Here is a 115,343-nt window from a genome sequence, read left to right as displayed (position 1 = left end):
CGACTGCACGGGCCATGGAGTGCCGGGCGCTCTGCTCACCATGGTCGTTGCCTCCGTCTTCGAAAAGTTGCTGGAAGACAATTCCTTCAAGGATCCGGAATACACCCTGTTGACGCTTGACCGGACCGTGCGGCGCAGGCTGGGTCAGGACAAACCCTCCGACGGCTTTCAGGATACCGCATCGGACGACGGCTTCGTCGCCGCGCTTGCCATCTACAATCACGAAACCAGGATCCTGCGCTATGCCGGCGCCGGCATTCCGCTGATCGTCAGCAATGCTGAAGGCTTCAACAAGGTCGCCCCGGACAAGGCCGCGCTTGGCTATCGCAGCCTCCCCGGCCCAAGCCGAATAGCAGTTCATGCGCTTGAGGTCCGGCCCGGCGACACTTTCTATCTGGCAACGGACGGCATCACCGACCATGTCGGCGGCCATCCGAAGCGGACCTTCGGCCGCAAGCGGCTTTATGAAGTCCTGTCCCGCGTTGGCGACGAAGACCTGGATAGCCAGCTTACCCACCTGCAGGACAGACTGACGGAGTTTCGCGGCCTGGAAGCCGTCCGGGACGACTACACGATTCTCGCGTTCACGCCCGTGGCAGGCGAAATGCTTGTGCGCAATGCGGCTGAATAGGAGGACGCAATGCTTGGAGAAGACATTTACGCGTTTCGATCGGAGCTGCAGAAGCGCAACACGCTGTTCGCCTATACCGGCTTTGTAACCGAGGATCTGCTTTACGCGCTCGGAACGGCGGTCAAGCAACAGCTGGAACTGAAGAAAACCGAGGGAAAGGTGGTGCGACGTGTCTTTTCCGTTTTTGTCGAGCAGGTGCAGAACGTGATCCGCTATTCCGACGAGCAAGAATGGTTGAGAGAACCCAAGACCGCCCGGTTGTCCGCCGGCGTGATCATGCTCGGCCAGGACTATGATGGAGCCGAGACGGACAACAGCCGCTTCTTCGTCATTTGCGGCAATGCCGTCTCCAACGCGGAAGCCGACAATCTCAGGTCCCGCCTTGAATCCATCGCCGGCATGGATGGCGAGGCCTTGCGCAAACACTACCGCACGAAACTCCGGGAAGAACCGGATCCGCACAGCGAAGGCGCCACGATCGGGCTCCTGGAAATCGCGCGGCGGGTCACACGGCCCCTGGAATATGACTTTCTGAAGCTGGACGAAAACCGCAGTTTTTTCGTTCTGAAAGCCTTTATCTGAGAAGCGGAGACATCGGCCATGACACCCAACCCGCTTTATATCGATGCAACACCGCGGTCGCCGCGGGTCGAACTCGACCCCGCCGTCGGACACCTTTCCCTTTCCGGCGAAAGCTATCCCGAGGACGCCAGTGCCTTCTACGGGCCGATCCTGCAGAATGTTGCCCAGTATCTTGCAACCACGACCGATGCGCCGCTGACGGTGGACGTCCGGTTCATCTATTTCAATTCCTCGAGCGCCAAGGCGATCATGAACCTGTTTCAGATGCTCGAGGTCAACGCGGAAAAGGGCCGCAAGGTCACGGTCAACTGGTTCTACGACCCGGAAGACGACCTGATGGCGGAAATGGGCGAGGATTTCGCCGAGGACTTCCTGCACGCGTCGTTCTACCTCAAGCCGGACTCGGAGGTGGCATGACCCATTCATCGGACAAGGACAGCGAATTCACGCTCTTCGAGGACGAAGACCGCGTGCTGCAATATGCCGAGACCATTCTTGGCGGCCTGGACGAAACCACGCGGCTGATCCGCTCATTGACCCTCGCCTACAAGAGGGCGGTGCGCGAACAAAAGCGCATGGTGCGCCTCAGCGATCGCAATCAGGAAGAGCTCATGGCCGTCAAGGCACGGCTCGAGGGCGAAGTCAGGGCACGTGCCGAACTCGTCGAACAGTTCCGCATCCTGGCCACCACGGACGCGCTGACGGAAACCTATCTGCGCGGACATTTCCTGGAATTGTGCAATCACGAACTCAAGGCGCGCAGCCGCAGCCAGGATCCGCTCACCATGGCCCTTTTGGATGTCGACAAGTTCAAGGAAGTCAACGATACCTATGGCCACGCCGCTGGCGACCAGGCGCTGAAAACACTGTGCAACGTGCTCAAGGACAATTTGCGGCAAAGCGATATCATCGCGCGCTGGGGCGGCGAGGAATTCGCGATCATGATGCCAAGAACCGCCAACGACGATGCCGCGGCACTTGCGGAGCGCCTGCGGCAGAACATTGCGGACAAGACCATTTCGGACGGCCGTTGCTCGTTTGCGATCACGGCAAGCTTCGGCCTGTGCACCCTGGAAGGCCCCAACCCTGTCGACAGCAGCCGCAAGGACCCGATCGACACGCTGTTCCATCATGCCGACCGCGCGCTCTATCAGGCCAAGACCAATGGCCGCAACGCGGTTGTCTCCTCGGTCTACAGCGCAGGCGGCACCGCCGGCAAACAGGCGGCAATGGCGCAGGCCCGGCGCTGACATCCTGATCCAGTGCCAATCTGACCGGGAAAAACTCTAATAAAGATTTGAGTCAGGTTCCCGGCCGGACCCTTTTTCCTGCTCGATCCGGCGCTGGAGCTTGCGCACGGCAATTCGTTTCAGGTCTTCCTGCGATGCGGAGGTCGGGCCAAAGACGGACACTTCGATCCCGGTCGCCGCGTCGATGGCACTGACTTTGACCTGCTGTCCGACCGGACGGAATTCCAGATAGACTTCACCGGGCCGCGGATCGCGACTCATGACTGGCCTCCAAAGCGACTTCACTGCGGATAAAACGCACGAAACGCCGGCCCTATCAAGACCGGCGCTTCGCTGGTTTCAGACAGCCTGAAAGATGTGTTACAGGCGCGCCTGTTCGCCTGTGCCGTAAAGATCGTCCCGATCGTAGATGTCATCGCGGAAATGGACAACGCCGTCGGCATTGGCCCAGGCGGTGACATAGGTCAGATAAAGCGGAATCGTTTTCTTCAGCTTCACGTCCTCGCGCTCACCGGTGCGAATGACGCCGTCAACGCGGCCGCGATCCCAGTCCGGCGTGGTCGACTGCAGCAGCCAGGTGACCAGTTCACGCACATTCTGCACACGCACGCAGCCGGAGGAATGGAACCGGTTGGCTTCACCGAACAGGGTCTTGGACGGTGTGTCGTGCAAATAGACCTGGTGCTTGTTGTGGAAATTGATCCGCACCGAGCCCAGCGAGTTTTCCGAACCCGGATCCTGGGTAAAGCGGTACTGGGTCGCCTCGTCGGTGTTCCAGTCGATCTGCTGCCAGTTGAGCTCGTTGTTGCTCCAATCAAAGATCCGGATGTTGTTCTTTTCCAGATATTGCGGATCCTGCTTCATCTTCGGGATCAGGTCCTTGCGGATGATCGACTTCGGCACTGTCCAGTAGGGATTGAAGTTCAGTTCGTAGATATTGCTGTTCAGGATCGGCGTCTGACGGTCGATCTTGCCGACGACGGCCGTATGGCGCGAGCGCACATAGCCGTTTTCAACCGCTTCAATTTCTGCTGCCGGGATGTTGACCATGACATAGCGGTCGCCTTTGAAGCCGGACATGGACCGCAGACGGACCATGTTGGTTTCGAGCTGGCGCAAGCGGACATGGGCGGGAATGTTGAGCGCGGCCACAGTTCCCTCGCCCATCACGCCGTCGGGGATCAGGCCGTGGCGCAGCTGAAAGCGGCGCAGTCCGGCGTCAACGTAGGAATCGAACGTGTCGGAGAGACCTGCCTGCTGCTCCAGGTCGCCGGAAACGATCAGGCGGCGGCGCAATTCGACGACCCGTGGGTCCTTCATGCCGATGCGCAGAGCCTTGCCGCCGGGCGACACGGTGCCCCAGCCGCCCGATTGCACGATTCCCTGGTAGCGGTTCATGGCCGCGGCGATGTAATCCGCGGTTTCGGGCGAAAGGGTGGGCGCCGAGGATTTCACTTCCGTGATGTTCTCGGTGGCGATGTCGAAATTATCGACCCACTCGACCTGCTGGTTCTGGGCATAGGCTGCAGCGCTTGTCAGGAAAGGCAATCCGCATCCGATCGCGCAAAGACGCAAAAAATCGCGCCTTGTCTTTGATTTCCGTTGAAGCTTAAACCCGTCTGGTCCGGATAAAAGGTTCATTGCAGCCCTCTCGTTGCAGCGTCGATAACGCAAGTTCTCAGTTGATGCGCGTGGCGCTGCCAGCATTCAACATGCCTGCCCCGCCTGTTCCAGCTCCCAGTCCTAACGAACGGGTGTTAACAAATCGCAAGATTTTTTAACCATCTCGGCGCCGGAAACACCGCAAAGAGCCATTCCTTTGTGACCACAAGATGTCAGCAGCCCCGGGAACGACCAATCTTTGCCGTTATAGCCAAATTTAGCCAGTGAGAGGAGACGCCGGCCTGCAAATTTGCGTGACCACGGCACAAACAAAAGCACCGCCCAGTGGGCGGTGCCTTGTCATCTGAATGTGCCGCGTAAACGTTAGAGCCGGTAAAGGATCTGGTCGGTCCAGAACCGCTCCAGGCGGCGCAGGGACTTGTTGAGTGCAACAAAGTCCTTGGGACCGATTTCACCGACCTGTTCGACGGACAGCATGTGGCGTTCATAGAGATCGTTGACGATCTTTGCCACTTCCTGGCCCTTGTCGGTCAGGCTGACCCGGACGGACCGGCGGTCCATGCGCGAGCGCTGGTGATGAATATAGCCGGTTTCGACCAGCTTCTTCAGGTTGTAGGAGACATTCGACCCCAGATAATAGCCACGCGTGCGCAGCTCTCCGGCTGTCAGCTCGCTGTCGCCGATATTGAACAGGAGCAGTGCCTGCACACTGTTCACATCGGACCGGCCCATGCGGTCGAATTCGTCCTTGATGACGTCGAGAAGACGCCTATGCAGCCGCTCAACGAGCGTCAGAGCTTCCAGATAGAGCGGTTTGATTTCCAGCTCTTCCCCTTCACTCTGTGATACAGCGTCGACTGCCCTACTTGCGGTGATCATGTGATTGCGCCTCTTATAGTACCTGTCGTTCGACGGATATTTTTTCCCGCCTTGTTACGCAATCTAACCGAGCGATTCTAAAATCCGCTTAAGAGACACGCTGAATCATCCGTTAACTTTTGGCCTGTGTTTGAACGGTCCGATTCATTTTTTGTTCATGATGATCCGCGCAGGAACTTCACGATGCCTGAAAAGTCCTGCCCCACCCCTCCGGTGTTGCAGAAAAGCGCATAGAGCGCCGCGGCTTCGGCCCCGAGCGGCGTCGCAGCCCCGGAAGACTGCGCTGCTTCCTGGGCAAGCTTCAGATCCTTGAGCATCATCTCGGCGGCAAATCCGGGCTGGTAATCGCGGTTGGCCGGCGAGGATGGCAGCGGGCCCGGCACCGGGCAATAGGAGGTCAGCGACCAGCACTGGCCGGATGCGGTCGAGGAAATATCGAACAACTTCTGCTTGTCCAGGCCGAGCCGCTCGGCGAGCACGAAGGCCTCGGAGACAGCGATCATGGAAATGCCGAGGATCATGTTGTTGCAGATCTTGGCCGCCTGACCGGTGCCCGCGCCACCGGCATGGACGATGGTCTTGCCCATGATGTCGAGATAGGGCCTGGCCGCCTCGTAAGCCTCGTCAGATCCGCCGACCATGAAAGTCAGCGTGCCGCCGGCCGCTCCGGCGACACCGCCGGAGACCGGCGCATCGACCATCTTCATGCCCTTGGCGCCCGCCGCATCGCTGACGGCACGCGCGCTGTCAACGTCGATGGTGGAGGAATCGATCATCAGCGTTCCGGCCTTGGCGTTTTCCAGTATGCCGCCCTCGCCCATGTAGATCTGACGGACATGCTTGCCAGCCGGCAGCATGGTGACGATCACGTCGGCTTCGGCCGCCAGTTCGGCGACGCCGGCCGCCTGTTCACCACCCGCCTCGACAAGCGTTGCCAGGGCCGTCTCCGACAGGTCGAAGCCGAGCACGCGATGGCCCGCCTTAACAAGATTGATCGCCATCGGACCGCCCATATTGCCAAGACCGATGAAACCGATAGTGCTCGTCATGTTTTCCTCCCGGGAAATTCACTTTGTATTTGAATCTGTTGCCCGGCACCGTTGAAGCGCGGTGCAAGGCGCTTGAGAAACCGATTCAAGCCGGTCAGCCGGTCTCGGCCCTGTTTTCCTTTTCCATCAGATAGACCAGCAGGCCATAAATCGCGATCGTCAGGAGATAGAAGCTGATTTCATAAGGCCGGCGGCCATAAAGATCGGAAAAGGCGGTGTGCATCACGATCTGACACAGGCAGCGGAAGATCCACATCACCGTGCCCCAGGACACGGTCAGCCACAGGCCGGTTGCCGCGACCAGGTCAAGAACCGCGAAAAAGACAATCGCGCCCTGCATGGAAACCGGCATGTCCCAGAACCACAGGCCGCGCCATTCGACAATGCCGATGATGCGCGCCCAATAGATTACGCCACCGCCGATCAGGATGATTGCGATCAGGCGCAGATACCAGATCAGGACCGTGCTCCAGGGCGGGCGCGATTCAATAAGGTCCTGAAAGCTGGTGATCATGGGTCGTCCGGGTCCGGTTCTCAATTATCGGAGCGGCAGGTCTCCGTCCGTCGGTTCCTCGAAATACGACGCCAGATCGGCGCTGTCCACTTGGCTGAACAGAGAAGGCGACCATTTCGGGCTCTGGTCCTTGTCGACCAGCACCGCACGGATGCCTTCGTAGAATTCGGTACCTTGCAGAATCCGCGAGACAATCCGGTATTCAAGCTTCATGCAGTCGTTGAAGGAGAGCGTAGCGCCGCGCCGCATCTGTTCAAAGGCAATCAGCACGCTGGTCGGCGATTTGCCGCGGATGGCGGCAAGCGCCTTTTTGGCAAAGTCGTCGCTTGAAGCCTCCAGGCTGGCAAGGATGTCATCGACGGTTTCCGCGGAGAAAAGCGCCTCGATCAAATCGAGATTCTCTGTGATCGGCCCGCGCTCCGGCGCGATCAGATAGGGCGCCAAAGTCGCGCCGATATCCGTCGCGGTTTCGAGCGCCCGTTCCAGATCGGCAAGGTTGTCGGCTGCGATTGCATGGGTGAGGACGCCGGTCGCAAGCGCGTCGCCCTGCTTCAACCTGCCAGCGCTGAGCGCACAATAGACGCCGCTCTTCTTCGGCATGCGCGGCAGAAAATAGGTGCCGCCCACATCGGGAAAGAAGCCGATGCCGGTCTCCGGCATGGCGAACATGGTCTTTTCCGTACCGATCCGGTGGCTGCCATGAACGGAGACACCGACGCCGCCGCCCATGACGATGCCGTCGATCAGGGCAATATACGGCTTGGGATAGGCCTTGATCTGCGCGTTGAGCAGATACTCGTCGCGAAAGAAGCTGCTGAGCCCGTCGGTCTCCCCCGCCTGGCGCGCGTCATAGATGCTGCGGATATCGCCGCCGGCGCAAAAGGCCTTGTCACCCGCCCCGGTGATCACCACGTGGGCGATCTCCGTGTCGTCCGCCCAGCGCGACAGCTGATCGGCCAGCGCCTTCGCCATTGCATGATTGAGCGCATTCAGCGCCTTCGGCCGGTTGAGTGTGATGAAACCGGCATGGCCGCGTTTTTCAAACAGGATGTCGTCGCTCACTGAGGCGCCTCACGGAAAGAAAGAGTCGTTTCAAGGATTAAGCAAGCAGACCTCGATCAGTCCTTCAACAGCTGGCGGGCGATGATCAGCCGCATGATCTCGTTGGTGCCCTCCAGGATCTGGTGCACGCGGACATCGCGGAAATAGCGCTCGATCGGATAATCGCGCAGATAGCCGTAGCCGCCATGGAGCTGCAGCGCCTCGTTGACGACCTTGAAGCCGGTGTCGGTCGCCAGTCGCTTGGCCATCGCCGCGAGCTTGGTGGCGTCATGCGCCTTGGCGTCGACAGCGGCAGCCGCCTTGTGCAGCAACAGGCGCGCGGCTTCCAGTTCGGTCGCCATGTCGGCGAGGCGGAACTGCAACGCCTGGAAGTCGGCGATCGGCCGGCCGAACTGCTTGCGCTCCTTCGCATAGGCCAGCGCGTGGTCGAGGCAGGCCTGGGCCGCGCCCAGCGAACAGGCGCCGATATTGAGACGGCCACCGTCCAGTGCGGCCATGGCGATCTTGAAGCCCTGGCCCTCGGCGCCGATCAGGTTGGATTTCGGCACGCGGCAGTCCTGGAAATTGACCTGGGCCGTCGGCTGGCTCTTCCAGCCGAGCTTGACCTCGTTAGCGCCAAAGCTGAGGCCGGGCGTGCCTTTCTCCACCAGCAGACAGGAGACGCCCCCCGGCCCCTCGCCGCCGGTGCGGACCATCACCGCATAAAGGTCGCTGACCCCGCCGCCGGAGATAAAGGCCTTGGAGCCGTTCAGCACATAATGGTCGCCATCGTCCTTGGCGCTGGTCCTGAGGCTGGCGGCATCCGATCCGGAGCCTGGTTCGGTCAGGCAATAGCTGGTCAGAAGTTCCATGGTGCAGAGTTTGGCCAAAAACTTCTGGCGCAGCTCTTCCGAGCCGTAGGTGTCGATGATCCAGGCCACCATGTTGTGGATGGAGAGATAGGCCGCTGTCGAGGTGCAGCCCTGGGACAGTTCCTCGAAGATCAGCGCCGCGTCCAGCCGGGTCAGCGCCGAGCCGCCGACATCTTCCTTCACATAAATGCCGCCAAAGCCGAGTTCGGCCGCCTTGCGCAGGGTCGGGATCGGGAAATGGCTGTCCTCATCCCACTGCTTGGCGTTGGGCGCCAGCTCGTCGCGCGAGAAACTGGCGGCCATGTCCTGAAAGGCACGCTGATCTTCGTTGAGTGAAAAGTCCACGGCTTGTCCTCCCTCAAGCGGCATTGGGCGAAAGAGTCGCCACCGCACAGGTTCTGATGTCTGTCGGCGCGCACTAAAGCACATTTGACGCGAACGTCAAACAATCTCTTTTTTGTTATTAATTTCAGTTATTTTACAGAATGTTGGACTGCGTCAATCTGCGTGATAGATTGGCGGCTCTTCTCCGTGAGAATGCAAATTTCACTGCAGCTTAGCGAACAGTCAGGGTCCATGCCGTCCAAATCTCCTCTTCCGCCGATCACCCCCGACCATATGGACACGCTTCTGGCTGGCACGCGCATGCGCCGCAACCGCCAGACCGACTGGTCCCGCCGCTTGGTCCGCGAGAACACGCTGACCGTTGACGACCTGATCTGGCCGATCTTCATTGTGGATGGCGAAAATGTCCGCCAGCCGGTGCCGTCCATGCCGGATGTTGCGCGCCTATCGGTGGATGAAGCTGTTCGGGACGCTGAGAAAGCCGCGGAACTCGGCATTCCCGCCTTGGCGCTGTTCCCCTATACGGATCCGGACCTGCGCGACGAGACCGGGTCGGAAGCCCTCAATCCGGCGAACCTCACCTGCCGGGCACTGCGCGCCATCAAGGCGGAGGGGCTCAATCTGGGCCTGATGACCGATGTCGCGCTCGATCCCTATACCAGCCACGGCCATGACGGGTTGATGGATGGCGACACCATTCTCAATGACGAGACCGTCGATCAGCTCTGCCGACAGGCCCTGGTGCAGGCGGAGGCCGGATCCGACGTGATCGCACCGTCCGACATGATGGACGGCCGCATCGGCGCCATCCGCCAGGCGCTCGACAGCCAGGGACATCGCGGCACGCAGATCATGGCCTATTCGGCCAAATACGCCTCTGCCTTTTACGGCCCCTTCCGGGACGCGGTCGGCTCGTCCGGCACGCTTAAGGGCGACAAGCGCACCTACCAGATGGACCCGGCCAACACGGACGAGGCCCTGCGCGAAGCGGAACTCGACATTGCCGAGGGTGCCGACATGATCATGGTCAAGCCCGGCCTGCCCTATCTCGACATCGTCCGCCGCCTCAAGGACGAGTTCCAGGTACCGACCTACGCCTATCAGGTCTCCGGCGAATTCGCGATGATCAAGGCAGCGGCCGCAAACGGCTGGCTCGACGGCGACAAGGCCATGGTGGAAAGCCTGCTGGCCTTCAAGCGCGCAGGTGCCGACGGCATCCTGACCTATTTCGCGCCCATGGTCGCCGAAATGCTGGCAGGCGGCAAATGACCACGGACGCTTTCAGCGACCCGGCCCAGGTCACGTTCGAAAAGATCCGGGCCGCGGCCGCGCTGATCGAAGGCGCCGTTCTTCAAACGCCCTGCCTGCCCGCCCCGCGCCTGTCGCAGCTCACCGGCGCCGATGTCTTCGTCAAATACGAGAATATGCAGGTCACCGGCGCCTTCAAGGAACGCGGTGCGCTGGTCAAACTTTCCAGCCTGACGGACGCTGAAAGGGCGCGCGGCGTGATCGCGGTCTCGGCCGGCAACCATGCGCAGGGCGTCGCTTATCATGCCGGACGGCTCGGCATTCCGGCGACCATCGTCATGCCGGTGCTGACGCCCTTCGTGAAGATCTCCGCCACGCGCGGTTATGGCGCGGAAGTCGTTCTGGCTGGCAACACACTGGCCGAAGCCAAGGAAGAAGCCGACCGGCTGGCAACCCAGAACAGTCTTGTCTGGGTCCATCCTTATGACGATGCCCATGTCATTCACGGCCAGGGCACAATTGGCATCGAGATGCTGGACCAGCAGCCGGATCTCGACGTCCTTGTGGTCCCGGTCGGCGGCGGCGGCCTGATCGCCGGCATCGCCACGGCCGCCAAGGCGCTGAAACCTTCCATCGAGGTGGTCGGCGTCGAGACCACGCTTTATCCCGGCATGTGGGGCGCGTTTTACGGCAAGGAAGTGATCTGCGAGGGTGCCACAATCGCCGAAGGCATTGCCGTGCGCGATATCGGCCTACTCACAACGCAAGTGATCAAGCAGCGGGTCGACGATCTCATGCTCGTGTCCGAAAGCAGCATCGAGCGGGCGATCAATGCCTATCTCACCCTGCAGCGGACCATTGCCGAGGGCGCCGGTGCCGCCGGTCTTGCCGCGCTGCTGATGGATCCGGACCGGTTTGCCGGCAAGCGCGTCGGCCTGGTTCTGTGCGGCGGCAATATCGACCCGAGGCTTTTGTCCAAGATCGTGGTCCGCGAACTGGCTCGCGACGGCCGCCTTGTCTCCATCCGGATCGACACGCCCGACCGGCCGGGCACGCTCGGCGAGATCGCCACGGTGATCGGCGACATGCAGGGCAACGTGGTCGATGTCGAACACCACCGGCTGTTCCTCAACGTGCCCGCCAAGGGCGCGACCCTCGACGTCACCTTCGAGGCCTTCGACCGGCCCCACGGCGAACGCATCGTCGCGGCCCTGCGCAACCGCGGCTTCGTGGTGCGTTACCTGGAAATCGGCGAGCGCATGGATTGAGGCCGCTCGGAAGACGGTCTGCAGTTACACCGGCGTGATCGACTGAACCACACCGCTCTCGTCGATAATGCAGGTCGCCTGACCGCCTTCGAAGGTGAGATTGACCTGATAGGCCTGCTCGCCCGACCGGGCGGAACTGACCGGCAGCGCATTGCCGCCCGAGATCTGGAGTTTTTCCACCGTCTTCGACGCGCAAAGAAGCTGCAGGTCGGTCGGCGCGGTTTCCTCCGATGTGCGCACCGTCTGGGACGCGCCCGCATTGGAGCTGGAGGTGTTGCAGCCCCCGATCAACAGCAGGCCAGCCGCGGTGGCGCAACCGATACCCAGTTTCCAATTTCCCTTGCTGTGCGACCTGGTCATGCTTTGCCCTTTCCTATCCCACCAACGCCCCGATCATGCGCGCCCCATCAAACACCCTTGTAGAGCGCCGCGCCCTGCATCAGGACGATCACCTTGGCTCCAATCTCGACTCGGCTGTAGAGATCGGTGACATCATCATTGTTCATCCGGATACAGCCGGACGAAATGTTCAGGCCGATTGACCAGGGCTGATTGGTCCCGTGAATGCGGTAGATCGTGTCCCGGTTGCCTTCGTAGATATACAGCGCCCGCGCACCGAGCGGATTGTCCGGTCCGCCGGGCATGCCGTTGGCCCATTTTGCCGAGTCCGGATCGCGCTCGATCATTTCCTTGGGCGGGGTCCAGGTCGGCCATTCCTGCTTGCGGCCCACCTTGACGATACCGGCCCAGCCGAAGCCTTCCCGGCCGACACCGATACCGTAGCGGATCGCCTGGAAATTGGGCAGAACCAGATAGAGAAAATGCCGGTCGCCGTCGATGATGATCGTGCCGGGCTTTTCCGCCGTGCGGAACTGGACCACCTGCCGCTGGAACTCTTCCGGCGCCTGACCATGGATGCGGTAATAGCGCGCGGCGACCTGAGGCGTGTAGTCGACCCATTTGCGGTTGGTGTTGTCATAGATCTGGGTGCCGACATTCTGCGCCATGGCGACGCCTGCCAGGGTCAGCACCAGTGCGGCCGGTCCCCATGTGAAGGCGGCGCGCAGGCCTGCCGCCAGTTTGCTCATCAGGCCGCTCATTTGGTCCACTCCCCGATCCGGTCCTTGTTGCCGGCGATCCACTCCCTGGCGACCACGTCCGCCGGCTTGTCCTCGACTTCAACGGCATAGCTCATCGCGGTGATATCCTTGGCGTTGAGGGCAATGGCTGACAGGAACGACGCCACCTCGGGCCGTTGCTCGCTCAGCGATGCGGCATAGGCCACATGGAACGAGGACGCGTCCCAGGCCGTGTCGGCATTTGACTGCTCGAGCCAATCGTTGCTGTCGGCGCGGTGGACGATCGTCCAGCGGGCGGGATCGTAAGCCGGCTCCTCCAGCATGACGATGTCATGGAGCTGGAAGACATGATGCGGGCCGTAGCAATAAAACACGATCGGCCGGCCGAGGGAGGACGCGGCATCGACGGCCGCCATGGCAATGTCCTCAGGCATTTCCAGCAAGGTCATGGTCTTGTCGTAGCCATAGGAATGCGCGCGGATCTTTTCGATTTCGGTGGAGGACCAGGTCGGCGCTCCGATCCAGATCTCGCCCTTGCCATCGCCATCGCTGTCGAATTGCGCGGCGATCTCCGGCTTCAGCAGATCGGCGACCGCCTTCACACCGGTCTGTTCTACCGTAGCCTTGGTGGCGCAGATGTTTTGCGTTGCCGAAACGCCCGCGGTATTCAGCTTCAGAACCTTGTCCTCGTTGCTGAGCTTGTCGACCTGGCGCGCAAGGTTCGGCAGCCAGACTTCCGGGTGAACCTGTACCTCGCCGCGGCCGACGCCGGCCAGCAAGGTCATGGTACCGCGTTCCTGGAGTTCGGCGTCCAGGCCGTAACGGTCCTTGAGCGTTTCGGCGATGATGTGGGCGGTCACCTGGGCGGATGGCCAGGCTGGCAGGCCGATCACCATATCGGCGGCCCTGACGGGGGCACCAGTGAGAAGAATTGCAAAAGCGACTGCCGCACCAAAAACGCGAACCATATGTTTCCCTCAATTCTCGCGAGCCCCCGCGAACTATAGGCGGCGGATCGAAATTGACGCAACGGCAAAAATACCGGTCCAATCGTTCCGGAACATGACAAGGTGCGTCAGGGTTCCCGGAAGGTGCCGCCATCTGGAGAGGATGCACACCCTTCATGGCGCATTTGCGAAATCCCTCGCCAATCCCCACATGGAGGTCAGCAAAATTTCAGGGAGCCCGCACGATGTCAGCTGAAACCACCTCGGACTATGGCCGCCAGGACGTGTTCGATCCTGTGCGCAATCCGGAGCTGTTTTCGGGCGTGCGCAGCCGGCGGATCTTCGCGTTTCTCATCGATGTGGTGGTGATCGCACTCCTGACCTTCGGCGCCGGCATCCTGGTTTTCTTCCTGGGTGTCTTCACCCTCGGCCTCGGCTTTCTGCTCTACGGCATCCTGCCGACCGCCGTCGCACTGCTCTATGTCGCCTTCACCCTTGGCGGACCGCAGGCCTCGACGTTGGGAATGCGCGCGATGGGCCTGGAAATGCGGCTCTGGTACGGCGCCAAACCTTACCCGCTGCTCGCCGCCGTCCACGCGCTCCTGTTCTGGTTCTCTATCTCGCTGCTGACGCCGCTGGTGCTGCTGGTGTCGCTGTTCTCCGATCGCAAGCGCCTGTTGCACGATCTCGTGCTGGGCACGGTGGTGATCAACTCGGCCTATCACCGCAGCTACATGAGCACACACGAATAAGACCGCCTCAGCCCCTCGTACCGGAAACGCCGCCTTCAAAGAACACGGCTGCTCCAGCTGGAACGTCACCGGGCAGGCCTGGTCCCGGTCCAAGATGTGACCCAACCAACGGATAGTCCGGCGGCACCTGCCGCGATCCGGCGCGAAACTATCAACGGCAAACTGATATCTTGCCCCTTCCAATCCCGGGACCGCCTGATTTAGAGTGCGCTTTGGTGTATCGGCCATGGTGGCCTTGGGCAGGTGAATGGATTCAGTTGATATTGCAATGGCGCTGACCTTTCTGGTGATCGCGTCAACTGTCGTTCTGTACGCCTTGGAGCGTTACCCGATCGAAACAGTCGCTCTCGGTTCCGTCTCCGCCTTCATTGTCATCTTCTCTGTCTTCCCGGTGACGGCACCGAACGGGTCCCCGATCACATCGGGAGACTTTCTCGCCGGCTTCGCCAATCCGGCGCTGATCACCGTGATCTGCCTCCTGATCATCGGTCAGGGCCTGTTCCAGACAGATGCGCTGGAAGCCCCTGCCAAGGCGATCGTGCGGATGACACGCGGGCGGTCCCTTTATGCCGCGGTTCCCGTCCTGATCGCCGTTGCGATCCTGAGCGCCTTTTTGAATAATACGCCTGTTGTAGTGATGTTCCTGCCGATCCTGACGGCGGTTGCGGCCACCGTTGGCCAGTCCCCTGCCCGGGTGCTGATGCCACTGTCGTTCCTCGCCATTCTGGGGGGCATGACCACCCTGATCGGGTCGTCGACCAACCTTCTGGTCGCCAATTACGCTGCCCAGTCCTCGGATCTCAGGCTGACCTTCTTCAGCTTCACTCCAATCGGCCTGATCGTCGCCGGTGTCGGGGCAATCTATGTCCTGTTCCTGATGCCCAGGCTGTTGAAAGTCCGCAAAACCATGGCGGAAGAATTTCAGGCGACCTCCGGCAAGCAGTTCATTGCCCAGATCAGCATCACCTATGGCCATCCGCTGGTGGGCGTGGAATCGGTCTCCGGCATGTTTCCGAAGCTGAAAGACATGACCGTGCGCCTGGTGCAGCGCGGCCAGAAACCGATCCTGCCGCCATTCGAAAATGTGGTGCTGCAGCCCGGCGACACGGTGATCGTCGCGGCGACCCGCACAGCCCTCGCCAATGCGCTTGCCCGGCGCCAGCCGCTTATGGAAGCCGACACGGACACAAGCAACGCGGGTCAAAACCAGGCCGCGCCGCCCGGATCGATCAGCCTCGCGGAAGTGGTGGTCGCCCCGGCCTCTCGGCTCATGGGCCGGACCCTGCCGCAATCCGGGTTCTATTCGGACACCGGCTGCCTGGTCATGGGCATCCAGCGGCGCAGCCGCATGCCGCGCATGGCCATGAACGACATCCGCCTGGAAGCCGGCGACGTGCTGCTGGTCTCCGGCAGCGAAGAGGAAATCGCGCGCCTGCGCGGCAATCGCGACGTATTGCTGCTCGACTGGTCGATGGCCGAAGTGCCGCGCAAGCGCTATGCACCGCGCGCCCTGATCATCTTCGCCTGCGTTGTTGCGCTCGCCGCCAGCGGCCTGGTGCCGATCGTGACCACGGCAGTGGCCGGCACCTTCGCCATGATCGCCTCCGGCTGCCTCAACATCCGTCAGGCCATGCGCGCCATCGACAGCCGCATTTTCATGCTCGTCGGCGCGTCGCTTGCCGGCGCGGTCGCCCTGGAAGGCACGGGCGGGGCCACGGCCATCGCCACGGCACTGGTGCATGTCATGGAAGGCGCGTCGGCGCCGATGGTGCTGTCGGCGCTGTTCTTCATCGTGATGATCCTGACCAACTTCCTGTCGAACAACGCGGCGGCGGTCCTGTTCACACCGATCGCCATCAACCTGGCGCAGCAGATTGACGCAAGCCCGGAAGCCTTCGTGGTCTGCCTGATCATTGCCGCCAATTCCTCTTTCGCGACGCCGATCGGCTACCAGACCAACCTGATCGTCATGGGTCCGGGCCACTACAAGTTCAACGATTTCGTGCGCGCCGGCACGCCGCTCGCCCTTATTCTTTGGTTGACCTTCTCTTTAGTCGCGCCATGGTATTATGGATTGTGAAACACAGAGGGATTAGCGGGACAACAAGGTGACACGGCACCCCACAGATCATCCGCAGTTCTATCTTACGGCACCGGCGCCGTGCCCTTATCTAGAGGGCAAGCAGGAGCGCAAGGTCTTCACGCATCTTGTCGGCCATGGCGCGCCCGCGCTCAACGAGGTGCTGACCCAAGGCGGTTTCCGCCGCAGCCAGAACATCGCCTACCGGCCCGCCTGCGAACGCTGCCAGGCTTGCATCTCGGTGCGTGTGCGCGTCGACGATTTCAAATGGACCAAGTCCTTCAAGCGCGTCTGGAAATCCGCGTCCGATCTTGTCGGCGCCCGCCTGCCCCCCAGCCCTTCCGCCGAACAGTATGATCTCTTCCGCGACTATCTCGAGACCCGCCACGAGAACGGCGGCATGACCGAGATGAGCGTGCTCGACTATGCGATGATGGTCGAGGACACCCATGTGGAGACCCTGGTGCTCGAATACCGCCGGCGCGGACCGAACAGCTTCATCACCGGCGCGGGCGAAGGCCCGCTTCTGGGCGTTGCCCTCAGCGATCAGCTCTCGGACGGACTGTCGATGGTCTATTCCTTCTACGATCCGTCATACGAAGAGACGGCACTCGGAACCTACATGATCCTGGATCACATCGATCGCGCCCGGAAGATGAACCTGCCCTACGTCTATCTCGGCTACTGGGTCGATGGCTCTCAGAAGATGGCCTACAAGGCCCGCTTCAGACCGCAGGAACATCTCGGCCCGAATGGCTGGGTCGTTACCGACGCCGCTGCCTATCAGAAAGAGCCGCACTCGGAGGACTGACCGTGCCGGTCGGGATCTTCAGGGGATATGCGTGCGGATCTTGTCGAAGACCGAGCGGAACATCTCTTCCGTCAGACGGCCCGTATTGGTGTTGTAACGAGAGCAATGGTAGCTGTCGAAAAGGGTCAACTCGGTGCCCGGCAGCTTGTGCTCGGCGCAATGGGCGAAGGGAAAGGCCGCCCGGCGCTGGCCCAGAGCGGTCAGGAAGGTCTCATGCGCAATCCGCCCGAGCGCCAGGACGGCGCGGATCGACGGATTGGCCGCCAGCGTCGCCAGAAGATATGGCCGGCAGGTCTTGATTTCCGGACCGGTCGGCTTGTTCTGCGGCGGCAGGCAGCGCACGGCGTTGGTGATCATGGCATCCACCAGTTCCAGACCGTCATCCGGCCGCGCCTGGTAGGTGCCCGACGCAAAGCCATAGTCAATCATGGTCTTGTAGAGAAGATCGCCGGCATAGTCGCCGGTAAATGGCCGCCCGGTGCAGTTGGCGCCCTTCATGCCGGGCGCCAGGCCTATCACCAGCAGCCGAGGCGCCGAGGCGCCGAAGGTCGGCACCGGTGCGTTGTGCCAGTCGGGATGCGCCTCAACCAGCTCTTCGCGCAGGGCGACAAGCCGCGGGCAGGCCGGACAATCCAGGGGCGGATCTACCGGTCCGAACTCTGTGCGTTGAGAGGGCATCGCGGGCCTTAGTAATCGTCGTCCTCGTCATCCTCGTCCACATGGACAGGTGTCTGCGGACGGGCGGGCCGTTCGGACGGATCGCGGCCGATCTTGTTGGCAAGGCTTGCCAGATCGATGAAATGGTCCGCCTGACGGCGCAGGTCGTCGGCGATCATCGGCGGCTGGGTCTTCAGCGTCGATACGACACTCACCTTGCGGCCCTTGCGTTGCAGGGCTTCCACCAGGGAGCGGAAGTCGCCATCGCCGGAGAACAGAACAATATGGTCGACGGTATCGACCAGTTCCATCGCGTCCACGGCCAGTTCGATGTCCATGTTGCCCTTCACCTTGCGGCGGCCGGCGCTGTCCACAAATTCCTTCACCGGTTTGGTGATGACCTTGTAGCCGTTATAGTCGAGCCAGTCGATCAAAGGACGGATGGAGGAATATTCCTGGTCTTCGATCAGCGCCGTATAATAATACGCGCGCAAGAGATACGCCTGCCCTTGGAATTCCTTCAGCAAACGCTTGTAGTCGATGTCAAAGCCAATGGCCTTGGCAGTTGAGTACAAGTTTGCTCCATCAATGAACAAAGCAACCTTTTCTCGAGCGTCAAACATCTAATTTGAAACCTTTCCGAGTTATATGCGCTGAGCTTAAAACTTGTCTAATGGGACCTGGTTTCCCGCTCCTGGTCCAATTAGCCCACTCATTCAGTCAACGCATATAGTGCCGCAGCGAGCAGTGTAGAACACGACTTCAGGCAGCTTATAGTTTTGTTTCCCAACGGCCTTCTGATTCTGAACGGGGCCGTTCTTAGTGGCGTACACTATTATATTGGCTGCTCGCAATGCAAAAGCGAGTGACCTTGATCTTTTGGAGCAATTTATCCGGCGTTTTTAGCCTCTCGCGTTCGGCGATTGCCCTTTCGCGGCGAAAACTGACAAGGGGTTGCTTTTTCGAAACGTGAACACTATACGCTGGTTCTTCAAGTTCCTTAAGCCTATGGAGACGTCGAATGGCGCGCGTGACCGTCGAGGACTGCATCGACAAGGTCGAAAACCGGTTTGAGCTGGTGCTGCTTGCTGCGCATCGCGCTCGTATGATCTCGAGCGGTTCGCCGCTGACCATTGACCGCGACAATGACAAGAACCCTGTCGTTGCCTTGCGTGAGATTGCCGAGCAGACCGTCAGCCCGGAAGACATGAAAGAAGACCTAATCCACTCGCTGCAGAAATTTGTGGAAGTGGACGAGCCGGAAGCCGAGGCCGTGCCGCTGGTACCCTCGTCGGGCCAGCATCAGATGACCCAGGTCAATCAGGTCGACGATGGCGCTGTCGAATTCGACCGGATGTCCGAGGAGGACCTTCTGCGCGGTCTCGAAGGCCTGGTCCCGCCAGAGCGGACCGACGACGTTTGATTTTTCGTCACAAGCTCGTCTGAAGCGCGGCCGGCAAGGGTCTGCGCTTCAGGCGTTTTTTGTCTTTACCGCTGATGACTCAGCCAGTTGCCAGGGTCGGTTGCGGCCATGATGCGTCAATACGAACTCGTTGAACGGGTTACGCGTTACAATCCGGAAGCTGACGAAGCCTTGCTCAACAAGGCTTATGTCTACGCCATGCAGAAACATGGCTCCCAGATGCGCGCGTCTGGCGACCCCTATTTTTCCCATCCACTCGAAGTTGCCGCAATCCTCACCGATCTGCGTCTCGATGACGCGACCATCGCTGTCGCGCTGCTGCACGACACGATCGAGGACACGGATGCCACCAGGTCAGAGATCGACAGCCTGTTCGGCGAGGAAATCGGCAAGCTTGTCGACGGCCTCACCAAGATCAGCCGTCTCGACCTGGTTTCCCGCAAGGCCAAGCAGGCGGAAAACTTCCGCAAGCTGCTGCTGGCGATTGCCGACGACGTCCGCGTGCTGCTGGTCAAACTGGCGGACCGGCTGCACAACATGCGCACGCTCCATCACATGCCGGAGCACAAGCGCGGCCGGATCGCCGAAGAGACCATGGAAATCTATGCGCCTCTCGCCGGTCGCATGGGCATGCATGACATGCGCGAGGAACTGGAGGACATTTCCTTCCAGACGCTCAATCCGGAAGCCTATGAGACCATCACGGACCGGCTGGCGGATTTGCGTGAGCGCAATCGCGACCTGATCCTGGACATCGAGACCACGCTCACCGAACGTCTGAGCGAGCGCGGCATGGCGGCGGTGGTGAAAGGGCGCGAAAAGCGGCCCTATTCGATTTTCCGCAAGATGCAGCGCAAGGCAATCGGCTTTGAACAGCTGTCCGACATTTACGGCTTCCGCGTGACTGTTGCCACGGTCGAGGCTTGCTACCGGGTGCTGGGCGTCATCCACACCACCTGGCCGACCGTGCCGGGGCGGTTCAAGGATTACATCTCGACGCCGAAGCAGAACGACTACAAGTCGATCCACACGACCATCGTCGGTCCGTCCCGCCAGCGTGTCGAACTGCAGATCCGCACCGTTTCGATGAACCGGGTCGCGGAATACGGCATCGCCGCGCACGCGCTTTACAAGGACGGCGAATTTGGCGGTCGAAACATTGCCCGCCACACGGAAGACTGCCGCGCCTTTGAATGGCTGCGCCGGACGACCGAGCTTCTGGCCCAGGGCGACACACCGGAAGAATTCCTTGAAAACACCAAGCTGGAACTGTTCCACGACCAGGTGTTCTGTTTCTCGCCCAAGGGCCGCCTGATCGCACTGCCGCGCGGCGCGACGCCGATCGATTTCGCCTATGCGGTTCACACGGGCATCGGCAACACCTGCGTCGGCTGCAAGATCAACGGCAAGATCATGCCGCTGGTGACCGAGCTGCATAATGGCGACGAGGTCGAGATCATCCGCTCGCCCGCGCAGACACCGCCGCCCGCCTGGGAGGCCATCGCCGTCACCGGCAAGGCCCGCGCGGCGATCCGCCGCGCCACGCGGGAATCCGTGCGCAAGCAATATGGCGCGCTTGGCGAGCATATTCTCAAGCGCGCCTTCGCCCGCGCCGACAAGGTCTACTCGGAAGACCTGCTGGAAGCTGTTCTCGACACCCTCCACCAGTCGAGCGTCGCCGATCTGCTGGCAGCGGTCGGCCGCGGCGATCTCAGCGCCCAGACCGTGCTGAAATCGGCCCATCCGGACTACCAGGACGAGCGTGTCGCCATTTCCGGACCGCCGGTCGAGGAAGGCTGGTTCGGCCTGAAGCAGGGCCATGGCCTGAAATTCCGCATCCCGCCCGGTGAACTCCACCCGGGCGGCGCGCCGGAGGCCGGACAGCCGGAAGGTGAAGGCCCCGCCCTGCCGATCCGTGGCCTTTCAGGTGATATTCCGGTGTCCTATGCGCCCGACGGCGGCGCGGTGCCCGGTGACAGGATCGTCGGCATCTTGACCCCGTCGGAAGGACTGACCATCTATCCGATACAGTCGCCCGCCCTGAAGGAATTCGACGACCAGACCGAACGCTGGGTGGATGTGCGCTGGGATATCGATGTCAACAATCCGGAGCGTTTCCCTGCCCGTCTCGACATATCGGCCGCCAACGAACCCGGTTCCCTGGCCACCATTGCCCAGGTGATCGGAGAGAACAGCGGCAACATCGACAACGTGAAAATGGTTCAGCGGGCGCCCGATTTTCACCAGATGATCATTGATCTGGAAGTCTGGGACCTGAAGCATCTGAACCGGATTATCAATCAATTGCGGACCAAGCCGAATGTGTCGAGCGTCAGTCGGGTGAACGGATAGACCGCGAGACGGCCAAGGAAGGAATTTGAGAAATGACTCGTGACGAAGTGTTGTCCCAGTTTCGCGACGCCGGCGCCATCCTGGAGGGTCATTTCATCCTGACCTCGGGACTGCGCAGCCCTGTGTTTTTGCAGAAGGCACGGGTGTTCATGTATCCGGACAAGACCGAAACCCTGTGCAAGGCGCTTGCCGAAAAGATCAAGGACGCCGGTCTCGGCGAGATCGACTATATCGTTTCGCCGGCTCTGGGCGGCCTCATTCCGGGATATGAAACCGCGCGCCATCTCGGCGTGCCGGCCATGTGGGTGGAACGCGAAGACGGCGAGTTCCGCCTGCGCCGGTTCGAAATGCCTCAGGGCGCGCGCGTCATCATTGTCGAGGATATTGTCACCACCGGCCTGTCGAGCCGGGAAACGGTAACCTCGTTGAAAGCTCTTGGTGCTGAAGTTCTGGCAGTAGCCTGCCTGATCGACCGCTCCGGTGGCGAGGCCGACGTCTCGGTACCGCTGGTCGCGCTGGCAGAATACAAGGTTCCGGCCTATGAACCGGACAATCTTCCGCCCGAACTGGCCGCCCTTCCGGCGGTAAAGCCGGGCAGCCGCGGATTGAACTGACACCTGAAACGACGGATACGACCAATTACCCATGCTGTTTCGCCGAAGACATAGGCCCTCAAGGATAGAGCGACTTCGCGTCGCCGTCTGGCCGCGAAACAGCTGGTCGCGGTCGACCCGCTATTTCAGCAAGCGGGTGCTGCGTCTGACCGCGACACCCAACGCGATTGCGCTCGGCTTTGCCGCGGGTGCCTTTGCGTCCTTCACACCGCTGGTCGGTTTTCATTTCCTCACCGCCTTCGCCCTTGCCTATCTGATCCGCGGCAACCTGATCGCCTCGGCGCTCGGAACGTCGGTGGGCAATCCCCTCACCTTCCCGTTCATCTGGGCCTCCACCTTCAAGCTTGGACAATGGATCCTGCATGGCCACGCGCCCAAAGCCGATCCGCACAAGGTGCACCAGCAGTTCCAGGAAGGTCTGTTCGCAAAATCGCTGGACGCGCTCTGGCCCATGCTCAAGCCGATGTTTATCGGCGCGGTGCCCCTCGGCCTGGTCGTGGCGACCATTTCCTACGTGATCGTCTACAAGAGTGTTGAGGTCTATCAGCGCCGGCGCCGGACCAAACTCGCCAGCAAGGGCAACGGATTGTTCCCGGCGCCCCGCACTCAGATGGAAGAAGACGGCAGCGCTTGATTTCCGCCGCGCGCCGGCCCACCTAGGTGTCAACACACCAGATTGAAAGCACAACCATGATCTTAGGGATTGGCAGCGATCTGATCGATATCCGCCGGATCGAGAAGACGCTGGAACGGTTCGGCGACCGGTTCACCAACCGGGTGTTCACCGAGATCGAACGCGCCAAGTCCGACCGTCGCGCCGAGCGTGCAGCCTCCTATGCCAAGCGCTTTGCCGCCAAGGAAGCCTGCTCCAAGGCCCTTGGCAGCGGCATCCGCATGGGTGTCGCCTGGCGCGAAATGGGCGTGGTCAACCTGCCTTCAGGCAAACCAACCATTGCCCTGACCGGCGGCGCGGCAGAGCGGCTGGCCGCCATGGCTCCGAGCGGTTTCAAGACCACCATCGACCTGACGATCACCGATGATTTCCCGCTGGCGCAGGCATTTGTGGTGATTTCCGCATGGCCCGCCGATTGGCCTGAACCTCCCAACGCGGTTTCCTCCGCAAAGCCGTAGACCGGGCGGCCGGTCGCATTGCTTCCGGCCAGCGGAAAGGCTAAGAGATGCGCTGAGAAGCGCTGGCGCCGCGAGGACCGCCGAACAACATGTTAAGGGATAAAATGAGCGTGACGGACAATAAGAAAGAAAAGGACAGTGGCCTGACGGAAACCGTCAAAGTCATCGTCCAGGCGCTGCTGCTTGCCCTGATCGTGCGGACCTTCCTGTTTCAGCCGTTCAACATCCCGTCAGGATCGATGAAAGACACGCTGCTGATCGGCGACTACCTGTTTGTCTCCAAATACAGCTACGGTTATTCCCGGTATTCCTTCCCCTTTGGCCTGATGCCCTTTTCCGGACGGATCTGGTCCGCCGAGCCCGAGCGCGGCGACATCGCGGTGTTCAAGCTGCCGACCGACCCGTCCATCGATTACATCAAGCGGGTGATCGGCCTGCCGGGCGACACAGTCCAGGTGCTGGGCGGAGTTGTTCACATCAATGGCGAACCGGTAAAGCGGGAACGGATCGACGACTATATCGAACAATCCTCTTCGGGAATCGTGCGCCGCGTGCCGCGCTTCCGCGAGACCCTGCCCAACGGCGTTTCCTACGAAACACTTGATCTGAACCCGAATGGCGAGAAGGACAACACCCGGGAGTACAAGGTCCCGGAAGGCCACTTCTTCATGATGGGCGACAATCGGGACAATTCCGTCGACAGCCGCTATCAGGGCCGGGTCGGTTATGTTCCGCTCGAAAACTTCATGGGACGCGCCGAAATCCTGTTCTTCTCCATCAAGGACGAGACACCGGCCTGGCAAATCTGGACCTGGCCATGGACCGTGCGCTGGGAGCGGATCGGCCGGACACTCTAGCCGTCCGTCGCCCGCGCAGTCCGAACGCAAAGCTGCTGCATGAACAAACAACCGCTAAGAAGCCCCGTATCGGCGCTGAAGGCCGCCCTGCAATATGACTTCAAGGATTTGGAGCTGTTGCGGGTCGCGCTCACGCATGCCAGCGCGCTGGCCCCGTCCGAGACCATTTCCGGCAGCTATCAGAGGCTTGAGTTTCTCGGCGACCGGGTGCTCGGCCTGGTGATCGCCTCGATGCTCCACAAGCATTTTCCCAAGGCCGATGAAGGCGAACTCGCCCGCCGGTTCAACCACATGGTCAAGCGGGAAACCTGCGCGGAAATCGCCCAGGAACTCGGTGTCGGCGACGCCATGCGCATCGGACTGGCCGAAGCCCAGACCGGTGGCCGCAAGAAGACCGCCCTGCTGGCGGATATCTGCGAATCCGTGATCGCGGCTATTTATCTCGACGGCGGTTTCGGCGCCGCCGAAAGCTTCGTGAAACGCCTTTGGGAACCACGTATGCTATCCTGGTCCGGGCCGTTGCGAGACGCCAAGACCACGTTGCAGGAATGGGCCCAGTCGAAAAGCCTGCCGACGCCGCGTTATGACGTGACCGGCCGGGAAGGTCCTGACCACGCGCCCAGCTTCACTGTGGCTGTGACGGTACAGGGCCTGAAACCCGGCGAGGGCAAGGGCGGATCGAAGCGGATTGCGGAACAAAGCGCGGCGGAAGCCGTGTTGCGCCGGGAAGGCGTGTGGAAGGAATAGAACGACTTTGAGCGACAATACCACCCCTGAAGGACCGATGGACGAAGAGGACGGCTTTCAGTCTCCCCCGCCCCGGTTCGACATGCCTTTGCCGGAACCTATCCCGGAAATGCCGGAGGGCACCAAGGCCGGCTTAATTGCCCTGATCGGCGCGCCGAATGCCGGCAAGTCGACGCTGATCAATCAGCTTGTCGGCACCAAGGTCTCGATCGTGACCCACAAGGTGCAGACGACCCGTACCATCGTGCGTGGCGTCGCCATGCATGGGGCCGCACAGCTGGTCTTCATCGACACCCCCGGCATCTTCAAGCCCAAGCGCCGGCTCGACCGCGCCATGGTCGACACCGCCTGGGGCGGTGCCCGAGACGCGGACCTGATCGCGCTCCTGATCGACGCCCGCAAGGGCATCGACGAGGAAGTCGAGAACATCTTGAAGCGGCTGCAAAACCAGTCTGCTCCCAGGGTGCTGATCCTCAACAAGACAGACGTGGCCAAGCGCGAGAAATTGCTGCAGCTGGCGCAAAAAGCCAATGAATATGTCCAGTTCGAAGAGACGTTCATGATCTCCGCTCTGACGGGCGACGGCACACAGGCGATCCTCGATCATTTCGCGGCGAAGGTGCCGGACGGCCCCTGGCTCTATCCGGAAGACCAGCCGTCCGATCTTCCCCTGCGCATTCTGGCGGCGGAAATCACCCGCGAGAAACTGTTCGAGCGGCTCCACCAGGAGCTGCCCTATATCTCCACCGTGGAGACCGAACAGTGGCAGAGCCGCAAGGACGGCTCCGCCCGGATCGAACAGACCATCTATGTCGAACGCGACAGCCAGAAGAGCATCGTGCTCGGCAGGCGCGGGGCGACAATCAAGGCGATTTCCCAGGCGGCGCGCGCCGAAATCTCCGAGATCATCGAGGCTCCGGTGCATCTGTTCCTGTTCGTCAAGGTGCGTGAGAACTGGGCCGACGATCCGGAACGGTACCGCGAAATGGGCCTGGAATTTCCGAAATAGCTGGCGCGATCCGGCGAATCCGCCAAACTTCCCGGCGCAGCTGAGATGGGAACGGGCCCTTGGAGTGGAGCGGACGCGGCGTGGTGCTGACCACCCGCAAGCACGGCGAGACGGACATCATCCTGGAGGTCATGACACAAAATCACGGCCGCCATCTCGGCCTTGTTCGCGGCGGCCGGTCGAAACGCCACCGGCCGGTGCTCCAGCCCGGCAACGAACTGGCGCTCACCTGGAAGGCACGTCTGTCCGACCATCTCGGACAATTCAAGATCGAACCGGAGACCTTACGCGCCGGAGACCTGATGACCAGCGGCGTCGGCCTTGCCGGTGTGCAGCATTTGGCGTTCCTGCTCCGCCTCCTGCCGGAACGGCACCCCTATCCCAGGCTGTTCGAGGCCCTGACGGTGGTCCTCGATCATCTTGACGCCGCCGACACCGCCGGCGCGCTGCTCATCCGCTTCGAGCTGGAGCTTCTGAGCGACCTCGGCATGGGGCTGGACCTGACCGCCTGCGCGGCGACCGGGAGCCGGGAGGAGCTTTGTTACGTCTCGCCACGTTCCGCCCGCGCCGTCAGCCGGGAGGCCGGCCGACCTTATCACGACAAGCTCCTGCCGCTGCCGTCCTTCCTGCTGGAAGGGGAACGCCAGGCGGGCAGTGAGCTGACTTGGGCTGACATCACCCAAGGGTTTGAGTTGACGGGTTTTTTCCTGGATCGGCACGTGAATGACCACGACCTGCGCCAAGGCGGCACCAGAGCATTGCTCCTGAATGCCCTGGAGAAACGCTACCGCGCCGACTACCCTTGGAATTTTTAGATCCTGCCCCGGAAACAGCGGGCAACAGTGAAGGCAAAACCGCGTTCTTGCGATGACAATCCGCACACGTTGACACAACCCCTGATTGCTTTTGCACTTTGCCAGAGTGTCTTGCGACGTTTCTAATCGACTGCATTCGAGGCAATTTGCGGGCCTCCGTCCCGCTCGGTCGGTATATCCCATCAGGAAAAGTTTCCGGAAATGGGATTTCGCACGGCGTAACTTTCAGAAAATACCTACAATTTTTCACCCTCCTGAAAAAGACGCGCCTTTTCGTGTCGGATTTTTCACAAAGCGCGTCGCACTCGACACATCCCCCCTTGCACCGGAAAGTTTACAACCCTAAATATAGACGTTAAGAAGTCGTTAAGACAAATTCTGAGCCGTCGAAATTTGACGGCAAAGTGTCGGGCGCCGGTTGTTGGGGCAAACACCGGTTCTCCGGGCGGAAAACTCACTAAGTTTGCAGGAGAGACTGACGGGGATCAGGCATGCCCGGAATCGTAAAGCCGTCGAAAGTTTCCGCCGCTCTTCAACCCCATGCTGTTGAAGGCGGAAGCATCCTGACGGTCTCCGCGTTTTTACTGTTTGACGTTGCCGCCCCTTACAAGCTTCTGACCGAACAAGCCCTTTGGCCAATGGTCGCCGAGCAGATGCCGGATGGCGGTATCTTCGACAAGGGCCAGCTCAAGCCGCGCGCGGAAATGATTGTCGCCGGCCACGCGCTGGCGCCGGGAGACCAACCGGTCACGGGCCTGAAGGTGACGGCGAGGCTCGGCACCAAGGTGAAACGCCTGGCGGTGTTCGGCGATCGTGTCTGGCGTCTAACCGACCGCGGCGTGGAGATCGTCGGGCCACAGCCGTTCGACAAGATGCCGATCAGCGAATTGCGGGCCTTCGGCGGGCAAGGCCACAAGTCCAATCCGAAGGGCAAAGGCCACAAGGCGCGACAACTGGTCGAAGCCGGTCTGGATGCGCCATTACCCAACATTGAACGCGCGGATACCCTGATCCTGTCGCCAGACGACACACCCCCGCCCGCGCATTTCGGACCGATCGGCGCCGACAACCCGCAGCGCCTGCAGCTGACCGGCACCTATGACAGGCACTGGCAGGAGCATGTATCGCCCTGCAGGCCGGACGATTACAATCCCCTGTTTCACTGCGACGCTCCGGAAGATCAGAGGCTCGAATCCTATTTCGCCGGCGGCGAGGTGTTTTCAATCACCGGCATGTCCCGATCCGGTCAGCCTGTGGAAGGCACCTTGCCGGAGTTCAGGATGCGCGGCTTTGTTCACCGCCCGTCGGACGACAGCCTGACGGAGATGGCCCTGGTCTGCGACACGCTGACACTGTTTCCCAATGTCGAAAAGGCCGTCCTGACGTTCAGGGGCGTGACCAAAAGCACTGACCGGTTTGCCGATGACGTCGGCACTGTGATGCTGGCGGTGGAACACGGCTTCGCCGACCCGCGACCTCCCGAGCACTATCATCGGGTCTTTCGCCTGCGCACGGACCCTGACGACGGCTACAAACACGCCCTCTCGGATTTTCAGCTGATGCCGGAGACGGATCCTGCGCATCTTCAGGCGAAGCGGGAAGAACGGCTGGCTCGAGCCCGGGCCGAACGCGACAGGTTTCTCCAAAATTCGCAATGGTTTCTTGAAAAAACGCTGCAGGACCAGGGGCTGCCGGCAGAACTGGCGCCGCCGAGCGACACGACGGCCATCGACGATGTCCCCCTTGTCGGATTGCCCACATCGGAGGAGCTCGCCAACGGCGATTTCGATCTCGCCGAACTTATCGACGAGATCGAACAACTGGAAACCAGCCTGACCCAAAAGGCACAAAGCGAATTCGCCAGGGCAGGCTCCACCATGCGATCCCTTCAGGAAAAATTGCCTGAAAACCTGCGCCGTCATTTGCCCGAGCCGGGCGCGCTCACTGCGGATCCGGCCGAGCTGGACCTCGATCCGGAAATGGAAGCAGCGCTGGCCAGCGAGATCACGCCACCGGATGCCATCGAACAGGCTCTTCAGGAAGCGCAGTCGTCACATGACTGTCTCGGCAGGGCGTCCGACCTAGATGCGCTCCTGAGCGATGCGCTCACGTCCTTCAATCCGCACGAACAGGTTTCCGAAGAGGCGATTGCCGGACAGTGCGAGCTGGCACGCGCGCGCGCTTTCCGCCTCACCGGGGGCGGCCTGCTCCATCCTGTCCGCCAGGAGCTGGACAAAAACAATCCCGCGCAGCTGGACCTGCCGGATTTTGTGGAGGATCGAGGCGCGGCGATCCCCGAGCACGCAGCTGGGAAAACCGAACGCCTGGCCGCGAATTTCCCGGACACCCCGGAAAAGGTGAAGCTGGACTTCGATCCTTTTGCGCATTTGCCGGAGAGCGTGACCGACCGGGTCGAGGACACTGACCGGATGAAGGCCGGGTCGGCGTCGGCAATGAACAGGGCCGCCGGCCTGCTTGCCGAGCTCAACCCCAGTTTGGCCGGCGACGACCCGAACAAGCCATTGTCAAACCTCATGGCGATGCTTGAGACCGCGCCTTCACTGCAGGATGGCGAGGCCGAACTGTCGATTCGGGACAAGATCCGTGACAGCGGCGACACGATGGTGTCCGCACTGGAAGAAAGCGAAACCAGTGTCGAGGCCTTGCTGGCGACCGGACGACGGATGTCACCGGCTGCCCTGTTTCCGATGGATCCGTATTTTCCGGAGACTACCCTGAAGGTCGGCGCCATGGTCCGCAAAGGCCTGGCGGACGGACATGATTTCAAAGGGGCAGACCTTGCGGGCCTCAACCTTCGCGGCCTCGATTTTTCCGGCAAGGACCTCTCCGGGACCTTCTTTGAACAGGCGGACCTGACGGGCGCATCCTTTGCCGATTGCTGTTTGGACGGGGCCGTCTTTACGTCGGCACGCCTGGAAGATGCGGATTTTTCCGGGAGCAGCCTGGCCAGCACCAATTTCAGCGGAGCCAACCTTCGCTCAGCGCGTCTCAACGCTGTCCGTCTGTCGGACGCCACCGTCATGGGCGCGGATCTGAGCGGTGCCAGTGTCCTCGGGGCAACCCTGAACCATCTGACGCTCATGGATTGCAAACTGGACTTCGCCGATTTCAGCGGAGCCCAGGTCACAGATCTAACTGTCGTCCGGGGATCCGCCATCAAACTGCGCTTCTGCAACGCCGTTTTCGAACAGGCGGTTTTCCTGGAACTGCCGATGAGCGAAGCCGATTTTTCCTGCGCGAAAATGAACCGGGTGGCCTTCACCATGGTCGAGGCTCCCGAAGCGGTCTTTTCCAGGGCGCAGCTCGCGGAGACCGGCTTCCACGGCAATTGCAACCTCACCGCCACCCATTTCGAATCCGTCAAGGCAACGCAGACCTCCTGGAACAATGCCGTGCTGGAGGAAGCCCTTTTCCTCAGGGCCGATTGTCGGGCCAGCCTCTTCAACAAGTGCAATCTGCAATCGGTGGATGGGCGGGCCGCGTCCTTCAAGGAGTGCCGCTTTCTTCAGTCAGACCTGAAATACGGCGATTTCTGCGCGGCGAATTTCTTTTCGGCCTCGCTCAGTCAGTCCGACCTCAGGCTGGCTTCGCTGCGCCACGCCAACCTCTACGCCACCGACTTCATGGAGGCCCGGTTGGCGGGCTGCGATCTAACCGACGCCAATCTGACCAACACCAACATTGCCCAGGGCAATCACGCGCTGTGACACGCCCATCCGGCTCCAGACAAATGAAAGGAGAAAAACGCCATTGACCAATCGCAATCCGGATCTGATGCCGATCTCCGCTTCCGAAGTGCTGGAGTACGTTGCCCACAGTCAGGCGATTCCCTTCAAGGACTTGCGCGGCGTCTCGCTCGCAGGGCTGGATCTTAGGACATCCGTCTGGCTCGAATGCGACTTCACAGCCTGCGACTTCTCGGGAGCAGACCTCTCGGAGGCACAATTCCTGTCCTCCAGCCTGAGGGATACCGTGTTTTCGGATGCGCATCTTCACGAAACAAGCTTCATCTCCTGCGACCTCAGCTCAGCGGATTTTATCGGATGCACCCTTTCTGAGGCTCAGTTGATCGCTTGTTCCGCGGAAAGGCTGCAACTTCAGGAAACCCAGCTCGACGACATCATCTTGGCCCAAACCGATCTGGCGGAGGCAAACCTGACGGCAGCGCACGCCGACCAGGCTTTGCTGCTGGATTGCAACATTGAAAACCTGACGCTGGCGGACGCCGCTCTTTCAAACTTCGTGCTCACCAACGCGGACCTGAAGAGTGTCGAGCTCAAGGGGCTTCGGATAGATACCGCCGTCTTTGCCGAGACGGATCTGTCGGGCAAGGACCTTGCCGGAAAATCGCTGCAACGCTGCAGGTTTTCGAACGCAAATCTCGCCGGAACCAATCTGGCGGAGGCAACGCTCGGGCAGTCGATGTTCATTGACTGCGACCTGAGCAAGGCCGTTTTGTCCAAAAGCAGCGCCAAGCTGACCGCCTTCATGAATTGCACGCTCGACGGCGCCGATCTCAGCCAGAGCAATCTGCTGATGGCTGGTTTCTCAGGATCGAGCCTGCGTGCCGTCAACTTCACCGACGCCGTGATGTGGTCCGCGATGCTTCAGGGCACGAACTGCAAGGCCGCCCGTTTCGAACGCACGGACCTGCGGCAGGCGGACCTGACCCACGCGGACCTCACAGCTGCCAATTTCGGCGCCGCGGAATTCTTCAACACCAAGTTTCACGGCGCGGAGACCGCAGACAGCCTTTTTGACGGTGCCCGGGGCAAGGTGCTTGGAACGGACCAGGATCGCCGGATCGCGGAGGTCTACACCCCCAAAATTGTCGTGCTCGACCACGAGGAAACCTACGGATCACTCCGGCCGCAGATGAAATCGGCCGGCTAACTGCCATCAGTCACCGTTGCAGGGAACAGGACACCAGGAGGATCAGGCCAAAGGGGCAAATCTCAATCAAACGTGAAGGATCAAAACGCCATGTCGTTTATCAACTCTCAAGGTCCCCTGCCGGGCATCGACCTGTCACCGGTGGACCCCTATATGCAAGTTACTCCAACCGGAGAAATCCCGCTGGTCTGTCCCAGCACGGGGATGCGCACGACCGAAGTGCCGCTGTGCACCCGAGTGATCGTTCAAGGCACCTCGGCCCATACGATCATGGACGAGGCCCCGCTGACGATCAGCGGCCCCGGACGCGGCATGATCTCCAGCGAAGTCTGCTCGTCCTCGAAAAACGTCAAATGCTCGACAAAGCTGGTCTTCCAGAACGCGCCAGCCACGCGCGCGCTGATGGACCCGACCGTTCAAAACGGCAAGGTCCCCAACTCTGTCGGCAACACTGTTTCGCCGTCGCAGAGCAAGGTGATGAACCCGAGCGCCTGAGGCGAACACCAAGCCGCGGCCGACGGCTGCGGCTCGCGATCAGGGCGGGCTCGAACACGTGGGCGAGCCCAAGCAAATCGGCGGGACTGGGGCGGCAATTGATCAGGGGGACTTCGAAATGACGACAATTACATGCACGACCTGCGGCGGAACAGGCAGCTTGAATTCCGCAACCTGCACGACCTGCAGCGGCTCTGGCGTACTCGACGTTGACATCACGGATATTTCGCCAGACTCGATCACGGGCGACAGCAACGTGGATATCGACACCTCGGACAAGAGCGCGTTCCTGTTTGTGCCCAGAAACGACGGCTCCAACGACAAGACGACACCGGGTGTGCTGTTCCGCCTGGGCAGCTATTGCGATATCGAGACAGCCGCGGATACCGAGGCAAAGGCCGAAGTGCTTTATCCGGAGCAATTTGTCGCCGATGCCGGCGACAACACCAAGGCCTATGAGGATGCCGCGGGCAGCGCCACCGGCAAAGGCGGCATTCTTCTGTCCTGCGACGGGCAAATCCTGGTCAAGTCCTGCGAGAAGACCTTTCTGCGGTCCGACGATGAAATCAAAATCGAAAGCGGCAAGAAAATCGTCATCCGCTCCGGAAGAGATGACGACGAGGACAGCCGGGACATCACGCTGAACTCCAACAATGGCGACATCAACATGAAAGCCGCCACGTCGACAAAGGAGTTCCTTTGGCATGACATTACGCTCACCGAAGGTGACAGCATCGGTTACACAAAGGGCGACACGGTCGGCATTACCGAAGGGACCAAGACCTTTGTCACGCTCGGATCCGAGCATTTCATGTGTTTCGGCAATCAGGTGGCGGTCACGGTCGGGGGCGTCTCGAGTTTCACGCTGGGAATCGGCCTGAGTGTCAGCATCTCCTTCAAGTTCAAGATCGCCAATGTCGACATCGCGTTCCGGATCAAGAAATTCGAGGTCTCGAAATTCGTTTTCGAGAAAAAGGAAGTCTCTGTTGAAGACAAGTTGCTCGATCTTCGCAAGGAAATGCTCCAGATCAAGGACGGGCAGACCGTCATCAACAAGGACATGCTCAGTCTTGCAGACGAACGCTTCAAATTCCTCAAGAGTGAAATCGATCTGAACAAGAAAAAAATCGGCATCAACACAACTCAGATGAACGCCAATCGGGCGGCCCTGCTGCATCTGTATCTGTGACCCGGAAACAGGCAAACGGAGGATCTTTCCAGATGCGCCAGAAAGACTTGAAACTCGCCAGACGTGCCGACATTGCGGCTGCCGGGGATGTCCCGAAGACCGGGCTCAAAACCGCCTTGGTCACATTGACCATGTCCGACCTGGATCTCGCCCTGACGACGGAGGACGGAGAAGAACTCTTCGCCCGGCAAGCAGGCAGCTGCCTGCTTGCGCCCGCGGTCGGCGACAAGGTGCTCGTTTATCAGGACGGCGATGACGCCTTTGTGTTGTCCGTTTTGGTCCGGGCTGACGCCGAGCGCACACCGGATATTTCCGTACCGGGGGCTAAATCGCTGCGGGTCGTGGCGGCGGAGGAGCTGGAACTCACGGGCAAACTGGTGCGGCTGAAAGCGGACAAGCTTGCTCTACTTGCCGAGGTCCTGGCCCAAAGTGCCGGCTCGGTCGCGCTTCATGCCAAGAGCGTTGTGGAGACAATTGTCGAGAAATTCAGCTCCACGCGCACGCTCACGGTGAAGGCGGAAAACCGGTCAACGAGAATCGAGAAAACCGACACCATGTCGGCCGGCACGCTCATCCAGAAGATTGACGGTGTCGCCCTGCAGAACAGCGAGATCGCCCTGATCAAAGCCAAGCAGGATGTACGCGTCGATGGGGAGCGGATCAGTCTCGGGTAGCTGAGCCTCGGAACAACCGGCCCCGGACGGTTCACCCAACAGGAGGAAAACCAGGCAATGATGTCGGTCGATGACCGCCTCAAGGCGGCAGCACAGCACAGAACATTCGGCGACCGGCTGAGCGCCGCTTCGCTCTACGAAGCCGTTCTGTTCATGTCACCGGGTCATGGAGCCGCCTTGAGGGCCCTGGCCGAAATCCGGCTTGAAGAGGGAAATTCCGAGGCTGCGGCCAAATTGCTGCAGGAGGCCCTGACCCGAGATCCGGCGGATTGTGACGCACGGGTGCTGATGGCCTCGCTGCAACAGGTAAATGGCAATTCCCGGGACGCGGAAAAACTGATCGAGGAAACGCTTGTCCTCGATCCGCATCACCCGGCGGCCAGTGTCCTTCGCGCCGAGCAATTCTTGCGGTCAGGACGGTTCGAGCGGGCCGAGAGGCAGCTGCGCGGCGCTTTGGAACAGCACCCGGAAGAGGCGGATCTCATGTCGGCGCTCGCTGGCCTCTACGCGCGGGTGAAACACAGCGCAGCCGCCCTGGATCTGGCACAACAGGCCGTCTCGAAAGCGCCCGACGATCCACAGCATCTCGCCACGCTCGGCTGCATCCTTGCGGAGACGGGCAATCATGACAAGGCGCTGGCCCTCCTCGAAGAAGCCCATCTCAAGCTGCCGGCCGACCCGATCCTCATGCTTCACCTGGCCGACTGCCAGGCGCAGACAGGTCAAGTCGTCGATGCGAGGCTGCTCGCAAAGCGCCTGACCCTGCAATTCCCGGACCTGCTCGCTGCCTGGCTACTGCTTATGAGGACCGAAACTCTCCTCGGCGTCGAGAGCGACACGTTCCCGGAGTTCCTTCAACGGGTGAAACTGCACAAGGACAAGCCATCGGCGCTGCTGGCGCTTGCCACCGCTTATCGGCAGAAAGGCGATCATGACCAGTCTCTGCGGTTGCTGCAGCCTCTCGTCGGTGCCGCCGGCAAGATCGAGCATAACCTTTATCGCGATGTCCTGGCGCTCTACCGCGACTGCGCGTTGGCCTCCGATGCCCTTGAAAGCCTGGACCGGATCCCGGAGCAGAGTTCCGCCCCTTCAGCAACGGTTCCCGGCCACGCCTCTCCTGCCCCCGGCGCGGCATATTCCACCGAAGACCGCCTTCAGCTCGAGACGGCGGACCTGTTCATAGAACCGGGGCTAACCAGCCTGGAAGCCCTGGTTCTGTTGCGATTTGGCGTTCAGACCCCGACGGGCAGAAAGCGCCGTCGCATATTCGGCCCGGACTATTTGTCTCCCGTCTCGGATCTGTTTCCGGACAGTATTTTCAACAGCACGGGGACCCCCGAATGGGTGCATGCGGTCGCCACCCCCGAAAACGTCGTGCCGCTAAGCGATGCCTTGTTCCTTCCTTCCGACCGGCTTCGTCAGCTTCGGAAAACGGGTTCCTATGTCCGGCCCGATGCCGACCGGCAGCAGGTCTGGAGAGCATCTCTCGAGGATCTGCCGCGCCCGCTGATTGCGTTTTCCTGGAACTCCGGGCGGTCTGGACTTCTTCTTGACGATTACCGCCCTCTTCTGGACGCCTTTCAGGGCTTCCAGGGGACTTCTATCAGCGTTATGTGGGACGACGCCCGGCGTCAGCTGGCGGACTGGCCGGACCTCATCGATGCCGGAAGGCATTTCCAGTCGCTCTCCGATCTCGCCGCCCTGTTGGCCGAAGTCGACCTGCTCATCGGACCAGACGGCCTGCCGCTGCATGTCGCCGGCGCCATGGAGCGTCCCGCCGTTGTTCTGACCCAGCCGGCGCATCCCTGGTACTGGCACGCCCAGGACGGCAAGGCGACCTGGTATCCCTCCGTTCAGGTTCTGAAGAGCAAGCGGTTCGGCCACTGGGCCAGCCTGATGGAAGAGGCCACAGAACCGCTCCTGAACGCGATCGGCGCGCATGCATCAAGGGAAGCGGAATTGATATCGGGCTAAGCGGAGCTCATGCGCTCACCGTTCCAGCGAGGCGCCCTTGCCCGATGGCACAACCGAGCGCCAGGTGAATTGTTCGCCGGCACCGGAGAAATAGACGTCCTTTGCGACACCCGACACATTTTCAATCGGAACGAAACCCACCTGGCCTTTGAAACGGCTGTCGATGGAATTGTCGCGGTTGTCGCCCAGCACGAACACATGGCCCTCTGGCACTGAATATGTGTTCGTATTGTCCATCATGCCGTCAGGCGTCAGATCAAGGATCTCGTAGACCCTGCCACCCGGCAGGGTTTCCCGGTATCTTTGCACGCTTACCTTCGCCCCGGACGCATTTTCGCCGACATAGTCGTCGATCCGGTCGTAGGTCAAAGGCGTCCCGTTGAGGATCACTTTGCCTTCATGCATTTGCAGGTTGTCGCCCGGCAAACCGATCAAACGTTTCACATAAGCAATCCTGGGATCACCCGGCAGGAAAAACACAACAATATCCCCACGCACCGGCACTTTGCTTTCGCCGACGGCTGGCGACAGCTGTTCGACAAGAAACATGTCCCCGACCTCAAGCGTCGGTTCCATGCTGCCGGCCGGCATGCTGTAGGGCTTGACCCTCAGAAGAAAAAAATTGTTCCAGGAAATGGCCAGCCCGAGAAGGATCACCGCCACCAGAAGCAGCCCGGGAACGAGATAAGAAGTGCGGCTGGAAGCCATGACGGATCCTAAGCGGTACGGGCCGAAGGGCCTGACCCTGCTGTCATCTTGTTTAGCAGTTCAAGGGAGATATGCAATTTTTGGCTGGGCCACAGGCGCACCTCATACGCAGGTCGTTCAGGCCGTAAGTGCCTTGGTCGCAGAGGCCGGTCTTGCGCCGGATTGGCCGCCCAAACTGGCCTTTCCGTTCAGCAATGCTTCCAGCTCCGGTGCTCCGACCGGCTTGGAAAACAGATAGCCCTGGACTTCGCTCGTGCCAAGGCTTCTGAGGACGGCCAGTTCCTCTTCGGTTTCCACCCCTTCAACCACGCAGGAAATGCCCATTTCACGGCTCATGGCAAGCAGCGATTTGACGATGCCGTAGCCGATCGTGTCCGGCTTGATGCCCTGAACGAAACTCCGGTCCACCTTGATGCAATCAAGCGGCAACTGGTGGACATGGGACAGGCTTGAATAGCCGGTGCCGAAGTCATCCAGCGACAAACGGATGCCCGCGTTTTTCAGGATGGCAATCGCCCGGTTGGCTTCCGCGAAATCCCACATGACCGAGGTTTCGGTGACTTCACAATTCAGACGCACCGGGTCGAAGGCGTGGTCCTTCAAGAGCTTCAGAAATTCCCGTACAAACCCTCGCGAGGACAGGTTGCTGGCCGACAGATTGAAGGACACCTTGAGATCCAACGGCCAGTCCCGCGCGGCAACAAGCGCCTTTCCGAGCAGGACCAGGGTCAGCTTGTTGATCATCCCCGAACGTTCGGCCACCGTGATGAAATCGCCCGGCGGCACCTGCCCCAAGAGCGGGCTCGTCCAGCGGGCCAGACATTCGACCCCCGTGATGCGGTTCGAATTGACATCGACAATCGGCTGAAAGGCGACGGAAAACTCGCGCTCGATGTCGGCGGCCTGCAGCGCCTGTGTAATCCGTGTCTGAAAGCCCATATGCTCCAGGTGCCTATGACCGAATACCACAATCGGATTGTTACGGTTCTGCTTGGCCTCCTGCATGGCATAGACCGCCCGCTCCAGGAGCTCCGTTGCGGAGGTCAGCGCCATATCGGTGATTGCAATCCCGGCAAAGAAATTCAGACGAACGCTGCTTTCCGGCAATTGGCAGGCTTCCTCGAAGAGATCTTCGAACAGGGCCGACGGGCGCGCCAGATCGGGGCTTCCCGACGGTGACAGAAGGGCGAATTCGTCACCGGCAAGTCGCGCCGCGAACGTTTCAGCGCTCAGTCGGGAACGCAACCGCCGGACCACTTCGGACAGGATGTCATCGCCCGTCTTGACGCCGTAAATAGAGTTGATGGCCCGCAGACCGCCGAGGTCGAAGACACAAAGCGACACAGAGGCGTTTTGGTCCCGCGTCGCCTTGAAACGGGTCTCAAGCTCGGCCAGGAAACACCTGCGGTTCGGCAAGCCGGTCAAGTGGTCGTAATTGGCGATGTGGTAGTTGAGGTCGCTCAGCTTCTGCGTCTCGTCCTGCCGGCGCTCCAGCTCAACGGCCTGGTTCCTGAGGTCCCGGCTGGAATGAACAAGCCTGATAAAATCCCGGTAGTGGTTGTTGAGGATGAAGAAGGCGCCGATCGACGCGCAAATGCCGTAAAGCGCGAAATAGGTAAAAATAGGCTCCCCGTTGATCAGAAAGTAAAGAAAATACAAGGAGTTCGCGCAGAACGCGTTGATGATCGCGACCTTCCTGAAATGGATCAGGCAGAACAGCACCACCAGATTGACCACGGCGATCGTGAAGACGACCTGCAGCTGCAGATAAGGGCCACCATAGGGAAACAGGGACAGGGCCCAGATCGACAACAGTCCCGGCGAGACGACAGACAACACCATGGCGTGTTTCTGCCACTTGAGAATGCCTTCGAAACTGGGCGTTTCTTTCTGGCGCCGGCGCAGGGTCGCGATACGGAAGAGAGCAAAGGCAGTGATCAAGGACGGCAGAACCAGCGTGACTCCCAGCGGCGCCACCGACCAATGCGTCGCAACAAGCGCCCAGCCACCGGCGAGACTCATCAGGTATAGGAAAGGGGTCTGGCGCTGGATCAGCTGATACTGGGCGCGTGCCACGTCCGGGTCGCCGCTTTCTGCCTGAAACCAGCTCATGAGGGCCTTTAAGGCAGAAGTGATCCGGGCTGTGCCCATCCGCATGTGTTTCACGTATTGCTTGCCATCGACAATTTTCGGCTCAATTGCCTCATATCGTGCCTGAATTGACATGACCTTAAGGAATGGAGATAAATTTCACTGAAGGTCTGAATGACTTAGCGTTCCAGCCGGTCTTCGAAGCAACGGTTTCGCTAGGATCAGAAAACGTCCTTTGCCAAGGTGAATTTGCCCACAGGGACTGCGATTTCCGTTGAAAATCCGCCGATCCCGGCACTCCCTCCCCCCAAGCGAATTGCGCCGGGAGCCGGAAACGGCTAGCAAGCAACTATGGGAAAAGAGACGACACCGCCGCCAAGCGGCACCGAAGGCATCAATCTGAAGGATGCGCTGGAAGAGCGCTATCTGGCTTACGCATTGTCGACCATCATGCACCGGGCCCTGCCCGATGTGCGCGACGGTCTGAAGCCGGTGCACCGGCGCCTGCTCTACGCCATGCGCCTTTTGAAGCTGGATCCGGGCGCGGGCTTCAAGAAATGTGCACGTGTGGTCGGCGACGTCATCGGTAAATACCATCCGCATGGCGACCAGGCGGTCTATGACGCCCTTGTCCGTCTCGCCCAGGACTTCGCGCAGCGCTATCCGCTGATCGATGGCCAGGGCAATTTCGGCAATGTCGACGGCGATAACGCCGCCGCCATGCGATACACCGAAGCGCGCATGACCGACACGGCCAAGCGCCTGCTGGATGGCCTCGACGAGGATGCGGTCGATTTCCGCGAGACCTATGACGGCGAGGATAAGGAACCGATTGTCCTGCCGGGCGGCTTTCCCAACCTGCTCGGCAACGGCTCTTCCGGCATCGCCGTCGGCATGGCGACCTCGATCCCGCCGCACAATGCCTTCGAGCTGTGCCAGGCCAGCCAACACCTGATCAAGAACCCGAATGCCGAGGTCGACGAGCTTCTGGAATTCATCAAGGGCCCGGATTTCCCGACCGGCGGCCTCCTGGTATCCGACCAGGGGTCCATCCGGGAAGCCTATGCCACCGGCCGCGGCAGTTTCCGCGTCCGCGCGCGTTGGGAGGTCGAGGACCTCGGCCGCGGCCAATGGGCCATCGTCGTCACCGAAATCCCTTATCAGGTGCAGAAGTCGCGCCTGATCGAGAAGATCGCCGAGCTGCTGACCGCCCGCAAGCTGCCGCTGCTGGACGACGTTCGCGATGAATCCGCGGAAGACATCCGCATCGTCCTGGTGCCGCGTTCGCGCAATGTCGATGCCAACCTCTTGATGGAATCCCTGTTCAAGCTGACGGACCTGGAAAACCGGTTCTCATTGAACATGAACGTTCTGTCAATGGGCAAGGTGCCCATGGTGATGGGGCTCAAACAGGTCCTGCGCGAGTGGCTCGATCACCGCAAGGTGGTTCTGATCCGGCGCTCCGAATACCGGCTCGGCCAGATCAACCACCGGCTGGAGGTTCTGGAAGGCTATCTGGTCGCCTATCTGAACCTCGACGAGGTCATCCGCATCATCCGCGAGGAGGACGATGCAAAGGCCGAACTGATCCGGACCTTCGAGCTGACCGACGTCCAGGCGGAAGCCATCTTGAACATGCGCCTGCGCTCCCTGCGCAAGCTGGAAGAGATGGAAATCCGCAAGGAGCATGACAAGCTTACCGATGAAAAGGACGACCTGACCAAACTGCTCGGATCGGATACCCGCCAGTGGACCAAGATTTCCAAGGAAATCAACGAGATTTCCAAGGTCTATGGCCCGGAGACCGAAATCGGCAAGCGCCGCACCGACAAGGCCGAAGCACCTGAAGCCGATCTGGTCGATATCCAGCAGGCGATGATCGAGAAAGAACCGATCACCGTCATCATCTCCGAAAAGGGCTGGATCCGGGCACTCAAGGGACATCAGGCCGACCTGTCCACACTCAGTTTCAAGCAGGGCGACAAGCTGAAACTGTCCTTCCATGCGGAGACGACAGACAAGATCCTGCTGTTCTCTTCCGGTGGCAAGTTCTTCACCGTCGGCGCGGACCGCCTGCCCGGCGGACGCGGCCATGGCGAGCCGATCAGGCTCATGGTCGAGATGGACGAGGCCCAGGACGTGGTCAATGCCTTCGTCTACAAGCCTGGCCGCAACCTGCTGCTAGCCAGCACCGAAGCGCGCGGTTTTGTGGTCTGCGAGGACGATGTCATCGCCAACACCCGCAAGGGCAAGCAGGTGCTGAACCTGACCCTGCCGGCGGAAGCCTCGATCTGTGTCGAGGCGACGGGCGACCAGGTGGCGATCATCGGCGAGAATCGCAAGCTGCTGGTCTTCCCGATGACACAGATCCCGCAAATGGGCCGCGGCCGCGGCGTGCGCCTGCAGCGCTACCGGGACGGTCTCATCTCCGACATCCGCGTCTTCAAGGGCGAGGAAGGCCTGACCTGGACCGACAGCTCCGGCCGCAGCTTCACGCGGTCTCTGGAAGAGCTCGCCGACTGGCGCGGCGAACGCGGCCAGGCCGGACGCCTGCCGCCCACCGGTTTCCCGCGTTCGAACAAGTTCGGGCCGAATAAACTCTAGGGTCTCAAACGCTGGCGGCGGCGCTCAGCCGCCGCCACTGGCCCGGTGTCATGCCATAGGCCTTCTTGAAATGCCGTGTCATGTGGCTCTGGTCGGCAAAGCCGCTGGCGGCTGCCGCATCCGCGAGAGTTGCCCCCGCCCCGAGTTCCGCTTTCGCCCGATCCAGCCGGCGCATCACCAGATAGCGATGTGGACTGGTGCCGAAAACGGCCCGGAACTGCCGCGACAACGAGAATCGGTCCAGCTGCGCCAGACCCTCCAGCTCATCCATGCGCACCTGGTCAGCGCAATTCTCCTTCAAGAATTCCGCGCAACGTTTCAGGCCGGGCCAGCTCAGAGACGTCTTTGAGCTTCCGCCACGGTCGGAATGCCGGCTCAGACAGTCCGCCAGGTCGGCAATCAGGCAATCTCGCTTGAGGTCACCCAATTCAACGTCGATATCCGAAAGAGCGCCCCCGAGATCGTGACGGAAACGGGTGTCCGAGAGCACCGGGGCCGGAACGAAGGGCAAACCGGGTGCACCGGCCGCCGCCAACACCTCGGCAATCTGCTCTGGCGCGATATAGAGCATCCGGTAGCGCAGCCCCTCCTCCGTTCCCGCGCCGCCGTCGTGCAGTTCATCCGGATGAATGACGATCACCTGGCCGGGCAGCGAGGCGCGCTGTTCTCCCCGATAGCTGAAAGTCTGAACGCCAGTCATTGTGAGACCGATGGCATAGGTGTCGTGCCGGTGGGGGGCGAAGCCATTGCCCTGAAACCGCGCTTCGATCCGTTCGATCCCCTTTTCGCAAGGTGAGACGCGGATCCCGTCGGAAGCCGGTCTGCACAAACGTTCAAGACCGGGACCGCTGGCCGCCGCTATCTCTCCACTCCGATCTTTGTGAATCCCCAGAGTGGAGTTGACGTTCATGTTCGATACCAAATTTGTCATCGTTGTCCGCGAAGACCTTGCTGCCTGGCAAAAGCTGAATGTAACGGCCTTCCTGTCGACCGGAGTTGCCGCCGCAAATCCCGGGATCATCGGTGAGACTTACCGCGACGCGGACGGCAATGTCTATCATCCGATGAGTGTTCAGCCGATCATCATTCTGAGTGCCGACGCCGCAACCATTGCAAAGATCCACCAGCGCACGCTGCAACGTGACGTGCCCGCAAGTCTCTACATCGAGGAAATGTTCGTCACCGGCCACGACACGGCCAACCGGGAGGTCTTTGGCAGATTTTCGCCCGAGGACGCCAAGGTTGTCGGCCTGGCCTTTCATACCGAAAAGAAGATCGCCGACAAGATTTCCAAGGGCGCGAAAATGCACGGATAAGGACATCGCCACCAAAGTCTGACCCTTTCCCTCTCGACGCGGTGGGGCTTTTGCGGGCACTCTGCTCCCGAAGCATTCGGGAGGACACATGATCGGGGCCTTTACCTTCAACACCAGTCAGCGGATCGTGTTTGAAAACGGATCGGCGGCAAAACTCGGCGAGCACGCGGCTCCCTTTCTTGGGGCCCGCCCCTTTCTTGTGACAGATCCCGGCATAGTATCGCTCGACCTGCACGCTCCCTGCGAAGCAGCTCTTCATTCGGCCGGCTGCCACCCGGGACGCTTCACCGACGTCATTGCAGATCCACCAAGAATTTTGGTGGAGGCGGCCGTGGAATCCGCGAAAGCGCATGGCGCGACTTCCGTCATTGGCTTCGGTGGAGGCTCCTCGCTCGATGTCGCCAAACTGGTTGCCCTGCTTCTGGGGAGCGGCGAAGATCTCGACAATGCCTGGGGCGTCGGCAATGCCAAGGGCCCGCGCCTGCCACTGATCCTCGTGCCGACAACGGCCGGAACGGGTTCTGAAGTGACCCCGATCTCGATCATCACCGTCGGCGAAGAGGAAAAACGCGGTGTGGTCTCTCCGTTTTTGTTGCCGGACCTTGCCGTTCTCGATCCCTTGCTGACGCTCGGACTGCCCGGACCGGTGACCGCGGCAACCGGTATCGACGCGATGGTCCATGCCATCGAGGGTTATGCGTCGACTTCTGCCAACAACAACCCCGTGTCCCGCACACTTGCGGTCGAAGCGCTACGCCTGCTTGGAACCCATATCCAGACAGCGGTCTTTTCTCCGGCGGATGTGGAGGCACGCGGCGCGATGCTGCTCGGCTCCATGCTTGCCGGCATGGCCTTTGCCAACTCGCCCGTGGCGGCCGTGCACGCCCTTGCCTACCCGATCGGCGGCACGTTTCACGTTCCCCATGGGTTGTCCAATGCCCTCGTCCTGCCACATGTTCTGAAGTTCAACAACAAAGTGGCGGCGAAGACCTACGCGGAAATCGCGGCGGTACCGTTTCCCGAGCTTGCCGCCATCCAGGATGCCGATGAACGCGCCGACCGGTTTGCCGGCAAGCTGGCTGAACTCGCGGAGGACCTAGGGCTGCAGACCTGCCTAAGAGAGGTCGGCATTCGGGAAACCGACCTGCCAAAACTCGCTGCGGACGCCATGAAGCAGACCCGCCTTCTGGTGAACAATCCGCGGGAGCTTCGTGAGGCGGATGCGCTTCAGATCTACAAGGCCGCTCTATGAATTCAACAGCTTTTCCACAGATGGCGCGACCGGAACCTATGAACCGGTCCGAATTCAAAAGCTTTCAACAAATCCCCACCCGGTGGATGGATGTGGACATCTATGGCCACGTCAACAATGTGCAGTATTTGAGCTTCTTCGACACCGCCGTGAACAGTTGGTATGTGGACCAGGGCCTGCTTGACCCGATCCATAGCCGGGACATCTTCCTGGTGGTCGAAACCGGTTGCAACTATTTCAGCGAACTGACCTTTCCAGGTGTCGTTTCCGCGGGTCTCAGAATTGAAAAACTTGGCTCAAGCTCTGTGGTCTTCCGGGTTGGTCTGTTTGCCGGCGAAGCTTCAAGCACAGCCGCTCACGGGCGTTTTGTGCATGTACATGTCGATCGCCAGACGCGCCGTCCGACCGCCATTCCAGAGGAAAAGCGCCTCATATTAGCAAGTTTGACGGGTTAGGATCCGTGTCTTTCGCCAGCTAAGGGAATTCAATCGGCCGATCACAAATAACACACAGGATAAGATGTTGACCGGCGACCGCCGCATCCACAGCCTGCGCACAGGAACTCCACAACCTATGCGCAACTTGCGCACAGGTTCCCCACAGTCATCAAACTGTTACATCCTGCCTATGTGGATATCTGGATTATGAGAAGGTCTTCATAATGCGCGACTTTTCGCGCTGCCAGTCGCGCTTCTTCTCGGTCTCGCGCTTGTCATGCAGCTTCTTGCCGCGCGCCAGGGCCAATTCCAGCTTCGCCCGCCCCTTGTCATTAAAATAGAGCTTGAGCGGAACAATGGTCTTGCCTTCCTTCTGGACCGCACCGGCCAGCTTGCCGATCTCGCGCTTGTGCAGAAGGAGTTTGCGCGGCCGGCGCGGTTCATGGTTGAACCGATTGGCCTGCAGGTATTCCGGGATAAAGACGTTGTAGATCCAGATCTCGCCGCCATATTCAGCCGCATAGGCTTCGGCGATATTGGCCTTGCCGTTGCGCAGGGATTTCACTTCCGTGCCCTTCAGCTCGATCCCCGCCTCAAACGTATCCTCGATCTCGAAATTGAACCGGGCCTTCCGGTTGTCGGAAATAATCGTCCGTCCCGGATCGCCGCCCTTCTTGGGAGCCATTTTTGTCCTTCCTGGCGCGGGGCTCGCAGGTCCCGCGCACCAGATCCTGTTCTCGTCAGTTGATCAGGCCCGCATGGGCCATGGCCGCGCGGACTTCCGCGCGCGCTGCTTCTGAAATCGGCACGAGCGGCAACCGCAATTCCTCATCCGCCTTCCCGAGCAGCGACAGGGCGTATTTCGCACCGCCCGGGCTCGGCTCAAGGAACAAGGCGCGATGAAGCGGCGCCAGCCGGTCCTGCAACTCCAGAGCCGTCTTGAAGTCGCCTGCCAGCGTTGCGGCCTGAAATTCTGCACACAGGCGCGGCGCGACATTCGCGGTCACGGAAATGCAGCCGACACCGCCATGGGCATTAAAGGCAAGCGCGGAAATATCCTCGCCGGACAGCTGGATGAAATCCGGTCCGCACAAATGACGCTGGCGGCTCGCCTTGGCCATGTCGGCGGTCGCATCCTTGACGCCCTTGATGTTTTCGCAAGTCTCGAAAAGCTCAGCCATTGTTTCCGGGGTCATGTCGACAATCGAACGGCCAGGGATGTTGTAGATCAGGATCGGTATGCCGACCGCATCGTTGACCGCCTTGAAATGGGCTTTCAGACCCGCCTGGTTGGGTTTGTTGTAGTACGGCGTGACAACAAGCAGCGCATCCGCGCCGGCCTTTTCGGCGTGTTGAGCGAAATCGATCGCCTCGATTGTGTTGTTGGACCCTGCACCGGCGATCACGGGAACCCGGCCGGCGGCAGCCTCAACACAGATTTCGATCACCCGCTTGTGCTCGGTATGGGTCAGGGTCGGGCTTTCGCCGGTGGTGCCGACCGGAACCAGTCCTGTCGATCCTTCCGCAATCTGCCAGTCCACAAAGTCACGAAACCGTTTCTCATCAAGCGCTCCGTCCTTGAACGGGGTAATCAGCGCTGGGATGGAGCCTTTGAACATCTCGGTTTCCTCTTGGTGGGCTTCATGCTTTCGACAGACAAGCGTCTGGTAACTGTTAACGGAGGCGCAACATACTCATCTGCCAGACGCGGGGCAATGGTTCCGTGAGGTTTCCGTGTCCGCATTCGCGACTTTTCTGCGCAGCGACACGCCGGTGTCACGTTTGCCTTGATCAAGTGGCTGCTTCCGCAAGGACTCTTCCTATTGGCACAGGCTTCAAAACAGCTTTATCTTTCCAAAAAACAACCAGAGCATGTCCCGCGCGAATAAGCCAAATGAATGCGACATGCTCAATAGGATGGAAACGGTCCAGGAGACACTCATGACATCTGCGCCCCTGCATGCGCTCGACCACACAAATGCGACGCCTGCCCCCAAGGAAAGGGATTTCTCCTGGAAAAGTCCGGACGGCCTAACCCTTGCCGGGCGGGAGTGGCCCGCCGCAGAGACTGGAACCGGCCAAGCCATTCCCGTGCTCTGTCTCCCGGGCCTGTCAAGAAATATCAGGGATTTCAGCGAGATTGCCTGTTTCCTTCAAGCCAGGGGGCATCGCGTGATCGCCCTGGACTACCGGGGGCGCGGCAACAGCGACTGGGACAGCGATTGGCGCAACTACGCATTGCCGGTGGAAGAAAAAGACATTGCTGCCGCCATCGAGACCCTGGGACTCGACCGGTTTGCCGTTCTGGGCACCTCTCGTGGAGGCTTGCACGCACTGGTGATGGCGCATCGCTATCCGGCAGACCGGATGGCGGCGGTGATTTTCAACGATGTCGGACCGCATATCGAGATGCGCGCCATCCATCGGATCGCCGCAACTCTCGGGCATCACATGAAAAACGCGTCGATGGACGCCGTTGCCGGCACCTTGAAGCGTACGCTCGGTCATCAGTTTCCGTCATTTGAGGACGCGGATTGGTTGAAACTGGCGGGTCAGCTTGCCTCGGAACGGGATGGTGAAGTTGTGATGGACTACGATCCGGCGCTGGCTCATCAACTCGCCAGTCTCGACGATGCCACGCCGGCTCCGGACCTGTGGCCCCTTTACGACCTGCTCACCGACCGGCCCGTTCTGGTTCTGCATGGTGAACATTCGGATCTTTTGAGTACAGACACCTGCCGCACCATGTTGGAGCGCCATCCGAACGCGGAAGTGTCCACGATCCCGGGCCAGGGCCATGCACCCGTTCTCTGGGAATCAGCAACCCATGAGAAGGTCGCAGAATTTTTGAAGGCTCTCTGAGCGTCCAACGCTCAGAGAGCCCCATTAAAACAAAGAAAACCCGGCGTTTCCGCCGGGTTTTCCATCAAACCTCGAGAGAGGGATGATTAGAAAGTGCGCTGCATACGAACACCGAAGAGCAGAGCTTCGGTGTCGGTGCCACCGGAGATGTCGGTGTCGGCATAGCCGATGTCCGCACCCATGACGAAACCGGAAACCGGGGACCACTGAACGGAACCGTCGATTGCCCAACGGTCAACGTCGCCGATAGCGGCAGCGTTGTTCATGTCAACGGAAGCGTAGGAACCGTCGAGGGCGAGGCCGATCGTGGAGGTTGCCTGGATGTAAGCACCACCGGATACGGAGAAGCCGTTGTTGGTGCTGCCGTTGGTGTAGTCGGACACGCCGGTCACGCCGGTGATGCCGTTACCGATGTAGGACAGAGCGCCGTCAGCGTAGAAGCCCTGGAAGTAGATGTTCGAACCGGAAGATGCGAACGGCAGGTTGAAGTTCACACCTGCGCCGACTGCCCAACCGAGCTGATCTTCACCAGCGGTCGCACGGTTGTTTGCAGTGTTCGGGTACACCTGGTGCAGAGCACCGGACAGCTGTGCGGAACCCCAACCCTGGGAGATGCCGAGAGCTGCGACGACGTCCGGAGCGCGCGTGCCGCCGTAGGAACCGACTTCACGGTTGGAACGGTCTTCCAGAGCGATCGTAGCGGACAGGCCGTTGCCGAAAGCAGCGGTGTAAGCGATCTGGTTGGTGGTCACGTCGGACCAGTCACGAGTGACAACACCCATGAACGTCTGACCGGTGTAGATGTTGAAGTTAGAACCGAGGTAACCAGCCGTCAGGCCGCCCCACTGAATGTAAGCATTGTCGAGGGTCGTGCTGTTCACGCCGTTGACGTTGGTTGCGTACATGGAGACGTAAGCGCGCAGGGTACCGAATTCGGTAGCGGTGCGGGCGTCGAGGTACAGGTAACCACGGGACAGCCAGGAGTAGCCGTCAGAGTTACGGGTGCCCCAGTTGCCGTTGTCGAGAACGTTGTTCACGACGAACTGGGTACGAACGCGGCCACCAACGCGCAGGCAGGTTTCGGTGCCCGGGATGTAGTAGAAGCGTGCGCCGTAAGCGTCGCAGACGCGAACGTAGTCAACCGGCTCCGGAGCAACCGGAAGATCGGCTGCCTGGGCGGTGGTGGCGGTGGCAACTGCTGCCGCGCCGAGCATCAAGCTCTTGAGTTTCATATCTGACCTCCAATCAGTCATTTCAATTGGCACTAACAAAAAGCACCATTGTCCCCGCGAATTGTTTCTGAGTTTACCACCGGCCGGAGGTTGGACGTCCGAGGCAGGCAAATCAGTGCGGCTCGAAGCCGCTCGCAAGAGTGACCATACGCATCCCCATTCCCGGTTCAACACAGAAAGCAGCCTGCACCTGTCGCTGGGGCTGTTTTCAAAAACCGGTGTTGCGCGAATGTCACAAAAACGGATCGGAAATTTAGAAACTGTTAGGAAAGTCAGTCCGCAGCGGCTGTTTCAACCGCCGGACAAAGGCATCTCGGGGACAAGTCACCGCGCAAGATCCAGGAATCGATCCCCAAAATGGGGACGGCCCGGCAGATTGGAGCCTGCCGGGCCGCATGACTGACTGGAGTTCAGAGAATCACAGTCAGATTCTAATCAGATGATTAGAAAGTGCGCTGCATACGAACACCGAAGAGCAGAGCTTCGGTGTCGGTGCCACCGGAGATGTCGGTGTCGGCATAGCCGATGTCCGCACCCATGACGAAACCGGAAACCGGGGACCACTGAACGGAACCGTCGATTGCCCAACGGTCAACGTCGCCGATAGCGGCAGCGTTGTTCATGTCAACGGAAGCGTAGGAACCGTCGAGGGCGAGGCCGATCGTGGAGGTTGCCTGGATGTAAGCACCACCGGATACGGAGAAGCCGTTGTTGGTGCTGCCGTTGGTGTAGTCGGACACGCCGGTCACGCCGGTGATGCCGTTACCGATGTAGGACAGAGCGCCGTCAGCGTAGAAGCCCTGGAAGTAGATGTTCGAACCGGAAGATGCGAACGGCAGGTTGAAGTTCACACCTGCGCCGACTGCCCAACCGAGCTGATCTTCACCAGCGGTCGCGCGGTTGTTTGCAGTGTTCGGGTACACCTGGTGCAGAGCACCGGACAGCTGTGCGGAACCCCAACCCTGGGAGATGCCGAGAGCTGCGACGACGTCCGGAGCGCGCGTGCCGCCGTAGGAACCGACTTCACGTGCAGAGCGGTCTTCCAGAGCGATCGTAGCGGACAGGCCGTTGCCGAAAGCAGCGGTGTAAGCGATCTGGTTCGCGGTGGCGTCTGCCCAGTCACGAGTGACAACACCCATGAACACCTGACCGGTGTAGATGTTGAAGTTAGAACCGAGGTAACCAGCCGTCAGGCCGCCCCACTGGATGTAAGCATTGTCAAGCGTGGTGCTGTTTGCACCGTTGACGTTGGTTGCGTACATGGAGACGTAAGCGCGCAGGGTGCCGAATTCGGTAGCGGTGCGGGCGTCGAGGTACAGGTAACCACGGGACAGCCAGGAGTAGCCGTCAGAGTTACGGGTGCCCCAGTTGCCGTTGTCGAGAACGTTGTTCACGACGAACTGGGTACGAACGCGGCCGCCAACACGCAGGCAGGTTTCGGTGCCCGGGATGTAGTAGAAGCGTGCGCCGTAAGCGTCGCAGACGCGAACGTAGTCAACCGGCTCCGGAGCAACCGGAAGGTCGGCTGCCTGGGCGGTGGTGGCGGTAGCAACTGCTGCCGCGCCGAGCATCAAGCTCTTGAGTTTCATATCTGACCTCCAAAAGTCAATTTTCATTGGAGCTGTCACCGGGACTGTTCCCTGCGGAGCTCCATCCCCGCGATTTCGTAGAAAAACGGCCCAGAAGAAATTCAGCTAAACCATTTTTACTGGCGATTACTCGCCGTCGCACAGCTTAAGAACCAAACTCAACGCCCGGCAGCAAGCCCAAACTGGCCTGCGCAAGCACTGTCAAATCTCTGTGTGTTGTTTCTGCAACATACTGATCTGACTCGCCTTTTATTAACCTTAGGGAAAGTGTCGTGATTAATACTTAATCAAACTGCACAATGCTGCAGCACGATACTTTTTCTTACTAAAACTGACCTAATGTGATAGCATTTCTTTTAAAGAAAAGTCATCAAGAAGAAAAAGTCAAAACCTTTAATCCACACGCAGAAATTGCAGCTACTATAGGTCACTTTCTCTATGGTTTTACTTAGAGGCTTTAGGGAGTCAATTTGAAACAGTTTTCGTCGAATTTTACTGTTTCCCGGCGAACTTTCCCTTAAGTCAGGTTCGAGAACCCGCAATTTGTCCGCTCCACTGGCCTGCGCATCGCGCCCAGAAGGGTCGTCAGGTGATTTGGGGATTAGAGCCGCGAAATCCAAGTCGAAGATTCGCAAATCAGGGCAATCGCTTCAGCGTATTCCGGTCTGGAGCAATCAGTCAGCGCAACAGCACGGTTATGCCGGCGCTGTCGCCCTTGGCATCCAGAACCGTGACGTCGGCGAAGCCTGTCGCGTCCGGCTGCCAGACAAGCTGCCTGTCGGCCTGCTTTAGGCCAAGAGGCTTGCCATTGACGAGAAAGGAAAACGGACCGACGCCGCCCTTGAACTTCACCACCAGCGGCTGTGTACCGCTTTGCGCCGAGGCACCGAGTTCGAGTTCCGCGCCGTCGGGCGGATAGGAAATATGCAAACGATGCGTTGCCGGCGTGGCACTGCGGCGTTCTGGCAGCCGGGCGAATCTCAATGGAGCCGGAACGTCCCGGCTCAAGACGCCAAGGAGTTCCGGTGCTGCTGCCGGCAATGGTGTCAGCGCGGGCCCCAGCGACTGAAAAACCTCAAACAGGATCGGCACGGCAGCCGAAGCCCCCGTCTGCCCCGGGACCGGTGTCCCATCCGCGCGCCCGGACCAGACAGCAACCACATGCCGGCCGTCGAAGCCGATGGCCCAAGCGTCCCGGTAGCCGTAGGCGGTGCCTGTCTTATAGGCGATGTGGAAGGCTTCGGCGCTGCGAAGCTGCGGCAGTCCTTGTAGAATGTCACTGACCATCCAGGCGGCTTTTCGGCTCAGAACAGGAAGTGCGCCGTTGGCGCCAGCGCCACTGCAGTCAGCACGGCACACTGTCAGCGTCACCGGCTCTCCCTCCCGCGCCAGGGCGGCATAGACCTGTGTCAGGTCCTTCAAGGACAATCCGAGCCCGCCAAGGCTGATCGCGAGGCCCGGTGCGATTCCCTTTTCAAGGGTAGGCTGAACACCGGCGCGCCTGAGTCGCGCGATCAGCCGTGCGGGTCCGACGGCTTCCAGCAGTTTGACCGCCGGCGTGTTGAGCGACAGTTGCAGCGCTTCGCGCAGGGTTACGGTCCCCTGATAGGACCGATCGAAATTGGTCGGTTGATAACCGGCAATATCTGTCGCCCGGTCGACGATGAAACTGTCCGGCAGACCGATGCCTTCTTCAAACGCCAGCCCGTAGATGAAGGGCTTGAGTGTTGATCCGGGCGAGCGGATCGCGCGCGTCATGTCGACATGACCTTCCCGGGCCGTATCCAGCAAGTCAGGCGACCCGACGCTGGCCAGGATCTCACCGGTCTGATGGTCCGCCACAAGAATCGCGAGCGAGACGGGCCGCGGCAAAACAGCAGCCTTGCGGCGCGCCAGCGATTCGAGCGCGGCCTGCAGGTCCCGGTCGATGGTCAGCTTCTGAATATGTTTGCCGGGGTCCCGCAAATGCGCCCGCCGGCTTTCGTGCGGCGCCAGCAGGGGCATCGCATGACGCCGTGCCCGGATCGGTTCAGCCATTGCCGACATGGCGGCATCCGTAGACAGTACTCCGGCCTTGGCAGCAATGGTGAGCACCCGGTCGCGGGCGATCTTGGCCTGTCTTGGAAACCGGTCCGGCCGCCGGGCTTCCGGACTTTGCGGCAAAGCCACCAGAAGGGCGGCCTCGGCCGGTGTCAAACGGCCGGGTTCCTTGCCGAACCAGGTCAGGCTCGCCGCCCGTATGCCCTCCAGGTTACCGCCGAACGGCGCGCGCAAGGCATAAAGCCTCAAAATGTCGGCTTTGGAGCGGGTGTGCTCCAACTGAATCGCCCGCAGGACCTGCTCATACTTGCGCTTCAGCGATTTCGTCGGCCGTTCGTCGAGCAGCCGCGCCACCTGCATGGTCAAGGTCGAGCCGCCGGAGACGATCCGGCCATGCCGCAGGCTTTGCAGGCCCGAGCGCGCGATCGCGACCGGGTCGATGCCGCCATGGTCGTAAAAACGCTTGTCTTCGAAGGCGAGCAGCATCTGGAAATACAGCGGATCTATCGCGTCGAGCTCAACCGGAAGACGCCATTTGTCATCCGCGCTGGTAAAGGCACGCAACAGCCTGTCGTCGCGATCAAGCACAACGGTGGACAGTGTCAGGTCGCCGACCTGCGGGACCGGTGCCAGCCCATGATAGTCATGGCTGACCTTGAGCTGAGCACAGAAGCCGGCCGTCGCAAAGGCCAGCCCGGCGGCGGCGCCCCACCGCCGGGCTGTTTCCCAAGTGTCTTGCCACCGGACCGGCATCCTGAGGTCCCTGCCGTCTTATCGGGTCGGACCGAGCACCACAAACCGGCCGGTCGCGGTGATCGCGCGGCGGTCCGGACGGTACATGTCCTCGACCGACGCCGGCGGATGGGTGTAGTTGCCAGGTGTGGCGGCCCGGGCCAGATAGGCGAAGGTCAGCTCCCGGCTGCTCCAGCGGGTCTGATTGACGGCGACCTCGAAGCGGTCCTTGTAGAAAGCCGCATGTTCGGGCTGGTCGACGGTGTCCAGGAAGGACAGGCCGCCCAGATCGCCAGACCGGACAAGACGCGGATTGTCGATCACAAGGCCGGCCGGCAACCGGTCGACCACCATCAGGCGGCCTGGCTGGTCGCTGAGCGCCCGCACCGTCACCACCACCGCAAGCCTTGTGTTGACGGGTACGGCCGTCGGATCGACGGGATTGCCGTCAAGATCATAGACGGTCCGCTCGACCGAATAGTCCTTGCCGCCCGCGGGCTCGGGCACCAGCGGCTGTCCGGCAACCGCGACCAGAAGCTCGGTCGCCGCATCGCCATTGTTGGCGATCTCCGCAGGGAACTGGCTGACTTCGCTACCTTCGAGCGACCAGGCCAGACGGCCGGGCGTTTCCTCGCCGCGCACGGAAAGCCGCGCTTCGGCAGCCGATTCATTCAAGGTATGGGCCGCCAGCAGCAACCAGGCCATATCCTGCGTCGACTGGCCCGCCGCTCTGGTCTGTGCGGTCTTCAACCGGTCAATGGCATCCTGCTTGAGCTTATCTCCCATGGATGCAGACACCACATAGTCGGTGACCGCCGCACTGTCGCGCAGCTTGGAGCCATAGTCGCTCCGATAGGTACTGGTGGTATCGGCCGGCAATGCGGCCAAGGCCGCCTGGAAGCCGGTCTCTGCCCGGTCCTGTTCTCCGTAAAGGGCAAGACCTGCCGCAACTTGCGCCTTTGCCATCGGTGTTGCGAAATGCTGCAGCTTGGCGTCCAGATAATAACGCAGGTCGCCCATGGACGCCCGGCCGTTGCGGGCGAGCACATAGAGTGCATAGGCGACGCCCTCCCCGCCATCCTGGAAGTCGGAGGCATAGGCGAGCCGGTTTTCCAGATTGTCCAGCGCCGTCGTGAACGCAAGCTCCGGCACCTCATAGCCCTGCTCCCGCGCCCGGGTCAGGAAATCGGAGACATAGGCGTCGAGCCAGGTATCGCCGTCGCCATAACTGGACCAGAGCCCGAAATCGCCCGAGGACGACTGGTTCGACAGAACCCGGGCGATCGCCTTGACCACCCGCTCGCGGATGGCGCTATCGCCACCGAGACCCGCGGCTTCCGCCACTTCACTCAAATAGAGCAACGGCAAAGCGCGGCTGGTGGTCTGCTCGGTGCAGCCATAGGGATAGCGGTCGAGGGCGGCCAGCAGGCCGGCAACGTCGATGCTCGCCGCGCCGCCCGCCGTCAGCGTGATATCGACGGTGTCCGCACGCAGACCGTCGAAACTGTCGGCGGTCAGGCTCAGGGTATCGCCCTTGGCCAGCGTGAACACGGACCGGCGCACCACCTCGGGCTGGGTGTCTTCGACGTCGAGGCCGAAGCGTTTGACATAGGTCGCCCCATCCGGCCCCGTCAGGGAGGCGACGACCTCCGCGTCGGTCAGGCTGTCACCCGCCGTGACGCTGGTCAGGACAAGTTCCTTCTGACCAGAGCCCAGCTCAAGCGAGCGCGTGAACGAGGCGCTGCCATCCAGGCTCAGGCCTTCGGCGACGGAGAGCTCAAGCTGGTACGTTCCCGGGGCGCCATCGACATTGTCGATTTCCAGGGCCAGCCGCGACTGGTCGCCAGGCGCCAGGAAGGCGGGCGCGCTGGCGGTCATCACCACGGGCGAGCGCACTTGCACTTCCCGATCGGCATGGCCGACACCGTCCTTGGTCCAGGCAACCGCCATCAGCTTGATGGCGCCATTGAAGGCCGGAATATCGAAGGAGACCGTTGCTTCGCCATTCTCATCGAAGGCCACCAGACCGGAGAACAGCGCCACCGGCTCTTCGTCCGGCGGCGGCGCATCCAGGCGCATGCCCGCGGCATCACCTCCGGACCGTACGCGTCCAAGGGTTCCGGCGGTGCGGTCGATCAGCTGTCCATAGAGATCGCGGAAATCCGTGCCGAGACGGCGCTGGCCGAAATACCAGCTGTCCGGATCGGGCGTCTGGTAATTGGTCAGATTGAGAATACCGACATCCACCGCCGCAACGGTGAGATAGGCTGTGTCTCCCGCTTCAAGGCCGGCCAGTTTGACCGGTACCTCGAGCGTGGATTCCGGAAGCATGTGATCGGGCGTGGAAAGCTCGATATCGAGCGCCCGCTTGCCAGGATCCACTTGCAGCCAGGAGAGTCCCATGGCCCGCGACGGCATGCGTTTCTGGTCCAGGTCCATCGGCCGGTAGAGGCTGGCGGTGATATAGGCACCGGCGCCCCAATCGTCGCTGACCGGGATCTCGACCTCGGTTTCCTCGCCGCTGACCTCAACGGTCTGGCTGGCCAGGAGACCGCCGGAGACCACATTGATCACGGCAATGCCCGCCATTTGCGGCTTCAGGCGCAATTTGGCGACATCCCCGGGCCGATAGCTGGTCCGGTCGAGACCGACATCCAGATAGTCGGGTGTGTCCGAGGTGGCGTCGGCCGTGTACCAGCCGGCGTTGAAGGTGACCTGTGTCGTCGTCTGCAGGGTGCCGCTACCGGCGACCTCCAGCCGGTACTGACCCCAGTCCACCGGAAGCGACAGCCGCGCCGGCTGGCCGGCGGTGACATCGAAATCACCGCTGTCGACCCGGCGGGTCGTCGTGATCGGTTCATAGGACCAGCGGCCGTCATAGCGGTACCACTGATAGCGGCGGTCAACCTTGGAAAGCGTCCAGTGAAGATCCGACGCGTCGAGCTCCTTACCATCCGTTCCAACGACAATCACGGAGAAATCCGCCGGTCCGCCTTCGTCGACACCGCCGTCGAAGGCCGGCTTGATGCCAATGCGGGCGCTGTCCTGTGCCACGGGCAAATCAAGATCGCGTTCCACATAACGGCCGCCGGCTTCGACCAGGCGGGTGATCAGCGAGGCATCGTAAAGCATGCTCGTTTCGGGCAGTCCGGGCATGAAGACCTCAAAGGTCAGTTTGCCGTCGTCGCCGGTCTTCAGGCCCGAGGAAATCGAGCCGCGCTCTGAATAGGCATCCGCGTCCGGCACGCCGAACTGGTAGCCCGGATAGGCCTTGAGCGTGCGCACGGGCCGGACAATGACGTCTCCCTCCAATGTCTGACCGCTTGCGGGCGACCCGTAGAGGAACTTCGCCTCGAGCGTCACTTCGGTCGGTGCCGTCCGGCTGAAGGCGGCCGCATCGGTTTCCAGATCGAAATCGACCCGCTCCGGCTGGTAGTCCTCCACCAGGAAGGTCTGCTCCGACAGGGCCCGTCCCTTCGGATCGGCAAACACGCGCCAGGCCCAGATGCCCTGCTGGGCGGACGATGCCAGGGTCAGGTCCTGCAGGTGACCGCCAAGACCGCCGTCATTGACGGTAAAGCGCGCGTGCTCGACGCCATCCGGCCGCGTGAAGATGAAGGTGAGCGGAAAGTCCTCCTGGGCGACCGCCGCGCCGTTGCGCAGCAAGGCCTGGGCATAAACGGTTTCGCCGGCCTTGTAGATGCCCCGGTCCGTCCAGGCGAAGACATCGAGCGGCCCGGGCGCGGGACGGCCCTCGACACCGCGGTCTGAAAGGTCAAATGCGGGTTTGCGCAGGTCGAGGAAGGAATAATCCCCGGCCTGCGTTTCAGCCACCAGGACGCCGGGCGCACGCCCGCCGCGGCCTCGGGTGAGGCCTGCAGCAAATTCGGCAAAGCCGTCCGCGTTGGTGACTGTCTCGCCGAGGATTTCGTTGTTGACCGCCAGCAGGCGCACGTTCACGCCTTCCAGCGCTTCCGCCGAGGAGAGCGAACGGATATTCGCGGCAATGCCGGTGTCTCCGGTCAGCGCCGTCACACCGAGATCCGACACAAGGAACCACTGAGTTGCCAGTGCGCCCCAGCGGTTCTGCTGATCCAGCTTGGACCGGGCGGTCATGGCGTAGACACCCGGTTTCAATTCGATGCCGGTCTCCGACACGGGCATCGCCGTGACCATGTCCTGGTTGAGCTCGTTGCCGGTCTCGACAATGCCCGACCAGACCTTTTCACCGAGCTCGTCCTCGATCTGGTCGGCCTGATAACTGTCCAGCTGACGCAGGAACCGGTTGTCCCTGAGGATATCGGCGACCGAGCGGTTGCCGACACGGTAGATCGTGGCTTCGACCTCATTGGTGTTGACCGACACGATCGGGATGGTCGGGTTGCCGCCCGAAGGCAGGACATAAGACCGGCTGAGGAAATTCACCGACGGCGAGCGGTCCTTGACGTAAACGGACAGTTCCGCGTTTTTTTCGATCTTTTCACCATCGCCCGCCGGCAGGCCGCTGCGGGCGGTGATCCGGTAGCGCGCACCATGTTTCAGGCCGTCGGCACAGATCTGGTTCTCTTCCGATTCGATCGCGAATGTGCCCTCGCCGTCGACGGAGACATAGGGGCTCATGTCCTCACCGACCGGCAATTTCTGCGAGAACACCAGGCAGACGCGCGGTGACGCGCTGTCGCTGTCGACCTGGTGATCGACAATGCGGAAACCGTGTTCGGCAATCAGTTCGTTGTAGCGATAGCGGATGCTGCTGTTTTCTTGCAAGGCCAGGGAGGCGCGATAGGCCTTGATCGCCGTCTTGTATTCACTGCGGACGACCAGGGACCGGGCGAGCAGTTCGAGCGCAAGCGCCTGCTCCTCTTCGCCGACGGATCTCAAATAGGCGTTGATCGATGCGGAAATCGCGTTCTTGCGCTTGGTCTGCTTGGCCTCCCAATCGTCCGGATCCTGCATCAAGAGCGCCGTTGCAAGATGAGTCCAGGCCTTGTAGTCGCCCGGGTCCAGCTTGATCACCTGCAGGAAATCCGCTTCTGCGAAGGTTCCCTGCCGCTGGCTCAGAGCCACGAGCCCGCTCTGGCGGAGCTGCGCCGCGGTCTGCCCGGCGGCACTGACGGAATTGGCGATGCTTTGCGAATAGGTTTCCGCGCTTTCCAGCTGCGACAACGGCACGAAGAGGAGTTCGGCTTTCCGGTCGGCGCTCAGGTCCGCCCGCGGTGCCTGAACCTCGACGACGCGTCCGGCAACGGCTCCGACGAAACTCTGCAATTCCCCGAAATCGGATTTCAGAAAACACCAGCCCGCGGAGGTGTTGAAAGTGAAGGCCCGGCACTGCTTGTCATCGAGACAGGCGGATTTGCAGGCGTCCAGATCGACATCCTTTACCGTGCGATAGTCGGCCCCGAAATAATCCGCGTCATCAATGGTGACAATGCGCTTGTCCTGCGCGGCGGCGGGCAAGGCCAGCAGCCCAACCGCTCCGGCGCCGACAACGGCAATTTGAAGGGGTCTTGCGAGCGGCTTGGCCATCGCGCCAAGCGTCTGGTGAACATGTTTGAAAACAATCGAATAAACGGACATGGCCAGTCCTCCGGGGCTGGGAATTTTCCCTATCAAGGCACCGGATCGTGACAAGGACAAGGCAAAAAGTGTCTCAATCGCGTCTCTGCTGACGCAACGGCGAGAGCCTGTCGCGCTCATTTGGCGTCATTTGGCTAAAACAGGCTCCGGAGCGGGCTATCCGATCCGGCCGATCAGTTCATCGATCAGGGAAGCAACTTCCAGGGCTGCCTTGCTTGAGGGGGCGGCTTCGGTCACCGCGGCGCCCTGCCCCATCGCCGACGCAAACAGCGTCCGGTTACCGAGACGGGCTGCCAGCGCATCGTAACCTGATTCAGTGATCGCCTCGGCCATTGCCGCCGTGAGGGATGCCCGCGGCGGCACCCGGTTGAGCACCAGGAGCGCGGGCGTGTCTTCCCGGGCGGCCATTTCGAAGGTTTGCGACGTCGCCCACAAATCGACTGGCGTCGGCTGAACTGGAACAATCACAAAGTCGGCTGCGTCAATGGCAGGCTTGGCGTCGACATCCGTCTTGGGAGGCGTGTCCACGATGACATATCCGTGGGACCGGGCCAGCGATCTGGCCTCCCGGCGCGCGCCCCAGCCCGACGCCGTGCGAAATTCCAGGCCGGTGCCGTCTTCACCGAGCCGGTCCTCGCGGGCCTCATACCAGGTGCCGAGGGACCCTTGCGGGTCGACATCGAGAATGGCGACCGGTTCCCCGGACTGGGCTGCCAATGCAACCGCGAGGTGGACCGCCAATGTCGTCTTGCCGGACCCGCCTTTTTGCTGTGCAACAGTCAAAATCCGTCCAGACATCCAAATCCCTCCAGAAAAACACCAATAGTTTGCGCCGCAACCTTTCGCATTGCAACAAATCTAATGCTTATCCCAACGAAATTCCCTTGCTCAATCGAAAAAATAGCTATGATCACCAATGGCAATTTTTTAGGCATAGCAGTTGAAGGAGGCCGGTCTGAAGGATTTGCAAGAGCGGAGCTGGGCGTTGCGGTGGCGCAATCCCGCATTTTGCAAACGCTTGCTCTACGGCGCTTTAGAGGAGGCACAGACACCTCCGGCCGGGGCGCGGCCATTGCAATTCAACCTCGCCTGGCTGGAACGATGGTCCGGCCATTACGACGCGGCGATGAAGCTGACCGAAGACGCTTTTTCGCAAATGAGCCCCGACCGGGATCCTGAAGGGTGGTCGGAACTGCTGGTCATCAAGTCCGTCTGTGTCTACAGCCTGGGCGAATTGAGCCTCGCCGACGAAATCCTCGGCGAAAGCCTTGAGGTTCTGGGGCCCGCGGTTCACGGCAAGGCCGGCATTGAGCCGCTGACAGTGCTGGCGAATATGTGCGCCTATTACAACGACTACGACAAGGCGCAGAACAAATTGCGGGACGCCATGGCGATCGCCGACAAGCTGGGCCGAGACTTCGAGCGCGCCCACATCCTGCAAACCCTGTCGCGCGCGGAACTGCGCAACGGCCGGGCGGAAGCGGCCGTTGAAGCCGGTCAGGCCTGCCTAGAGCAGTCGCTGGCGACCCGAAATGCGGTCAATCTGCCTTACGCCTATGAAGTATTGGGCGCCGCCCTGGTGGAAACAGGTGAGCTGAAGGAGGCCAGGCGTTGCGCCCGCATGGGTCTCAGGGCCGCACAGTTCAGCCAGGATCACCGGGTCGCCTGCCATCTCTATTATGTTCTCGGCCTGAGTTACCTGGAAGAACTTCGCTATGACGAAGCCCGGGCGGAACTTGAGAACGGGCTCCTGAACGCGGCCGGTGCCGACTACAATCACTGGACCCGGAATTTCTACCTGAAACTTTCCCAGACTCACGAGGCCCTGGCGGAACATCGCACGGCACTCAACTATCTGAAGGCCTATGTGGAGCTGCAGCAAAAACTGGTCTCGGAGGAAACGGAACGCCAAAGCAACGATTTCAGGAACCGCCTGGAGTTCCGCCTCGCCAACAGCAAGGCCGACTATGAACGCGAGTTGCGCACCAAGACCGAAGCGCTAAACCTGGAGCTGCGGGTCGCCAACGAGGCACTGCGCGATCTCAACGCACAGATCGAACACAATGCGCTCCATGACGCGCTCACCGGGATCGGCAACCGGCGCATGATGGCCCGGTTTTTCGAAACTGTGGAGGCGACCATGGAGGCCGGGACCAAGATCTCGGCCATCTTGATCGATCTCGACCGGTTCAAGAGCATCAACGACCAGGACGGCCATTCCATCGGCGACCTGGTGATCAGGACCGTTGCGCTGCGTCTGTCCGCCCTGCTGCAGGACGGCGAGACACTGGTCCGGATGGGCGGCGACGAATTTCTGATCCTGACCGCCGATAGGACAGGCCTGGACGACCTGACCGCTCTTGCCGAGGAGATCATCCGGGAAGTGAACCTGCCGATGAGCTTCAAGGGCGCCCAGCAAAAATGCGTGGGCGCCAGCGCCGGCGCATCCGTGCAGGAAGCCGGCCCGCTCCTGGAATACGAGTTGCTGCGCACAGCCGACGAAGCCATGTATCAGGCCAAGAAATCGGGCCGCAACACATACTGCCTGCATTCCAGCGTCTACCGCTCAATCACGCAGGACGCGTCCTGAACCGGGCTTGCCGGGCCTTACCTGCCGCCGAGGGCGTAGTATACATTCCAGGACGGGCGGCCGGTGACGGGCAGACCGTATTTTGCCTCCGCCTTGCGGATGCCCTCGCGGGTGGCCGGACCAACCTTGCCGTCGGGCGTGCCGACATTGAAGCCGTTCTTGTTAAGCAGCTTCTGCAATTCCCAGCGCTGCGCCCGCGACAGGCCCGGATTGTTGGTCGGCCAGGGTGTCTTGAACGGTTCGCGGCCGGCGACAAGTTCGGACAGCAAGGCAATCGCAAGACCGTAGGAGGTCGAAGCGTTGTAGGAACGGAGCGCCCGGAAGTTGCGGGTCACCAGGAAGGCCGGTCCCTTGGCGCCCGCGGGCTGGATCAATGCCGCCTCAAGCTTGCCGGACAGACCGCCGCCGTCGATTTTCTTGAGGCCACGTTTGCCCCAGGTCGACAGGGACGCGTATTTGGTGCGCCCGGACGGGCCCGAATAGCCGCCAGGGACCGTGACCTCGAAACCCCAGGGACGGCTGTCCCGCCAACCGGCGTTTTTCAGAAAATTCGCCGTCGAGGCCAGGGCGTCAGGCACCGAATTGACCAGATCCTTGCGGCCGTCGCCGTCAAAATCGACCGCGAGACTGTTATAGGTGCTCGGCATGAACTGGGTCTGGCCGAAGGCTCCGGCCCAGGAGCCAACGAAATCCTTCGCCGGGACATCCCCGCGCGAGGCGATCTGCAGGGTCTTGATCAGTTCGCCGCGGAAATATTTCTGCCGGCGCTTGCCGGCACAGGCCAGGTTGGCCAGGGCGTGAGGCGTATAGAAATCGCCGCGGAAATTGCCGAAATCGCTCTCGATTCCCCAGACGGCCAGCACCACGTGCCGATTGACGCCATAGCGCTTCTCGATCGAACTCAGCGTGCGATTGTGCTCTTTCAGGTATTTCTTGCCGTCCTCAATCCGCTGCGCATCAACCAGAAAGGCCATGTAGTCCCAGATCTCGGTCTTGTGTTCCGGCTGCGAGGTGGAGAAGCGAATGACTTTTTCGTCGTACGACGCCTTGCCGAGCATCTGTTCGGCAATCTCCGGGCGGACCCCGGCGGCAATCGCCTGTTTCTTCAGCGAGGCCACACAGCTGTCGATGGCGAGGGCGGAGCCGCTCGCTGTCCCGGCCGTCAGGCCGCCGACCACCAATCCCAGAATAGCGTTCCTGATCCGCTGAGGCACAGCCCCCTCCTCCAGCTCTGAATCGTCTTCCATTACGCTGACACGCTAGCGCGACGGAAATGCGGCAGGAAGACGCCTGGGGCAGTTATCAAGGACTAAGCAAGAAAAACCCGGCACCGATTGATGCCGGGTTTCCAGGTTCGTCGATGCTTCGAGACCTACTTGCCCTCGATCAGTTTGCGGCGCAGCCAGCCGGAGGTCTGGTCCATCAGGATCACCACCACGATCGTCAGGATGATGATGTAGCTGGTGTTTTCCCAGTCCCTGGACGTCTTCATGGTCTCGACCAGCAACAGGCCGATACCACCCGCGCCAAGCGCGCCGATGACGGTTGCCGAGCGGGTGTTCGATTCCAGATAGTAGAGCACCTGGGAGACAAACACCGGCAGGATCTGGGGGATGACGCCGAAGCGGTAGCGCTGGATCTGGCTGGCGCCGGTGGCGCGTACGCCTTCGACCTGCTTGTTGTCGATGTTCTCAAGCGCTTCTGAGAAGAGCTTGCCGAGCGAGCCGGTGTCGGTGAAGGCAATCGCCAGCGCGCCGGTCAGCGGACCGAGGCCGAAGGCGCGGATGAAGATCAGCGACCAGATCAGCATGTCGATGCCGCGCAGGAAGTCGAACAGGCGGCGGGTGCCGAAGCGCAGGATCTTCGATGGCGTGAAATTGCGCGCGGCGAGGAAAGCCAGAGGCAGGCCGAAAATCGCGGCCGTCAGCGTGCCGAGCACCGCCATCATGATGGTTTCGAACAGGGCCACGAACACCGTGCCGTGCTGCCAGTCCGGGTTTTCCAGGAATTCATGCACGATGAACCAGAGATTCGAATAGTCCGGATCCATCCGGTCGGAACTGAGGGCGAGCGCGTAGAGTTCGCTGAAGGACATGCCCCAGAGCGGCGAGCGGAACGGGAACCAGAAGTTTTCCCAGCCGCCGAAATAATTATGCACCTCGATCTTGGTCTTGGTGACCTGCAGACGCCGGTCGAGGGTCGGGCGCACATCCAGCTTGCGCGGATCGACCTTGACCCAGTCCGGCGCGTCGCTCTCGGGCAGAACGGTTTCGACGCCGTTAGCGGTCGCGGTGCCCTCGATCACCCCATAGCCGGGGATGGTGAACAGCGCGGTCTTGCCGACGATCTCAACCGAATAGCCGTCGCCGAGATCGATCATTGCATTGTCGCCGTCGAGACGCACCCAGTCCGGCACGTCGGAATTGTCATAGGTCGCGGTGCGTTCGCCCTCGGTGGCGACCTCAAACTCGTTGGTCCGGAAGCTTCTGGTGACATGGACCTTGTAGGCGACCGTATCGGTCGCAAGGATCACGGCCCGCTCGGGCTGCGCCCGCATCAACAGGTCCGGCACGCCGAAGGCGAACCACGTATAGACGAGGTATGCCACGATCGCGAACGGCACAAGCAGTGTCACGCGCGCCCGGTGGCGGACCTGTTTCCAGACCAGATCGGGGGTGATCACCGGCTCAAGAGTATCGATAGCCATGGTCAAATCCCTCAATGCGCCCGGCCGGAGCCGACGAGCTTGCCGCGCAGGTAGGACGACAGCTGGTCGATGACCATGATGGTGACAAACAGAAGCACGAAAATCGCGGCGGTTTCGTCGCCGGCGCCCTTGCCCCAGCCGATGGTGCGGCGCAGCTCCTGGCCGATACCGCCGGCACCGACAAAGCCGAGAATGGCCGAGGCGCGCACGTTGATTTCAAGGCGGAGCAGAAAATAGCTGAGATAGTTCGGCGCGACTTGCGGCAGAACCGCGAACCGGATCCGCTGCAGCCAGCTGGCGCCGCATGCCGACAGGCCCTCGATCGGCTTGCGGTCAATGTTCTCATTCACTTCGGAAAACAATTTGCCCAGCGCGCCCGCCGTGTGAAAGGCAACGGCAATCATCGCCGGCACCGGGCTGGAGCCGAGCACGAAGATCAGGAACAGGGCAATGATCAGCTCCGGGAACGCGCGCATGATGTCCATCATCCGGCGGACCACCGGAATGAGCGGGCCCCAGCTGTCGACATTACGGGTCGAGGCCATGGCCAGCACCACGGCAAGCGCGCCACCCAACAGTGTCGCAACACCGGCAATGTTGAGCGTTTCCAGCATGGCCGGAACGAATTGCAGGATCAGGGCAAAAAAGCCAGGACCGGCCGCGACGGCTTCGGCAACAATCTCGCCGGGATAGTCGAAGAACTTGCTGAGGCCTTGCAGAAATCCGCCGGAATTCATCTCATTGGATTTGGAATATCCGGAGACCAGAACCGCAATCACCAGGAGCAGCCCCATCATCGAATAGAGCTGTCGGCGCTTGCGCATGGACAGGATTTCCTGCTCGAGAGCAGCAACGGCCATCATGTTATTCCCTAAAAGGATCGTTCATAAAAACGCGGGCCGGAGACCGGCCCGCGCATGCATCCGGCAACCGGATTACTGGCTCTTGGACTTGCGAGCTTCGATGATCGAGGTGTAGGCCTCGTGGGTGATCGGCTCGAAACCGCGGGCTTCACCAGCCATCACGCCGTAGCCGCATTCCTTGTCTTCCTTGACGAGGTTGGCCATCAGGTCGGTCATCTTGGTCTTGACGTCTTCCGGCAGTTTCTTGGACAGAACAACCGGGCCTTCCGGGATCACCGGCGAACGCCAGATTTCGTGGATCTCGGTCATGTCGACGAGACCGGCATCGGTGGCCTTGCGCAGGGCGCCGGAATTGTAGCCGTCTTCCCATTCGCCCAGGCCGTCGGCCCAGGTTACGCCGCCGTCGATGTCGCCGTTGAAGACCGCAACGATGGTCTGCTCGTGACCGCCGGTGAACTTCACGTCAGCGAAATACTCGCCCGGCTTCATGGAGTAGCCGAGTTTCGGGATTTCGATGGACGGGATCAGGTAACCGGAGGTGGAGTTCGGGTCGCCAAAGCCGAAGACCTTGCCCTTCATGTCGTCGAGGGAGTTGATCTCGCTGTCAACGCGGGCAAAACCGATGGAATAATAGCCGTAGCTGCCATCGTTGTTGACCTTGACCAGAACCGGCTCAACGGCTTCCGGGTCGGTCAGGTAGACTTTCGCGTAGCCGGAAGCGCCCAGCCAGGCCATGTCCAGGTTGCCGCCGAGTAGACCTTCGATGACGCCGTTATAATCGGCCGGTGCGAACAGCTTGACCGGGACGCCGAGCAGATCAGCGGTTTTTTCTTCCAGGCACTCGTAGGCACGCAGGCGGTCGGAAGCGTTTTCGCCGCCCAGGATGCCGATGCGGAATTCGGTGATTTCAGAAGCGCCTGCTGCAGAGGCGTTCAGAGCGATCATGCTGACTGCGGCCAGCGCAGCAACTTTAGCAACGATTTTCATGTGGGACACTCCCCGAGAGTTCTCAATCTTGATGACGTTAAATGGGCGCAGCCGGATCAGACCGCTGCTGCCGCCGGGGCCATCGCACCGGCGGATTCTTTGAAGCCGGACTGGCCGGTGTCGATGGCGGTGGACGTCGCCGCCTCATTAAAGCTTTCATCCGCCCCGTAAATTTCGCGCGCGGCTTCCGTGGTCAGCTCGTCTGGCTTGCCGTCAAAGACGATGAAGCCGTCGCGCATACCGATGACGCGGTCGCAGTAGCTGCGGGCCGTATCGAGCGTGTGTAGATTGCAAAGGACGATCTTGTTGTCGCGCTCGTGAATCTGGCGCAGCGAATCCATGACGATCTTGGCGTTCATCGGATCGAGCGAGGCGATCGGCTCGTCCGCCAGGATCATGTGCGGGTCCTGCATCAGAGCGCGGGCAATGGCGACACGCTGCTGCTGTCCGCCGGACAGTTCCTCGGCGCGTTTCGTGGCCTCCTGGGCGATGCCCAGTCGGTCCAGCGCGGCCAATGCCGAATTGACATCGTCGGCGCTGAAAACGTTGAACAGGCTCTTCAGGGTGCCGTGGCCGTTCAAACGGCCGAGCATGACATTGGTGACCACATCAAGCCGCGGCACCAGGTTGAATTGCTGGAACACCATGGCGCAGTCGCGCTGCCAACGGCGCATCATGCCGCCCCGAAGGCTCAGTATGTCCCGTCCCTCGAACAGGATCTGTCCACTCGTTGCAGGTGTCAGCCGATTGATCATGCGCAGCAGGGTCGATTTGCCCGCGCCGGATCGACCGATGATGCCGACCATCTGCGGCCGGTCGATATTAAAACTTGCCCTGTTGACCGCGGTCCGAGACCCGAAGGTCTTGGTGACATCCTGAAACTGAATCACGCGCCAGCCCTGTTCGTGTTTGATTTGTGCTGGGCGACATGAGCCATCGAACGATTACAGGTTGATGACGGTCTCTTGACCGAAACGTCAAAGATTTATGACAGAACAATGACATAGCCATCTCAGAAACGAGCAGAGGCACATGGGAGGCGACCATTTCCGCAGCGCTCTCAGAAGCTTCTCCGGCCTCTCAACAATAACTTGCACAGCTTCATATTCCCGCAACTTCAAACAGGTTTTCCGAAACAAAATCGATCCGTCCCAGGCTTTCCCCGTTGTCCAGGGATTTGAAAAAAATCAAAACAGTCACGGCTTTGTCATCAAATCGTCACTCCGTGTCCTGCCTGCCCGGCTAAAACCCCTGCCGATCCCGTCACAAAGCGTATGGAGCCCGCATGTCCGCCCCCCACCAGAAACCGTCCCTGTCCGAAGCCCCGAATGTCCATCCGGAGGCCACGGTCCTGAACTGCGAGCTTGGCGTCTGGACCGAAGTCGGCGCGCGCACGGACATGCGCGAGAGCCAGATGGGCGACTATTCCTATATCGTGCAGGACGGCGACGTGGTCTGGTCGACCATCGGCAAGTTCTGCTCCATCGCCCGGCGGGTGCGGCTCAATCCCGGCAATCACGCCACCTGGCGGGCGTCTCAGCATCATTTCACCTACCGGGCGGCGGCCTACGGGCTCGGTGAGGATGACGGCGACTTCTTCCAGTGGCGCAAGGATGACTGGGTCACGCTCGGCCATGACGTCTGGATCGGCCACAATGTCACCGTGCTGGCCGGTGTCACCATCGGCACCGGCGCGATCGTCGCCGCGGGCGCCGTCGTCTCCAAGGATGTTGCGCCCTACACGGTGGTCGGAGGTGTCGCCGCCAAACCGATCAAGCGGCGTTTCACGGAAGCCCAGGAAGACGCCCTGATGGAAATTGCCTGGTGGGACTGGAGCCATGACCAGCTGAAGGAGCGCCTGCCCGATTTCCGGACCCTGCCGATTGACGGGTTTATCGAGAAGTACAGGTAAAACACGGTCTTCAAGCCAGAACAAAAACGACCGTTCTCGTCATCCCGGACGCAGCGTAGCGGAGATCCGGGACCGGGGAGCCCGGATCGGCGATTGCTAAAAAAGAGCGCGAGACACGACACGGTGGCTCCCCGGTCAAGGCTCGCGCTGCGCTTGGCCGGGATGAGGAATGAAAGGTTTGAGGACACTTCAAATTCGTTGAGCTTCGTTGTCCTCTCGACTGAAGGAAGCATTTCACCTGTTCCTTTTCCGGTGCCGTTCAACCGAATACGCTGTATCCTTGCGGCCATGCCGACAGAAACCGCCGTTCTCCAATCCAGTCTCGGCCCGTCGCTGCGCCGGTGGCGGCTTTTGAACCGCGTCAAGCAGGAGGTGCTGGCGCGGGATCTCGGCGTGTCGCAAACGCGCATCTCCAGATGGGAAAGCGGCCAGGCGCGGCCGGACGGCCGGCACCTTCTGAAAATCACCCAGCTTTTGCGCGCCCGGCCCGCGACCGCGGCCGACCGGGCGCTGCTCGATCTCGTGTCGCAGTCCTATGAGCCGGTTCATCTGGTCTGCGACTTGACACACCGGCTGCTCGCCATGTCTCCCGCCCGGCAGGCGGAGTGGCATCTGCCGGTCTCCGAGTTTCTCAACCGGCCGCTGTGGCGCTTCGCCTCGGAGGGCATCCGCAGGGCAGAGCACAGTCTGGCCGATCACGGCTGGTTCGAGCCGGACAGCCCGGACATTCTTTATGAGACGGAGCGGGTCGACTATCCCGAGATGACCATCCCGGAAAGCCGCATTCGAATTTCGCGGCTGCCGCTCTCCGATGGACGTTTTGCGCGCCTGGTGCGCGAACAAGCCGCCGCATAAAATATTCATCGGCTCGTGCACGCCGACCGCGACCGCTACCCTCGCCCCATGACACAGACCGATCTCCCCTCCTCGCCGCTGGCCATTGATCCTGCTCGACTCACCGGCATTCTGGATTTTCTGCAGGCCGCCGAGCAGTTGAAAGACACGCTTCGCTCAGGCTCGACCCGCCAGGGACGGCCGGAAAGCACAGCGGAACACAGCTGGCGCCTGGCGCTGATGGTGCTGGTCTTCGAGAAAGACCTGATGGAGCTTGACGTCTCAAGACTGCTGAAACTCTGCCTTGTCCATGATCTCGGCGAGGCGATCTCCGGCGATGTCCCCGCGCCGTTCCAGACGCCCGGCGATGACCGCGAGGCCCGGGAGCGGCGCGACTTTCAGACATTGTGCGCTCCGCTTCCCGAAGACCTTGCCGGTGAGTTGCTGGCATTGTGGGACGAGTATACCGCTGCCGAAAGTGCCGAGGCGAAACTCGCCAAGGCCTTCGACAAGCTGGAAACCATGCTGCAGCACCTGTTAATGCCGGACGGCGACGTGATCTTTTTTGATTTTAATTTGGGCTACGGGCGGGACCGGACGGACTACGCCCCCCTCACCCGGCAGATCCGTGAGGAAGTCGACCGGCAGACCCGGGCCGTTATCGACAGGCTGGCACAGGAACCGGCCTGACCCCAGGACATTGAAACCTGTGTTTCGGCCGGCCCTACGCAGTAACACTCAGCCCCCCGGCTTTCCTTGATCCCGCCTGAAAGCTGCGCATATCCTTCTTCCGGTTGAAAACGCGCGCATGCGTCGTCTGGGAGCTAATGCCATGTATGAGATCCTGCCCCGCAGCCAGGGACCGGTGCTCGGTGTCGAGATCACCGGCAAGATCGGCATCGATCAGGAAAAGGAACTGATCGCCAAGGCCGAGGAGCTGATCGAGGATCACGGCAAGATCAGCGTCCTGGTGGTCATCGGCGCGCATGCCGGTGTTTCCCTCGAAGCCGCGGCGGCGGACATCAAATGGGTGCTCGCCAACATGCAGCATATGAACAAGGTCGCCATCGTCACCGACAGCAAGCTTCTGGCCGCCCTGGTGGCGGTCGACGCCACCTTCGCCAAGATGGTCGGCATCCAGGAAAAGCATTTCGACAAGGACGAGATCGACATTGCCTGGCACTGGGTGGAGAGTTGATCGTTACCTGGGTAAGGCTCCCGAACCGCGCCACGTATTCATCGTCATCCTGAGCAGGGCCGTCAGGTCCGTCTCGAAGGCCGGTTGCGAATAGAAGAGCGAGTGGCCGATCCTTTGAGTCAGCGCTTTCGCGCTTCCTCAGGATGACGACTTTTTTTGGAGCCAGGGCAGCATATCAGTGCCAATCGGCCTCCAGAAAATTGCCGAGTGCCAAAAGGAGAGCGAGAACAGGGCCAGGTATTTACGACCGCCGCGCCACATATTCAGCGTCATCCTGAGGAGGACCGACAGGTCCGTCTCGAAGGACGGGCTGCACATTCAGGAGCAAGCTGCAGATCCTTCGAGACGCCGCTGTCGAGGCTCCTCAGGATGCCGACTTTTTTGAAGTTAGCTCAGCATATTCTTTTCAACGGCCTGACGCCTCGGCCAGCTCCTCGTCACTCAGAAACGCCGTCTGGATAACCTTGCCGTCCCGGACCTCGATCATCTGGCCCTGGGGCACTTCCATCCAGCAATTGCGGGCTTCGTCCAGCGGCTCGGAGACCACCATGACACCGTCGTCATAGACCCGGTAATAGAGCGAAGGCGCGAAATTGTCCGACGCGTAGCGGGCGGCGTAAAGCGCATCGCCATCGGACCAGCCGGCGGCAAAGCGCATATGCGGTGTGGTGCCGGCATAGCGCGACAGGGCCTCGGCCTCGAAGACGGCACGGGCCATGGCCGCACGCGGATGCTGTTTCAGACCATAGGCAAGCGCCACCAGGAACAGGCTTTCGCTGTCGGTGGCGCCGATCCGGTTCCGGTAGAGATCGTCCGGGATCATGTTGTCGAGGCGGCGGCGGACCTTGTCATAACCGCCGACCTGGCCGTTGTGCATGAAGGTCCAGCGCTCATGGGTGAAAGGATGGCAATTGTCGCGTGTCGTCGCCGTGCCCGTGGACGCACGCACATGGGCCAGAAAATGACCGGAACGGATATGGGTCGCGATCTGCAGAAGGTTCGGGTCCGACCAGGCCGGACGCACGTCCTTGTAGACGCAAGGCGTTTCCCGGTCACCGTACCAGGCAACGCCAAAGCCGTCCGCGTTGACCGAGGTCTTGCAGGACAGCGCGTTGCGGCTTTGGTCGATCAGCGAATGATCGGGATCGCAGATGATTTCTTCCAGATATTTCGGAGCCCCGCTCCAGGCTGCCCAACGACACATGTTTTGCTGTTCCTCAAGCTGCGTCCCGGACGGCCTTGAAACGGGCCGTGGACGTGTCGCAAGCATAATAATCCGCAACTGGATAAGGGTTCATTGCCAGATCCTCGACCGCGGCAATGATCTTGTCGGCTTTTTCCGTCGACATCAGCACCGAAAAATTGAGGCGCGTCCAGCCCGGTTTCTTCAGCTCTTCACCGGACAGGATGCCCTGGCGCAGGGCTTCGGACTCGGCCTGACCGATGTCCAGCAACCGGTGTGCGTAAGGCCCGGCGCAGGCGCAGCCGCCGCGCGCCTGTACTCCGTAAAGATCCGACAGCATGCGGGTGACCAGCTGCTGGTGGATGTAGCCGCCGCGCTCCAGGTCACGGATACGGAAGGAAAATACCGGGAGCACGTGCCGGGCCTTGGCGTTGCCGAGGATCTCGATTGCCGGATTGTCCTGCCAGACGGCAAGCGCCTTGGCGCGCCAGGCGGCATTGCGTTCCGCCATCAGCCGGTCGCCGATCGCTTCCTTGACCAGAAAGGCGAGCGCGGCCCGGATATCGCCGATGACATTGGGCGTGCCTGCCTCCTCGCGCGCCGCGATATTGGCGGAATAGTCATGCGCCCAGGGCGAGACGAAGCGGACGGTGCCGCCGCCCGGGAACACCGGCGTCGTTTTTTGGACTGCTTTCTTGCGCAGGATCATGACGCCGGAGGCCGCCGGACCGCCAATGAACTTGTGCGGCGAAACGACAATCGCGTCCTTCTCCGCATCCGTTCCGGCCTTCATGTCAATCGGCAGATAGGGACCGGAGCCCGCGCAGTCCCAGACGCTGAGCGCTCCATGATGTTTCAGGAGCCTTGTGACGGCGTCCTCATCCGTAACGATGCCGGTGACATTGGACATCAGCGAAAACGCGCCGACGATCAGCCGGCCCTTGCCGGCCTTGCGCAGCACCTCTTCCAGCATGGCGAGATCCGGTCCGCCATCGACCGCCTCGGCGATCTCGATAACTTCGGCGCCGCTTTCCCGCCAGGGCAGAATGTCGGAATGATGCTCATAGGGGCCGATGACAACCAGCGGGTTTTCTCCCCGTTCCGCTGCCCCGGTAACGCCGAGCAGATGCACCAGCCGGTTCAATCCGGCCGTTGCGCCCGAACCGCAAAAGACGGTGGCAAACGCCTCGTCCGCACCGCACATGCGGGCGATTTCGGAGCGGGCCGCCTCGCGCATGCGGGTCATGACGCTGCCGCAGTAGGACGCCTCGGTGTGGCTGTTGGCATAGACAGGCAGCACTTCCTCCAGCACGAATTCCTCGATCTGGCGCAGCGCACGGCCCGAGGCGACGTAGTCGGCATAGATCAGGTCCCTCTCACCGAATGGTCCGGTGATGGTCGCGCCCTCGCCGATCAGGCCTGCGCGCAGGCGCGCAATCAGGTCCGGGCCTTTCAGGCCGTCGCGAAAATGATCGAGTGCCGTGCCGGTTCCGTGGGTCATCTGCTGCTCCGATTGCTATTTGCGCAGATCATACGACCCTTTCAGAGCAGTATTCTTCACCTTGTTCAATTGCACACCCAAAAATTTTGTGTCATTTGATCGTCTATGGATAAAAAATTCGATCAGATTGACCGTGCGCTTCTGCGTGCCCTGCAACGGGATGCCCGCCTGTCGCAACGGGAGCTTGCCGACAAGGTCGGTCTTTCCCAGAACGCCTGCTGGCGGCGTCTCAAGACGCTCTATGAAAGCGGGCTGATCGAGGGCCATACGATCCGGCTCGATCCGGAACGGCTCGGGCTGGATCTCACGGTCTTCGTGATGATCCGCACACGGCACCATTCCAAGGACTGGCTGGAGACCTTCCGCGGCGAGGTTTTGGCGATCGCCAACGTGATCGACTTCTACCGGATCGCCGGTGATTACGACTACATGCTGAAGGTAATCGTCGAGGACATGAACGCCTTCGACCGGGTCTACCAGCGCCTGATCGAGCGGGTCGATCTGGACACTGTCACCTCCTACATGACCATGGAAGCCATAGCGGACGCGCGGGACCTGCCGATTTAGCTGCGGACCAGTTCGGTCGACAATTACCTTTCCACAAAAGACACCGTCATCCTGAGGAAGCGCGCCAGCGCTGTCTCGAAGGATTTGCCCCTTGTTCGAGAATGTGCAGCGGATCCTTCGAGAGGGACCTTTCAGTCCTCCTCAGGATGACGTTGAATATGTGGCCCGCGCTCCAGTGCATGCGCTGGCCGCCAAGGCTTAATGACTACCGCCGCCGGCCGCCGCCCCGGCGTTTGGCAGCGCCGCCACCACCGCCCCGCTGCGGCCGCGCCTGCTGCGGGCGCGAGCGCTGGACGTTGCGCTGGCGGTTGACCTGTTTGTTGCCCGCCTGGCGGGCCTGACGGTCCCGGTTCAGATGCGCAGGCGCCTGAGGCCGTTGCGCCGGGCGCTGCACATTCGGCTTGTTCACCGCCGGGCGCTGCGCCGGTCTTTGTACATTCGGCTTCTGGACGCTTGGCGGTTTCGCCGGCCGCTGTACATTCGGTTTTTGCACATTGGGTTTCTGCACATTCGGCCGTTGAACATTCGGTTTCTGGCCGGCCGGCAGGTTTGTGGGCCGTTGGATGTTGGGCCGGTTGCCTGCATTCGGCCGGTTCTGAAGCTTGTCGCCAATTGGCCGGTTGGCAAGCGCCGCACCAACGCCGGCCCCAATCGCGGCCCCGGCGCCGAGATCACCCAGGCGGTCCTGGATGTTGTCACGCGAGGGGGCGGCAACATCGCCCCAGCGGCCGCCCTCGAATTTCGACCACTTGTCGCCGTCGCGGCGATAGACCGATCCGTCCCGGCCGGCAAAGACATCGCCGCGCCGGTCGAGATTGGCAACACGGCCGAGATTGCCGTCCTGCTTCCAGCGTTTGGCAGCCCCGGTCTGCAGGTCACGGGTCCGGGACCATTGCGGCCCGGTCACAACCTTGCCGCCCCAGGAGCCGTAGATGCCACGGGCGCCGCCCACGACGACCCGGTTGCCCGTGCGCGGGTTATAGGCGGAAATGAAGCCGGCACTGCCGCGCGGGCCGCTGATCGCACCGCCGCGGATATAGCCGCCGGTGCGCGGATTGTAGATCCCACCGCCGGCAATGCCGCGCAACGGACCATAGGCGTAGCCGTAGCGGCCATAGGTGCCGCGGATCGGATTGTAGAAGGCGCCGATGCCGTAGCTCACCGGACGCGGGAAGTAGATCGGGCGCAAACCGGGCCGATACCAGGGCCGGTAGTAGTAGCCGGTCCCGTAGACGAAGGTGCCCCAGGCCAGGAAGCCGGTCAGGTAACCCATCGTGTAACCGTACCAGACGGCGTCCGGTTCGCTTTCATAGATGCGCACATAGGTGGTGTTGTAGACCGGCGAGGACGGCGGGATGGTGTAGATCTCATCCGGCACCGCGGTCGCCACCTGGAACGGGCCTTCCGGGCTGTCGCCGACAAACCAGACCCCGTCCTGAAGCACGTAATATTTCGCGCCGACCTGGATCACCTGGTCATTGGTGTTGACCGCGTAGGACATCGACGTGCCCTCGATTGTCTCGAATTCCGGATCCCCCGCATAGGCGACCTCCGCCGAGACAGAGCCGATCTCAACCCGCGCCGTAGATGGAATGGAGGCCTTGAGCCGGGCTTGTTCCGCCTCCGACGTGCCGGGAATCGAGGAGAGCACCGAATAATAGGATGCGTCTTCGGATATGTTCTGGAAATCGGACGGCATATCAGGCGTCGTGAAGGTCCAGGGGCCCTTAAGCGAGGTCGACTTGAACCAGCGGCCCGAGACCAGGATGTACCAGGTGGACGTGGACTTCAGGAAGAAGACGTCGCTGTCGGTGTTGGACGCCCATTCCAGATCGGTGCCTTCGACAGGCTCCAGCTTGGGTTCGCCTTCGAAGACGATCATTTCCGCCGGCGTGTCGGAATAGATCACCTTTGGGGGCTTGTTGTCCGGGAAAGGTTCGCCCGGTATGGCTTCCTTCGTTTCCTTCCAATTGTCGTCATCCGGCAGCGAGTTGATCAGATCGGGGAGTTTGTCGACCGGCTGCCAGCCGCTGGAGACGTCCTTGGTCGTCAGCCACGAGGTCTGGTCGCGCAGGTAAAGCTCGCCCGTGTCGTCGATCTTGAGAATGTCCCAGTTGGTGTTGATCACGAAACTGAGGCCCTGGTCGCCTTTGACGGGCGCCAAGATCGGCGCGCCTTCGGTCTGCACTAGAATGGACGGCTCGGTTGTGATGAAGATTGGCGGCGCTTCGCTGTTCAGGCCCTGAACATCGTCCATGCGCTGGTATTCGGCGAGGCCTGCCGTGATCCGGTCTTCCTTCACGGTGATCGAACCGGTCGGCATGATCTTGCCGACCTGCAGTGACAGGTCCGTCAGCGACGTCCGGTCGAGAGACGAAAAATCAAGTTGGGTCACCTGGATCTGGCTGACATCTACCTCGCCGTTCTCCGTGTCCGCAACGGTCGTGCCGCTGACACCGATGACGCCGAAGATCGGCTTGGCATCCTTGTCCTTGATATATTCGGCGGCGATCAGTGCCTTGAGGGTCTTGAAATTGTCCCACTCGGTGAATTGCGGCTGATAGAGCACCAGCGTCGCGCCGGCATCGGTCTCAAACGAGCGCGGCCAGCCAGTGGTCTGTTCCGGTTCGCTCAGCTGCAGATACTGGCCGCTGACAAAGCCGTTCTGACCGTTGTAACTGATCGAGCACCAGGCGCCGTTATCGTCGCAGTTTTCAAGCTCGACCTGGGTGCCGTTCGGAACTGTGCCGAGCGAGCCGAAGCCGGTGCCAGGTCCCTGGCGGAAATTGACATTGGCCGTGGTCACCGCAGGCGCGGCCAGAGCGCCGTTTACGAGAACCGTCTGGAAAACGAGGGTGGACGAAAGAAAGACTGAAAGAAACTTGCGCATAGGGGGCTCCCTTAGGCAGGGCCGGTTTGTCCGGTCGGAACGCGTGCACAGTGCCAGTTGCCATCTGCAGCGAGAGCAACCGTGACGTCAGAATAAGATCCTGCGCAAGGGGCGAAAAAATGTCCAGTGCCGCGCAACACATCTTCCTAACGCTTGGTAAGTTCATATTTTGACTGCATGGTGACACTCAACGCAGTTCGCGTCGATTTCAGGAGCCCTTCCGATGCCTTTCGCCTACCGCGCCGCCTTGCTTTGTCTTGCGGCATTGCTGTTCTCCGGTCTGGTCTCCCTTGTCTCCGCGGGCAGTGCCCGCGCGGAAATCTTCTATTGCCAGAGCACGCGCAGCCCGAATGGCAGCGCCAAATATTGCAATTTTCTGCTTTTCGACCGCTCCTTCAGCCGCCACCGACAGGTGATCGTCGCCCAAGGCGCCCGGCGCGAGGTGGCAATAAACGGCCGCTATGACCTTTTCTGCGTTCTGGTGCAGAACACCCGCGATGTTCCGGACAACTTCGCCTATCGCAAACAGCAATGCCGCAAGACGGATACGGGACGGGAATACAAGGTGCCGATCCGCGCGCTCAACATGCGCCGCGGCCGGGACGGCTTCAGCACGGATGCCATCGGCTCTCTGCTGCCGGACGACAGCTGGTAAAAATAGACCGGCGAGACCTGTGTCACGCCGGCCGATGCCCCTGAGGAAACACTGCCTCGCCAGGATTATGAACCCTAGCAGGCGACCGAGGAAAGAGACTGCGGCCTGATCAGAACAGCCTGCCCGGTGCGCGCGGATTGCTGCGCGGCGAGGCCCATTTCCACCGCCCGGCGGCCGTCCTCTAGCGTGACTTCCGGCAGGGCCTTCTCACCGCGCACGACGGCGACAAACCCCTCATGCTGATAGAAGGTCGAGCCGTTGTGGTCGCCCGCGTCGAGTATGGTCGGATCGACCGGGATATCGATCTGGCGCGGTCCTTTCGGGCTGCGCGGCGAAACGACCAGCTGCGGCACAGGCGGCTCGCCGAGTTCTTCCGGCCAGAACCGTCCCGGGCCCGGTACAAAGGCTTCGATCTTGCCCTGCGGCCCGACGGCGACCACCTCTTCCTGGTAGCGCGAGCCTTCTGCGAACATGCAGAGTTCCAGCATGGCGCGGGCGCCGTTTTCGAAATCGACGATCACATAACCATTGTCGAGAATGTCCGGCTGCGCGCCGTCATAAACCTCGTCCTTGTGGTTGGCGTCCTGACCGGCGGAGGCCATCACGCGCACCGGTTCGGCCTTCATGATCAGGCGCATCAGGTCGAAGAAATGGCAGCATTTCTCAACGAAGGTTCCGCCGGAATACTTGTTGAAGCGGTTCCAGGCGCCGACCTTGTCGAGGAACGGGAAGCGGTGCTCGCGAATGGTCAGCATCTTGATGCCGCCCGTCGCCGCTTCGGCCTGGTCGATCAGGGCCGCGATCGGCGGCATATAGCGGTACTCCATTGCCACCCAGACCGGTGCCGGGTAATTCGCCTTGAAGGTGTCGAGCTCGGCGAGATCCTTCGGGTCGGTGAAGAGCGGCTTTTCGACAAGCAGCGGCAGCGGGCGCTTCCTGCGGATTTCCTCCATCTGCGGCACGTGGCAATGGTTGGGGCTGGCGATCAGGATGCAATCGAGCGCGTCGACATCCAACAGCTCCGCAACCGAGTCCACGAATATGGCGTTGGGCGCGAAGCGCGCAGCCTCGGCGGCCATGCCGGCGTCGGGCTCGAAAATCACAGTGACCTCGGTGTCCGGCAACAATGCGATGTTGCGCAGGTGTTCCTGCCCCATCATGCCGCAGCCAATGACCCCGTAACGTACCTTTGCAGGCATTTCATTCTCCTTGTGCGGCGGGTTTGCGGCCCACCTATTTCAGTCGCTGAACGTAATGCGCCCGGTTCGTGTCGAACCAGGTTCGCGAATATTCGATTGGCTTGGGCCGGTCGGCCCAGCTGAAGCGTTCGATGAAACCGGTGACGGTACCCGGGACGAGGGAAAAGACCTCCGGCGCCCAGTCAGGCACCTTGCCGATGGTCACCCGGTCCTCGGCGCGCGCGATCCAGAAACCGAGCTGTTTCTGGTAGTAGCGGTAGAGAGAATCGGACAGGAGATCGCGGCGGACCGTGCCGGCATCGCCGTCGAGCCAGATTTCCTCGACCGCGATCATCACGTCATTCAGATATCTGAGACGGCGGATGCGGGTTCCCTCGCCGCTTGTACCGAAGGCCGGCAGATCGTCCGGCTTGGCCAATCGCGTCACGTCCAGAATGTCGGCGCGCGGCAGACCGCCGCCCGACAGAAGCTCCAGGCGAAACATGGCGTAGACGCTTTCCTGGGTGCCGCCCTGACGTATGTAGTTCCCCGAACCCTGGATCCGCTCGAGTAAGCCTTTTTCCGTAAGATCCGCCAGCGCCTTGCGCAATGTGCCGATGGAGATGCCAAGATCCTCGGCCATGTCTCTTTCGGGCGGCAATCTCTCGCCGTCAATCAGCCGTCCAGCGGCGATATCCCTAATCAAAAGCTCACTTATCTGCACATAGAGCGGCAGCGCGTTGGGCGACTGCGAAGCGGTGGGCATGATGTTTCCGGTTGCCTGTCTTTCGAAATTGATACACTATTGATTTACATCAAACCGGGTGATATGCAAGAGGAAATCGACGGCAAAGTGAAGCCAATCGAAAACAAACGAAAATAGCGAAACCTCAATCGTTCAAATGCGGGCGGCACGAGTGCTTCGCCATTCAAACGGTTGATCCCGGGGAGGAATTTCATGACCGCAGTCCCAGTCACGTCACCGGATCTCGATGCAGCGGAGGTATCCTGGTTTGCTGCATTGTGTTCCGACGACTATCAGTTTCTGGGGGTTCCCGAAGGCCACTTGCGCTCGAGCTGGGAGCATTGCTCGTCCATCGTGAAGACCGCCGAGGCGCAGGGCTTCCGCAACATCCTGTGTCCGTCCTCCTATCAGGTGGGCCAGGACACGCTGAGCTTTGTCGCCGGATGCGCGCCAATCACCGAGAAAATCAATCTTCTGGCGGCCGTGCGTTGCGGCGAGATGCAGCCGATCATGCTGGCGCGCACCATTGCGACGCTCGATCACATGCTGAAGGGCCGGCTGACGGTCAACATCATTTCCTCCGACTTCCCGGGCGAGCAGGCCGACAGCGGCTACCGCTACCAGCGCTCGCGCGAAGTGGTCGAGATCCTGAAACAGGCCTGGACCCGGGACGAGATCAATTACGAGGGCGAGGTCTACAATTTCAAGGGCCTGACCACCGATCCGGTCCGCCCCTATCAGACCGGCGGCCCCCTGCTCTATTTCGGCGGTTATTCGCCGGCGGCCCTGGACCTGTGCGGCCAGCATTGCGACGTCTATCTGATGTGGCCGGAAAAGATGGAAGAGCTGGAAGGCCGCATGAAGGCCGTCCATGCGGTCGCCGAGAAATATGACCGCACGCTCGACTATGGCCTGCGCGTCCACATGATCGTGCGCGACACCGAGAAGGAAGCGCAGGAATATGCCGACTACATCGTCTCCAAGCTGGATGACGACCAAGGCACGGCCATCCGCGAACGCGCCCTTGATGCCAAGTCCCTCGGGGTTAGCCACCAGGCCAAGAACCGCGAGGTCGCCGACGCGTTCGGCTATATCGAACAGAACCTGTGGACCGGCGTCGGCCGGGCCCGTTCGGGCTGCGGCGCCGCGCTGGTCGGCTCCACCGACCAGGTCATGTCCAAGATCGAGGGCTACCAGAAGATGGGTATCCGCGCCTTCATCTTCTCCGGCTATCCGCATCTGGAAGAAGCCAAGCATTTCGGCGCCCGCGTGCTGCCGAATCTGAAGACCTGCTCGCTTCCGCATGCCTATGGCCGCGTTCCGGCAGAAACCCCCGCCACCCCGCTCGGAAACGGAGTCCGCCGTTAATGGAACGCGTCAAACTCTCTGAAACGCTTGAATTTTCCCGCCTGATCTATGGCATGTGGCGCCTTGGCGACGACAGCGACACCTCGCCGGCCCATGTGGAACGCAAGATCCAGGCCTGCCTCGACCAGGGCATCACCACCTTCGACCAGGCCGACATCTATGGCGGCTATGCGGCCGAGGCCGTGCTGGGTGGCGCGCTGAAGGCCAATCCGGCGCTGCGGTCCAAAATGGAAATCGTCACCAAGTGCGACATCGTCGCGCCGATGGGGCGTTATGCCGATGCCAAGGTGAAATATTATGACACCTCGCGCGCCCATATCGAACGCGCGGTCGAGTACTCGCTTGCCGACATGGGCATCGAGACCATCGATCTCCTGCTGATCCACCGGCCCGATCCGTTCATGGACCATCAGGAAACCGGCGCCGCGCTCGACGATCTGGTCAAGAGCGGCAAGGTGAGAAACGTTGGCGTTTCCAATTTCCGCCCCTGGGACTGGGAACTGCTGCAATCCGCCATGTCGGGCAAGCTGGTCACCAACCAGATCGAGATTTCGTTGAAGGAGATTTCGCCCTTCACCAATGGCGATCTTGCCTTCCACCAGCGCCTCGGCACCAAGCTGATGGCCTGGTCGCCGCTCGGCGGCGGATCTCTGATCACAGAAGGCGGCCCGCTCGGCAAGATCATGGACGAACTGGCGCTTGAACATGGCGTCGACCGGTCCGCGGTTGCCGTCGCCTTCCTGCTTGCTCATCCGGCAAAACTCCTGCCGGTCATGGGCACCAACAATGTGGAACGGGTCTCCCGGATTTCCGATGCCCTGAAAGTCAATCTTGACCGGCAAACCTGGTATCGCCTCTACGAGGCGGCCCTTGGACAAGAGGTGCCCTGATGACCATGCAGAACGCCAATCATCCCGTTACATTCGAACCGGATACGGACAACACCCGCCTCCTGCGCGATGCCTTCGGGCGTTTCGCGACCGGGGTCACGGTGGTGACCACCCATTCGGCGGACGGCCCTGTTGGCATTACCGCCAACAGTTTCTCGTCCGTGTCGCTGGACCCGCCGCTGGTACTGTGGATGCCCGACAAGGGCTCGCGCCGGTTCCGCTATTTCGAGACCGCCAAACACTATGCGATCCACGTGCTCAGTCATCACCAGGCCGAGGTCTGCAACGGTTTCGTGCGCAACGCCCACGCCTTTGACCAGCTGCCGCACCGGATCGACGACAAGGGCGTGCCCCTGATCGAAAACTGCCTCGCCCGGTTCGAGTGCAAACGCTATGCCGCCTATGAAGGCGGCGACCATCTGATCGTGCTCGGCGAAGTCATGCAGGCGGAAATGCGCCAGGGAGATGCATTGACCTTTTTTGCGGGCAAGCTCGGCCAAATCGCGCCAGAATAAGCGCGGAAACCGGGGCGGCGAACGCCCCGTTCCGGAGGGAACTTAGGGAGGAGCCCAGATGGGCATTATGCTGGCGGTCCTTGCACCGCTCGACTGGCTCAATTCGCATCTGTTGCGGATCGGCCGCTGGATCGGCATCCTTGCCGTGGCACTGATGGTGGTGGCGATCCTGGTTCAGGTCGTCGCCCGCTACGTCTTCAACAATGCCCTGCCCTGGCCGGACGAAGCTGCCCGGTTCTGCATGCTCTGGATGACCGGCCTGATGGCGCCGACGGCCTTCCGGCGCGGCGGATTTGTCGCCATCGACATGCTGACCCATGCCCTGCCCCGGATTCTTGGAAATCTGCTCTCCCTTGTCCTGCTGCTGATCTCTCTCGCCGTGCTCGTGGTTGCGGTCCAGATCGGTTATGGCGAGGTCACCGGTTTCGGCGGCAAATTCGCCACCGCCTCGCTTTATGTGCCGGGCAGCCTGACCTTTGACCAATGGATCCGCGTCCCGCGCAGCTGGATGATGTTGTCGCTGTTTGTCGGCGTGATCCTGCTGGTCCTGGTCAATATCGAACTGGTCCTGCGCAACCTGATCTCACTGCTCGGCGGCGGCGAACGCCTGCCGATCATTCCGGACGCGGACATGGCGGGGGCTGACTGATGCTGATCTGGTTTCTTCCCGTCTTTCTCGTCTTCCTGATGATCGGTCTGCCGGTGTTCTTCGGCCTTCTGGCCGCGCCCGGCATGCTGTTGTGGCTGAACGGCCAGGAACGCGACATCACGCTGCTCTACCGCAACGTCTACAACGGCATGGACAGCTTTCCTCTGATGGCGATTCCGTTCTTCATGCTCGCGGGCGAGATGATGAACAAGGGCGGCATCACCACCCGCCTGGTGGAATTCTCGCAGGCGCTGATGGGCCATCTGCGCGGCGGCCTCGCCCATGTGAACATCCTGTCGTCGATGCTGTTCGCGGGCCTTTCGGGATCCGCCGTCGCCGATACCTCCGCGCTCGGCTCCATGCTGATCCCAGCGATGGAAAAGCAGGGTTATACCCGCAAGTTCGCGGCGGCCGTCACCGCGGCCTCCTCGGTGATCGGTCCGATCATCCCGCCCTCCGGCATCATGATCATCTACGCCTATGTCATGGGTGAGAGCGTCGCCGCCCTATTCCTGGCCGGGATCGTACCGGGCGTTATGGTGGGCATCGGCCTGATGCTGATGGTGCGCTTCATGGCGGACAAATACGACCTGCCGAAAGCCCAGCGGATCGTCAATCCGGGCCAGAAAATGGCCCCGGTCGAATACTGGGTGTCCCTGCTGCTGCTGCGCCTCAATCTGGCAACGCTGCTCATGATGGTAGCCACGGCCTTTGTGGATTTGTCGGGCGTGACGGCTATCGTTCTCTTCCTGGTGCTGTTGGCAGTCTCGCACGGCATCCTGCTGAGCCTGCGCAAGGCCGTCTCCGCGGATTTCCGCACCGTCTGCAAAAAGGCGGTCGCGCCGTTGCAGACACCGATCATCATTCTGGGCGGTATCCTGATCGGTGTGTTCACGCCGACGGAAGCGGCCGCTGTCGCCGTCGCCTATGCGCTGATCATCGGCTTCTTCGTGCTGCATTCGATCAGGCTGAACGACCTGCCCGGCATCCTGAACCGGGCCGGCATCACCTCCGCCGTCGTGCTTCTGCTGGTCGGCGCGGCGATGGCCTTCAAGACCGTGGTCAGTCTCAGCCATGCACCCGAAATCATGGCCGACTTCGTGCTGACCCTGTCTGACAACCCGCTGATCCTGCTGTTCCTGATCAACCTGCTCCTGTTTGTGGTCGGCATGTTCCTGGACGCGGGTCCGGCCATCATCATTCTCGGACCTATCCTCGGCCCGATTTTCATCGAGATGGGCGTCGATCCGATTCACTTCGCCATCATCATGAGCGTCAACCTGACCATCGGCCTGGCCACACCGCCCATGGGGCTGGTGTTGTTCGTCGCGGCCTCGGTTTCAAAGGAACGGGTCGAAACCATCGCCAAAGCCATTCTGCCGTTTCTCGCGGTGGAGATCGCCGTGATCTTCCTGATCACCTATATCCCGGCACTTTCCATGACGATCCCGCGTCTGACCGGATTTGCCAACTGATTTGAGCTTACTTAGGGAGGAACCTCATGCTCAAAACTGCCCTCAAAACGCTCACCGTCGCGGCTATGCTCGCCGGCTCGAGCCTCAGCGCGATTGCCGCGGATTATACGCTGCGCGCAACCGCCAACTCCAACGAGAACGACGAGGACTATGACGGCCTGGTGGTCTTCAAGAACTTCGTCGAAGCCGCCTCCAACGGCGCCATCGAAGTCGAACTCTTCATCGGCACGCAGCTCTGCTCCAACGGCGCGGAATGCCTGCAGGGCGTCGCCGGCGGCGCGATCGACATCTACATTTCCACCTCCGGCGGCGCGTCGGGCATCTTCCCGTATGTGCAGGTTCTCGACCTGCCTTACATGATGAGCGACGACCGTATCGCCGAACATGTTCTGTCCGGCCAGTTCACCCGCACCATGCGCGACATGGCCCTGGAAGACAGCGATAATGCGATCCGCCTGATGACCATCGGTAATACCGGCGGCTGGCGCAACTTCGCCAACACCAAGCGCCGCGTCGCCATGCCGGCCGATATGGAAGGTCTGAAAATCCGCACTGTGGTCGCCGACCTGCCGCAGGAGCTGGTCAAGGCCCTTGGCGCTTCCCCGACCCCGATCCCGTGGCCGGAGCTGTTCACCTCCTTCCAGACCGGCGTTGTCGAAGGTTCCAAGAACGGCATCACCGACATCATGGGCATGAAGTTCCCGGATGCCGGCCTGCAATATGTCACCCTGGACGGCCACGCCTATATGGGCGCGCTGTGGTGGATGAACAACGAGAAGTTCCTGTCCATGCCGGAAGACCTGCGCCGCGTTGTCGTCGACGGCTTCTATGCCCTGCAGCAGGCCACCTTCGCCTCGCCGAAGCGCAAGTCGATCAAGGCCTATGAGGACTTCGTGGCCGGTGGCGGCGATCTCTACGTGCCGACCCCGGAACAGAAGGCCGCCTTCAAGGAAGCCGCAACCCCGGTCTATGCCTGGTTCCAGGAAAACGTTGCCCGTGGCGGCGAGATCTTCGGTGCCCTGGAAGAGGCCGTTGCGGCAGCGGAAGCCGACGTCAACGCCTCGCGTGACGCGGATCTGAACTAAAACGAAAAACACCGCGCCCAATAGTCATTTGGCGCGGTGTCTACTTTCTCTTGCTTCGTCATTGCAGGGCTTCACCCTGCAATCCATGCCGTGACCTTGCCTCAATCACGGCTCTCGTCTCTGGACAGGAAACGGCATGGATCCCATGGTCAAGCCATGGGATGACGAAGGAAAGAAAGAAGGGCGTCATCATTCGTCCCCTCCGCCCAGGGCTCCCAGACCCGAGCCCTGGGCCGATTGGACAGTTTCAATTGAACGGATACATCCAGACCTTGTAATCGCCGACGAGGATATGCGCCTTTTCAATCTCTTCCTTGGTCATTTTTTTGACCACCTCTTCCAGAGAGATCGCCGCATCAGGATCGCCCCCGATGGCCGAGAGCGTGTACCACATGTAGGCCCGGACAAGATCGGGCGCCGGCATGCCGCGGCCGACCTCATAGTACCAGCCGATACCGGACTGGGCGCCGGGATGGCCCTTCATGGCGCTTCTCAAGTACCACTCGAAGGCCCGCTGGTCGTCGCGCTCGACGCCGAGCCCCATGGCATACATGACACCGATCAGCTCCTCGGCGTCGGCATTGCCGGAACGCGCAGCCGGCCAGAGTTCCTTCATTGCCTCTTCGTAGCGGTTGGCCTCCATCAGGTCGCGCGCGTGTTCGATTTCGGCCAAAGCGGGCGACGAAAGAAGCGTCAGGACAAGCAAGGCGGTTTTCAGTTTGGTCTGCATGGGTTGCGCTGGATCCCTCTGGCTTTCTGTCTGGCGGCGCCTGCCGCGGCTTCTGACTTGCCCGCGCCGCTGACGCAGGACGACTTTCTCGCGTTCGACCGCAAGCAGGCGGCGCTCGGTCAGCTCCTTTTTTACGACAAGATCCTGTCCGGCAACAGGAATATTGCCTGTGCCGGTTGCCATCATCCCCGGCTCGGGACCGGCGACCGGCTGTCGCTCGGGATCGGTGAAGGCGGCGAAGGGCTGGGTCCGGAGCGTGTTGCCGGATCCGGCGACCGCCGGATCAAGAAACGGATTCCGAGAAACGCTCCAGGCCTTTGGAATCTCGGCGCAAAAGAGCTTCATACCCTGTTCCATGATGGCCGCCTTTCCATCGCCGATACCTATGAAAACGGCTTCAACTCCCCGGCCGAGGAATGGCTGCCAACCGGCTTCAATTCCCTGCTCGCCGCCCAAGCGGTGTTCCCGGTGACCGCCCAGTTCGAAATGGCCGGCAATCCGAAAGAAAACGAGGTCGCCGGTGCCATTCACGACCGGATCGACAATGCCTGGCCGATCCTCGCCAAAAGGGTGCGTGTGATCCCCGAATACGGCCGACTGTTTGTTGAGGCCTTCGATCACATCGACACGCCGGACCAGGTGACCATCGTCGAGATCGCCAATGCGCTAGCCGCGTTCCAGGCGGTGGAATGGCAGAGCTTCGACAGTCCGTTCGACCGGTATCTCGGCGGTGACAAAGCCGCGCTCGATGCGGGCCAGACGCGCGGTCTTGAGCTTTTCTACGGCAAGGCGGGCTGCTCCGGCTGTCATTCCGGCAAGCTGCTGAGCGACCAGCAATTCCACGCCCTCGGCCTGCCGCCTTTCGGTCCGGGCCGCACCCGCCGGTTCGATCCGATGGTGCGCGATGTCGGGGTGATGGGCGAAACCGACCGTCTGGAGGATGCCTACCGCTTCCGTACGCCCATGCTGCGCAACGTCGAACTCACCGCGCCTTACGGCCATAACGGCGCCTATCCGACCCTGGAAGGCATCGTCCGCCATCATCTCGATCCGGACGGAATGCTGGCCCGCTGGACACCCGAAACAGCCGCGCTGCCGCAAGCGCCCTGGCTCGCGGCCATCGATTTTGTGGTCTGGAATGACGCTCGTGAGATGGCGCGCCAGGCCCGTTTCCGCGATATTGAGCCCGTCGCGCTCACCGATACCGAGATCGCCGATCTGGTGGCTTTCCTGAAAAGCCTGACCGGCACAAGCTCTGTGTCGGCCCCGCCCTTCGGCATTCCCGAGACTGTCCCGAGCGGCCTTCCGGTCGACCGTTAATCAACACAAGGACGCAAAATGGTGTCACCATTGAAAGACCGGGCGAACCGGCTGTTCCCGGGCATTGCGATTGCCGGTCTGGTGGCGATTGCCGCCCAGTTCCTGAACGAGCATTACGGCGCGCCGGCCATGCTGATGGCAATCCTTCTGGGCATGCCGCTCAACTTTCTCTCCGAGGAACAACGCACCGGCGCCGGCATCGCCTTTTCCGCGCGCACGCTGCTCCGGGTCGGAGTGGCTCTCCTGGGTGTGCGCATCAGCGTGGAGATGGTGCAGCAGCTCGGCCTGCCGTTTCTGCTTCTTGTGATCGTCGGCGTTCTGGCGACGATCGGCTTCTCGCTTCTGATTGGCGGTCTGTTCGGCCGCGACCGGCTGTTTTCGTTTCTCTCCGGTGGCGCGGTCGCCATTTGCGGCGCGTCGGCCGCCATGGCCATCGGCTCTATCCTGCCCAAGCGCGAGCATGCCGAACGCGATCTTGCCTTCACGGTGATCACCGTGACCGTGCTCTCCACCCTGGCGATGATCTTCTATCCGATCCTGACGTCCTCTCTGGGCCTGTCCCAGGATGCGACCGGCGTCTTTCTCGGCGGCACGATCCACGATGTCGCCCAGGTGGTCGGTGCGGGATTTTCGATCTCTGAGGAAACCGGCGATCTGTCCACGCTGGTCAAGCTCATCCGCGTCACCATGCTGGCGCCGATCGTGCTCGTCGCGGCCCTGATCCTGCGCAAGCACGCGGAACCCGGCGGAGCCCGTCCGCCGATCATGCCGGCCTTTGTCGTCGCCTTCCTGGTGCTGGCCGCGCTGAATTCTCTCGGCCTGATCCCGGAAATGGTCAAGGACCTGGCCGGTCACGTCTCCCGCTGGGCTCTGCTGGCGGCGATCGCCGCCGTCGGCATGAAGACCTCGATCCCGAAACTCCTGGAAGTCGGCGGCCCGGCCATCTGGATGCTGGTCACCCAGACCGCGTTCCTGGCGCTGTTCGTGCTCGGAGGAATCTGGCTGATCGGGTGACTTGCCGGTGGGGTCAGTGAGAATGGATCGATTTGGTTTCACCTTCCCAGCTTCGTCATGCCATGGCTTGACCATGGCATCCATGCCGTTTCAGCGCTACATGGAGAGTCTTAGATTTCGGGGCGATGTCACGGCATGGATTGCCGGGTCAAGCCCGGCAAGGACGAACCGGGAGGGAAGTGTCTCGGCAGCGTCGCACCTGAGAGAGCGACGTAGCGCCTCACGTTGCCTCCCTTGAGATCCCGGTCCGATCACCCACTTTGAGCGTAGAAAGCAAGGCCGGGGCTTTTCTTGCTCCCGTGAGTGTGAAATATAGCAGCGACTTCACTTTTTGGGTCTGCCCCAGCGACCGCACGGCAACGTTTTGAAGGCGGTCCGCCAACATCAGCCGGAAATTCGAAAGCATCTGGATGAAAAGCTACATCACCACCCCGATCTATTACGTCAACGGTTCCCCGCATATCGGTCATGCCTTCACCTCGATCATGGCCGATATCCTGAAACGCAACCGCCAGGCGCTGGGTTATGAGCTGATGCTGTCGACCGGCGTGGACGAGCATGGCCAGAAGAACCAGGAAGCCGCCCAGGACCTGGGTCTGCCGGTCGAGGAATTCCTCGACATGCGCTGCAAGGAGTTCCGGGACGTGTTCGACCAGCTCGACGTCACCTACGACTATTTCGTGCGCACCAGCCGCGAGGGCCACAAACAGGCTGTCGCCGGCATGGAACAGTCGATCTTCGACAAGGACCTGATCGTCAAGAAGAACTACACCGGCACCTACTGCAAGGGCTGCGAGGAGTTCAAGAAGGAGAGCGATCTCACCGAGGAAGGCCAGTGCCCGCTGCACCCGACCATGAAGGTCGAGCAGACCGAGGAAACAAACTATTTCCTGAAGATGGAGCCGTTCCGCGAGCGCCTGCTGAAACATATTGCCGACAATCCGGATTTTGTGCAGCCCGAAGCGTTCAAGAACGAGCTCAAGCAGATGCTGTCCGAGCCGCTGGAAGATCTGTGCATCTCCCGGCCGAAGACCCGCGTGACCCTCGGCGTCGAACTGCCCTTCGACGCGGACTTCGTCACCTATGTCTGGTTCGACGCACTGACCAACTACCTGACCAATATCGACTGGCCGGACGACAGCTATGCGTCCTGGTGGGCCGAATGCGAGCATCTGATCGGCAAGGACATCCTGAAGCCGCACGGCGTCTACTGGCCGATCATGCTGATGGCCGCCGGCCTGCCGCTGCCGAAGAAACTCTCCGTGCACAGCCACTGGGTCGGTGCCGGCGGTGTGAAAATGTCGAAATCCATCGGCAATGTGGTCGATCCGCTCGAGGTGATCGAGAAGCTCGGCGTCGATGCCCTGCGCTGGTACCTTGCCCGGCACATGCGCGCCGACAGCGACAGCCAGATCTCGGTCGACCTGATCACCCAGACCTATAACAGCGAGCTCGGCAACAAGATCGGCAACCTCTTGTCGCGGGCGGCCAAATTCTCCAAGGCCCGGTTTGACGGCAAGCTGCCGGCACCAGGTGCCCTGTCGCCCGCGGACGAAGCCATCCGCAAGTCCGTGCTTGACGCGACCGCCGGGTTCGGCGGCTGGATCAACCTTGCCGAGATCCCGGCCAGGACCCAGGCGATCATCACTGTCGCCGACGAGATGAACAACTATTTCGCCGAACAGGCGCCGTGGGAGCTCATCAAGAACGAGGACACCAAAGAGCGCTGCCAGACGGTGATCTACGTGACGCTCGACTGCCTGCGCGTCGTTATGGAAGCCCTCACCCAGGTCATTCCGGGATCGGCCGGCAAGGCGCTCGCCATGCTGAACGCACCGGAGATTGCCGGCCCTTGGACACCGGAACTGGACCGGCTTCAAGGCGACAGCGATCTCGGCGAGATCGAAACGCTTTATCCGAGAGTTCAGTGAGCTTCTGACATCCAACAAAAAAGGCGCTCCAGCGGGGCGCCTTTTTTGTTGGACTCAATCCCTGTGAGGTCATGCGGACAAGTCCGGGAGAACCTGACCGTAGAGCTCGAAGAGGTGAGACATTTGGGTAGGAAATTGGCGCCGCCGGAATTGATCGAAGCCAGCGCCTGAACCCCGGCGTCACCCCGGCCAAGCGCAGCGCAGAGCCGGGGCCCACTCGCGGTACCGCTTGTTGAGGCGGTGCCAATTTGCAGCCCGGCCGTGCCGAAAATCAAGGCGCTCTGGAAATGAGTAGGCCCCGGATCTCGCGATGCTCGTCCGGGGTGACACCGGAGGGAGGACGCTTGTTCCAAAAAAGAAACCGCCCGGTGGTGGGACCGGGCGGTTCGCGCCGACAGGAGGGGCATCCTTCCGGCAGGATGGACCGCGTTGCAGGGCGCGGTCCATCGGGTTTCAAGCGGTCGATCAGGTGACCGGAGCGCGGTAGTCGTCGGAAGCGTTGGTACCGGCCTTCTCGTGCGTCCAGACGCATTTGCGATAGGTGAAGGACCACTTGTCGCAATCGCCGCGGGAGGCGTTGGCTTCGTCGTTGACGTCCGGCAGGATCGTCTTGCCTTCGACCAGGACGGCGTCCTCGTACTTGATCGTGTAGTAATGCTCCTGAACGCCCGAGGTAGAGGTGCGCCAGAACTGGACTTCGATTTCCAGGGACTCGCCGGTGGCCAGTGCCTGCCACATCAACGGTGTGGACTTGTCGACCGGCTTCATGAAGGTGGTCGGCATGTGGCGGCGTGTGGCGATGATGGAGCCGGATTGCGGATCCCGCGGCACAACGGCGTGCTGTTCGAAGGCATAGACCAAGGATTCGCCTTCATGGCCTTCCTGCCACAGATTGCCGATGCTGTCGGCGGTGGTGGCGTCGGACGTCATGTCGCCCTGGGTTGCGCCTTTGATAGTGACATATGCGATGTTGGACATTTTCAGTCTCCTTGGATCTTGCGTTGGTGTCTGTACTGCCTGTTGTCTTTTCGATTTCCGGGGCGCCGTGTTGTCCGGTGCCGATGCAAACAGAATTGCAACAGGTGTGCCAACTTGGCGAGACTTTCTCAGTTCGTTGATATTTAGAGAGAAAATCCCTTCAAGGCGAAAGTGTTAAAATGTGCAACTGTGCAGATTTCTGCACAGTCCTCCAGTTGATGCGAACAAACATGCGCAGTGAAAGTGTGACGAACATCACAAAATGACCTTCCGCATCGGAAAGATGGCATATTCGGATCATCGGGACACGACTAAATACGATATTTCCAAGCTGAACTTTGCCAGCCCGTGAACATGTCCTTGCGCATTTTAGGAAATGGCGGCCGCTTCGCGGCGGCCGTCAGACGAGGCCCGCGTGTTCCATGGCGGTGTCGAGCACCCGTCGGGTCTCCGCCGTTACCGGCGTCAGCGGCAGTCGGACATCTTCCTGACAAAGGCCGAGCCGCGACAGGGCGTATTTGACACAAGCGGCAGGCGGTTCCAGGAACACCGCCGAATGAAGCGGCAACAGCCGATCCTGATAATCGCGCGCAAGCTCCAGGTCTTCGGCGAGCGACGCCTTCTGAAACTCCGCGCACAAACGCGGGGCAATATTGGCAGTGACCGAGATGCAGCCCCGGCCGCCATGGGCGTTGAAGCCGAGCGCGGCAGCATCTTCCGCGCTCAACTGGACAAAGGCCTTGCCACAGAGCGCCCGCTGCTGGCTGACCCGCTCCATGCTGCCGGTGGCGTCCTTCACACCGATGATCCGCGGCCAGCTTGCCATCTCCGCCATCGTCTCCGGCAGGATATCGATCACGCAGCGGCCGGGAATGTTGTAAAGGATGATCGGCAGGTTGCTGTTGTCATGCAGCACCTTGTAGTGGCTCAACAGACCTGCCTGATTGGGCTTGTTGTAATAGGGGGTCACCACCAGGGCGGCGTCTGCACCGGCGGCCTCGGCATGCTGCAGCATGTCCAGTGACTGGGCGGTGGCATTCGACCCTGTCCCTGCAATCACCGGCACCCGGCCGGCGACAAGATCCACGACGCGTGTGATGACTTCCTTGTGCTCAACCTTGGACACCGTTGGGCTCTCCCCTGTGGTGCCGACGGCTACCAGACCGTCGCTGCCTTCTGCGATATGCCACTCGACCAGGCGCTCAAGCGCGTCAAGGTCGACCTTGCCGTCCTTGAACGGGGTCACGAGAGCGGGCAGAGATCCCTTGATGTCGAGCATGCGGCGTCCTCCCAGAGCTTTTAAGGGGCTAGTCACCCGAATCTGAAGTTCGTCTTATTTCCCGGCACACTCGGAACGAGCTTCAGATTCAAAAGGGTGACTAGCAAGCATAAGTATTTAGTGTGGTTTTCGAATTTGAAATTCGCTTCGATGGTCGCTGCAACAATGAGGCGAATTTCAAATTCACCACACTAGTTGGCGCCGCTCTGTGTCGATTGTTTGTCCCGACAAAACCAGTGCCATCAAACCGTATCCTCTGGCAACCTCCGGAAGCACGCCGTGAACACGTTCTCGTATCGGGCTCGTATCGGGCTCGTATCGGGCCCGTATCAGGCCGCGAGAAACTCCAGCCGCTCGTCCAGCCGCGCCGGGGTGATTTCCAGAATATCGGCGGTCACCACCTCCTCGACCACAAAGGGATCCTCGGCGACAAAGGCCTCAAGCGTCTCCCGGTCCGCGCCATGGGCCAGGATGCCCCCGCCCCGGTTGGGCTGCAGGCTGCCGACCATCAGGAACAGGCCCCGGTCGAACCCCTGCCGGATCCAGGCCTTGTGACCGTCCATCAGCTCACCCGCGCGGGCCTTGTTTTCGGAAAATGTCAGGGTCACCACATACATCGCGTGTCTCCATGTCTAAAGGAATGAAATCAGCCGGCTGCCTGAGCCGCGCTGCGAACGCCGTCCAGCCAGGCGAGAATGCTGTCGACTTCGCGCTGGACATAGGCCTCGTCCTTGAACGCCTGCGCCAGGGTCGCGACGCCCTGGCTCCAGCCGAGAACATGCAAGGCATGGTCTTTTGCCAGCGCGCCGGTTCCCAGAACCTCGAACTGGCGCACGAGCCAGTCGCGAAACAGGGCCATGATGCGGTTGGCCTTGTCTTTCGCCGGGTGATCGAGCTTGCTCAATTCCGTGGTCAGGGTGCCGACCGGGCAGCCGTAAGCCATGATCTTCGTCTGGTTGGCGATGACGATCCTGATGAAGCAGGCGATTCGGTCTTCCGGCCGCGCGGCGGTTTCGTCCCAACGGCTCAGCAAGGTTTCCCGGTCCGCGAGACGCTTGTCGATCACGGCCTCGAGGATCTCGTCCTTGGTCTTGAAATGATAATAGAAGTTGCCGCGCGAGATGTTCACCGCCGCGGCAATATCCGCAAAGGATGTCTGGGAAAAGCCCAGCCCGTAGAACAGGTCGTCCGCCGCATCGATTATCTGCTTCCGTGTGTCTCCGGCCGCCATCTCTCCTGCCTTCCGATCGGATTGAAACTGCCCCTTGCCCGACTAGGACAATTGACCTATTAGCCATCTAGGACATTTGCCCCAATCCGTCAAGTCGTCCGTTCCCACTGTCGGCTCATTGCGTGCCGAACGGACGTTCACGCCAACGTGAAGGAGGCTCGCAAACGCTCCTGACAGTCCCCTGTCAGGAGCTGTTTTCTAGACTGCGGGACAGCAGACGCGACGGCTTAGGGCGCCTCAAAAAGCCATTTGCCCACAAAATCAACTAGTTGAGACTTTTCTAACAAATGAAGACAAATCGTAATTTTTTATCACCTTTGTTTAATTTTATAAACAATCCGGATACCTTGGTATTGGCGGCGCATTTTTGCACCTCACCGGTGCAATTCCCTGCATTGGAAATTGTCCGGGGGCACTTACGTTCCTCTCGCTTGGCGGCATTCAAGGCGCGGCCGGAGGCAGTCCGGCCGGCTCCCATGTGGAGGACATAAGATGACGTTACTGGACGGGCGGACAACACCGTCACCGGCCGCGTCGGCGCTTGACCTGTTCGAGCGGACGCGGGCACAGACCCGGGCGCTGGTGCAGCCCCTGACCCCGGAGGACATGGGCCTGCAATCCATGGAGGATGCTAGTCCGCCGAAATGGCACCTGGCCCACACCACCTGGTTTTTCGAGGAGTTTATCCTCAAGCCGTCGCTGCCCGGATACCGGCCGCGGGACGAGCGCTTCGCGCTGCTCTTCAATTCCTATTATGTCCAGGCCGGGCCCCGGCACACACGGTCCAAACGCGGGCTGCTGTCGCGGCCGTCCGTGCCGGACGTTCTGGACTATCGCATGCATGTGGAAGATGCCCTGCGGGACGGGCTGGCCCGGGACGCCTTCACGCTCAACCAGGAAGATCTGGACGCGCTGATCACGCTTGGCTGCCATCACGAGATGCAGCACCAGGAACTTTTGGTCACCGATCTTCTGCACGCGTTTTCCTATAACCCACTCCTGCCCGCCTATGCCGAGCCGAAACCGGCCCCAGTGTATCCGGTGCAGGACAGCGCCTGGACCCGGCATGAGGGCGGTTTGGTCGAGATCGGCCATGGCGGCAGCGGCTTCGCTTATGATTGCGAGGGGCCGCGCCACAAGGTCTGGCTCGAGCCTTACCAGCTGGCCGGCCGCCCCGTCACAAATGCCGAGTGGATCGCCTTCATGGAAGATGGCAGCTACGAAACCCAGACGCTCTGGCTGATGGAAGGCTGGGCCGTTAGGGAACGTGAGGGCTGGGACACCCCGCTTTACTGGTGGCGCCAGGATGACGGCTGGTGGACTTACACCTTGCAAGGCGCCCGCCCGGTCGACCTTGCGGCTCCGGTCGTTCATGTCAGTTATTACGAGGCAGACGCGTTTGCCCGCTGGGCCGGTCATCGGCTGCCAACCGAAGCGGAATGGGAGGCGGCAGCCGCGCCCACGCGCATCGACGGCAACTTCCTGGAAAGCGGCGCGCTTACCCCGCGCGCAGGCCTGCCAGGCCTCTGGGGCGATGTCTGGCAATGGACCTCCAGCGCCTTCGCTCCCTATCCCGGCTTCAGGCCACCGGACGGCGCCATCGGCGAATACAATGGCAAGTTCATGGTCAACCAGATGGTTCTGCGCGGCGGCTCCTGCGCGACCCCGGAACGCCAGATGCGCGCCTCCTACCGCACTTTCTTTTATCCGCACCAGCGCTGGCAGATGCTGGGCCTCAGACTGGCGGCCGACTCATGACCAAACATGCTTCCCCCGACGAGCAGGCGAAGATTTTCCGTGAAGACATTCTTCAGGGCCTGAAAGCTTCCCGCAAAACCAGCAACAGCAAATGGCTCTATGATGATGTCGGCTCGCATCTGTTCGAGGCGATCACCGAACTGGACGCCTATTATCCGACCCGCACGGAGCTGGCGATCCTGAAAGCCAACGCCGCGAAATACCGGCGCCTGGCCGGAGCCCGCGGCACCATGGTGGAACTCGGCAGCGGCTCCAGCCGCAAGACCGACCTGCTGCTCAGCGCCTTTCAGGATCTTTCGGTCTATATGCCGATCGACATATCCGCCAATCACCTGAAGGCCTCCGCCGACCGGGTGCGCCGGGCATATCCGTCGCTGGCGGTGATCCCGGTTGCCGCCGATTTCACCCAGCCCTTCGGCAAGCTGCCACTCCTGCCCGAACTGCCGATCCTGGTGTTCTTCCCCGGTTCGACGATCGGCAATTTCGAGAGGCATGCGGCGGCGGACCTGCTGGGGCATGTCCGCGAGGCCATGCCGGAAGCCACCATGATCGTTGGCGTCGACCGGCCGAAAGCGGAAGACATCCTGCTGGAGGCCTATGACGACCCGGCCGGGATCACGGCGGCTTTCAACCAGAATCTCCTGCAGCGGATCAACCGGGAGCTGGAGGCCGATTTCGACCTGTCGGCCTTCACTCACAAGGCAGTCTGGAACGCCCGGGACAGCCGCATCGAAATGCATCTGGAAAGCCTGAAGACACAGACGGTCACGGTGGTGGGCGAAACCATCGCCTTTGAAAAGGGCGAGACGATCCATACGGAGAACTCGCACAAGTACTGTGAGGCGGCGTTCTCGGACATCGCCCGCGACGGCGGCTGGCGCATTCTGGACACGGATACCGACGAGGATGGTCTGTTTTCCGTCTACACGCTGCAGGCAACCTGACCTTCGGAAACGGCGGTGCCGGCCACAAGCCGGCACCGACCTTTTCTTATCGCCCCCTGTAGCGTCATCCCGGACGTAGCGCAGCGAAGATCCGGGACCGGGGGGGCCGGATTCCTTTAATTGGGCAAAGTCCCTCGACTAAGACTTGTGGCTCCCCGGTCCCGGCTCGCGATTCGCTTGGCCGGGATGACGATCGAGAGGCAGTTTTGTCGGGCAACCTGAGAAGCCCAGTACCGCGCTTATCGCCCCCCCCTATTCGATCCGGGCGATGAACCCGGCAAGCACCCGGTTGAACCGGTTCGGGTATTCCCAGAACATCATGTGGCCACCGAAGGCATGGACCTCGCTGTTGGGCGTTTGTTTCGCGAGATACTTCCTCGCCGTATCTGACCAGTGATCCGCGACCACGAAGGCGGACGGGATCTTGGCGTCGATTTCCTTGGCCGTGACGAGGTAATTGCTGAAATTGCCCGCAGCCAGATAGGCGGCGGCCACCCAGGGCGGCGACTGGGTCGACTGATCCTCGATCCAGCGGGCGAGTTCCGGCGTGTAGTCCTGTTCGATCATGACCTCGTCGGCATACCAGTGGATCGCCTCCCTGTGCCCGCGCGCGGTCTGCACACCGTCAAAGAGACCGGAGATATCGGCGATGCTGCCTTCGGTCCAATCGCCGTCACGGCCGGTCATGGGGGTCGGCGACAGATCGATGCACATATGGGCCGCCGCGGCCTCCACCGACCGGGTCTTGACGAACTCCCAGGTTGCCAGACAGCCGAAGGACCAGCCGACCAGTACGGGCTTTTCGACCTTCAGATGGTCCAGCAACTTGGCCAGATCCGCTCCCTGGGTAACATAGTTGTTGCCCTCCAGCGTCACTGTGGAACGCCCTTGGCTGCGCGGGTCGAAGCTGATGACCCGGTGGGTGCCGGCAAAGGCCTCGATCTGGTGCTCGAAGACATCGGTCGTAAAGGTCCACCCCGGCACCAGGACAATCGGCAGGCCCGATCCGTGGTCCTCGTAATAGAGATCCACGCCGGGCTCGACCTCGAAATAGCCGCCCGCCAGCGCCGGGCCGCTCAGAAAGAGTGACAGCACAAAAGACGGGATGGTGGCCAGAAGTGGTTTGGTCCTGCAAGTGATCATGTTTCCCTCCTTCCCTACTTCACGATAGGAAAAGCGTAATGCCCCCAAGGCATTATAGCACAATTTAAACTAAAAGATGCATAACTATGAAATTATTCAATTTATAATTGTATTTTTATCAGGGCCTTGTCATGATCCCCGAGCCGCGTTTTGGGTCAGGCAAACGGTTCGCTCGTGGTTCGGATACGGACAACGCCGCCGGCGCACAAGCGGGCGGCGGGAGGGAGATGTTTTGACATCGAAACATTTGTTTCAGAAATTGACAATGTAAAAAACAAATGGAACAGTAACCGGATGGAAACCATGTCGCCGCTGCTGCTCCGGACCGCGATCTCGGCCAATTATGCCGAGCTCAGCGATACGTTGCGCATAGCTGCCGACTATATAGCTGAAAATCAAGTGGAAATCGCAACGCGCAGCCTGCGCGCCGTCGCCTCCGCCAGCGGCGTGTCGCCGGCAAGCTACACGCGACTGGCGCGCGCGCTCGGGTATCCGGACTATGAGGCGCTCAGGGAGCAGGCCCGCGCGGAAATAAGCCGGCGCGGCCAGGGCACGTTTCAGGACAAGGCCCGGCGCCTTCAGTCCGATGCCGATCAGCCGTTGCTGCCACGTCAGGTCGCCGCTTGCCTCAACAACATCAAGGCGCTGGTCGAGGACATCGACCCGCAGCACCTGGAAGCCGCCGTCGAGTGCCTGGAAAAGTCGCGCAAGATCGTCCTGATCGGGGCCCTCGCCTCCGCCGGTTTCACCGATTATTTCGCCTATCTGGCAAAATGGTTCGACGACCGCTGGGTCGTGGCCGGCCGCAACGGTGCCACCCTGGGCAGCACGCTGGCCGGCGTCACGTCAGCTGACAGCGTCATCATCATCTCCAAGCATCCCTATGCACACCGCTCCGTCCGTGCCGCGGAAGTCGCGGCAGCAAGCGGTGCAAAAGTCATCGTGCTGACGGACAGCCATGCCTTTCCGGGATTGCAATTCGCGGACTTTCTCTTCATACAACGCACTGAAAGTCCTCACTTTTTCTCGTCTTACGCAGCCACGCTGGTGCTCATCGAAACCATCACCGGCATGCTGGTTGCGCGAGCCGGATCCGAGGCGGAAGCCCGGATCCAGGAGGTCGACAAGCACAATCGCTTGCTCGACGAGTTTGAAAATGTCTAGGGTGGCAACGACCATGCTGGACCTGAGAATTTTAACAAAGGGAAGCCTAGTCAAATGATGATGAAACTGAACCTTGCCGGCGCCGTTCTGGCGACCAGCATCGCATTCACCGGCGCAGCCTCCGCAGAGGAGTTCATCACCATCGGTACCGGTGGTGTGACGGGCGTCTATTACCCGACCGGCGGCGCCATCTGCCGTCTCGTCAACAAGGGCCGCAAGGAACACGGCATCCGGTGCTCGGTCGAATCCACCGGCGGATCCGTCTACAACATCAACACCGTGCGCGAAGGCGAGCTGGAATTCGGCGTTGCCCAGTCCGACTGGCAGTACCATGCATACAACGGCACCTCGAAATTCGAGGAAAAAGGTCCGTTTGAAGACCTGCGCGCCGTCTTCTCCGTGCATCCGGAGCCGTTCACGGTCGTCGCTCGTGCTGACAGCGGCATCAAGAACTTCGAAGACCTCAAGGGCAAGCGCGTCAATATCGGCAACCCGGGCTCCGGCCAGCGCGGCACCATGGAAGTGCTGATGGAAGCCATGGGCTGGACCAAGGACGACTTCGCGCTCGCCACCGAGCTGAAGGCTGCCGAGCAGTCCGCGGCGCTGTGCGACAACCAGATCGACGCCATGGTCTACACCGTCGGTCACCCGTCCGGTTCGATCCAGGAAGCCACCACGGCCTGTGATTCCAACCTGGTGAATGTCGGTGGCGAGGTCGTCGACAAACTGGTCGGCGACAACAGCTACTACCGGACGGCGACGATCCCGGGCGGCATGTATCGCGGCAATGATGCAGACACTTCGACCTTCGGTGTCGGCGCCACCTTCATCACCTCCGCGAACGTTCCGGAAGAAACCGTCTACGTTCTGGTCAAGTCGGTGTTTGAAAACTTCGACGCCTTCAAGAAGCTGCATCCGGCCTTTGCCAACCTGAAGCCGGAAGAAATGGTCAAGGACGGCCTCAGCGCTCCGCTCCATCCGGGCGCGGCGAAATACTACAAGGAACAGGGCTGGATCAACTAAGCCCCAAGACGCTCTCGGGCCCGGATCATTTCCGGGCCCGTTCTGCTGCGGCGGTTCGGAAATTTCATCGGGCTGCCAGCGTATCGACCAAATGACACCTGTCCTGACGGATGCCTGTCCGGACGCCAGAGGGCACAGCGCCGGCACTGTTCTTCAGCCGGAAACCCGGGGGAAATTCATGTCTGACCAGAACCAGCACAACAGGCAAGGTCTGTCCGAAGAGGAACTTCAGGAACTCGTCGCCGCCTCCGATTCCGGATCCAGAAATCCGGCCGGCGCGGTAGGACTGATGATCGCGACCATCGCGCTTGTCTGGTCCTGTTTCCAGGTTCTGCTTGCCTCGCCGGTCGCCAATTACGTCCTGCCCTCGGACCTGATCAACAACAGCCGCCAGTTCCATCTCGCCTTCGCGATGTTCCTAGCCTTCATGGCCTATCCGGCCCTGAAAAGCAGTCCGCGCCATCACATTCCGGTCCAGGACTGGGTGCTGGCCTTTTTCGGCGCGTTCATCGCGCTTTACGGCTATTTCTTCTACCACAAGATCGTCAACAATGGCGGCCTGGCCGACGACACCGACAAGTGGTTCGCGCTCGCAGGGATCGTCGTCCTGTTCGAAGCGGCGCGCCGGGCGCTTGGCCCCGCAATGGCCATCGTTGCCACGGTCTTCCTGCTCTATGTCTTCTTCGGCTCCTCCGAATGGGTGCCTGAAGTGATCCGCTGGAAAGGCGCCTCGCTGCAAAAGGCGATGAGCCATATGTGGATCACCTCGGAGGGCGTTTTCGGCATCGCCCTCGGTGTCTCCACAAAATTCGTGTTCCTGTTCGTTCTTTTCGGCGCGCTTTTGGACAAGGCGGGCGCCGGCAATTACTTCATCAAGATGGCCTTCGGCGCGCTCGGCCACCTCAAGGGCGGCCCGGCCAAGGCCGCCGTTGTCGGCTCCGCCGCCACCGGCCTGATCTCCGGCTCCTCGATCGCCAACGTCGTCACCACCGGCACCTTCACCATTCCGCTGATGAAGCGGGTCGGCTTCACCTCCGAACAGGCCGGCTCCGTGGAAGTGGCGTCTTCGGTCAACGGCCAGATCATGCCGCCGGTCATGGGCGCCGCCGCCTTCCTGATGGTGGAATATGTCGGCATTTCCTATGTCGATGTCATCACCCACGCCTTCCTACCGGCAGTCATCTCCTATATCGCGCTGGTCTATATCGTGCACCTGGAAGCGGTGAAGCGGAACATGCCGACCATCGGCCACAAGACCGTATCGACCTTGCGCACCGTCCTCGGCATGTTCGTCTTCTTCGCCGGCTTCGCCGCGCTCTGCTATGGCATCCAGTACCCGATCGGCTGGGTCGTCGCGCTGGTGCCCCAAGGTTCCGGCTGGGTTCTCGCCCTGCTGGTGTTCCTGGCCTATCTGGCGCTTCTGAAACTCGCCGCAACGACGGAAGACCTGCATCCGGACGATCCGAACGCTACCGAGATCACGCTTCCGGAAATCTCCGAGATCTACAAGGCCGGGCTCTATTATCTGCTGCCGATCGTCGTTCTGGTCTATTTCCTGATGATCGAACAGAAATCTCCGGGCCTGTCCGCGTTCTGGGCAACCGCGCTGCTGTTCGTCATTCTCCTGACCCAGCGGCCGATCAAGGCCCTGTTCCGGGGTGAGAACGAGCAGGCCGAGGCCTTCAAGGCAGGCATCAACGACCTTGTCCACGGCATGATCGACGGCGCCCGCAACATGATCGGCATCGGCCTTGCGACGGCCACGGCCGGCGTGATCGTCGGCACGGTGACCCTGACCGGTATCGGCCAGGTCATGGCCGACCTGGTCGAATTCGTCTCGGGTGGCAATCTGGTGCTGATGCTGATCTTTGTCGGTCTCCTGTCGCTGGTGCTCGGCATGGGTCTGCCGACCACCGCCAACTACATCGTCGTGTCCTCTCTGATGGCCGGTGTCGTGGTCGAGCTCGGTGCCCAGTCCGGCCTGATCGTGCCGCTGATCGCCGTGCATCTGTTCGTGTTCTATTTCGGCATCATGGCGGATGTGACTCCACCCGTGGGGCTTGCGTCCTTCGCCGCGGCAGCGGTGTCGGGCGGCGATGCGATCAAGACCGGCTTCACCGCCTTCTTCTATTCGCTGCGCACCGTCGCCCTGCCATTCGTGTTCATCTTCAACACGGACCTCTTGCTGATCGATGTGACGATCACGCAAGGGATCCTGGTGTCCATCATGGCGACGATCGCCATATTGGTGTTCACCGCCGGCACCATGGGTCATTTCATCACCAAGAACCGCATCTATGAAAGCGTCGCCCTGGTGCTGATTGCCTTCATCCTGTTCAGGCCCGACTTCTTCATGAACCGGATCCAGCCGCCCTTCGAGTCTGTCGCCCCGGCGCAATTCGTCGAGGCCGTCGGCAACGCGCCCGCAGGCAGTGAGATCCGGCTTGTGCTGAGCGGTCCCGATTTCGACACCGGCGACACCACCGAGACCCGTATCCTGATCAACCCGGGCGACGAGGACGGTGGCGAGGCTCGCCTCACGGCCCTTGGCCTAACAACCATCGACGAGGACGGCGTCGTCAAGCTGGACGAGCCATTCCCCGGCACGCCCTATTTCGATCAACTGGGTATGTTCGATTTTTACGCCGACGAACCCGTCATCGTGAAGGAAGCCAGGGTCGCAGCAGACCAGCTGCCCAAGGAACTGATTTATATCCCCGGCCTCATTCTCCTGATCCTGGTCTATTTGCTGCAGCGCAGCCGTGCCGGCCGGGCGCCCCGCGAAGAAGGAGCAACGGCATGACCAAATCCATTTTGTGCGCAGTCGACGTTCAGCAGGACCACGATACCAGGGTGCTGCAAGTTGCCGACAAGCTGGCCCGGCTGGACGATGCCCAGCTCGACGTCATCTCCGTCGTGCCCAATGCCGGCATGAACCTGGTCGCCTCCTATTTCGAGGAAAACTTCCAGAGCCAGATGGTGGAGCAGACCCGCGAGAAGCTGGTCGCCAAGGTCTCAAGCGCGCTCGGGGAGGAGCGCAACAAGGACATCCGCCATCTGGTGACGACAGGTTCGGTCTATGAGGAGATCCTGGAAGTCGCCAAGAAGACCGGCGCCGATCTCATCGTCATCGGCGCGCACCAGCCGCATTTGAGCGAGTATCTGCTGGGCCCCAACGCCGCCCGGGTCGTGCGCCATTCCAAGGCGTCGGTCTATGTGGTGCGGGACAACTGACCGGCACGGTCTGTTGGGGACGTACCCAGACTGTAGATCACGCGGGCCCTCAAGCTCCGTGTCACCCCGGGCGACCGAAGGGAGACCCGGGGCCTATTCACTTCCAGTGAAATCGAGCGGGCAAAACCGATCTTCTCAACCTCTCAGGCTTTGACAAGCGGCACTGCGAGTAGGCCCGGTTCTGCGCCTCGCTTGACCGGGGTGGCACCGGGGGGCTGGCGGCGTTTGTCACCAGTCCCGCAAAAACCTTCTAGCCGCTTCCCAGCAAAGCTGATTTCAGCCGCTCGGCCTCCTGGCTGAGCGGGCGTGTGTCCGGCCAGGCAATGTAATAGCCCTTGCCGGTGGCAAGTTCGCCGCGGCTCAGCGGTACCAGGTCGCCCGAGGCGATTTCCGCGCGCAGCAAGGGCAAGGCGCCAAGCGCCAGCCCCTGCCCTTTAAGGGCCCGGCCGATGGACTGATTGTAGCTGGCACAGGCAAGGCCCGGCCAGGTGAGAAACTCCGACTGACCACTGCGCTGGATCCAGCCCGGCCAATCGATCCAGTTGGGGGCCAGGCGCGGATAGTGCAGCAGCGGCGGCCGGTCTTCCGCCGCGCCGGACTGCACCGCCGCAATCACATCTGAGGCGCCGACGGGAACGACGATCTCCTGAAACAGCAGTTCGGACGACCAGCCCGGGAAGCGGCCATCGCCGTGCAGGACCACAAGGTCATGATCGCTGCGAAGCAAATCGCCGAGATCATCGACGGTCGACAGGTTGAACAGGCATGCTGCGTCCGAGAGCGCAAAATCCTTCAGCTTCGGCTGCAGCCAGAAGGCTGCGAGCGCGGTCACGGAGGCGATCCGGACCACCGGCTGGCTCGGCACCTTGATCGCCCGCAGCGCCTGGTCCAGATAGTCGAGCGTCATGCCGGCCTTGTCCGCAAGATACGTGCCCGCCTCCGTCGGCACCAGACGGCGCCCCGCCCGCTCGAACAGATCAACGCCAAGCCAGTCCTCAAGCTGACGGATGCGCTTGCTGACCGCAGCCTGGGTCACGAAGAGCTCCTCTGCGGCGTCGGTGAAGCTCAGGTGCCGCATCGCGGCCTCAAAGAACACAAGCGTGTCGAGGGGCGGCAAGGATTTTCGGAAGCCATACATTCCTTTAAGTTATCTATAGCCCCAATTTTTTCCAGCCTTTTCAAAAAAAATGATCATGGCATCATTCCCTCAACGAACTGGGGGAGACTTCGACATGGCTGAACTGGACTGGCATGCGGAGCGCAGCGACCTGGGCGGGCTGGCGCAACTGGACCGGGCTCCGGCCAACGAGGATATCGATCTCGTGGCGGTGCGCACCTATCGGCAGCAGCGCGTGCGCCAGAAGATGGCGGACTATGGCGTCGACGCGGTGATCCTGTCCGACCCGGTCAACATCCGCTACGCCTCCGGCACCCGCAACATGCAGGTGTTTTCCATGCGCAACGCGCCCTCGCGCTACCTGCTTCTGACCCAGAGCCGCTCGATCCTCTTCGAGTTCACCGGCTGCCTGCATCTTGGGCAGGGTTTTGAGACCGTCGACGAAGTCCGCCCTTCCAGAACCGCCAGCTTCGTCGCCGCCGGTCCCCATATCGCCGAACGCGAACGCGCATGGGCGGCGGAGATGGCGGACACGATCCGCGAGCTGACCGGTCTGAAAGATGCCGTGGTCGGTCTGGAGCGGCTCAATGCGGGCACCGCGATCGCCCTCAAGGACACCGGCCTTCAGGTCGTCGATGCCCAGCAGCCGGTGGAAATGGCGCGGGCGATCAAGTCAGCGGAAGAAATGAAATGCATCATCGCCTCGCTCCGGGCCACCGAGATCGGCGTCGGCAAGCTGCGTGAGGCCATCCGGCCGGGATTGAGCGAGGTTGAACTCTGGTCAGTGCTGCACCAGTCGATCATCGCGCAGAACGGCGACTATGTCGAAACCCGGCTGCTGAATGCCGGCAACCGCACCAATCCGTGGTTCCAGGAAACCTCGGACAATGTCATCGGCGCCAACGAGCTGATCGCCCTCGACACCGATGTGGTCGGCTGCCACGGCTATTACGCCGACTTCTCGCGCACTTTCCATTCCGGCCCCGACAAGCCGACCGATATTCAGCGCGAGCTCTACAAGGTTGCCTACGAGCAGGTACATTACAACATGAGCATCCTGCGGCCCGGCATGAGCTTCCGCGATTATGCCGACCGGGCCTGGGATATTCCGGAGAAATACTACGCCAACCGCTATTATCTCTCGGCCCATGGCTGCGGCATGACCGGGGAATATCCTTACCTCTATCATCATGGCGATTTCCCGGATGCCGGGTATGACGGCATCGTCGAGCCGGGCATGACGCTCTGTGTCGAGAGCTTCATCGGCGCGGACGGTGGCAAGGAGGGCGTCAAGCTGGAACAGCAGGTTCTGGTGACCGAGACCGGCATCGAGATCCTGTCCGAGTTTCCGTTCGAGGCGCATCTGCTGGCCTAGAAGCTCCGGAGCGCCAGCGCCAGGGCGAAGAGGCCGACGATGACAAGACTTGCGGCCCAGACCCGGTCCAGATTGAACCAGGCCTTCTGCAGAAAACGCAGGCCGAGCCAGATATAGACGCCGACGGCCATCAGGCCGCCTGCGAAAGCCATGGCGAACGTGTGCACTCCCGCCACGATCAATGCCATCCTGACATCCGTTCCCATGAGAGCGCCGGCCGCCACATGGCCGGCCTCCTGCTCCATCGCGCAAATGCCGAGGTAGATCGGCAGCAGCATCAGCCCCGCCCCGTGGGCAATCGCGACCAGAAAGGACCACAGACCGAGCTTTGCCGGCGAGATCCTCGCCAGAAAGCGCGGATGGCGCGTGTTGATCAGGAGATACAGCCCCATGGCGATCACCAGACAGGCGGCGCCGATGCGGATTTCCCGTTCCAGACTTATCAGAGCAGCCATCATCGAGAACGGCAGCAGGATGACAAGCATCGCCGCCAGATGACCGGCTGCCAGCAGGACCAGCGCCCGCGGCAAGGCAAGCGCGCGCCGCTCCATCAGCGCAGCCGACACCGCCAGGGGCCAGCCCATGCCGGGATTGAGCCCGTGATAAAGGCCAGAGGCGATGACGGCCCACCACAGGGCGGTCAGGCTTGTGTCCTCCAACGCCTAGACCGACGGGAAGCAGAAACTGTCGGTCGAACAGTCGCCGCCTTCGAGCCGGATCTGGTGCGAGCGGTAGCCTTTTGGAAACTCGACCCAGAAATCCGGATCGAGGTTCAAGCCGCCGCCTTCCCCGACACGGGCCATGACCATGGCCGCGCCGCGATCGCCTGGATAGAACTGATCGTCCCAGGTGGAATAGAGCGAATTGGTCCAGTAGACACGTTTCCCGTCCCGGCTGATCTCGACCATCTGCGGGCCGTAGCCGAAGTCCCTGCCGTTCGGATGTTTTGTTTTCCTGACAATGCCGCCGATCTCGACCTTTCCGGCCAAGGTGGGTTTCATCGGATCGGAAACGTCATATTGATGCATCTCACCGGTGCCCCAGCAGGCGACGTAAAGATACTTGTCGTCCAGGCTCAGATCGATGTCGGTGACCAGCGGCGGCACGGCGGAGAAGCCTTTCAGAAGCTCCGGCAGGTCCGCAGGGTCGGCCGGCTGTGGATCGATGGTGATGGTTTTCTTCGCCTCGAAGGTGCCATCGTCCTTGCGCCACCAGGTAAAGATCGAGCCCTGCAGGTTGGTCGTGTCGACGACGACGCCGCAAAATCCGTATTGCTTGGCCGGATCGTGGGCCGGGCGGATCTCCAGGGCCATCTGGTGGTTTTCACCCAGATCAATGGTCTGGATGTTCCTGCGGCCGCGCAGGTCCCAGAAATGGATCTTGTGGCCGTATTTGTTGGACAGGAGATCCTCGGCGACGATGCCGTTTTCGAATTGCGGCGGCAGCCCCCATTCCGACGACACCATGTAGTCGCGCGGCAGGTTCCACCAGAAATCATAATGCTTGTCCTGAATGCCCCGATCCATTTCATAGCGGCCCAGAATGTCGAAGGTTTCGCAATCCATGATGAAAATGCCCGGAGGCCCGTCGGTGCCGTCGGCACCGCCGCCGCCAAGCGTCGAGACATAGATACCCTCCGGACCGCAATGGATCGTATGCGGGCGGGAATAGCCGGTCTTGGCGAAGACTTCTTCGGGCTCGATGATCTTGTGGATCTTCGCCTGCAGCGGCTCCTTCACATCGACCACATAGATGCGCGACGAGCGAATGCCCGGGATGATCAGATAGCGGCGTTCGAGAAAGGCGTGGCCCGTCAGCGGCGACAGGGCGGAGGAACAGGCGTTCCAGCCGAAATGATGGAACTCGTCGCCCTTGTTGGGCATGAAGACCGTATGCACGATCTTGCCGTAGTCCGGGCTCTCAGGATCGACATTGACGACGGCCAGACCATCCGGCTGGGAAAAATCCGGACTGAGCATCAAGGTGAAGGCGAGCTTTTCTACAGGCGCCTCCATAGCCATGCGCGCCGTCGGATAAAAACTCGGATCGGGTCTCAAATTCATGTCGTCCTCCCTGAAACTGATGAAATTCAAGACGGGATGCCCGCATTTTCTTGTTTTTCTGCCGGCGTCCCGACCATATCTCCAATGCTGATTGCCCTGGCACTTGCCCCGGAAAAGCCCGTAAATCGCCTGATCGGCCGCGGCTCTCACCGATTGCAATTGATGAGAATGCCCGAATTACGTTCACGGGTCGATGGCGAAAACAGATCCTAACTTTGAAAGGCATCGAAGAACGGAAAACTCCAACTTCTTCACACGCCAATCGTTTGGCTTTCTTTTCAGCTCATTTTGCGCAATTTTTTTCCTCGCTCAAAAAACAGCCCTAGGCAATCCTGCCATTCCCGCCTATTTAATCGTAAGATTGCGATGGATCTGTTTGTGTGACCACAGCGCCCGTTGTACCCGTTCAATGACCGACCCGTTCCGGAGACCGCCTCATGAGTGACCCGACCTACACCCCACCCAAAGTCTGGACCTGGGAACAGCCCAATGGCGGTGAGTTCGCCAGCATCAACCGGCCGATCGCTGGCGCCACTCACGAAAAAGACCTGCCGGTCGGCAAACACCCGCTGCAGCTCTATTCGCTGGCGACGCCCAATGGGGTGAAGGTCAACATCATGCTGGAAGAGCTGCTGGCCCTGGGCCACACCGGCGCTGAATATGACGCCTGGCTGATCAAGATCCAGGAAGGCGACCAGTTCTCCAGCGGCTTTGTCGTCGCCAATCCGAATTCCAAGATCCCGGCCCTGGTCGATCATTCGACCAACCCGCCGACACGGGTGTTCGAATCCGGCTCGATCCTCTTGTATCTCGCCGAGAAGTTCGGTGAATTCCTGCCGACCGACCCGGCCAAGCGCACCGAGACCCTGAACTGGCTGTTCTGGCAGATGGGCTCCGCGCCCTATCTCGGCGGCGGCTTCGGCCATTTCTATGCCTATGCGCCGGAGAAATTCCAATACCCGATCGACCGCTTTGCCATGGAAGCCAAGCGCCAGCTGGATGTGCTCGACAAGGCGCTCGCCGAACGCCCCTATATTGCCGGCGACGACTACACGATTGCCGACATGGCGATCTTCCCCTGGTATGGCGGCATGGTGCTGGGACGCGCCTACAATGCAGCCGAGTTCCTCTCGGTGCATGAGTACAAGCACCTCACCGCCTGGGCGGAAAAGATCGATGCCCGGCCGGCCGTCATCCGCGGCCGCAAGGTCAACAAGACCTTTGGCGAAGAGCACGAACAGGTACCGGAACGGCACGACGCATCGGACATCGACGCCAAGATGGGTCTTGAGGCCGCTGCAGAATAAATTCCACGGCGGCGGAGGGGACCAACGCCCTCCGCCGCCGAAAATTTTCACACGATGAAATAATAGACAAACCTCCCGGATATTTATTTCGGTGGGGTAAAAAATACTAGTTCCCGCCCCTTTCCGAGTATTCCGGCCAGCGAGCGCCCACCGCACCAGTTTCCGGGAACCGAGTTGCGTTGCACCCCAGACATTTTTATCGGGCTGCTCTCAGGGTGCAGTGCGGTAATACCGTGCAATTTAAGAGCAAACACACCTTGTCATAAGTATTTTTTTCGTTTCTATAGTCGCTACACGTTTGTGAGGGAGCGGGCGTCGCGGGGGAAGATCATTCGCCGATGCGGCCGTTCGCGTCCACTTCTCAACAATCTTGTTGGAGCGACGAATGCCAGAAGCCCTGATAATCGGCACACCGAAGGAACTGTTTCCCGGGGAGAATCGTGTAGCGATGACCCCGGAGTCCGCCAAGCAACTTCAGAAACTCGGATACACCTGCCTCGTCCAGAGCGGCGCCGGCAAGGCCGCCGGTTTTTCCGACGAGGCCTATCAGGAAGCCGGTGTCGAGATCGTCAAGACAGCGCCGAGCCTCTGGAAGAAGTCCGACATCATCACCAAGGTGCGCCCGCCCGAAGACAAGGAGCTGGGATATCTCGCTGAAGGCAAGACGCTGATCTCGTTCTTCAATCCGGGCGGCAACGAAGCCGGGATGGAAAAGGCGAAAGAAGCCGGCGCCAACGTGATCGCCATGGAAATGGTGCCGCGTATCTCGCGCGCCCAGAAAATGGACGCGCTGTCCTCCATGGCCAACATCGCCGGCTACCGCGCCGTAATCGAGGCCGGCAACAATTTCGGCCGTTTCTTCACCGGCCAGATCACCGCCGCGGGCAAGGTTCCGCCGGCGAAAGTCCTGGTGGTCGGCGCCGGTGTCGCGGGCCTTGCCGCCATCGGCACGTCGACCTCCCTCGGCGCCGTGACCTATGCCTTTGACGTCCGCCCGGAAGTGGCCGAACAGGTTGAATCCATGGGCGCCGAATTCGTCTACCTGGATTTCGAGGAAGAGCAGCAGGACGGCGCCGCCACCGGCGGTTATGCCAGTGTATCCTCGCCGGAATTCCGCGAAGCCCAGCTCGCCAAGTTCCGTGAACTGGCGCCGGAAATGGACATTGTCATCACCACGGCGCTGATCCCGAACCGCCCGGCTCCGAAGCTGTGGCTGGAAGACATGGTCAAGGCCATGAAGCCCGGCTCAGTGATTGTGGACCTCGCCGCCGAGCGCGGCGGCAACGTGGAAGGCACCGTTCCCGACGACAAGGTGGTTGCCGACAACGGTGTCACCATCATCGGTTACACCGACTTCCCGTCGCGGATGGCGACCCAGGCCTCGACGCTCTATGCCACGAACATCCGTCACATGTTGACCGACCTGACTCCGGAAAAGGACGGTCTGATCAATCACAACATGGAAGACGATGTCATCCGCGGCGCGACGGTCACCTACAAGGGCGAGATTACCTTCCCGCCGCCGCCGCCAAAGGTTCAGGCGATCGCCGCCAAGCCGAAGGAAAAGGCCAAGGAACTGACGGCCGAGGAAAAGCGGGCCGCCGAAACGGCGGCCTTCAAGGCGCAGACCAAGCAGCAGGTCATGCTGCTCGGCATTGGCGGCCTTTTGATGCTGCTGGTCGGCCTGATCGCGCCGGCGAGCTTCATGCAGCATTTCATCGTGTTCGTGCTGTCGGTCTTTGTCGGCTTCCAGGTGATCTGGAATGTCAGCCACTCGCTGCACACGCCCTTGATGGCGGTGACCAACGCGATTTCCTCGATCATCATTCTCGGCGCCCTGATGCAGATCGGCTCCGGGTCCTTCCTGGTGATCCTGCTCGCGGGTCTTTCCGTCTTCATGGCCGGGATCAATATCTTCGGCGGTTTCCTCGTCACCCGGCGCATGCTCGCCATGTTCCAGAAATCCTAAGGAGGCCGTAAGATGGAATTCGGTTTCACGACTGCCGTCTATGTTGTCGCGGCTGTTTTGTTCATCCTCTCCCTCGGCGGTCTCTCCGGCCAGGAAAGCGCCAAACGTGCCATCTGGTACGGTATTGTCGGCATGGGGCTGGCCGTTGTCGCCACCCTGATCGGCCCGGGCTCGGGCCTCTGGCTGCTCTCGCTCATCCTGATCGCCGGCGGCGGCATCATCGGCTATTACGTCGCCCAGAAGGTGCAGATGACCGAGATGCCGCAGCTGGTCGCCGCCATGCACTCGCTGGTCGGCCTTGCAGCGGTCTTTGTCGGCTTCAACGCCTATATCGAGCTCGGCCGCGTGATGGCCATGAGCGAGGAAGAGCGCCACGCGCTGGAAGGCTTCGCCGCGCTGCTTGCCCACAAGACCCCGGTCGAACAGGGCATCCTGAAGGTCGAAGTGTTCCTTGGCGTCTTCATCGGTGCTGTCACCTTCACCGGCTCTGTTATCGCCTTCGGCAAATTGGCCGGCAAGGTCACCTCCAAAGCCGAAAAGCTTCCCGGCGGCCACATGCTGAATGCGGGGGCTGCCGCGCTCAGCGTCATCCTGTTGCTGTTGTTCCTGAACGGCGCTGGCATCTGGACGCTGATCCTGATGACGCTGCTGGCCTTCTTCATCGGCTATCACCTGATCATGGGCATCGGCGGCGCCGACATGCCGGTGGTTGTGTCGATGCTGAACTCCTATTCGGGCTGGGCCGCGGCCGCCATCGGCTTCTCGCTCGGCAACGATCTCCTGATCGTCGTCGGCGCGCTGGTCGGTTCCTCGGGTGCGATCCTCTCCTACATCATGTGCAAGGCGATGAACCGCTCGTTCATCTCGGTGATCCTCGGCGGTTTCGGCAACACCACCGGCCCGGCCATGGAAGTGGAAGGCGAACAGATCGCCATCGACAGTGACGGCGTCGTTGCCGCCCTGGAAGATGCCGACAGCATCATCATCGTTCCGGGCTACGGCATGGCTGTCGCCCAGGCACAGCAGAATGTCGCGGAACTGACGCGGCGCCTGCGCGCCAAGGGCAAGGAAGTGCGCTTTGCGATCCACCCGGTCGCCGGCCGTCTGCCGGGCCACATGAACGTGCTGCTCGCCGAAGCGAAGGTGCCTTACGACATCGTTCTGGAAATGGACGAGATCAACGAGGACTTCCCGTCAACGGATGTCGCGATCATCATCGGCTCCAACGACATCGTCAATCCGGCGGCCCAGGAAGACCCGAACTCGCCAATCGCCGGCATGCCGGTTCTGGAAGTCTGGAAAGCCAAGCAGGTGTTCGTTTCCAAGCGCGGCCAGGGCACCGGCTATTCCGGCATCGAGAACCCGCTGTTCTACAAGGAGAACACGCGCATGTATTACGGCGACGCCAAGGCCAGCCTCGACAAGCTGCTGACCCAGATCAGCTAGGTTCGATGCACAAGTGAAACGGAAAGGCCCTCCCGGGCGACCGGGAAGGCCTTTTTCATTGCGGGCTCCACTGCCCTCCCCCTCCAGCGTCATCCCGGACGGAGCGCAGCGCAGATCCGGGACCGGTGAGCCGGGTGCGTTCGCCGTGGTGACGGGCCTTTCCCCAAAGGACCCGTGCCTCCCCGGTCCCGGCTCGCGCTGCGCTTGGCCGGGATGACGATTGAGAGGTTTTCTAGTCGCCCCTCAAGCCCTCAAGCGCGCGCCGTCCTTGTCGAAATAAAACGACTTGCCGTCGGCAATGCCGAAGCTGAGCTCTGTGCCCGCTTGAACCACGTGCTGACCAAAGAGCCGCGCGGTGATCTGGTGGTCGTCGATCCTGGCGATGACGTTGGTGTCGCCGCCGAGCTGCTCCACATGCTGCACTGTCACCTTGAGCGGGCCGTCACCAGCAAGGACAAGATCCTCCGGGCGGACACCCAGGGTGCGCTCGTCGCCTTCGGAGACCAGACCGGCGGGCAGGAAATTCATCGCGGGCGAACCCAGGAAACCGGCCACAAACTTGTTGGCCGGGTTGTTGTAAAGCTCCATCGGGCTGCCGACCTGCTCGATACGGCCGGCCTTCAGGACGACGATCTTGTCGGCCAGCGTCATGGCTTCCGACTGATCGTGGGTGACGTAGATCATCGAAGTCTTCAGCTGCTGGTGCAGGTTTGCGATCTCCAGCCGCGTGTTCATGCGCAAGGCCGCGTCGAGGTTGGACAGCGGTTCGTCGAACAGGAACAGTTTCGGATGGCGCACGATGGCGCGGCCGATGGCAACCCGCTGGCGCTGACCGCCGGAGAGTTCTGACGGATAGCGGTCGAGATAGTCTTCCAGATTGAGCATGCGGGTCGCCTCGGCGACGCGCTGCTCAATGACTTCCTTGCTCTGCCGTTCCTGCTTCAGAGCCAGGGACATGTTCTTGCGCACGTTCAAATGCGGATAGAGCGCGTAACTCTGGAACACCATGGCGATGCCGCGTTTCGACGGCGGCGTGGTGTTGACGACCTCGCCGCCGATGCGCACCTCGCCGGAAGAAACATCTTCAAGGCCCGCGATCACGCGCAGGAGCGTGGACTTGCCGCAGCCGGAAGGACCGACAAACACGACGAACTCGCCGTCCTCGACTTCCAGATTGATGTCCTTCAGGACATGAACCGCTCCGAAGGACTTGTTGACATTGGACAGGGTCAGCGCCGTCATGGCGTTTGCTCCTTTAAGGTAACGGGTTGTCCGGTGCGGATGCTCTCGTCGGCCGCCAGGCAGATTGCCAGCGAGGTGACGGCATCCTGCATGTGCCGGGTCAGATCGATGTTTTCGGAAATGGCGCGCAGCATATAGGCCTGTTCCGCGTCGCAGAGCTCCTGGTGCCCCGGTTCGCCGGGCAGGTCGATGCGCCGGTCGCCGTCCGGCCGGTGCACAAGCAATCCACCCACTTTCGTATGGCCATCGACATCTGCGGACGCGCCCTTGTCGTCCTCGACGATGGAGACAGAGCCTGCCGGCGAAACGACATCCTTCACGAAAAAGGCCGTCTCCGACATCATCGGTCCCCAGCCGGCCTCGTACCAGCCGACCGAGCCGTCGGCAAAGGTCACCTGGAACTGGCCGTAATTGTACATGTCCGGCGCGATCTCGTCGGAAAGCCGCAGCCCGATGCCATGGACCTTCACCGGCGCCGCATCGGTAATCTGGCACCAGACATCAACATAATGCACGCCGCAATCGACGATCGGCGCGGTGGTCTGCATCAAGGCCTTGTGGGTCTCCCACTCCGCTCCCGAGCTCTGCTGGTTCAGGTTCATGCGGAAGACGTAGGGACCGCCCAGCGCCCGGGCTTCCTCGATCAGCCGCACCCAGGAGGGGTGATGGCGCAGGATATAGCCGACAACCAGCTTGCGGCCGGTTTCCCTGGCGCAGGCAATCACGCGCTCCGCATCGGCAACCGTCGTTGCCAGCGGCTTTTCTATGAAGACATGGGTACCGGCCGTCATGGCCGCAACCGCGTAATCCGCGTGGGTGTCGGAATAGGTAGCGATCACCACCAGGTCCGGCTTTGTCTCCGCCAAAGCTTTTGCATAATCGGTAAAGACCGGATAGCCGCCGAGATCGGGATGGCCGACCTTGCCCGAGCGGTTGACGAGGCCAATGATCTCGGCCTCCCCGTGCTTGTGATGGGCAAGCGCATGGGAGAGCCCCATATTGCCGAGACCGACAATCAGGACCCTGGTCATTTGACCGCTCCGGAGGTGATGCCGCGGATCAGCTGGCGCGAGAAGATCACATAGAGAATCAGCACCGGCAGGATTGCCATCGACAGCGCCGACAGGACCGCGTTCCAGTCCGTGACGAACTGGCCGATGAACACCTGGCTGCCGAGCGTCAGCGTCTTTGTCTCCTCGGACGGCGCCAGGATCAGCGGGAACCAGAGATCGTTCCAGATCGGGATCATGTTGAAGACCGCGACCGTTGCCATGGCCGGCCGCACCAGCGGCAGCACCAGGCGAAAGAAGATGGTGTATTCGGACAAGCCATCGATGCGGCCGGCATTCTTGAGATCGTCCGAGACCTGGCGCATGAATTCGCTCAGGATGAACACCGCCAAAGGCAACCCCTGCGCCGTATAGACCAGGATCAACGCCGTCAGCGTGTTGACGAGCCCCGAAGCCACCATCATTTCCAGGATCGCAACGGTACCGATCCGGATGGGGATCATGATGCCAAGCGCCAGGTAGAGGCCCATCAGCATGTTGCCCTTGAAGCGGTATTCGCTGAGCGCAAAGGCGGCCATGGCGCCAAACAGCAGGACAAGGAACAGCGAGGCGACCGTGACGATCATGGAGTTCTGGAAGTAGAGGAAAAAATCCCCCTGCTTCATCACCGTCTGATAGCCGACCATCGAGAAGCTGTCGGCGCTCGGCAATGCCAGTGGCTCGCGGAAGATCGCCTTGCGGGTCTTGAAGCTGTTGATCAGGATCACGAAGACCGGAAACAGCGCGATCAAGGTGTAGAGGATCAGCGCGCCGTGCATGGCGGCCGTGTTGAACGGATTGGTCCGTGCCTTATGCATGAGGGTCCCTCCCCGTCACAGTTGGTATCGGCGCATCCGGGTCTGGATGCCGAAGAGATAGAGACAGACACCCACCAGGATGATCGCGAACATGGCGCTGGCAATGGCAGAGCCCATATAGGGATCCCCCAGCTGCAGCTGGAAGCCGAAGAAGGTGCGGTACATGAAGGTGCCGAGAATGTCGGTCGAGAAATCCGGGCCGGCGAGCGCGCCCTGGGACGTGTAGATCAGGTCGAAGGCGTTGAAATTGCCGACAAAGGTCAGGATCGAGATGATGCCGATGGATGGCAGGATCAGGGGCAGCTTGATCTTCCAGAAGGCCGACATGCCCGTAATGCCGTCGATTTCGCCCGCTTCCAGAACCTCCTCGGGAATGGACAGCAGCGCGGCGTAGATGAGCATCATCGGAATGCCCACGAACTGCCAGACGGAAATCAGCGACAGCGCGGTCAGCGCATATTCTTCCTTGCCGAGCCAGGGGGCGAACAGCGACTTGAGGCCGACAGCGTCCAGCATGGACGGGGCGATGCCCCAGATCGGCGACAGGATCAGCTTCCACGCAAAACCGACGATCACGAAGGACAGGATGGTCGGAATGAAGATGGCCGAGCGATAAAAGGCTGCGAACCGCAGGCGCGGGTGGCTGAGAATGGCAGCCAGCGCAATGCCGATCGGGTTCTGCACCACCATATGGATCAAAAAGAACCAGAAATTGTTGCCGAGCGCGTTCCAGAACTGATCCGACCAGGTCGGGTCGCCGAGCAGCGTATAAAAATTCTGGAGGCCGACGAATACCCGTTCCTGGTCGATCTTGCTGTAAAGAGCAAGACGCAGGGTGTTGAACAGCGGGAAGATCATCACCGCCGTGTAGACCAGGACCGCTGGGGCCAGAAACACGGCAATATGCCAGCGAAAACGGGGCGCGCTCATTTGAAGCTCCGGTAAAAAGAACCCGGACAGGCGAAGCCTGCCCGGGAGATGTGTGCTACCAGCCGATTATTGCTGCGGTTCGTACCAGCTTGCCAGACCTTCCTGCAGCTTTTTGCCGAGGTCTTCCGGGCTTTCGGTGCCCTTGATGGCGGCGACAGACGCGCCCCAGGTCTCGTTTTCGAGGTTCGGCGTGCCGCGCGACAGGATCTGGTAGGTGGAGC

The 115,343-nt window shown here is 61.0% G+C and carries 101 protein-coding genes (2 of these 101 only partly in view); 55 read left to right on the top strand and 46 right to left on the bottom strand.

Features of this window, described 5'->3' with window-relative positions:
• The 4 genes in view from M0H32_RS29620 to M0H32_RS07015 are tightly spaced (at most 18 nt apart) and all read left to right on the top strand, a layout consistent with a single transcriptional unit that may run on beyond the window.
• Nucleotides 1-631 carry the 3' end of a PP2C family protein-serine/threonine phosphatase gene (locus M0H32_RS29620; protein WP_248152583.1) on the top strand. It extends 815 nt beyond the left edge of the window, so 631 of the gene's 1,446 nt are visible here — the last part of the coding sequence; its start codon lies off the left edge, out of view; its stop codon occupies nt 629-631.
• Between the two features lie 9 nt (nt 632-640).
• On the top strand, nt 641-1,213 hold the full coding sequence (locus M0H32_RS07025) for a SiaB family protein kinase (RefSeq protein WP_248152581.1): 573 nt from the start codon (nt 641-643) through the stop codon (nt 1,211-1,213).
• 18 nt (nt 1,214-1,231) lie between these two features.
• Entirely contained in the window at nt 1,232-1,630 is a 399-nt protein-coding gene (locus tag M0H32_RS07020) for a DUF1987 domain-containing protein (RefSeq protein WP_248152580.1), read from the top strand.
• Nucleotides 1,627-2,463, top strand: coding sequence for a GGDEF domain-containing protein (locus M0H32_RS07015; protein WP_248152579.1), 837 nt, complete (start codon nt 1,627-1,629; stop codon nt 2,461-2,463). Before M0H32_RS07020 ends, M0H32_RS07015 begins: the two co-directional genes overlap by 4 nt.
• 36 nt (nt 2,464-2,499) lie before the next feature.
• On the opposite strand, the gene M0H32_RS07010 is transcribed toward M0H32_RS07015, so the two are convergent.
• The 7 genes from M0H32_RS07010 to M0H32_RS06980 all read right to left on the bottom strand — a co-directional run bounded on the left by M0H32_RS07010 (nt 2,500) and on the right by M0H32_RS06980 (nt 8,786).
• Nucleotides 2,500-2,724, bottom strand: coding sequence for a DUF6898 family protein (locus tag M0H32_RS07010; RefSeq protein ID WP_248152578.1), 225 nt, complete (start codon nt 2,722-2,724; stop codon nt 2,500-2,502).
• A gap of 99 nt (nt 2,725-2,823) precedes the next feature.
• Complete coding sequence (locus M0H32_RS07005) at nt 2,824-4,011, bottom strand: L,D-transpeptidase family protein (RefSeq protein WP_248152577.1); 1,188 nt, start codon at nt 4,009-4,011, stop codon at nt 2,824-2,826.
• A 438-nt stretch (nt 4,012-4,449) separates the two neighbouring features.
• A complete protein-coding gene (ldtR, locus tag M0H32_RS07000; protein WP_248152576.1) occupies nt 4,450-4,965 on the bottom strand; it encodes a transcriptional regulator LdtR in 516 nt (171 codons plus the stop codon).
• A gap of 155 nt (nt 4,966-5,120) precedes the next feature.
• Complete coding sequence (gene mmsB, locus M0H32_RS06995) at nt 5,121-6,014, bottom strand: 3-hydroxyisobutyrate dehydrogenase (RefSeq protein WP_248152574.1); 894 nt, start codon at nt 6,012-6,014, stop codon at nt 5,121-5,123.
• Between the two features lie 94 nt (nt 6,015-6,108).
• A complete protein-coding gene (locus tag M0H32_RS06990) occupies nt 6,109-6,528 on the bottom strand; it encodes a DUF6163 family protein (RefSeq protein ID WP_248152566.1) in 420 nt (139 codons plus the stop codon).
• Between the two features lie 24 nt (nt 6,529-6,552).
• Nucleotides 6,553-7,590, bottom strand: a complete 1,038-nt coding sequence (locus M0H32_RS06985; RefSeq protein ID WP_248152564.1) for an enoyl-CoA hydratase/isomerase family protein — start codon at nt 7,588-7,590, stop codon at nt 6,553-6,555.
• A 56-nt stretch (nt 7,591-7,646) separates the two neighbouring features.
• Nucleotides 7,647-8,786, bottom strand: coding sequence for an acyl-CoA dehydrogenase family protein (locus M0H32_RS06980; RefSeq protein WP_345779319.1), 1,140 nt, complete (start codon nt 8,784-8,786; stop codon nt 7,647-7,649).
• A 231-nt stretch (nt 8,787-9,017) separates the two neighbouring features.
• Between M0H32_RS06980 and hemB the strand changes: the two genes are divergently transcribed.
• The gene (gene hemB / locus M0H32_RS06975; RefSeq protein WP_425607301.1) at nt 9,018-10,055 is read left to right on the top strand and encodes a porphobilinogen synthase; all 1,038 of its coding nucleotides are present in this window, start codon (nt 9,018-9,020) and stop codon (nt 10,053-10,055) included.
• Nucleotides 10,052-11,302 (top strand): threonine ammonia-lyase, encoded by a 1,251-nt coding sequence (locus tag M0H32_RS06970; RefSeq protein ID WP_248152562.1) that lies wholly within the window; start codon nt 10,052-10,054, stop codon nt 11,300-11,302. The genes hemB and M0H32_RS06970 overlap by 4 nt, the downstream gene beginning before the upstream one ends.
• A 24-nt stretch (nt 11,303-11,326) precedes the next feature.
• On the opposite strand, the gene M0H32_RS06965 is transcribed toward M0H32_RS06970, so the two are convergent.
• Genes M0H32_RS06965 through M0H32_RS06955 form a run of 3 tightly spaced genes read right to left on the bottom strand, consistent with a single transcriptional unit; the run spans nt 11,327 to nt 13,349 of the window.
• Complete coding sequence (locus M0H32_RS06965) at nt 11,327-11,662, bottom strand: hypothetical protein (RefSeq protein ID WP_248152560.1); 336 nt, start codon at nt 11,660-11,662, stop codon at nt 11,327-11,329.
• 47 nt (nt 11,663-11,709) lie between these two features.
• On the bottom strand, nt 11,710-12,402 hold the full coding sequence (locus tag M0H32_RS06960) for a L,D-transpeptidase (protein ID WP_425607300.1): 693 nt from the start codon (nt 12,400-12,402) through the stop codon (nt 11,710-11,712).
• Nucleotides 12,399-13,349 (bottom strand): ABC transporter substrate-binding protein, encoded by a 951-nt coding sequence (locus M0H32_RS06955; protein ID WP_248152558.1) that lies wholly within the window; start codon nt 13,347-13,349, stop codon nt 12,399-12,401. The genes M0H32_RS06960 and M0H32_RS06955 overlap by 4 nt, the downstream gene beginning before the upstream one ends.
• Nucleotides 13,350-13,573: 224 nt before the next feature.
• Between M0H32_RS06955 and M0H32_RS06950 the strand changes: the two genes are divergently transcribed.
• From M0H32_RS06950 to M0H32_RS06940, 3 genes are all read left to right on the top strand, one after another.
• Nucleotides 13,574-14,080 carry an RDD family protein gene (locus tag M0H32_RS06950; protein ID WP_248152556.1) on the top strand — a complete coding sequence of 169 codons (507 nt, stop codon included), beginning with the start codon at nt 13,574-13,576 and terminating at the stop codon, nt 14,078-14,080.
• A 247-nt stretch (nt 14,081-14,327) separates the two neighbouring features.
• Nucleotides 14,328-16,160 carry an SLC13 family permease gene (locus tag M0H32_RS06945; RefSeq protein ID WP_248152555.1) on the top strand — a complete coding sequence of 611 codons (1,833 nt, stop codon included), beginning with the start codon at nt 14,328-14,330 and terminating at the stop codon, nt 16,158-16,160.
• Between the two features lie 28 nt (nt 16,161-16,188).
• Nucleotides 16,189-16,971: an arginyltransferase gene (locus M0H32_RS06940; protein WP_248152553.1), complete on the top strand. Its 783-nt coding sequence runs from the start codon at nt 16,189-16,191 to the stop codon at nt 16,969-16,971.
• 18 nt (nt 16,972-16,989) lie between these two features.
• Here M0H32_RS06940 and M0H32_RS06935 read toward each other — a convergent pair whose 3' ends face one another.
• Complete coding sequence (locus M0H32_RS06935; RefSeq protein ID WP_248152551.1) at nt 16,990-17,649, bottom strand: uracil-DNA glycosylase; 660 nt, start codon at nt 17,647-17,649, stop codon at nt 16,990-16,992.
• 8 nt (nt 17,650-17,657) lie between these two features.
• Complete coding sequence (locus M0H32_RS06930; protein ID WP_248152549.1) at nt 17,658-18,251, bottom strand: LabA-like NYN domain-containing protein; 594 nt, start codon at nt 18,249-18,251, stop codon at nt 17,658-17,660.
• Nucleotides 18,252-18,649: 398 nt separating this feature from the next.
• Between M0H32_RS06930 and rpoZ the strand changes: the two genes are divergently transcribed.
• From rpoZ to M0H32_RS06855, 15 genes are all read left to right on the top strand, one after another.
• Complete coding sequence (gene rpoZ, locus M0H32_RS06925) at nt 18,650-19,051, top strand: DNA-directed RNA polymerase subunit omega (protein ID WP_248152548.1); 402 nt, start codon at nt 18,650-18,652, stop codon at nt 19,049-19,051.
• Nucleotides 19,052-19,159: 108 nt separating this feature from the next.
• Nucleotides 19,160-21,403, top strand: coding sequence for a RelA/SpoT family protein (locus tag M0H32_RS06920; protein WP_248152544.1), 2,244 nt, complete (start codon nt 19,160-19,162; stop codon nt 21,401-21,403).
• 32 nt (nt 21,404-21,435) lie between these two features.
• The gene (gene pyrE / locus M0H32_RS06915; protein ID WP_248152540.1) at nt 21,436-22,017 is read left to right on the top strand and encodes an orotate phosphoribosyltransferase; all 582 of its coding nucleotides are present in this window, start codon (nt 21,436-21,438) and stop codon (nt 22,015-22,017) included.
• A gap of 31 nt (nt 22,018-22,048) precedes the next feature.
• Nucleotides 22,049-22,651 (top strand): DUF2062 domain-containing protein, encoded by a 603-nt coding sequence (locus M0H32_RS06910; RefSeq protein WP_248152539.1) that lies wholly within the window; start codon nt 22,049-22,051, stop codon nt 22,649-22,651.
• A gap of 56 nt (nt 22,652-22,707) precedes the next feature.
• Nucleotides 22,708-23,148, top strand: a complete 441-nt coding sequence (acpS, locus tag M0H32_RS06905; RefSeq protein ID WP_248152538.1) for a holo-ACP synthase — start codon at nt 22,708-22,710, stop codon at nt 23,146-23,148.
• A gap of 104 nt (nt 23,149-23,252) precedes the next feature.
• Complete coding sequence (gene lepB / locus M0H32_RS06900) at nt 23,253-24,005, top strand: signal peptidase I (protein ID WP_248152537.1); 753 nt, start codon at nt 23,253-23,255, stop codon at nt 24,003-24,005.
• A gap of 39 nt (nt 24,006-24,044) precedes the next feature.
• Nucleotides 24,045-24,752, top strand: coding sequence for a ribonuclease III (rnc, locus tag M0H32_RS06895; protein WP_248152536.1), 708 nt, complete (start codon nt 24,045-24,047; stop codon nt 24,750-24,752).
• A gap of 82 nt (nt 24,753-24,834) precedes the next feature.
• The gene (gene era, locus M0H32_RS06890; RefSeq protein WP_248152656.1) at nt 24,835-25,761 is read left to right on the top strand and encodes a GTPase Era; all 927 of its coding nucleotides are present in this window, start codon (nt 24,835-24,837) and stop codon (nt 25,759-25,761) included.
• A 59-nt stretch (nt 25,762-25,820) separates the two neighbouring features.
• Complete coding sequence (gene recO, locus M0H32_RS06885; protein ID WP_248152531.1) at nt 25,821-26,576, top strand: DNA repair protein RecO; 756 nt, start codon at nt 25,821-25,823, stop codon at nt 26,574-26,576.
• Nucleotides 26,577-27,067: 491 nt separating this feature from the next.
• On the top strand, nt 27,068-30,304 hold the full coding sequence (locus M0H32_RS06880; RefSeq protein WP_248152529.1) for a DUF2169 family type VI secretion system accessory protein: 3,237 nt from the start codon (nt 27,068-27,070) through the stop codon (nt 30,302-30,304).
• Between the two features lie 43 nt (nt 30,305-30,347).
• A complete protein-coding gene (locus M0H32_RS06875) occupies nt 30,348-31,490 on the top strand; it encodes a pentapeptide repeat-containing protein (protein WP_248152528.1) in 1,143 nt (380 codons plus the stop codon).
• A 90-nt stretch (nt 31,491-31,580) separates the two neighbouring features.
• The gene (locus tag M0H32_RS06870) at nt 31,581-31,985 is read left to right on the top strand and encodes a hypothetical protein (protein WP_248152526.1); all 405 of its coding nucleotides are present in this window, start codon (nt 31,581-31,583) and stop codon (nt 31,983-31,985) included.
• Nucleotides 31,986-32,103: 118 nt separating this feature from the next.
• Nucleotides 32,104-33,174: a hypothetical protein gene (locus M0H32_RS06865; protein WP_248152525.1), complete on the top strand. Its 1,071-nt coding sequence runs from the start codon at nt 32,104-32,106 to the stop codon at nt 33,172-33,174.
• Between the two features lie 32 nt (nt 33,175-33,206).
• Nucleotides 33,207-33,848 (top strand): DUF3540 domain-containing protein, encoded by a 642-nt coding sequence (locus tag M0H32_RS06860; protein ID WP_248152524.1) that lies wholly within the window; start codon nt 33,207-33,209, stop codon nt 33,846-33,848.
• A 57-nt stretch (nt 33,849-33,905) separates the two neighbouring features.
• The gene (locus M0H32_RS06855) at nt 33,906-35,822 is read left to right on the top strand and encodes a tetratricopeptide repeat protein (protein WP_248152523.1); all 1,917 of its coding nucleotides are present in this window, start codon (nt 33,906-33,908) and stop codon (nt 35,820-35,822) included.
• 15 nt (nt 35,823-35,837) lie between these two features.
• Here M0H32_RS06855 and lepB (M0H32_RS06850) read toward each other — a convergent pair whose 3' ends face one another.
• Entirely contained in the window at nt 35,838-36,530 is a 693-nt protein-coding gene (lepB, locus tag M0H32_RS06850; RefSeq protein ID WP_248152522.1) for a signal peptidase I, read from the bottom strand.
• Nucleotides 36,531-36,647: 117 nt separating this feature from the next.
• A complete protein-coding gene (locus M0H32_RS06845; protein WP_248152521.1) occupies nt 36,648-38,642 on the bottom strand; it encodes a putative bifunctional diguanylate cyclase/phosphodiesterase in 1,995 nt (664 codons plus the stop codon).
• A 330-nt stretch (nt 38,643-38,972) separates the two neighbouring features.
• Between M0H32_RS06845 and parC the strand changes: the two genes are divergently transcribed.
• On the top strand, nt 38,973-41,225 hold the full coding sequence (gene parC / locus M0H32_RS06840; RefSeq protein WP_248152519.1) for a DNA topoisomerase IV subunit A: 2,253 nt from the start codon (nt 38,973-38,975) through the stop codon (nt 41,223-41,225).
• 4 nt (nt 41,226-41,229) lie between these two features.
• Here parC and M0H32_RS06835 read toward each other — a convergent pair whose 3' ends face one another.
• Complete coding sequence (locus tag M0H32_RS06835; protein WP_248152518.1) at nt 41,230-42,135, bottom strand: AraC family ligand binding domain-containing protein; 906 nt, start codon at nt 42,133-42,135, stop codon at nt 41,230-41,232.
• Here M0H32_RS06835 and M0H32_RS06830 point away from each other — a divergent pair.
• The 3 genes from M0H32_RS06830 (at nt 42,134) to M0H32_RS06820 (ending at nt 44,248) form a co-directional block, all read left to right on the top strand.
• Nucleotides 42,134-42,541, top strand: coding sequence for a DUF2000 family protein (locus tag M0H32_RS06830; RefSeq protein ID WP_248152517.1), 408 nt, complete (start codon nt 42,134-42,136; stop codon nt 42,539-42,541). The genes M0H32_RS06835 and M0H32_RS06830 overlap by 2 nt on opposite strands.
• An 88-nt stretch (nt 42,542-42,629) precedes the next feature.
• Nucleotides 42,630-43,793 (top strand): iron-containing alcohol dehydrogenase, encoded by a 1,164-nt coding sequence (locus tag M0H32_RS06825; RefSeq protein ID WP_248152516.1) that lies wholly within the window; start codon nt 42,630-42,632, stop codon nt 43,791-43,793.
• A 38-nt stretch (nt 43,794-43,831) separates the two neighbouring features.
• A complete protein-coding gene (locus M0H32_RS06820; protein WP_248152514.1) occupies nt 43,832-44,248 on the top strand; it encodes an acyl-CoA thioesterase in 417 nt (138 codons plus the stop codon).
• Nucleotides 44,249-44,435: 187 nt separating this feature from the next.
• On the opposite strand, the gene smpB is transcribed toward M0H32_RS06820, so the two are convergent.
• Both smpB and dapA (M0H32_RS06810) read right to left on the bottom strand, forming a co-directional pair.
• Nucleotides 44,436-44,915 carry an SsrA-binding protein SmpB gene (smpB, locus tag M0H32_RS06815; RefSeq protein WP_248152512.1) on the bottom strand — a complete coding sequence of 160 codons (480 nt, stop codon included), beginning with the start codon at nt 44,913-44,915 and terminating at the stop codon, nt 44,436-44,438.
• Between the two features lie 55 nt (nt 44,916-44,970).
• Nucleotides 44,971-45,849, bottom strand: coding sequence for a 4-hydroxy-tetrahydrodipicolinate synthase (gene dapA / locus M0H32_RS06810; protein WP_248152509.1), 879 nt, complete (start codon nt 45,847-45,849; stop codon nt 44,971-44,973).
• A 322-nt stretch (nt 45,850-46,171) separates the two neighbouring features.
• Between dapA (M0H32_RS06810) and M0H32_RS06805 the strand changes: the two genes are divergently transcribed.
• Nucleotides 46,172-47,092, top strand: coding sequence for an alpha/beta fold hydrolase (locus M0H32_RS06805; RefSeq protein ID WP_248152506.1), 921 nt, complete (start codon nt 46,172-46,174; stop codon nt 47,090-47,092).
• 86 nt (nt 47,093-47,178) lie between these two features.
• On the opposite strand, the gene M0H32_RS06800 is transcribed toward M0H32_RS06805, so the two are convergent.
• From M0H32_RS06800 to parA, 5 genes are all read right to left on the bottom strand, one after another.
• Nucleotides 47,179-48,324 (bottom strand): porin, encoded by a 1,146-nt coding sequence (locus M0H32_RS06800; RefSeq protein ID WP_248152505.1) that lies wholly within the window; start codon nt 48,322-48,324, stop codon nt 47,179-47,181.
• A 443-nt stretch (nt 48,325-48,767) separates the two neighbouring features.
• On the bottom strand, nt 48,768-49,913 hold the full coding sequence (locus M0H32_RS06795) for a porin (protein WP_248152504.1): 1,146 nt from the start codon (nt 49,911-49,913) through the stop codon (nt 48,768-48,770).
• Between the two features lie 678 nt (nt 49,914-50,591).
• Complete coding sequence (gene pbpC, locus M0H32_RS06790; protein WP_248152502.1) at nt 50,592-52,706, bottom strand: penicillin-binding protein 1C; 2,115 nt, start codon at nt 52,704-52,706, stop codon at nt 50,592-50,594.
• Between the two features lie 18 nt (nt 52,707-52,724).
• Complete coding sequence (locus M0H32_RS06785; RefSeq protein WP_248152501.1) at nt 52,725-58,265, bottom strand: alpha-2-macroglobulin family protein; 5,541 nt, start codon at nt 58,263-58,265, stop codon at nt 52,725-52,727.
• Nucleotides 58,266-58,421: 156 nt separating this feature from the next.
• Nucleotides 58,422-59,063 (bottom strand): ParA family partition ATPase, encoded by a 642-nt coding sequence (gene parA, locus M0H32_RS06780; RefSeq protein ID WP_248152500.1) that lies wholly within the window; start codon nt 59,061-59,063, stop codon nt 58,422-58,424.
• 274 nt (nt 59,064-59,337) lie between these two features.
• Between parA and M0H32_RS06775 the strand changes: the two genes are divergently transcribed.
• Nucleotides 59,338-60,855, top strand: a complete 1,518-nt coding sequence (locus M0H32_RS06775) for a diguanylate cyclase domain-containing protein (RefSeq protein WP_248152499.1) — start codon at nt 59,338-59,340, stop codon at nt 60,853-60,855.
• Nucleotides 60,856-60,872: 17 nt separating this feature from the next.
• On the opposite strand, the gene M0H32_RS06770 is transcribed toward M0H32_RS06775, so the two are convergent.
• The 5 genes from M0H32_RS06770 to phnC all read right to left on the bottom strand — a co-directional run bounded on the left by M0H32_RS06770 (nt 60,873) and on the right by phnC (nt 66,302).
• Nucleotides 60,873-62,102 (bottom strand): lytic murein transglycosylase, encoded by a 1,230-nt coding sequence (locus M0H32_RS06770; RefSeq protein WP_248152498.1) that lies wholly within the window; start codon nt 62,100-62,102, stop codon nt 60,873-60,875.
• A 125-nt stretch (nt 62,103-62,227) separates the two neighbouring features.
• The gene (gene phnE / locus M0H32_RS06765) at nt 62,228-63,562 is read right to left on the bottom strand and encodes a phosphonate ABC transporter, permease protein PhnE (protein WP_248152495.1); all 1,335 of its coding nucleotides are present in this window, start codon (nt 63,560-63,562) and stop codon (nt 62,228-62,230) included.
• An 11-nt stretch (nt 63,563-63,573) separates the two neighbouring features.
• Complete coding sequence (gene phnE / locus M0H32_RS06760) at nt 63,574-64,425, bottom strand: phosphonate ABC transporter, permease protein PhnE (protein ID WP_248152494.1); 852 nt, start codon at nt 64,423-64,425, stop codon at nt 63,574-63,576.
• Between the two features lie 72 nt (nt 64,426-64,497).
• On the bottom strand, nt 64,498-65,412 hold the full coding sequence (gene phnD, locus M0H32_RS06755) for a phosphonate ABC transporter substrate-binding protein (protein ID WP_248152492.1): 915 nt from the start codon (nt 65,410-65,412) through the stop codon (nt 64,498-64,500).
• Nucleotides 65,413-65,468: 56 nt separating this feature from the next.
• A complete protein-coding gene (gene phnC, locus M0H32_RS06750) occupies nt 65,469-66,302 on the bottom strand; it encodes a phosphonate ABC transporter ATP-binding protein (RefSeq protein ID WP_248152489.1) in 834 nt (277 codons plus the stop codon).
• A gap of 395 nt (nt 66,303-66,697) precedes the next feature.
• Here phnC and M0H32_RS06745 point away from each other — a divergent pair, with 395 nt between their 5' ends.
• From M0H32_RS06745 to M0H32_RS06730, 4 genes are all read left to right on the top strand, one after another.
• Entirely contained in the window at nt 66,698-67,324 is a 627-nt protein-coding gene (locus M0H32_RS06745) for an LbetaH domain-containing protein (protein ID WP_248152487.1), read from the top strand.
• 288 nt (nt 67,325-67,612) lie between these two features.
• Complete coding sequence (locus M0H32_RS06740) at nt 67,613-68,179, top strand: helix-turn-helix domain-containing protein (protein WP_248152485.1); 567 nt, start codon at nt 67,613-67,615, stop codon at nt 68,177-68,179.
• A gap of 48 nt (nt 68,180-68,227) precedes the next feature.
• Nucleotides 68,228-68,848, top strand: coding sequence for an HD domain-containing protein (locus M0H32_RS06735; protein WP_248152479.1), 621 nt, complete (start codon nt 68,228-68,230; stop codon nt 68,846-68,848).
• A 142-nt stretch (nt 68,849-68,990) separates the two neighbouring features.
• Entirely contained in the window at nt 68,991-69,356 is a 366-nt protein-coding gene (locus M0H32_RS06730; protein ID WP_248152476.1) for a SpoIIAA family protein, read from the top strand.
• A 406-nt stretch (nt 69,357-69,762) separates the two neighbouring features.
• Here M0H32_RS06730 and M0H32_RS06725 read toward each other — a convergent pair whose 3' ends face one another.
• Nucleotides 69,763-70,560, bottom strand: coding sequence for a class II glutamine amidotransferase (locus M0H32_RS06725; RefSeq protein ID WP_248152474.1), 798 nt, complete (start codon nt 70,558-70,560; stop codon nt 69,763-69,765).
• Nucleotides 70,561-70,573: 13 nt separating this feature from the next.
• A complete protein-coding gene (locus M0H32_RS06720; RefSeq protein WP_248152472.1) occupies nt 70,574-72,040 on the bottom strand; it encodes an aminotransferase class V-fold PLP-dependent enzyme in 1,467 nt (488 codons plus the stop codon).
• Nucleotides 72,041-72,145: 105 nt separating this feature from the next.
• Between M0H32_RS06720 and M0H32_RS06715 the strand changes: the two genes are divergently transcribed.
• A complete protein-coding gene (locus M0H32_RS06715; RefSeq protein ID WP_248152470.1) occupies nt 72,146-72,607 on the top strand; it encodes an Lrp/AsnC family transcriptional regulator in 462 nt (153 codons plus the stop codon).
• 205 nt (nt 72,608-72,812) lie between these two features.
• On the opposite strand, the gene M0H32_RS06710 is transcribed toward M0H32_RS06715, so the two are convergent.
• Nucleotides 72,813-75,497 carry an SH3 domain-containing protein gene (locus M0H32_RS06710; RefSeq protein ID WP_248152469.1) on the bottom strand — a complete coding sequence of 895 codons (2,685 nt, stop codon included), beginning with the start codon at nt 75,495-75,497 and terminating at the stop codon, nt 72,813-72,815.
• Between the two features lie 223 nt (nt 75,498-75,720).
• Between M0H32_RS06710 and M0H32_RS06705 the strand changes: the two genes are divergently transcribed.
• Complete coding sequence (locus M0H32_RS06705; RefSeq protein ID WP_248152466.1) at nt 75,721-76,152, top strand: hypothetical protein; 432 nt, start codon at nt 75,721-75,723, stop codon at nt 76,150-76,152.
• Nucleotides 76,153-76,226: 74 nt separating this feature from the next.
• On the opposite strand, the gene M0H32_RS06700 is transcribed toward M0H32_RS06705, so the two are convergent.
• Nucleotides 76,227-77,351 (bottom strand): Gfo/Idh/MocA family protein, encoded by a 1,125-nt coding sequence (locus M0H32_RS06700; protein ID WP_248152464.1) that lies wholly within the window; start codon nt 77,349-77,351, stop codon nt 76,227-76,229.
• A 34-nt stretch (nt 77,352-77,385) separates the two neighbouring features.
• Complete coding sequence (locus M0H32_RS06695) at nt 77,386-78,096, bottom strand: GntR family transcriptional regulator (protein ID WP_248152462.1); 711 nt, start codon at nt 78,094-78,096, stop codon at nt 77,386-77,388.
• A 192-nt stretch (nt 78,097-78,288) separates the two neighbouring features.
• Here M0H32_RS06695 and M0H32_RS06690 point away from each other — a divergent pair, with 192 nt between their 5' ends.
• Genes M0H32_RS06690 through M0H32_RS06665 form a run of 6 tightly spaced genes read left to right on the top strand, consistent with a single transcriptional unit; the run spans nt 78,289 to nt 84,057 of the window.
• Nucleotides 78,289-79,443: an LLM class flavin-dependent oxidoreductase gene (locus M0H32_RS06690; protein WP_248152461.1), complete on the top strand. Its 1,155-nt coding sequence runs from the start codon at nt 78,289-78,291 to the stop codon at nt 79,441-79,443.
• Nucleotides 79,443-80,333, top strand: a complete 891-nt coding sequence (locus tag M0H32_RS06685) for an aldo/keto reductase (protein WP_248152459.1) — start codon at nt 79,443-79,445, stop codon at nt 80,331-80,333. Before M0H32_RS06690 ends, M0H32_RS06685 begins: the two co-directional genes overlap by 1 nt.
• Entirely contained in the window at nt 80,333-80,848 is a 516-nt protein-coding gene (locus M0H32_RS06680; RefSeq protein WP_248152457.1) for a flavin reductase family protein, read from the top strand. The genes M0H32_RS06685 and M0H32_RS06680 overlap by 1 nt, the downstream gene beginning before the upstream one ends.
• A 58-nt stretch (nt 80,849-80,906) precedes the next feature.
• Nucleotides 80,907-81,497 carry a TRAP transporter small permease gene (locus M0H32_RS06675; protein ID WP_248152449.1) on the top strand — a complete coding sequence of 197 codons (591 nt, stop codon included), beginning with the start codon at nt 80,907-80,909 and terminating at the stop codon, nt 81,495-81,497.
• Nucleotides 81,497-82,972 carry a TRAP transporter large permease gene (locus M0H32_RS06670; RefSeq protein WP_248152448.1) on the top strand — a complete coding sequence of 492 codons (1,476 nt, stop codon included), beginning with the start codon at nt 81,497-81,499 and terminating at the stop codon, nt 82,970-82,972. Before M0H32_RS06675 ends, M0H32_RS06670 begins: the two co-directional genes overlap by 1 nt.
• Before the next feature lie 26 nt (nt 82,973-82,998).
• Nucleotides 82,999-84,057 carry a TRAP transporter substrate-binding protein gene (locus M0H32_RS06665; protein WP_248152443.1) on the top strand — a complete coding sequence of 353 codons (1,059 nt, stop codon included), beginning with the start codon at nt 82,999-83,001 and terminating at the stop codon, nt 84,055-84,057.
• A gap of 247 nt (nt 84,058-84,304) precedes the next feature.
• Here the strand turns inward: M0H32_RS06665 and M0H32_RS06660 are convergent, their stop codons facing one another.
• Nucleotides 84,305-84,787 carry a tetratricopeptide repeat protein gene (locus M0H32_RS06660; RefSeq protein WP_248152440.1) on the bottom strand — a complete coding sequence of 161 codons (483 nt, stop codon included), beginning with the start codon at nt 84,785-84,787 and terminating at the stop codon, nt 84,305-84,307.
• Nucleotides 84,788-84,844: 57 nt separating this feature from the next.
• On the opposite strand from M0H32_RS06660, the gene M0H32_RS06655 reads away from it, so the two are divergent.
• The 3 genes from M0H32_RS06655 to metG all read left to right on the top strand — a co-directional run bounded on the left by M0H32_RS06655 (nt 84,845) and on the right by metG (nt 89,052).
• The gene (locus tag M0H32_RS06655; protein ID WP_248152438.1) at nt 84,845-86,107 is read left to right on the top strand and encodes a cytochrome-c peroxidase; all 1,263 of its coding nucleotides are present in this window, start codon (nt 84,845-84,847) and stop codon (nt 86,105-86,107) included.
• An 18-nt stretch (nt 86,108-86,125) separates the two neighbouring features.
• On the top strand, nt 86,126-87,121 hold the full coding sequence (locus tag M0H32_RS06650) for a YeiH family protein (protein ID WP_248152436.1): 996 nt from the start codon (nt 86,126-86,128) through the stop codon (nt 87,119-87,121).
• Nucleotides 87,122-87,531: 410 nt separating this feature from the next.
• Nucleotides 87,532-89,052 (top strand): methionine--tRNA ligase, encoded by a 1,521-nt coding sequence (metG, locus tag M0H32_RS06645; RefSeq protein ID WP_248152434.1) that lies wholly within the window; start codon nt 87,532-87,534, stop codon nt 89,050-89,052.
• Between the two features lie 465 nt (nt 89,053-89,517).
• Here metG and M0H32_RS06640 read toward each other — a convergent pair whose 3' ends face one another.
• The 4 genes from M0H32_RS06640 to M0H32_RS06625 form a co-directional block, all read right to left on the bottom strand.
• Nucleotides 89,518-90,030 carry an Hcp family type VI secretion system effector gene (locus M0H32_RS06640; protein WP_248152432.1) on the bottom strand — a complete coding sequence of 171 codons (513 nt, stop codon included), beginning with the start codon at nt 90,028-90,030 and terminating at the stop codon, nt 89,518-89,520.
• 400 nt (nt 90,031-90,430) lie between these two features.
• Nucleotides 90,431-91,309, bottom strand: coding sequence for a 4-hydroxy-tetrahydrodipicolinate synthase (gene dapA / locus M0H32_RS06635; RefSeq protein ID WP_248152426.1), 879 nt, complete (start codon nt 91,307-91,309; stop codon nt 90,431-90,433).
• Nucleotides 91,310-91,638: 329 nt separating this feature from the next.
• On the bottom strand, nt 91,639-91,926 hold the full coding sequence (locus M0H32_RS06630; RefSeq protein ID WP_248152424.1) for a YciI family protein: 288 nt from the start codon (nt 91,924-91,926) through the stop codon (nt 91,639-91,641).
• Nucleotides 91,927-91,955: 29 nt separating this feature from the next.
• The gene (locus M0H32_RS06625) at nt 91,956-92,540 is read right to left on the bottom strand and encodes a TetR/AcrR family transcriptional regulator (protein ID WP_248152421.1); all 585 of its coding nucleotides are present in this window, start codon (nt 92,538-92,540) and stop codon (nt 91,956-91,958) included.
• Nucleotides 92,541-93,032: 492 nt separating this feature from the next.
• Between M0H32_RS06625 and egtB the strand changes: the two genes are divergently transcribed.
• Together egtB and egtD are read left to right on the top strand one after the other, a co-directional pair.
• Nucleotides 93,033-94,298 carry an ergothioneine biosynthesis protein EgtB gene (gene egtB / locus M0H32_RS06620; protein ID WP_248152420.1) on the top strand — a complete coding sequence of 422 codons (1,266 nt, stop codon included), beginning with the start codon at nt 93,033-93,035 and terminating at the stop codon, nt 94,296-94,298.
• Nucleotides 94,295-95,242 carry an L-histidine N(alpha)-methyltransferase gene (gene egtD / locus M0H32_RS06615; protein ID WP_248152418.1) on the top strand — a complete coding sequence of 316 codons (948 nt, stop codon included), beginning with the start codon at nt 94,295-94,297 and terminating at the stop codon, nt 95,240-95,242. The genes egtB and egtD overlap by 4 nt, the downstream gene beginning before the upstream one ends.
• Nucleotides 95,243-95,494: 252 nt before the next feature.
• Here egtD and M0H32_RS06610 read toward each other — a convergent pair whose 3' ends face one another.
• Nucleotides 95,495-96,385, bottom strand: a complete 891-nt coding sequence (locus M0H32_RS06610) for an alpha/beta fold hydrolase (RefSeq protein ID WP_248152408.1) — start codon at nt 96,383-96,385, stop codon at nt 95,495-95,497.
• A gap of 303 nt (nt 96,386-96,688) precedes the next feature.
• Here M0H32_RS06610 and M0H32_RS06605 point away from each other — a divergent pair, with 303 nt between their 5' ends.
• From M0H32_RS06605 to M0H32_RS06590, 4 genes are all read left to right on the top strand, one after another.
• Nucleotides 96,689-97,549: a MurR/RpiR family transcriptional regulator gene (locus tag M0H32_RS06605; RefSeq protein ID WP_248152405.1), complete on the top strand. Its 861-nt coding sequence runs from the start codon at nt 96,689-96,691 to the stop codon at nt 97,547-97,549.
• Nucleotides 97,550-97,603: 54 nt separating this feature from the next.
• Nucleotides 97,604-98,572, top strand: a complete 969-nt coding sequence (locus M0H32_RS06600; RefSeq protein WP_425607299.1) for a TAXI family TRAP transporter solute-binding subunit — start codon at nt 97,604-97,606, stop codon at nt 98,570-98,572.
• 178 nt (nt 98,573-98,750) lie between these two features.
• Nucleotides 98,751-101,375 (top strand): TRAP transporter permease, encoded by a 2,625-nt coding sequence (locus M0H32_RS06595; RefSeq protein ID WP_248152403.1) that lies wholly within the window; start codon nt 98,751-98,753, stop codon nt 101,373-101,375.
• On the top strand, nt 101,372-101,806 hold the full coding sequence (locus tag M0H32_RS06590) for a universal stress protein (protein ID WP_248152401.1): 435 nt from the start codon (nt 101,372-101,374) through the stop codon (nt 101,804-101,806). The genes M0H32_RS06595 and M0H32_RS06590 overlap by 4 nt, the downstream gene beginning before the upstream one ends.
• A 250-nt stretch (nt 101,807-102,056) precedes the next feature.
• On the opposite strand, the gene M0H32_RS06585 is transcribed toward M0H32_RS06590, so the two are convergent.
• Nucleotides 102,057-102,944: a LysR family transcriptional regulator gene (locus M0H32_RS06585; protein WP_248152399.1), complete on the bottom strand. Its 888-nt coding sequence runs from the start codon at nt 102,942-102,944 to the stop codon at nt 102,057-102,059.
• Between the two features lie 94 nt (nt 102,945-103,038).
• Here M0H32_RS06585 and M0H32_RS06580 point away from each other — a divergent pair, with 94 nt between their 5' ends.
• Complete coding sequence (locus M0H32_RS06580; protein WP_248152397.1) at nt 103,039-104,298, top strand: M24 family metallopeptidase; 1,260 nt, start codon at nt 103,039-103,041, stop codon at nt 104,296-104,298.
• Here the strand turns inward: M0H32_RS06580 and M0H32_RS06575 are convergent.
• Nucleotides 104,295-104,882, bottom strand: a complete 588-nt coding sequence (locus M0H32_RS06575) for a hypothetical protein (RefSeq protein ID WP_248152652.1) — start codon at nt 104,880-104,882, stop codon at nt 104,295-104,297. The genes M0H32_RS06580 and M0H32_RS06575 overlap by 4 nt on opposite strands.
• A 78-nt stretch (nt 104,883-104,960) precedes the next feature.
• Nucleotides 104,961-106,361 (bottom strand): selenium-binding family protein, encoded by a 1,401-nt coding sequence (locus M0H32_RS06570; protein WP_248152395.1) that lies wholly within the window; start codon nt 106,359-106,361, stop codon nt 104,961-104,963.
• Between the two features lie 437 nt (nt 106,362-106,798).
• On the opposite strand from M0H32_RS06570, the gene yghU reads away from it, so the two are divergent.
• From yghU to M0H32_RS06555, 3 genes are all read left to right on the top strand, one after another.
• Nucleotides 106,799-107,668, top strand: a complete 870-nt coding sequence (gene yghU, locus M0H32_RS06565; protein ID WP_248152394.1) for a glutathione-dependent disulfide-bond oxidoreductase — start codon at nt 106,799-106,801, stop codon at nt 107,666-107,668.
• A 397-nt stretch (nt 107,669-108,065) separates the two neighbouring features.
• Nucleotides 108,066-109,637 (top strand): Re/Si-specific NAD(P)(+) transhydrogenase subunit alpha, encoded by a 1,572-nt coding sequence (locus tag M0H32_RS06560; RefSeq protein ID WP_248152650.1) that lies wholly within the window; start codon nt 108,066-108,068, stop codon nt 109,635-109,637.
• Between the two features lie 12 nt (nt 109,638-109,649).
• On the top strand, nt 109,650-111,083 hold the full coding sequence (locus M0H32_RS06555) for an NAD(P)(+) transhydrogenase (Re/Si-specific) subunit beta (RefSeq protein ID WP_248152392.1): 1,434 nt from the start codon (nt 109,650-109,652) through the stop codon (nt 111,081-111,083).
• A gap of 243 nt (nt 111,084-111,326) precedes the next feature.
• Here M0H32_RS06555 and M0H32_RS06550 read toward each other — a convergent pair whose 3' ends face one another.
• The 5 genes from M0H32_RS06550 to M0H32_RS06530 form a co-directional block, all read right to left on the bottom strand.
• On the bottom strand, nt 111,327-112,325 hold the full coding sequence (locus M0H32_RS06550; protein WP_248152390.1) for an ABC transporter ATP-binding protein: 999 nt from the start codon (nt 112,323-112,325) through the stop codon (nt 111,327-111,329).
• A complete protein-coding gene (locus M0H32_RS06545) occupies nt 112,322-113,356 on the bottom strand; it encodes a Gfo/Idh/MocA family protein (RefSeq protein ID WP_248152388.1) in 1,035 nt (344 codons plus the stop codon). Before M0H32_RS06545 ends, M0H32_RS06550 begins: the two co-directional genes overlap by 4 nt.
• On the bottom strand, nt 113,353-114,192 hold the full coding sequence (locus M0H32_RS06540; RefSeq protein ID WP_248152386.1) for a carbohydrate ABC transporter permease: 840 nt from the start codon (nt 114,190-114,192) through the stop codon (nt 113,353-113,355). Before M0H32_RS06540 ends, M0H32_RS06545 begins: the two co-directional genes overlap by 4 nt.
• 15 nt (nt 114,193-114,207) lie before the next feature.
• Nucleotides 114,208-115,122, bottom strand: a complete 915-nt coding sequence (locus M0H32_RS06535; protein ID WP_248152380.1) for a carbohydrate ABC transporter permease — start codon at nt 115,120-115,122, stop codon at nt 114,208-114,210.
• Nucleotides 115,123-115,188: 66 nt separating this feature from the next.
• On the bottom strand, nt 115,189-115,343 hold the 3' end of the coding sequence (locus tag M0H32_RS06530; RefSeq protein ID WP_248152378.1) for an ABC transporter substrate-binding protein. The gene runs 1,099 nt beyond the window's last position; only the last 155 of its 1,254 coding nucleotides appear in the window; the start codon falls outside the window, past its right edge; it ends in the stop codon at nt 115,189-115,191.

The sequence above is a fragment of the Roseibium sediminicola genome, assembly GCF_023156505.1.
Classification (GTDB): domain Bacteria; phylum Pseudomonadota; class Alphaproteobacteria; order Rhizobiales; family Stappiaceae; genus Roseibium; species Roseibium sediminicola.
The sequence above is the reverse complement of the archived record's forward strand: the minus strand, read 5'-3'. Positions and strand labels throughout refer to the sequence as shown.

Bases quoted from the DNA above. Each gene is read 5' to 3' on its own strand.
- M0H32_RS06690 (WP_248152461.1), top strand. From the start codon at position 78,289: ATGACCGCAGTCCCAGTCACGTCACCGGATCTCGATGCAGCGGAGGTA.
- egtD (WP_248152418.1), top strand. From the start codon at position 94,295: ATGACCAAACATGCTTCCCCCGACGAGCAGGCGAAGATTTTCCGTGAA.
- egtB (WP_248152420.1), top strand. From the start codon at position 93,033: ATGACGTTACTGGACGGGCGGACAACACCGTCACCGGCCGCGTCGGCG.
- M0H32_RS06910 (WP_248152539.1), top strand. From the start codon at position 22,049: ATGCTGTTTCGCCGAAGACATAGGCCCTCAAGGATAGAGCGACTTCGC.
- M0H32_RS06860 (WP_248152524.1), top strand. From the start codon at position 33,207: ATGCGCCAGAAAGACTTGAAACTCGCCAGACGTGCCGACATTGCGGCT.
- M0H32_RS06585 (WP_248152399.1), bottom strand. From the start codon at position 102,944: ATGTATGGCTTCCGAAAATCCTTGCCGCCCCTCGACACGCTTGTGTTC.
- M0H32_RS06745 (WP_248152487.1), top strand. From the start codon at position 66,698: ATGTCCGCCCCCCACCAGAAACCGTCCCTGTCCGAAGCCCCGAATGTC.
- M0H32_RS06725 (WP_248152474.1), bottom strand. From the start codon at position 70,560: ATGTGTCGTTGGGCAGCCTGGAGCGGGGCTCCGAAATATCTGGAAGAA.
- M0H32_RS06685 (WP_248152459.1), top strand. From the start codon at position 79,443: ATGGAACGCGTCAAACTCTCTGAAACGCTTGAATTTTCCCGCCTGATC.
- M0H32_RS06920 (WP_248152544.1), top strand. From the start codon at position 19,160: ATGATGCGTCAATACGAACTCGTTGAACGGGTTACGCGTTACAATCCG.
- M0H32_RS06970 (WP_248152562.1), top strand. From the start codon at position 10,052: ATGACCACGGACGCTTTCAGCGACCCGGCCCAGGTCACGTTCGAAAAG.
- M0H32_RS06600 (WP_425607299.1), top strand. From the start codon at position 97,604: ATGATGATGAAACTGAACCTTGCCGGCGCCGTTCTGGCGACCAGCATC.
- M0H32_RS06795 (WP_248152504.1), bottom strand. From the start codon at position 49,913: ATGAAACTCAAGAGCTTGATGCTCGGCGCGGCAGCAGTTGCTACCGCC.
- M0H32_RS07025 (WP_248152581.1), top strand. From the start codon at position 641: ATGCTTGGAGAAGACATTTACGCGTTTCGATCGGAGCTGCAGAAGCGC.
- M0H32_RS06960 (WP_425607300.1), bottom strand. From the start codon at position 12,402: ATGAGCGGCCTGATGAGCAAACTGGCGGCAGGCCTGCGCGCCGCCTTC.
- M0H32_RS06580 (WP_248152397.1), top strand. From the start codon at position 103,039: ATGGCTGAACTGGACTGGCATGCGGAGCGCAGCGACCTGGGCGGGCTG.
- rpoZ (WP_248152548.1), top strand. From the start codon at position 18,650: ATGGCGCGCGTGACCGTCGAGGACTGCATCGACAAGGTCGAAAACCGG.
- M0H32_RS06965 (WP_248152560.1), bottom strand. From the start codon at position 11,662: ATGACCAGGTCGCACAGCAAGGGAAATTGGAAACTGGGTATCGGTTGC.
- M0H32_RS06595 (WP_248152403.1), top strand. From the start codon at position 98,751: ATGTCTGACCAGAACCAGCACAACAGGCAAGGTCTGTCCGAAGAGGAA.
- M0H32_RS06605 (WP_248152405.1), top strand. From the start codon at position 96,689: ATGTCGCCGCTGCTGCTCCGGACCGCGATCTCGGCCAATTATGCCGAG.
- M0H32_RS06665 (WP_248152443.1), top strand. From the start codon at position 82,999: ATGCTCAAAACTGCCCTCAAAACGCTCACCGTCGCGGCTATGCTCGCC.
- lepB (WP_248152537.1), top strand. From the start codon at position 23,253: ATGAGCGTGACGGACAATAAGAAAGAAAAGGACAGTGGCCTGACGGAA.
- M0H32_RS07020 (WP_248152580.1), top strand. From the start codon at position 1,232: ATGACACCCAACCCGCTTTATATCGATGCAACACCGCGGTCGCCGCGG.
- dapA (WP_248152509.1), bottom strand. From the start codon at position 45,849: ATGTTCAAAGGCTCCATCCCAGCGCTGATTACCCCGTTCAAGGACGGA.
- M0H32_RS06695 (WP_248152462.1), bottom strand. From the start codon at position 78,096: ATGCCCACCGCTTCGCAGTCGCCCAACGCGCTGCCGCTCTATGTGCAG.
- M0H32_RS06825 (WP_248152516.1), top strand. From the start codon at position 42,630: ATGATCGGGGCCTTTACCTTCAACACCAGTCAGCGGATCGTGTTTGAA.
- rnc (WP_248152536.1), top strand. From the start codon at position 24,045: ATGAACAAACAACCGCTAAGAAGCCCCGTATCGGCGCTGAAGGCCGCC.
- M0H32_RS06670 (WP_248152448.1), top strand. From the start codon at position 81,497: ATGCTGATCTGGTTTCTTCCCGTCTTTCTCGTCTTCCTGATGATCGGT.
- yghU (WP_248152394.1), top strand. From the start codon at position 106,799: ATGAGTGACCCGACCTACACCCCACCCAAAGTCTGGACCTGGGAACAG.
- parA (WP_248152500.1), bottom strand. From the start codon at position 59,063: ATGTCTGGACGGATTTTGACTGTTGCACAGCAAAAAGGCGGGTCCGGC.
- M0H32_RS06990 (WP_248152566.1), bottom strand. From the start codon at position 6,528: ATGATCACCAGCTTTCAGGACCTTATTGAATCGCGCCCGCCCTGGAGC.
- mmsB (WP_248152574.1), bottom strand. From the start codon at position 6,014: ATGACGAGCACTATCGGTTTCATCGGTCTTGGCAATATGGGCGGTCCG.
- M0H32_RS06730 (WP_248152476.1), top strand. From the start codon at position 68,991: ATGTATGAGATCCTGCCCCGCAGCCAGGGACCGGTGCTCGGTGTCGAG.
- M0H32_RS06675 (WP_248152449.1), top strand. From the start codon at position 80,907: ATGGGCATTATGCTGGCGGTCCTTGCACCGCTCGACTGGCTCAATTCG.
- M0H32_RS06700 (WP_248152464.1), bottom strand. From the start codon at position 77,351: ATGCCTGCAAAGGTACGTTACGGGGTCATTGGCTGCGGCATGATGGGG.
- M0H32_RS06800 (WP_248152505.1), bottom strand. From the start codon at position 48,324: ATGAAACTCAAGAGCTTGATGCTCGGCGCGGCAGCAGTTGCCACCGCC.
- hemB (WP_425607301.1), top strand. From the start codon at position 9,018: ATGCCGTCCAAATCTCCTCTTCCGCCGATCACCCCCGACCATATGGAC.
- M0H32_RS06630 (WP_248152424.1), bottom strand. From the start codon at position 91,926: ATGTATGTGGTGACCCTGACATTTTCCGAAAACAAGGCCCGCGCGGGT.
- M0H32_RS06830 (WP_248152517.1), top strand. From the start codon at position 42,134: ATGTTCGATACCAAATTTGTCATCGTTGTCCGCGAAGACCTTGCTGCC.
- M0H32_RS06720 (WP_248152472.1), bottom strand. From the start codon at position 72,040: ATGACCCACGGAACCGGCACGGCACTCGATCATTTTCGCGACGGCCTG.
- M0H32_RS06715 (WP_248152470.1), top strand. From the start codon at position 72,146: ATGGATAAAAAATTCGATCAGATTGACCGTGCGCTTCTGCGTGCCCTG.
- M0H32_RS06710 (WP_248152469.1), bottom strand. From the start codon at position 75,497: ATGCGCAAGTTTCTTTCAGTCTTTCTTTCGTCCACCCTCGTTTTCCAG.
- M0H32_RS06555 (WP_248152392.1), top strand. From the start codon at position 109,650: ATGGAATTCGGTTTCACGACTGCCGTCTATGTTGTCGCGGCTGTTTTG.
- M0H32_RS06865 (WP_248152525.1), top strand. From the start codon at position 32,104: ATGACGACAATTACATGCACGACCTGCGGCGGAACAGGCAGCTTGAAT.
- M0H32_RS06835 (WP_248152518.1), bottom strand. From the start codon at position 42,135: ATGAACGTCAACTCCACTCTGGGGATTCACAAAGATCGGAGTGGAGAG.
- lepB (WP_248152522.1), bottom strand. From the start codon at position 36,530: ATGGCTTCCAGCCGCACTTCTTATCTCGTTCCCGGGCTGCTTCTGGTG.
- M0H32_RS06570 (WP_248152395.1), bottom strand. From the start codon at position 106,361: ATGAATTTGAGACCCGATCCGAGTTTTTATCCGACGGCGCGCATGGCT.
- dapA (WP_248152426.1), bottom strand. From the start codon at position 91,309: ATGCTCGACATCAAGGGATCTCTGCCCGCTCTCGTGACCCCGTTCAAG.
- M0H32_RS06785 (WP_248152501.1), bottom strand. From the start codon at position 58,265: ATGTCCGTTTATTCGATTGTTTTCAAACATGTTCACCAGACGCTTGGC.
- M0H32_RS06820 (WP_248152514.1), top strand. From the start codon at position 43,832: ATGAACCGGTCCGAATTCAAAAGCTTTCAACAAATCCCCACCCGGTGG.
- M0H32_RS06640 (WP_248152432.1), bottom strand. From the start codon at position 90,030: ATGTCCAACATCGCATATGTCACTATCAAAGGCGCAACCCAGGGCGAC.
- M0H32_RS06680 (WP_248152457.1), top strand. From the start codon at position 80,333: ATGACCATGCAGAACGCCAATCATCCCGTTACATTCGAACCGGATACG.
- M0H32_RS06610 (WP_248152408.1), bottom strand. From the start codon at position 96,385: ATGATCACTTGCAGGACCAAACCACTTCTGGCCACCATCCCGTCTTTT.
- M0H32_RS06945 (WP_248152555.1), top strand. From the start codon at position 14,328: ATGGATTCAGTTGATATTGCAATGGCGCTGACCTTTCTGGTGATCGCG.
- pbpC (WP_248152502.1), bottom strand. From the start codon at position 52,706: ATGCCGGTCCGGTGGCAAGACACTTGGGAAACAGCCCGGCGGTGGGGC.
- M0H32_RS07015 (WP_248152579.1), top strand. From the start codon at position 1,627: ATGACCCATTCATCGGACAAGGACAGCGAATTCACGCTCTTCGAGGAC.
- M0H32_RS06660 (WP_248152440.1), bottom strand. From the start codon at position 84,787: ATGCAGACCAAACTGAAAACCGCCTTGCTTGTCCTGACGCTTCTTTCG.
- acpS (WP_248152538.1), top strand. From the start codon at position 22,708: ATGATCTTAGGGATTGGCAGCGATCTGATCGATATCCGCCGGATCGAG.
- parC (WP_248152519.1), top strand. From the start codon at position 38,973: ATGGGAAAAGAGACGACACCGCCGCCAAGCGGCACCGAAGGCATCAAT.
- M0H32_RS06625 (WP_248152421.1), bottom strand. From the start codon at position 92,540: ATGGCGGCCGGAGACACACGGAAGCAGATAATCGATGCGGCGGACGAC.
- M0H32_RS06870 (WP_248152526.1), top strand. From the start codon at position 31,581: ATGTCGTTTATCAACTCTCAAGGTCCCCTGCCGGGCATCGACCTGTCA.
- metG (WP_248152434.1), top strand. From the start codon at position 87,532: ATGAAAAGCTACATCACCACCCCGATCTATTACGTCAACGGTTCCCCG.
- M0H32_RS07010 (WP_248152578.1), bottom strand. From the start codon at position 2,724: ATGAGTCGCGATCCGCGGCCCGGTGAAGTCTATCTGGAATTCCGTCCG.
- smpB (WP_248152512.1), bottom strand. From the start codon at position 44,915: ATGGCTCCCAAGAAGGGCGGCGATCCGGGACGGACGATTATTTCCGAC.
- ldtR (WP_248152576.1), bottom strand. From the start codon at position 4,965: ATGATCACCGCAAGTAGGGCAGTCGACGCTGTATCACAGAGTGAAGGG.
- phnE (WP_248152495.1), bottom strand. From the start codon at position 63,562: ATGGCTATCGATACTCTTGAGCCGGTGATCACCCCCGATCTGGTCTGG.
- M0H32_RS06880 (WP_248152529.1), top strand. From the start codon at position 27,068: ATGCCCGGAATCGTAAAGCCGTCGAAAGTTTCCGCCGCTCTTCAACCC.
- M0H32_RS06770 (WP_248152498.1), bottom strand. From the start codon at position 62,102: ATGGAAGACGATTCAGAGCTGGAGGAGGGGGCTGTGCCTCAGCGGATC.
- M0H32_RS06575 (WP_248152652.1), bottom strand. From the start codon at position 104,882: ATGGGCTGGCCCCTGGCGGTGTCGGCTGCGCTGATGGAGCGGCGCGCG.
- pyrE (WP_248152540.1), top strand. From the start codon at position 21,436: ATGACTCGTGACGAAGTGTTGTCCCAGTTTCGCGACGCCGGCGCCATC.
- M0H32_RS06550 (WP_248152390.1), bottom strand. From the start codon at position 112,325: ATGACGGCGCTGACCCTGTCCAATGTCAACAAGTCCTTCGGAGCGGTT.
- M0H32_RS06805 (WP_248152506.1), top strand. From the start codon at position 46,172: ATGACATCTGCGCCCCTGCATGCGCTCGACCACACAAATGCGACGCCT.
- phnD (WP_248152492.1), bottom strand. From the start codon at position 65,412: ATGAAAATCGTTGCTAAAGTTGCTGCGCTGGCCGCAGTCAGCATGATC.
- M0H32_RS06935 (WP_248152551.1), bottom strand. From the start codon at position 17,649: ATGCCCTCTCAACGCACAGAGTTCGGACCGGTAGATCCGCCCCTGGAT.
- M0H32_RS06930 (WP_248152549.1), bottom strand. From the start codon at position 18,251: ATGTTTGACGCTCGAGAAAAGGTTGCTTTGTTCATTGATGGAGCAAAC.
- M0H32_RS06705 (WP_248152466.1), top strand. From the start codon at position 75,721: ATGCCTTTCGCCTACCGCGCCGCCTTGCTTTGTCTTGCGGCATTGCTG.
- M0H32_RS06740 (WP_248152485.1), top strand. From the start codon at position 67,613: ATGCCGACAGAAACCGCCGTTCTCCAATCCAGTCTCGGCCCGTCGCTG.
- phnE (WP_248152494.1), bottom strand. From the start codon at position 64,425: ATGATGGCCGTTGCTGCTCTCGAGCAGGAAATCCTGTCCATGCGCAAG.
- M0H32_RS06955 (WP_248152558.1), bottom strand. From the start codon at position 13,349: ATGGTTCGCGTTTTTGGTGCGGCAGTCGCTTTTGCAATTCTTCTCACT.
- M0H32_RS06650 (WP_248152436.1), top strand. From the start codon at position 86,126: ATGGTGTCACCATTGAAAGACCGGGCGAACCGGCTGTTCCCGGGCATT.
- M0H32_RS06950 (WP_248152556.1), top strand. From the start codon at position 13,574: ATGTCAGCTGAAACCACCTCGGACTATGGCCGCCAGGACGTGTTCGAT.
- M0H32_RS06540 (WP_248152386.1), bottom strand. From the start codon at position 114,192: ATGCATAAGGCACGGACCAATCCGTTCAACACGGCCGCCATGCACGGC.
- M0H32_RS06855 (WP_248152523.1), top strand. From the start codon at position 33,906: ATGATGTCGGTCGATGACCGCCTCAAGGCGGCAGCACAGCACAGAACA.
- M0H32_RS06590 (WP_248152401.1), top strand. From the start codon at position 101,372: ATGACCAAATCCATTTTGTGCGCAGTCGACGTTCAGCAGGACCACGAT.
- M0H32_RS06845 (WP_248152521.1), bottom strand. From the start codon at position 38,642: ATGAGCTGGTTTCAGGCAGAAAGCGGCGACCCGGACGTGGCACGCGCC.
- M0H32_RS06545 (WP_248152388.1), bottom strand. From the start codon at position 113,356: ATGACCAGGGTCCTGATTGTCGGTCTCGGCAATATGGGGCTCTCCCAT.
- M0H32_RS06535 (WP_248152380.1), bottom strand. From the start codon at position 115,122: ATGAGCGCGCCCCGTTTTCGCTGGCATATTGCCGTGTTTCTGGCCCCA.
- era (WP_248152656.1), top strand. From the start codon at position 24,835: ATGCCTTTGCCGGAACCTATCCCGGAAATGCCGGAGGGCACCAAGGCC.
- M0H32_RS06735 (WP_248152479.1), top strand. From the start codon at position 68,228: ATGACACAGACCGATCTCCCCTCCTCGCCGCTGGCCATTGATCCTGCT.